82 protein-coding genes and 3 pseudogenes are annotated in these 98823 nt (G+C 74.3%); 47 read left to right on the top strand and 38 right to left on the bottom strand.

All coding sequences use genetic code 11. The features are described from left to right. Positions 1-102 precede the first annotated feature (102 nt). The 7 genes from AB0K43_RS20630 to AB0K43_RS20600 all read left to right on the top strand — a co-directional run bounded on the left by AB0K43_RS20630 (position 103) and on the right by AB0K43_RS20600 (position 6880). Entirely contained in the window at positions 103-582 is a 480-nt protein-coding gene (locus AB0K43_RS20630; RefSeq protein WP_363641730.1) for a hypothetical protein, read from the top strand. Positions 583-855: 273 nt separating this feature from the next. Next, positions 856-1617 carry a hypothetical protein gene (locus AB0K43_RS20625; RefSeq protein ID WP_363641728.1) on the top strand — a complete coding sequence of 254 codons (762 nt, stop codon included), beginning with the start codon at positions 856-858 and terminating at the stop codon, positions 1615-1617. 218 nt (positions 1618-1835) lie between these two features. Further along, positions 1836-2579, top strand: coding sequence for a hypothetical protein (locus AB0K43_RS20620; protein ID WP_363641726.1), 744 nt, complete (start codon positions 1836-1838; stop codon positions 2577-2579). Positions 2580-2584: 5 nt separating this feature from the next. Beyond that, positions 2585-2776, top strand: a complete 192-nt coding sequence (locus AB0K43_RS20615; RefSeq protein ID WP_363641724.1) for a hypothetical protein — start codon at positions 2585-2587, stop codon at positions 2774-2776. A 648-nt stretch (positions 2777-3424) separates the two neighbouring features. Next, positions 3425-5080, top strand: a complete 1656-nt coding sequence (locus AB0K43_RS20610) for a diacylglycerol kinase family protein (protein WP_363641722.1) — start codon at positions 3425-3427, stop codon at positions 5078-5080. After that, positions 5080-6051 (top strand): YihY/virulence factor BrkB family protein, encoded by a 972-nt coding sequence (locus tag AB0K43_RS20605; protein ID WP_363641720.1) that lies wholly within the window; start codon positions 5080-5082, stop codon positions 6049-6051. The genes AB0K43_RS20610 and AB0K43_RS20605 overlap by 1 nt, the downstream gene beginning before the upstream one ends. 10 nt (positions 6052-6061) lie before the next feature. Beyond that, complete coding sequence (locus AB0K43_RS20600; protein ID WP_363641718.1) at positions 6062-6880, top strand: phosphatase PAP2 family protein; 819 nt, start codon at positions 6062-6064, stop codon at positions 6878-6880. Positions 6881-6973: 93 nt separating this feature from the next. On the opposite strand, the gene AB0K43_RS20595 is transcribed toward AB0K43_RS20600, so the two are convergent. Continuing rightward, the gene (locus AB0K43_RS20595) at positions 6974-7339 is read right to left on the bottom strand and encodes a PRC-barrel domain-containing protein (RefSeq protein ID WP_363641716.1); all 366 of its coding nucleotides are present in this window, start codon (positions 7337-7339) and stop codon (positions 6974-6976) included. A gap of 180 nt (positions 7340-7519) precedes the next feature. On the opposite strand from AB0K43_RS20595, the gene AB0K43_RS20590 reads away from it, so the two are divergent. The 3 genes from AB0K43_RS20590 (at position 7520) to AB0K43_RS20580 (ending at position 13939) form a co-directional block, all read left to right on the top strand. Continuing rightward, positions 7520-9313: a thiamine pyrophosphate-requiring protein gene (locus tag AB0K43_RS20590; RefSeq protein WP_363641714.1), complete on the top strand. Its 1794-nt coding sequence runs from the start codon at positions 7520-7522 to the stop codon at positions 9311-9313. Positions 9314-9548: 235 nt separating this feature from the next. Beyond that, complete coding sequence (locus tag AB0K43_RS20585; protein WP_363641712.1) at positions 9549-13625, top strand: SpoIIE family protein phosphatase; 4077 nt, start codon at positions 9549-9551, stop codon at positions 13623-13625. Next, positions 13622-13939, top strand: coding sequence for an STAS domain-containing protein (locus AB0K43_RS20580; protein WP_363641710.1), 318 nt, complete (start codon positions 13622-13624; stop codon positions 13937-13939). The genes AB0K43_RS20585 and AB0K43_RS20580 overlap by 4 nt, the downstream gene beginning before the upstream one ends. Positions 13940-13978: 39 nt before the next feature. Here AB0K43_RS20580 and AB0K43_RS20575 read toward each other — a convergent pair whose 3' ends face one another. The 14 genes from AB0K43_RS20575 to AB0K43_RS20510 all read right to left on the bottom strand — a co-directional run bounded on the left by AB0K43_RS20575 (position 13979) and on the right by AB0K43_RS20510 (position 26399). After that, on the bottom strand, positions 13979-14332 hold the full coding sequence (locus AB0K43_RS20575) for an STAS domain-containing protein (protein ID WP_363641708.1): 354 nt from the start codon (positions 14330-14332) through the stop codon (positions 13979-13981). 80 nt (positions 14333-14412) lie between these two features. Further along, positions 14413-16059: a fused response regulator/phosphatase gene (locus AB0K43_RS20570; protein WP_363641706.1), complete on the bottom strand. Its 1647-nt coding sequence runs from the start codon at positions 16057-16059 to the stop codon at positions 14413-14415. Continuing rightward, on the bottom strand, positions 16056-17855 hold the full coding sequence (locus AB0K43_RS20565; RefSeq protein WP_363641704.1) for an ATP-binding protein: 1800 nt from the start codon (positions 17853-17855) through the stop codon (positions 16056-16058). Before AB0K43_RS20565 ends, AB0K43_RS20570 begins: the two co-directional genes overlap by 4 nt. Further along, positions 17852-19054, bottom strand: a complete 1203-nt coding sequence (locus AB0K43_RS20560; RefSeq protein WP_363641702.1) for an ATP-binding SpoIIE family protein phosphatase — start codon at positions 19052-19054, stop codon at positions 17852-17854. Before AB0K43_RS20560 ends, AB0K43_RS20565 begins: the two co-directional genes overlap by 4 nt. Beyond that, the gene (locus tag AB0K43_RS20555) at positions 19051-19476 is read right to left on the bottom strand and encodes an anti-sigma regulatory factor (protein WP_363641700.1); all 426 of its coding nucleotides are present in this window, start codon (positions 19474-19476) and stop codon (positions 19051-19053) included. The genes AB0K43_RS20560 and AB0K43_RS20555 overlap by 4 nt, the downstream gene beginning before the upstream one ends. Then, entirely contained in the window at positions 19473-19853 is a 381-nt protein-coding gene (locus AB0K43_RS20550) for an STAS domain-containing protein (protein WP_363641698.1), read from the bottom strand. The genes AB0K43_RS20555 and AB0K43_RS20550 overlap by 4 nt, the downstream gene beginning before the upstream one ends. After that, the gene (locus AB0K43_RS20545) at positions 19850-20695 is read right to left on the bottom strand and encodes an STAS domain-containing protein (protein WP_363641696.1); all 846 of its coding nucleotides are present in this window, start codon (positions 20693-20695) and stop codon (positions 19850-19852) included. Before AB0K43_RS20545 ends, AB0K43_RS20550 begins: the two co-directional genes overlap by 4 nt. 136 nt (positions 20696-20831) lie before the next feature. Further along, positions 20832-22001 carry a phospholipase D-like domain-containing protein gene (locus tag AB0K43_RS20540; protein ID WP_363641738.1) on the bottom strand — a complete coding sequence of 390 codons (1170 nt, stop codon included), beginning with the start codon at positions 21999-22001 and terminating at the stop codon, positions 20832-20834. A gap of 259 nt (positions 22002-22260) precedes the next feature. After that, positions 22261-22623 carry an ATP-binding protein gene (locus AB0K43_RS20535; RefSeq protein ID WP_363641694.1) on the bottom strand — a complete coding sequence of 121 codons (363 nt, stop codon included), beginning with the start codon at positions 22621-22623 and terminating at the stop codon, positions 22261-22263. 233 nt (positions 22624-22856) lie between these two features. Further along, positions 22857-23252, bottom strand: coding sequence for an STAS domain-containing protein (locus AB0K43_RS20530; protein WP_363641692.1), 396 nt, complete (start codon positions 23250-23252; stop codon positions 22857-22859). Between the two features lie 88 nt (positions 23253-23340). Further along, positions 23341-24213, bottom strand: a complete 873-nt coding sequence (locus AB0K43_RS20525) for a SigB/SigF/SigG family RNA polymerase sigma factor (RefSeq protein WP_363641690.1) — start codon at positions 24211-24213, stop codon at positions 23341-23343. Positions 24214-24374: 161 nt separating this feature from the next. After that, positions 24375-25109 carry a GAF domain-containing protein gene (locus AB0K43_RS20520; protein WP_363641688.1) on the bottom strand — a complete coding sequence of 245 codons (735 nt, stop codon included), beginning with the start codon at positions 25107-25109 and terminating at the stop codon, positions 24375-24377. Between the two features lie 5 nt (positions 25110-25114). After that, positions 25115-25843 (bottom strand): GAF and ANTAR domain-containing protein, encoded by a 729-nt coding sequence (locus AB0K43_RS20515; RefSeq protein ID WP_363641686.1) that lies wholly within the window; start codon positions 25841-25843, stop codon positions 25115-25117. 55 nt (positions 25844-25898) lie between these two features. Then, positions 25899-26399 carry an STAS domain-containing protein gene (locus AB0K43_RS20510; RefSeq protein WP_363641684.1) on the bottom strand — a complete coding sequence of 167 codons (501 nt, stop codon included), beginning with the start codon at positions 26397-26399 and terminating at the stop codon, positions 25899-25901. A gap of 282 nt (positions 26400-26681) precedes the next feature. Between AB0K43_RS20510 and AB0K43_RS20505 the strand changes: the two genes are divergently transcribed. From AB0K43_RS20505 to AB0K43_RS20495, 3 genes are read left to right on the top strand one after another with little or no spacing between them, the layout of a single operon-like run. Further along, the gene (locus AB0K43_RS20505; RefSeq protein WP_363641682.1) at positions 26682-27491 is read left to right on the top strand and encodes an alpha/beta hydrolase; all 810 of its coding nucleotides are present in this window, start codon (positions 26682-26684) and stop codon (positions 27489-27491) included. Beyond that, complete coding sequence (locus AB0K43_RS20500) at positions 27488-28840, top strand: SpoIIE family protein phosphatase (protein WP_363641680.1); 1353 nt, start codon at positions 27488-27490, stop codon at positions 28838-28840. Before AB0K43_RS20505 ends, AB0K43_RS20500 begins: the two co-directional genes overlap by 4 nt. Next, on the top strand, positions 28837-29196 hold the full coding sequence (locus AB0K43_RS20495; RefSeq protein ID WP_363641678.1) for an STAS domain-containing protein: 360 nt from the start codon (positions 28837-28839) through the stop codon (positions 29194-29196). The genes AB0K43_RS20500 and AB0K43_RS20495 overlap by 4 nt, the downstream gene beginning before the upstream one ends. Positions 29197-29222: 26 nt before the next feature. Here AB0K43_RS20495 and AB0K43_RS20490 read toward each other — a convergent pair whose 3' ends face one another. From AB0K43_RS20490 to AB0K43_RS20480, 3 genes are all read right to left on the bottom strand, one after another. Beyond that, on the bottom strand, positions 29223-29666 hold the full coding sequence (locus AB0K43_RS20490; RefSeq protein WP_363641676.1) for an SRPBCC family protein: 444 nt from the start codon (positions 29664-29666) through the stop codon (positions 29223-29225). Positions 29667-29703: 37 nt separating this feature from the next. Then, positions 29704-31338: an NAD(P)/FAD-dependent oxidoreductase gene (locus AB0K43_RS20485; protein ID WP_363641674.1), complete on the bottom strand. Its 1635-nt coding sequence runs from the start codon at positions 31336-31338 to the stop codon at positions 29704-29706. 82 nt (positions 31339-31420) lie between these two features. Beyond that, a complete protein-coding gene (locus AB0K43_RS20480; RefSeq protein ID WP_363641672.1) occupies positions 31421-32512 on the bottom strand; it encodes a glutamate--cysteine ligase in 1092 nt (363 codons plus the stop codon). 295 nt (positions 32513-32807) lie between these two features. Here AB0K43_RS20480 and AB0K43_RS20475 point away from each other — a divergent pair, with 295 nt between their 5' ends. From AB0K43_RS20475 to AB0K43_RS20465, 3 genes are all read left to right on the top strand, one after another. Continuing rightward, entirely contained in the window at positions 32808-33524 is a 717-nt protein-coding gene (locus AB0K43_RS20475; RefSeq protein ID WP_363641670.1) for a flavodoxin family protein, read from the top strand. 15 nt (positions 33525-33539) lie between these two features. Beyond that, a complete protein-coding gene (locus AB0K43_RS20470) occupies positions 33540-33788 on the top strand; it encodes a hypothetical protein (RefSeq protein ID WP_363641668.1) in 249 nt (82 codons plus the stop codon). Positions 33789-33904: 116 nt separating this feature from the next. Next, entirely contained in the window at positions 33905-36286 is a 2382-nt protein-coding gene (locus AB0K43_RS20465) for an FHA domain-containing protein (protein WP_363641666.1), read from the top strand. Between the two features lie 193 nt (positions 36287-36479). Here the strand turns inward: AB0K43_RS20465 and AB0K43_RS20460 are convergent, their stop codons facing one another. From AB0K43_RS20460 to AB0K43_RS20445, 4 genes are all read right to left on the bottom strand, one after another. After that, entirely contained in the window at positions 36480-36773 is a 294-nt protein-coding gene (locus AB0K43_RS20460) for a DUF1330 domain-containing protein (RefSeq protein ID WP_363641664.1), read from the bottom strand. Between the two features lie 112 nt (positions 36774-36885). Then, entirely contained in the window at positions 36886-38340 is a 1455-nt protein-coding gene (locus AB0K43_RS20455; RefSeq protein WP_363641662.1) for an MFS transporter, read from the bottom strand. Positions 38341-38366: 26 nt separating this feature from the next. Next, the gene (locus AB0K43_RS20450; RefSeq protein ID WP_363641660.1) at positions 38367-38729 is read right to left on the bottom strand and encodes a MarR family transcriptional regulator; all 363 of its coding nucleotides are present in this window, start codon (positions 38727-38729) and stop codon (positions 38367-38369) included. A 344-nt stretch (positions 38730-39073) separates the two neighbouring features. Further along, positions 39074-39970, bottom strand: coding sequence for an endonuclease/exonuclease/phosphatase family protein (locus AB0K43_RS20445; RefSeq protein ID WP_363641658.1), 897 nt, complete (start codon positions 39968-39970; stop codon positions 39074-39076). Between the two features lie 202 nt (positions 39971-40172). Between AB0K43_RS20445 and AB0K43_RS20440 the strand changes: the two are divergent. Both AB0K43_RS20440 and AB0K43_RS20435 read left to right on the top strand, forming a co-directional pair. Further along, positions 40173-40715, top strand: a pseudogene (locus AB0K43_RS20440) (carbohydrate binding domain-containing protein); the annotation flags it as partial. A gap of 174 nt (positions 40716-40889) precedes the next feature. After that, positions 40890-41846 (top strand): annotated as a pseudogene (locus AB0K43_RS20435) (chitinase); the annotation flags it as partial. A 90-nt stretch (positions 41847-41936) separates the two neighbouring features. Here the strand turns inward: AB0K43_RS20435 and AB0K43_RS20430 are convergent. The 3 genes from AB0K43_RS20430 to AB0K43_RS20420 form a co-directional block, all read right to left on the bottom strand. Further along, positions 41937-42659, bottom strand: a complete 723-nt coding sequence (locus AB0K43_RS20430; RefSeq protein ID WP_363641656.1) for a phospholipid scramblase-related protein — start codon at positions 42657-42659, stop codon at positions 41937-41939. A gap of 153 nt (positions 42660-42812) precedes the next feature. After that, positions 42813-43142, bottom strand: a complete 330-nt coding sequence (locus AB0K43_RS20425) for a hypothetical protein (RefSeq protein WP_363641654.1) — start codon at positions 43140-43142, stop codon at positions 42813-42815. A gap of 231 nt (positions 43143-43373) precedes the next feature. Continuing rightward, entirely contained in the window at positions 43374-43910 is a 537-nt protein-coding gene (locus AB0K43_RS20420) for a MarR family winged helix-turn-helix transcriptional regulator (protein ID WP_363641652.1), read from the bottom strand. A gap of 62 nt (positions 43911-43972) precedes the next feature. Between AB0K43_RS20420 and AB0K43_RS20415 the strand changes: the two genes are divergently transcribed. From AB0K43_RS20415 to AB0K43_RS20370, 10 genes are all read left to right on the top strand, one after another. After that, positions 43973-46114 carry an MMPL family transporter gene (locus AB0K43_RS20415; protein ID WP_363641650.1) on the top strand — a complete coding sequence of 714 codons (2142 nt, stop codon included), beginning with the start codon at positions 43973-43975 and terminating at the stop codon, positions 46112-46114. A 201-nt stretch (positions 46115-46315) separates the two neighbouring features. Then, on the top strand, positions 46316-46912 hold the full coding sequence (gene sigK / locus AB0K43_RS20410) for an ECF RNA polymerase sigma factor SigK (protein ID WP_363641736.1): 597 nt from the start codon (positions 46316-46318) through the stop codon (positions 46910-46912). A gap of 5 nt (positions 46913-46917) precedes the next feature. Further along, complete coding sequence (locus tag AB0K43_RS20405; protein ID WP_363641648.1) at positions 46918-47397, top strand: DUF427 domain-containing protein; 480 nt, start codon at positions 46918-46920, stop codon at positions 47395-47397. Between the two features lie 138 nt (positions 47398-47535). Beyond that, a complete protein-coding gene (locus tag AB0K43_RS20400; RefSeq protein ID WP_363641646.1) occupies positions 47536-48072 on the top strand; it encodes a DUF4383 domain-containing protein in 537 nt (178 codons plus the stop codon). Between the two features lie 122 nt (positions 48073-48194). Beyond that, on the top strand, positions 48195-48464 hold the full coding sequence (locus AB0K43_RS20395) for a DUF3040 domain-containing protein (protein ID WP_363641644.1): 270 nt from the start codon (positions 48195-48197) through the stop codon (positions 48462-48464). Positions 48465-48516: 52 nt separating this feature from the next. Then, the gene (locus AB0K43_RS20390) at positions 48517-48738 is read left to right on the top strand and encodes a hypothetical protein (protein ID WP_363641642.1); all 222 of its coding nucleotides are present in this window, start codon (positions 48517-48519) and stop codon (positions 48736-48738) included. Then, on the top strand, positions 48732-49901 hold the full coding sequence (locus AB0K43_RS20385) for a MerR family transcriptional regulator (RefSeq protein ID WP_363641640.1): 1170 nt from the start codon (positions 48732-48734) through the stop codon (positions 49899-49901). Before AB0K43_RS20390 ends, AB0K43_RS20385 begins: the two co-directional genes overlap by 7 nt. Positions 49902-50013: 112 nt before the next feature. Further along, positions 50014-51177, top strand: coding sequence for a helix-turn-helix transcriptional regulator (locus AB0K43_RS20380; RefSeq protein WP_363641638.1), 1164 nt, complete (start codon positions 50014-50016; stop codon positions 51175-51177). A 253-nt stretch (positions 51178-51430) separates the two neighbouring features. After that, complete coding sequence (locus tag AB0K43_RS20375; RefSeq protein WP_363641636.1) at positions 51431-52249, top strand: glycerophosphodiester phosphodiesterase; 819 nt, start codon at positions 51431-51433, stop codon at positions 52247-52249. Then, complete coding sequence (locus tag AB0K43_RS20370) at positions 52246-53625, top strand: MFS transporter (protein WP_363641634.1); 1380 nt, start codon at positions 52246-52248, stop codon at positions 53623-53625. The genes AB0K43_RS20375 and AB0K43_RS20370 overlap by 4 nt, the downstream gene beginning before the upstream one ends. 120 nt (positions 53626-53745) lie before the next feature. On the opposite strand, the gene AB0K43_RS20365 is transcribed toward AB0K43_RS20370, so the two are convergent. Then, the gene (locus AB0K43_RS20365; protein ID WP_363641632.1) at positions 53746-54423 is read right to left on the bottom strand and encodes an NUDIX domain-containing protein; all 678 of its coding nucleotides are present in this window, start codon (positions 54421-54423) and stop codon (positions 53746-53748) included. 125 nt (positions 54424-54548) lie between these two features. On the opposite strand from AB0K43_RS20365, the gene AB0K43_RS20360 reads away from it, so the two are divergent. Beyond that, a complete protein-coding gene (locus AB0K43_RS20360) occupies positions 54549-55307 on the top strand; it encodes a DeoR/GlpR family DNA-binding transcription regulator (RefSeq protein WP_363641630.1) in 759 nt (252 codons plus the stop codon). A 3-nt stretch (positions 55308-55310) separates the two neighbouring features. On the opposite strand, the gene AB0K43_RS20355 is transcribed toward AB0K43_RS20360, so the two are convergent. From AB0K43_RS20355 to AB0K43_RS20320, 8 genes and pseudogenes are all read right to left on the bottom strand, one after another. Continuing rightward, positions 55311-56468 carry an aromatic ring-hydroxylating dioxygenase subunit alpha gene (locus AB0K43_RS20355; protein WP_363641628.1) on the bottom strand — a complete coding sequence of 386 codons (1158 nt, stop codon included), beginning with the start codon at positions 56466-56468 and terminating at the stop codon, positions 55311-55313. 276 nt (positions 56469-56744) lie between these two features. Then, positions 56745-57578: a PIG-L family deacetylase gene (locus AB0K43_RS20350; RefSeq protein WP_363641626.1), complete on the bottom strand. Its 834-nt coding sequence runs from the start codon at positions 57576-57578 to the stop codon at positions 56745-56747. 114 nt (positions 57579-57692) lie between these two features. Next, complete coding sequence (locus AB0K43_RS20345; RefSeq protein ID WP_363641624.1) at positions 57693-58580, bottom strand: geranyl diphosphate 2-C-methyltransferase; 888 nt, start codon at positions 58578-58580, stop codon at positions 57693-57695. 17 nt (positions 58581-58597) lie between these two features. After that, positions 58598-59614: pseudogene (locus AB0K43_RS20340) on the bottom strand (family 2 encapsulin nanocompartment cargo protein terpene cyclase); the annotation flags it as partial. A gap of 191 nt (positions 59615-59805) precedes the next feature. Continuing rightward, entirely contained in the window at positions 59806-61203 is a 1398-nt protein-coding gene (locus AB0K43_RS20335) for a family 2B encapsulin nanocompartment shell protein (protein ID WP_363641622.1), read from the bottom strand. Between the two features lie 350 nt (positions 61204-61553). Continuing rightward, positions 61554-63452 (bottom strand): protein kinase, encoded by a 1899-nt coding sequence (locus AB0K43_RS20330; protein ID WP_363641620.1) that lies wholly within the window; start codon positions 63450-63452, stop codon positions 61554-61556. An 88-nt stretch (positions 63453-63540) separates the two neighbouring features. Next, positions 63541-63831: a hypothetical protein gene (locus tag AB0K43_RS20325; protein ID WP_363641618.1), complete on the bottom strand. Its 291-nt coding sequence runs from the start codon at positions 63829-63831 to the stop codon at positions 63541-63543. Then, on the bottom strand, positions 63824-64399 hold the full coding sequence (locus tag AB0K43_RS20320) for an HAD domain-containing protein (RefSeq protein WP_363641616.1): 576 nt from the start codon (positions 64397-64399) through the stop codon (positions 63824-63826). The genes AB0K43_RS20325 and AB0K43_RS20320 overlap by 8 nt, the downstream gene beginning before the upstream one ends. A 31-nt stretch (positions 64400-64430) precedes the next feature. On the opposite strand from AB0K43_RS20320, the gene AB0K43_RS20315 reads away from it, so the two are divergent. From AB0K43_RS20315 to AB0K43_RS20280, 8 genes are all read left to right on the top strand, one after another. Next, the gene (locus AB0K43_RS20315; RefSeq protein WP_363641614.1) at positions 64431-64682 is read left to right on the top strand and encodes a hypothetical protein; all 252 of its coding nucleotides are present in this window, start codon (positions 64431-64433) and stop codon (positions 64680-64682) included. A 186-nt stretch (positions 64683-64868) separates the two neighbouring features. Further along, positions 64869-65453, top strand: coding sequence for an ECF RNA polymerase sigma factor SigK (sigK, locus tag AB0K43_RS20310; protein ID WP_363641612.1), 585 nt, complete (start codon positions 64869-64871; stop codon positions 65451-65453). Further along, a complete protein-coding gene (locus tag AB0K43_RS20305; RefSeq protein WP_363641610.1) occupies positions 65450-66205 on the top strand; it encodes an anti-sigma factor in 756 nt (251 codons plus the stop codon). The genes sigK (AB0K43_RS20310) and AB0K43_RS20305 overlap by 4 nt, the downstream gene beginning before the upstream one ends. Before the next feature lie 159 nt (positions 66206-66364). After that, entirely contained in the window at positions 66365-67663 is a 1299-nt protein-coding gene (locus AB0K43_RS20300; RefSeq protein WP_363641734.1) for an FAD-dependent oxidoreductase, read from the top strand. Beyond that, positions 67660-68487 carry a DUF1365 domain-containing protein gene (locus AB0K43_RS20295; protein ID WP_363641608.1) on the top strand — a complete coding sequence of 276 codons (828 nt, stop codon included), beginning with the start codon at positions 67660-67662 and terminating at the stop codon, positions 68485-68487. The genes AB0K43_RS20300 and AB0K43_RS20295 overlap by 4 nt, the downstream gene beginning before the upstream one ends. Further along, entirely contained in the window at positions 68484-69773 is a 1290-nt protein-coding gene (locus AB0K43_RS20290; RefSeq protein WP_363641606.1) for a cyclopropane-fatty-acyl-phospholipid synthase family protein, read from the top strand. Before AB0K43_RS20295 ends, AB0K43_RS20290 begins: the two co-directional genes overlap by 4 nt. Next, positions 69770-71029 carry a cyclopropane-fatty-acyl-phospholipid synthase family protein gene (locus tag AB0K43_RS20285; protein ID WP_363641604.1) on the top strand — a complete coding sequence of 420 codons (1260 nt, stop codon included), beginning with the start codon at positions 69770-69772 and terminating at the stop codon, positions 71027-71029. Before AB0K43_RS20290 ends, AB0K43_RS20285 begins: the two co-directional genes overlap by 4 nt. Then, entirely contained in the window at positions 71026-71823 is a 798-nt protein-coding gene (locus AB0K43_RS20280) for a DUF1295 domain-containing protein (RefSeq protein ID WP_363641602.1), read from the top strand. Before AB0K43_RS20285 ends, AB0K43_RS20280 begins: the two co-directional genes overlap by 4 nt. Before the next feature lie 94 nt (positions 71824-71917). Here the strand turns inward: AB0K43_RS20280 and AB0K43_RS20275 are convergent, their stop codons facing one another. Next, entirely contained in the window at positions 71918-72700 is a 783-nt protein-coding gene (locus AB0K43_RS20275) for a glucosamine-6-phosphate deaminase (RefSeq protein ID WP_363641732.1), read from the bottom strand. Between the two features lie 143 nt (positions 72701-72843). Beyond that, the gene (locus AB0K43_RS20270; RefSeq protein WP_363641600.1) at positions 72844-73782 is read right to left on the bottom strand and encodes an RICIN domain-containing protein; all 939 of its coding nucleotides are present in this window, start codon (positions 73780-73782) and stop codon (positions 72844-72846) included. 276 nt (positions 73783-74058) lie between these two features. Between AB0K43_RS20270 and AB0K43_RS20265 the strand changes: the two genes are divergently transcribed. From AB0K43_RS20265 to AB0K43_RS20255, 3 genes are read left to right on the top strand one after another with little or no spacing between them, the layout of a single operon-like run. Beyond that, positions 74059-74655, top strand: coding sequence for a sigma-70 family RNA polymerase sigma factor (locus tag AB0K43_RS20265; protein WP_363641598.1), 597 nt, complete (start codon positions 74059-74061; stop codon positions 74653-74655). Continuing rightward, positions 74652-76688: a hypothetical protein gene (locus tag AB0K43_RS20260; protein WP_363641596.1), complete on the top strand. Its 2037-nt coding sequence runs from the start codon at positions 74652-74654 to the stop codon at positions 76686-76688. The genes AB0K43_RS20265 and AB0K43_RS20260 overlap by 4 nt, the downstream gene beginning before the upstream one ends. 55 nt (positions 76689-76743) lie before the next feature. Continuing rightward, positions 76744-81375 (top strand): FtsK/SpoIIIE domain-containing protein, encoded by a 4632-nt coding sequence (locus AB0K43_RS20255; protein ID WP_363641594.1) that lies wholly within the window; start codon positions 76744-76746, stop codon positions 81373-81375. A 51-nt stretch (positions 81376-81426) separates the two neighbouring features. On the opposite strand, the gene AB0K43_RS20250 is transcribed toward AB0K43_RS20255, so the two are convergent. Further along, the gene (locus tag AB0K43_RS20250) at positions 81427-81732 is read right to left on the bottom strand and encodes a WXG100 family type VII secretion target (RefSeq protein ID WP_363641592.1); all 306 of its coding nucleotides are present in this window, start codon (positions 81730-81732) and stop codon (positions 81427-81429) included. Between the two features lie 48 nt (positions 81733-81780). Further along, the gene (locus tag AB0K43_RS20245) at positions 81781-82590 is read right to left on the bottom strand and encodes a hypothetical protein (RefSeq protein ID WP_363641590.1); all 810 of its coding nucleotides are present in this window, start codon (positions 82588-82590) and stop codon (positions 81781-81783) included. 175 nt (positions 82591-82765) lie between these two features. On the opposite strand from AB0K43_RS20245, the gene AB0K43_RS20240 reads away from it, so the two are divergent. The 7 genes from AB0K43_RS20240 (at position 82766) to AB0K43_RS20210 (ending at position 98544) form a co-directional block, all read left to right on the top strand. Next, the gene (locus AB0K43_RS20240; protein ID WP_363641588.1) at positions 82766-90481 is read left to right on the top strand and encodes a hypothetical protein; all 7716 of its coding nucleotides are present in this window, start codon (positions 82766-82768) and stop codon (positions 90479-90481) included. Further along, positions 90481-93084, top strand: coding sequence for a right-handed parallel beta-helix repeat-containing protein (locus AB0K43_RS20235; protein ID WP_363641586.1), 2604 nt, complete (start codon positions 90481-90483; stop codon positions 93082-93084). The genes AB0K43_RS20240 and AB0K43_RS20235 overlap by 1 nt, the downstream gene beginning before the upstream one ends. Positions 93085-93215: 131 nt before the next feature. Then, complete coding sequence (locus AB0K43_RS20230) at positions 93216-94280, top strand: LacI family DNA-binding transcriptional regulator (RefSeq protein WP_363641584.1); 1065 nt, start codon at positions 93216-93218, stop codon at positions 94278-94280. Positions 94281-94506: 226 nt separating this feature from the next. Beyond that, complete coding sequence (locus AB0K43_RS20225) at positions 94507-95190, top strand: hypothetical protein (protein ID WP_363641582.1); 684 nt, start codon at positions 94507-94509, stop codon at positions 95188-95190. Positions 95191-95501: 311 nt separating this feature from the next. Then, positions 95502-95900: a DUF485 domain-containing protein gene (locus AB0K43_RS20220; protein ID WP_363641580.1), complete on the top strand. Its 399-nt coding sequence runs from the start codon at positions 95502-95504 to the stop codon at positions 95898-95900. Further along, on the top strand, positions 95888-97522 hold the full coding sequence (locus tag AB0K43_RS20215) for a cation acetate symporter (protein ID WP_363641578.1): 1635 nt from the start codon (positions 95888-95890) through the stop codon (positions 97520-97522). Before AB0K43_RS20220 ends, AB0K43_RS20215 begins: the two co-directional genes overlap by 13 nt. Then, complete coding sequence (locus AB0K43_RS20210) at positions 97522-98544, top strand: AMP-binding protein (RefSeq protein ID WP_363641576.1); 1023 nt, start codon at positions 97522-97524, stop codon at positions 98542-98544. Before AB0K43_RS20215 ends, AB0K43_RS20210 begins: the two co-directional genes overlap by 1 nt. Positions 98545-98823: the final 279 nt, after the last annotated feature.

Genomic DNA, 98823 nt, shown 5'->3' with positions numbered 1-98823 from the left:
TGACCGCCGCGATCTGGCACAACGACCACACCGGACAGCCCGTCATGCGTTCCCTCACCGCCTACGACCACTAACCCTTGGCATCAGTCATCTAGTGACTTCATGGCGTTTCTCAACACCTACGGCACCGGGGTCATCTCCGGCGAGCTCGTTGTCTTCCACCCGCGCGGTACAAGCCCGCTGTTGGAGCGCATGCGCAAGACCAATGAGGTCGTCGCTGAGCGCCGAGCCAGGGCCCTCAGCAGCGGCGACTCCGAGCACGTCCCGTACCCCTTCCACCCCGGATCCGGTGGGCTCATCTCGTGGGGATACGACTACAGCGGCGATGAGCATTTCTTCCTGCCCTGCGACCCTGACCCGAACCGATGGCGGATCGTCACGATGGCCCACGAAGAGGGCTGCCAGACCTTCGACGGCCCGTTCTCCAGCTTTGCCCTCTCGTTCGTCCGACGGCTGCTCGACATCGACCGGTACCACGGGCTTGAGCTGGAGGTCCTGGAGTTCCTGGAGCCGGAGGACCTGGAGGAACTGGCTGCCACCGGGGAGATTGGCCCAGTGCGACCGAGCTTCGAGCCGGCCTGACCCGCGCGAACCGACACGCCGAACCGCCCAGGGTTCCGTTCCACCGGCGTTCCCGGGCGTCCCACCGATCGAACCGGTGACCTGGGCGCCTGTGGCTTGACAGCTCGGCGCGGCCCGCGTTGTCGACGGTCGCGTAGTTGCGAAAATCCCCAAGCTGTCGTCCCGTCTGTGCCCAGGGGCCAGCGTGCCTGAAGGTGGCCCGAACTACCGCCCTGAGCGGAGGCCATGCGAATTCGCATGACAGTTGCGAGCTGGCTCCTCGATCATTGGTCGATGACCATGGGACCGGACCTTCTCAGTCTGAGCATCGTGTGCCCACCGCCCGACGAGGATGGCGTGGAGGTCCGCCCGATCGTCAATGGCCGGGATCTTCTGGCCGAGGTGGTCCCCGGTGGCGTGGGAGGCTCCCGGTACCTGGGAGTAGGCCCTCGGTATCTGTTGGGCCAGGACCGGCCGTTGCATGCCGCGGCGACGCCCCACGAGGTTCGTCTCGCTTGGTCCGGGTGCGGGGTGGAGGAATGCTGTGGCGCCCTGTACGTGACCGTCAGGCGCGACGGGGAGCTTGTTGTGTGGGCGGGCTGGCGCGACCTGGCCAATCAGGACTTCGACCTGCCGGAGCTTCGGTTCACCGCAGGTCAGTACGAGGCCGAGGTCCTGCGAGCCGAAGAGGACCGTAGTTGGGAGTGGCCGGCGGGAGCGGTTGCGCGGCTGCTTGAGGCGGGGCTGAGACAACGCGGGGACTTGCTCGTTCGGTGGGAGTGCGAGTTGGAAGGCGTCTGGGCCTCCCGCAAGGAACCCGATCGAATCCACGTCGTCCTGAGGCATCCTCCTCGCCGGGCCGATACAGATCTGCCCTGGCTGCAGTTCGGGATGACTCTCCCGATCTCCGCGGACGCCCCGTCGGACCAGGTCGAACGCCTTGAGACGCGGCTGACTGCAGACGATCCCCGTGCCACCGCCGAGGTCTGGGGAGGTTCGCATGATGCCGAACAACTGGGCTACCCGTGGCCGCCGGTCGACCCCTTCTCCATGTGAATCGCAGGGAGAGGCGGGGATGGGCCTTCCCCTGCCGACGGGCATCCACTCGTAACCGCCATCTTCATGGGGAAGCGTGACGGTGCGGGTGGGGAGTTACGTGAAGCTGATCATGCAGATCGTGGGGAAGAGCGTGACCGCTGACAGACGGGTCCTGGCAACGGCAGCCGGTCAGGAATTCGCGTGTCCTCTGGGTGAGGCCGTGCGAGCATCGGCGGGTGATCGACGATGAGGAGCTGTCTGTCGCCGACCTGATCGGGAAGCGGCTGCTGAAGGTGACCACGGCTTGGCATCACTACGCTGCTGACGATCCGACGTTGGTGCACCTGTGGCTTCACCTGGAGAGTCTGGGCCCGGTGCTGTTCCACACACCCTCCACCGGCGTGTCTGTGCGAGCCGATCAGCCGCACGGACCGTACTCGATGGAGGAGCACGGAAGCGTCTCGGTGATCGACGATTCGCCGGACGTTCCGGTGACCCAGTTCGTCGGACAGACGATCCGGTCGGTTCGGCAGATCGGCTACAACGACGGCCGTGTCAGCTTCACGGCCGGCCTCACGCTCCTGTTCCCCAGCGGCAGCGTCCGCCTGCTCGGTCTCGTGGACGACCTCCTCATCGCCCACGACAAGCATCTGGGCGCTGTCGAGGCTCACCTGAACGAGGATGTGACCCTCGCGCGGGTGGTGCAGACCTCCGGGGGCTGCCCGTCGCAGTGGGACGCCTGGACGACCACGGGTCAGTACCTGTACCTGCGGTACCGGCACGGCGAGGGGACCATCGAGCAGCATCCGAGCGAGGACGTCGACACCTGGGACGGCGAGGAGTCGAGGCTCTGGACCAGCTGGGACGACGGAACCGACGGCGGCTGGATCGAGCTCACCGATTTCCTCGCCACGGCTGGTCTGCAGCTGGCCCCGGACGCCGCGGTCCACACCACACCGCCGATCGACCCGAAGGCCTGAGAACGATGGTGACGCACCCCAGCCGCGACTACGCGATCACCGCGATGTACTCCGCGGCAGACGACGCCTGGTACCTGGAACTGGACCTCGTCCGGGAGCAACGGGCCGTGGTGACCGCTGTCATCCCCGACGAGGACCCGGCCCGCGAGCCGACGGTGCGCCATCGAAGACGCCGACTGTCCCGACGTCCTCGCTGAGCTGCGCGTCGCTGTCCCCGAGGCCGATCTCCCTGCTGTTCTTGCGGCCGCGTCTGTGACGAGGCGCTCTCACCCAACGTCACGCCACAGGGCCGGGGCCCCCGAGAACGATGAGGGCACAGTGCTGGGAACGTCTGGCGCTTCGGCGAGGCTCGGGCCGGAGGATCCGGTGGAGCACCACAGCTCCATGCCGCTCACGTACGACCCGCCGGACGGCTGGTGACCCACGGCCCGCCGGAGGGGCGTCGGACGCCGACGGTGCCCTCCTCGCCGGTGGGCGGGGCCTTTGGGAAGCAGAGGAGGCCGCGGGTGCCTTCGACGAAGGCGGCGCCGTCGCCGGCAGGTCGTGGTCGACGATGTGGGAGACCGGCCCGGCCAGCACCGCGCCGATGACGCCGACCGCCGGGGAGGTCGCCGGGCCGACGACGGCGACCTTCATCTCGTGCGGCTGGGGCGCGTGGAAGGCGCTGAGGTACGCCGGCCCCATGCCGGGCACATCAGCAGCGGCGTCACCAGATGCGTGGCGACGTGCGCGCGAAGGCTGCGCCGGCGGTCGGTGGCGGGCGCGGTCGGGGCGGCCGGGGATGCGTTCATGGTGTTCGGTCGACGGCGGTGGATGAATCGGCGGCGGCCGGGCACACGAGGCGCATGACAACAGGGGGAAGACACCTGGTCCGGCGGATCGCGCCGCCACTGCTCGCCCAGACGGTCCTGATGGTGCTGGTCGGGCTCGCACTCACCCACCCGCCGCTGCACCTGTGGCGCCCGGGGGAGAACGCGGTGACCGACCGGCTGGCCGCGAGCCGCGTGCCCGCTCTCGACACCGTCACCTGGTGGTTCTCCACCCTGGCGAGCACGGCGGCCGTGGTGGCCCTGGCGAGTGTCGCGGTGCTGGCGCTGCTGGTGGAGACGCGGGGCCGGCGGTGGCGGGAAGCGGCGTTCCTGGGCGGCGCGGTCGCCGCCCAGGCCGCCGTGTTCCTGGTGGTCACCCTGTGCGTGGAGCGGCCCCGGCCGACCGCGTTGCGGCTCGACGCCGCGCCGCCCACCTCCAGCTTCCCGTCCGGCCACGTCGGCGCGGCGGTCGCGCTCTACGGCGGGATCGCGGTCCTCGCCGTGCTGCGCCTGCGAGGGCCGCTGCGGCTTCCGCTCGCCGCCCTGGCCGGGCTGGTGCCGGTGCTGGTGGCGATTAGCCGGCTCTACCGGGGCATGCACCATCCGACCGATGTGCTGGCCGGGTCGGTGAACGGCTGCGCCGCCCTCTGGATCATGTGGCGGGCCTTCCTGGCCGAGCGGGGCCGAGCCACGGAGGCCGCCCCTCATCGAGCCCCGCAGGCCGGCCGCGCGGTCGTGGTGTTCAACCCCGTGCTGACCGACGCCCCCACCCTGGAGCGGATCGACCAGGTCCTCGCCGACTTCGGTTGGGGAGCGCCGACCCGCGCCCCGACCAGCGTCGACGACCCCGGTCGGGGCGCGGCGGCGAGCGCCGTCGAGGAGGGCGCCGCGCTGGTGGTGGCCTGCGGCGGCGACGGCACGGTGACGGCGTGCGCGCACGCCCTCGCCGGTACGGACACCGCGCTCGCGGTGGTCCCCTGCGGCACCGGGAACCTGCTGGCCCGCAACCTGGGCCTGCCGTCGGACCCGGCGCGGGCGCTGGCGACCGCCCTGGAAGGCCCGCCCCGCCGGATCGACCTCGCGCTGGCGGACGGGGACGGCATCACCGCCACCGTGGTCAGCGCCATGGCGGGGATCGGCCTCGACGCCGCGACGATGGCCGACACCAGCCGCAGCGCCAAGGACCGCTACGGGTGGCCGGCCTACCTGCCGCCGCTGCTCCGGCACCTGCGGGACCGGCGGATGCGGCTCACCGTCACGCTGGACGAGGCACCGCCGATCCACCGCCGGGCCGCCATGGCGGTGATCGGCAACGTCGGCGCGCTCCAGGGCGGCATCCGGTTGCTGCCCGAGGCCAGGCCGGACGACGGCGTGCTCGACCTCGTCCTCGTCCACCCCCGCGGCCTGACCGGCTGGCCGGAAGCGGCGGCGCGGCTGGCCACCGGGCGGCTCGGCCACGTGCCCGCGGGCGGGGCGCCGGGTGGGGCGGCCCCCTTCGAGCACTTCCGGGCGCGCCGGATCACCCTCACCGCCGACCGGGACCAGCCCCGGGAGCTCGACGGCGAGTCGCTGCCCGCCGGCCGGACCTTGAGGCTCGCCGTGCGGCCGGCCGCCCTGCTGGTGTACGCGCCGCCGGGCGCCGGACCCGACGGGGTGGGCACCGAGCCCGTCCCGGCCGTGCGGGGGCTGTGATGGGTACGGCGACCAGGGTCGGCCGGCGCGGTGGGAAGCGGCCGGAGCTCGCCGGCGACGAGGCCGTCACGGCGCTGCGCGCGTACGGGCGGTGGCAGCTGCTCCGCGATGCCTTCCTGCGCTTCCGCTACGCGGACGGCTTCAGCCATGCACGGGCCCTCGCCTTCCAGACGGTGCTGGCGCTGGTCCCGTTCGCGATCGCGGTGGTCGGTCTCTCGTCCGTGCTGCACACGCAGTGGCTCGGCCGGGTCACCGAGCTGACCATCGAACGGCTCACCGCGGGCCCGAGCTCCGAGCTGGTCGGACAGGTGCTGCGGCGCAGCCGGGAGCGGGCGGGGGAGGGCGGCAGTGTCGCGCTGTGGGGCGGCGCGGTGTTCTCCCTCGTCAACGTCGCCACCGCGATGTGCCAGATCGAGCGCGGGGCCAACCGGATCTACGGCATCGAGCGGGACCGGCCGTTCCACCGGAAGTACGCGCGCGGGCTGCTGATGGCGCTGATGGCGGGGCTGCCGCTCGGCCTCGGGTTCGTCGTCCTGGTGGCCGGCGGGGAGATCGCCGCCTCGGTCGCCGAGGTCGGCGGCCCTGGCGGGCACCGGGAGGCGCTGGTCTGGGCGGTGCTGCGCTGGCCGGTCGGTGCCGTGCTCGCGCTGCTCTCCGCGAGCGTGATCTTCCATCGGGCGCCGCGCCGGGAACAGCCCGGCTACACCTGGCTCGCGTTCGGCGCGGCCGTGTACCTCGTGCTGTGGGTCGGGCTGACCGCGCTCCTGGGGGCGTACCTGCGGTTGAGCAACTCCATCGACGCGGTGTACGGGCCGCTCAGCGTGTTCATCTCGCTGCTGATGTGGGCCTACCTCACCGCGATCGCGCTGTTCCTCGGTATCGCCTTCGCCGCCCAGCTGGAGGCCGACCGGTCGGGGGTCGAGGAACCCGTGCTGCCCGATCCCGAGGATGACCCGGCGGCTCGCGGGTAGCCGAGGCGAAATGACACCCGACCCGATACCACCCGACCCGATACCACCCGACCTGCTACCACCCGACCGCGCCCGCCCCGCCGTGCTGCGCCGGCTCGCCCGGCACCGCGCCGACCGGCGGTTCGGCCGCCGCCTGCTCGCCGCCGTCCTCGCGTTCGCGGTGGCGGCCGTGCCGGCCGCCGTCCTGCTGGTGCTGATCGAGGCCGGCTGGGAGCCGCTGCGCGAGCTGGACGCGGGTGCGGCGGTGCGGCTCAACGAAGCGGTGCGGGACCACCCGCTGGTCCTGGCGGTGGTGCGGATCCTGACCGACCACCTCTGGGATCCGGTGACGATGCGTCTGCTGGTCGCGGCCACCGTCTGCTGGCTGCTCGCCCGGCGGGCGTGGCGGCTGGCGCTCTGGGCGGCCCTCACCGAGCTGGCCGCCGGGGCGACCGGCCTGCTGATCAAGGTCACGGTGGCCCGGGTCCGGCCCGCGCTGCCCGAGCCGGTCGCGCACGCGCCCGGCTTCTCGTTCCCGTCCGGGCATGCCATGACCGCCATGACCTCGTGCGCGATCCTGCTGCTCGTGCTGCTGCCCGTGGTGCCGCGCCGGGGTCGACCGGTCGCCTGGGCGCTGGCCGCGCTGACCGTGTTCGGGACAGGCCTGACCCGGATCGCGCTCGGCGTGCACTGGGTCAGCGATGTGCTGGGCGGCTGGCTGCTGGGGCTCGCCCTGGTGGCCTCCACCGCCTGGGCGTTCGAGGCCTGGCGCCGGGAGAGCGGGCTGCGGACGCCGGCGCTGCCCGAGGGGCTGGAGCCCGAACTCGCCCCGGGGAACAGCCGGACGTAGGGCGCCCGCACGCGTCGGCGGTCGGCCGGCAGCAAGCGGAGCGGGCCGCCACCGGTGTCGGTGGCGGCCCGCTCCGGGTGTCGCGGGGCCGGGTCAGATGACGGGGCCGCCGTAGAACGGGCCGTAGTAGCCGGTGTACCGCTCCTGGTAGCCGGTGTCCGTGCCGTGCCGGTCCCAGTCGAACTCGGGGCTGCCCTTGATCTCGTCCTTGGTGCGGTCGACGTAGACCTTCTTCTCCTCCTGTTCGACCCGCACCACGGTGCCGGCGGGGAGCAGGACGTGCTTGCCGAAGATCCACGGCCCGGTGTCCACCACCAGGTACCGCGCGCCGACCTCCTCGGACAGCTTGTCGACCTTGCCGATGGGACCGTCCGTGGCTTCCACGTGGAAGCCGATCAGGTCGGTGCCGGAGACGTGGCCGGACGTGCTGCGGAAGTCCCAGATCTCGATGCCGCTCATCGCGTCTCCTTCGCGTTGCGGCGTCCGCCGGGCCGATCCCGACGTGACGCGGTGTCGGCCCCCGCCTGCCCCGGACCGGGCGGCCCACACCTCCCCGACACGGACGCATGCGGAGGGAGGGAGCGGGCAGGCGCGGCGAGTTCCCCCTCCCGCCACCGATCCGCGCCCCGAACGGAGCCCATGCTGATGAAGGTCTCGGACTACATCCTCGAACGACTGCGCCAGTGGGAGGTCGAGCAGGTCTTCGGCTACCCGGGCGACGGCATCAACGGCCTGCTCGCCGCCTGGGGGCGGGCCGAGAACGAGCCGCAGTTCGTCCAGGCCCGGCACGAGGAGATGGCCGCGCTCGCGGCGGTCGGCTACGCCAAGTTCTCCGGCCGCACCGGGGTGTGCGCCGCCACCTGCGGACCGGGTGCGATCCACCTGCTGAACGGCCTGTACGACGCCAAGCTCGACCACGTCCCGGTGGTGGCGATCGTCGGGCAGACCGACCGCGGCGCGATGGGCGGCTTCTACCACCAGGAGGTCGACCTGCTCGCGCTCTACCGGGACGTCGCCTCGGCGTACTGCGAGATGGTCACCGTCCCCGAGCAACTGCCGAACGTGCTGGACCGCGCGATGCGGATCGCCGCCACCAGCCGCACGGTGACGGCGCTGATCGTCCCCGCCGACGTGCAGGAACTCGACTACGAGCCGCCCGCGCACGCCCTCAGGACGGTGCCCTCCAGCCTCGGCGTCGGCCACTACGCCCCCGTCCCCGCGGACGAGGACCTGGCGCGCTGCGCCGAGATCCTGAACGCGGGGGAGAGGATCGCTGTCCTGGTCGGCCAGGGCGCCCGCGGCGCCCGCCCCGAGGTCGAGCAACTGGCCGAGGTCCTGGGCGCGGGCGTGGCCAAGGCCCTGCTGGGCAAGGACGTGCTGCCCGACACCCTGCCGTACGTCACCGGGTCGATCGGCCTGCTGGGCACCCGTCCGTCGTACGAGCTGATGCGCGACTGCGACACCCTGCTGGTGGTCGGCTCCAGCTTCCCGTACAGCCGGTTCCTGCCGGAGTTCGGGCAGGCCCGTGCCGTGCAGATCGACGTCGACCCGGCGATGGTGGGGCTGCGGTACCCGTTCGAGGTCAACCTGGTGGGCGACGCCGCCGAGACCCTCAAGCGCCTGCTGCCGTTGCTGGAGCCGAAGGAGGACCGCTCCTGGCGCAGGACCGTGGAGGAGAACGCCACCCGGTGGTGGGAGGTGATGGGGCGCCGGGCCGCCGTCCGGGCCGACCCGCTCAACCCCGAACAGGTGGTGCACACGCTCGACGCACTGCTGCCCGACAACGCCATGATCGCCGCGGACTCCGGCTCCGCCGCCCACTGGTACGCCCGGCACCTGCGGATGCGCGGCTCCATGCGGGGCTCCCTGTCGGGCACGCTCGCCACCATGGGACCGGCTGTCCCGTACGTGATCGGGGCGAAGTTCGCCCACCCCGACCGTCCGGCCGTCGCCATCGTCGGCGACGGCGCGATGCAGATGAACGGCCTGGCCGAACTGATCACCGTCGCCAAGTACTACCGGCAGTGGGAGGACCCGCGGCTGGTCGTCGCCGTCCTCGACGACCAGGACCTCAACCAGGTCACCTGGGAGATGCGTGCCATGCAGGGCGCCCCGCGGTTCGAGCCGTCCCAGGCGCTGCCGGACGTGCGGTACGCCGACTTCGCCGTCCAACTCGGCCTCCACGGCGCCCGGGTGGAGCAGCCGGAGAACGTGGAGCAGGTCTGGCGGCAGGCCCTCGCCGCGGACCGCCCGTACGTCATCGACTTCCGCACCGACCCGGCCGTGTTGGCGATCCCGCCGCACGCCTCGCTCCAGCAGATCGCCGCGGCGGCCTCGGCGGTGATCCACGGCGACCGCGACCGCGGGGCGATGGTGAAGCAGGGCGTCAAGGCGAAGATCCAGGAACTCCTGCCGGGCAGCGGCAAGGAGTGACGGCGCGGGCCCACCGGCCGCCCGGCCGCGCCTGACGGGCACCGTGCGGGCCGGCGCGCTGGCCTATCCTGCTGGTGTACCGGTCGACGGTGGGCGAACTCCGGGGGCGCAACCCCCGGCGGTCGGGCACGGAGATGACGGCGACGACGGGCAGGAAGCGGGCAGTGTGAGCGGGGCGGAGCGAATCGGGCGGCGCGAGCTGGCCTTTCCCGGCGGCGGTGAGATGTCCCGCCGGATGCGTGAGCACCCGTGGGCGCAGACCCCGATGGGCGATCCCGGGACCTGGTCGGCCGGCCTGCGGACGGCCGTGCGGATCTGCCTCACCTCCCGCTTCCCGATGATCGTGTGGTGGGGCCCGGAGCTGCGCTTCCTCTACAACGACGCCTACATGCCGCTGCTGGGGACGAACCACCCCGCGACCGCGAAGCCCGGCGAGCAGGTCTGGAGCGAGATCTGGCACATCATCGGCCCGATGCTGGAGTCGGTGATGAACTCGGGAGAGGCCACCTGGTCGGAGGACCTGCTGCTGCCGCTGTCCCGGCACGGGTACCTGGAGGAGACCTACTGGACGTACTCCTACAGCCCGCTGCACGACGACGACGGCGCCGTGCGAGGGGTGTTCACCGCGGTCAGCGACACCACCGAACGCGTGATCGGCGAGCGGCAGTTGGCGGCGCTGCAGGACCTCGGCGCACAGGCGGGCCTGGCGCGGGACGCTGCCGAGGCCGGCCGCCTGGTCGCCCGCTCGCTCGGCCGGGCGGCGATGGACGTACCGTTCGCGGCCGTCTACCTGCGGCGCGACGGCGGTGACGACCTGGAGCTGGTGGCCACCAGCCCGGCCGACGCGCACCCGGCGGACCTGCCGGACTGGCCGCTCCAGGAGGTCCTGGCCGAGGCGCGGCCGGTCACGGTGACGGATCTGGCCGACCGGGCCCCCCGGCTGCCGTCCGGGGGGTGGCAGGCCCCCCCGACCCAGGCGGTGCTGCTGCCGCTGGCCGGCGAGACCGGTGGCCGGCCGATCGGGGTGATCGCCCTGGCGGCCAGCGCCGGGCGGGCGCTGGACGCCGCGTACCACTCCTTCCTCGCCCTGGTGGCCCGGCAGAGCGCCGCCCTGGTCAACGCCGCTCGCGCGTACCAGAACCAGCAGCGCCGGGCCGAGGAGCTGGCCGAACTCGACCGGGCGAAGACCACCTTCTTCTCCAACATCAGCCATGAGTTCCGGACCCCGCTCACGCTGATCGCCGGTCCGCTGGAGGAGCTGCGCTCCCGCCCGGACGGCACCGGCGCCGGGGGCAGCGAGCAGCTGGAGGTCATCCACCGCAACGCGCTCCGGCTGGGGAAACTGGTCAACACGCTGCTCGACTTCTCCCGGATCGAGGCGGGCCGGATGCAGGCCCGCTACGAGCCGGTGGACCTGGCCGCCGTCACGGCGGAGCTGGCCGGCGTGTTCCGCTCGGCCGTCGACCAGGCCGGGCTGGTCTTCGAGGTGGACTGCCGGCCGCTGCCCGAGCCGGTCCGGCTGGACCGGGCGATGTGGGAGAAGGTGGTGCTCAACCTGCTGAGCAACGCCCTGAAGTTCACCTTCACGGGGAGCATCCGGGTGTCGGTCCGCGCCGAGGGGCAGGAGGCGGTGGTCCGGGTCACGGACACCGGTATCGGCGTGGCCGCCGAGGAGATGCCCCGGCTGTTCGAGCGGTTCCACCGGATCGAGAGCGCCCGGTCCCGCTCCGGCGAGGGGAGCGGGATCGGCCTGGCGCTGGTCCAGGAGCTGGTCGCGCTGCACGGGGGGAGCATCGGCGCCCGCAGCCGGGAGGGCGAGGGCACCGAGTTCACCGTCCGGCTGCCGACCGGCACCGCCCACCTGCCCGCCCACTCCCTGGCGCCGGCCGGCGAGCCGCGCGGGGTGCCGGCCGCCGCCGAGCCCTTCGTCCAGGAGGCGCTGCGCTGGCTGCCGCAGGGCGACGGGGACGAGGCGTCGGCCGCGCTCCCGTCGCCCGTGCGGGCGCAGGCAACGCCGTACCGGACCGGTGGTGGCCCGTCCGCGCCGGTCCGGGTCCTGATCGCGGACGACAACGCGGACATGCGCGACTACCTCACCCGGCTGCTGACCTCCGCCGGGTACCTGGTGAGCTCGGCCGCCGACGGTCTCGCCGCCCTGGAGGCGGTCCGCCGGGACACCCCCGACCTGCTGGTCAGCGATGTGATGATGCCGCGTCTGGATGGCCTGCAACTGGTCGCCGCGCTCCGCGGCGACCCGAGCACCGCCGCGGTGCCGGTGCTCCTGCTGTCGGCACGGGCCGGGCAGGAGGCGTCCATCGAGGGGCTGGACGCGGGTGCCGACGACTATCTGGTCAAGCCGTTCTCCGCCGCCGACCTGCTCGCCCGGGTCCGGGCGAACGTCGAACTCGCCCGGCTGCGCAGCCACCACGCCTCCTGGCGGACCGCGTTGATCGACTCGCTCCAGGAGGCGTTCCTGGTCGTCGACGACCAGGGGGCCGTGGTCGAGACCAACGCGGCGTTCACCGACATCCTGGGTTACGGGCCGGAAGGGCTGCCCTACCCGGTGCCGCACCCGTGGTGGCCCGACCGCGCGCGCCACCCGCAGGCCCACCGGCAGGCCCGCGAGGCGTTCACCGGCCTCACCGACCCCGCCGAGGGCGCCCGCGTCACCCCCGTCACGCACCGCGACGGGCACCGGCTCTGGGTCGCGGCCACCTTCAACCGGGTGCAGGAGCAGCAGGGCCGTGAGCTCACCGTCGGCACGTTCCGGGACGTCAGCGCGGAGCACTACGCGCTCCAGCGCGACACCGCGGTGGCAGCGTTGAGCGTCCGGCTCGCCGAGGCCGCCGGGGTCGACCACGCGATCCGGGGCGCGCTGGAGCAGTTCCGGGCACTCTGGCAGGCCCGCCAGGTGCTGGCGGTCACCTTCCCGGAGGCCGGCGAGCCGACCGTGGCCGCCGCCGGGGCCGGCGGCGCCGCGCCGCGATGGGACACCCTGCCGGCGGAGCACCGGGCCCGGTTGGAGACGCTGCGCCGCGGCCCGCTGCTGACCGCGATCTCCGAGCCGGGCGGGACCGCCGGGATCACCGTGGAACACCCCGGCGGCCTGCTCGCACTCCGGATCGAGCTCGGCGAGAACCGGCCGTTCGGCGCCGAGGACCGGACCCTGCTGACCCTGCTCGCCGGCCGGCTCGGCCAGGGCCTGCACCGGACCCACCAGATCGACCAGCACCGCGAGACCGCCCTGACCCTCCAGCGCGCCATCCTCGGCCCCTCCCGGCTGCCCGACGGCTTCGCCGTGCGCTACGAACCGGCCGGGCGCCCGCTGGAGGTCGGCGGCGACTGGTACGACACCGTCGCGCTACCGGACGGCCGGCTCGGCATCGTGGTCGGCGACTGCGTCGGCCGCGGGCTGCAGGCCGCCACCGTGATGGGCCAACTGCGCAGCGCCTGCCGGGCGTTGCTGCTCCAGGAGGCCGGGCCGGCGCGCACCCTGATGGCGCTGGACCGGTTCGCGGCGCTGATCCCGGCCGCGATGTGCACCACGGTGTTCTGCGGCGTCCTCGACCCGGCCGACGGCCGGCTGACCTATGCGAGTGCCGGCCACCCGCCCGGCATCCTGGCGCTGCCCGACGGATCGATCCGGCTGCTGGACGGCGGCCGGTCCGTGCCGCTCGCGGTCCGCCCCGGGCACCACCGCCCGGAGGCCGGCTGCACGGTGCCGGCCCGGGCGACCCTGATGCTGTACACCGACGGCCTGGTGGAGCGCCGGCGCCGGCCGCTGACCGAGGGCATCGTCCAGGCCGGCGGCGTCCTGGACGAGGGCCGCGAGCTGACCGTGGACGGGCTGGCGACCTCGGTGATGGCCCGGCTCGCGCCCCGCGACGGCTACGAGGACGACGTGGCCCTGCTGGTCTACCGCCACCCGGCGCCGCTGGACCTGACCTTCCCCGCCGACTCGGCCCAGCTGGCACCGGTACGCGGCGCGCTGCGCGACTGGCTGGGCCGCTGCGAACTGGACCACCCGGTGGCCCAGAACGTCCTGGTGGCCGCCGGCGAGGCGTGCGCCAACGCGATCGAGCACGGCCACCGCGACGCGCCGGGCCGGGCCGTGCGGCTGAGGGCCGCGGCGACGGCCGAACACCTGCGGCTGAGCGTCACGGACTCCGGCAGCTGGAAGCCGCCGCAGCCCGGCCGGGACCCCGGGCGTGGCCGCGGCCTGATCCTGATGCGGGCCCTGATGCAGCAGGTCACCGTCGAGCCCGGCGCGGCCGGCACCACAGTCGAGATGCACACGAGGATCGCCCGATGAAGACACCCCTCGCGCTGACCACGGCCGGCCGGCCCGACGGCACGGCCGTCGTGACCGCCGTCGGTGAGATCGACCTGAGCAACGTGGACGCCTTCACCGCCGCCCTCACCACGGCCCTGGCCGGCTCGCGCACCGTCGTCGTCGACCTGACCGCCGTCGAGTACCTCGACAGCGCGGGGCTGAACGTGCTGTTCAGCCACGCCCCGCGGGTGGAGGTGGTGGCCTCGGCGCTGCTCGGGCCGGTGCTCGCGATCTCCGGGCTGGCGGAACTCACCACGGTCCGCGGCGCGGACGGCGGGCCGCTCGCGGGGTAGCCGCCGCTCCGGTCCGGGACGGCGGCCCGGTGCACCGGGTCAGCCGATGGCGGCGAGGGCCCGGTCCACGTCCTCGTGGAGGTCGAAGAGCCGGTCGATGCCGGTGATCTCGAAGATCTGGGCCAGGTCCTTGCCGGCGCCCGCCACCGCGAACGGCGCCGAGGCGGCCAGGGCGTGCCGGTAGGCGAAGAGCAGGGCGGTGACCCCGATCGAGTCGCAGAAGAGCAGGCTCGACACCTCCAGCACGAGCGGGGTGGCGGCGTCCAGCGACAGCTTCTCGACCGTGCGGCACAGCCGTGGGGCGGTGTGGTAGTCCAGCTCGCCGGTCAGGCTCAGGACACTGGCCCCCGACGGATGGGTGTGGACGGCCAGGGCCAACACATAGTCGGGCACCGGTACTCCTGGGATCGCTGAGAAGGAGGGACGAGGGGTCGGGCCGCCGGTGTGGGGCCCGGCCGGCTCGTTCGGGCAGGTCAGTGCAGTCTCGCCGCGAGCAGGGCGATGTCGTCCGTCTTCGCCTTGCCGAAGCTGTCCAACAGCAGGTCGCACAGCTCGCCCAGCTCCTGCGGGGCGGCGGACAGGGCGCTGCCGAGCGCCGCCAGGCTGTCGTCCAGATCCTCCCCGGGCACCTCCACCAGGCCGTCGGTGAGCAGCAGCAGGGTGGAGCCGGCCGGGACGCGATGGCTGGCCGCCGGGGGGTGCGGCAGATTCAGCCCCAGCAGGATCCCGTGCTCGGTCAGATACCTGGTGGAGCCGTCGGGGTGGCGCAGCAGCGGGGGCAGGTGGCCGGCGTTGGCGACCTGGATGCGCCGTCCGCCCGGCTCCACCAGGACCAGGCAGACGGTGGCGGTCATCATCGGCCGCAGCCGGACCAGCAGCGAATCCAGCCGGTCGAGCAGGGTCTGCGGGTCGTGCCCCTCGATGGCGTAGGCGCGCAGCGCGTGCCGCAGCTCGCCCATCACCATGGCCGCCTTGAGTGAGTGTCCGGCCACGTCGCCGATCGCCAGCAGCAGGCCGGCCGGGGTCTCGATCGCCTCGTAGAAGTCGCCGCCGATCTCCGCGTGGTCGGCGGCCGGCTCGTACCGGACGGCGAGATCCACCCCGGCCACCTCGGGCAGCCGGTCCGGCAGGAAGGTGCGCTGCAGGGTGAGCACCAACGCGTGCTCCTCGCTGCGGCTGCGCATGGCCTCCAGGGCGAGCGCACAGGCCTGGCCGAGCTGGGAGAACAGCCCGCGGTCGTCGGGGCCGGCCAGCGCCAGGGCGTCCACGGCGAGGGCGACCGGCGGCCTGCCCTGCTTGGTGCGGGCGAGCAGCACCGCGACCTCGCCGGGGAAGAGGTCCGCCAGGCCGCCGTCGAGCCGGCCGGCCACGGCACGCCAGTCGGCGCCGGACAGGACGGCGGTCGCGGCCCCGGTCGCATCACCGAGCGCGTGGTCGGTCAGCTGGTCCAGCACGCCCGCCTCGGCGCGGCCCGGGCAGGCGGGGGCACCGGCATCGCCCGCCGTCGGGCCGGCCGCGACCGCCACGTGGACGGCCTGCCCGTCCGGGCCGAGCGCGAGCGCGACCGCGGGCGAGGCCATCAAGGTGGCGGCGCCGCCGGCCGCCGCCGAGGTGAACGCCTCCGCGCCGGTCACCTCGTACACCGCCAGTGTGGTGCGGTTGAGGGTGGCGACCCGTGCGGCCAGCCGCTCGGCCCGGCGGCGGGCGCGGGCGTAGCGCAGCGCGGCGGTGACGGTCGCCAGCAGCTCGGACGGGGCGATCGGCTCGGTGAGGTAGGCGTCCGCGCCGCGGTGCAGGCCCTGGGCGCGGTCGTCGACCTCGATCGCGGTGGCCGAGACGTGGATCACCGGGAGCGACGCGGTCCGCGGATCGGCCTTGATCCGCTCGCACACCTCGAACCCGCTCATGTCGGGCAACTGCACGTCCACGACCGCGAGTTCGGGCAGATCGGGGTCGCGGGCGGCGGCCAGCAGCGCGAGACCCTCGGTCCCGTCGGCGGCCTCCACCACGGTGTGGCCGGCCCGGACCAGCCAGCTGCGGACGACGTACCGGTTGGTGTCGTTGTCGTCCAGGACCAGGATGGTGGCGGCCGCGCCGTCGGTGATGGGGCCGGTGGTCACGCGCTGCCCCGTTCCGCGGAAGTCGCCGCGCCGCCACCTGGCCGGCGGCCCCGTGCGGGCGCCGCGAAGGCGGTGGCCAGCTGATGGGAGCTCAGCGCCGCCTTCTCCAGCACCGCGCGGGCGTGGGCCAGCCGGCCGTGCTCCAGCGTGCCGGTGCTCGCCGAGGTGATCACGATGACCGGGATGGCGCTCAGCTGGGGGTCGCCCGCCAGCTCGGCCAGGACCGCGTAGCCGTCCAGGTCGGGCATGTGCAGGTCGAGCAGTACGGCGTCCGGGCGCTCCCGGCGGACGGTCTCCACCGCCTGACCGCCCGCGGAGACCTCGACGATCCGCTCGGCCAGGCGGCCGAGCACGGGGCGGACGCTGGCACGGAACGCCTCGTCGTCGTCCACGGTGACCAGCACGGCCACCCGTCTGACCGGGGCGTCGGCGGGCGGCCCCGGCAGCGGCAACCGGACGGTGACCCGGGTGCCCTGCCCCGGGGTGCTGGCCAGCGCCAGGGTGCCCCCGAGCAGCCCGGTCAGCCGCCGGGCGTAGGGCAGCCCGAGACCGGTGCCGGGGCGGCCCCGCTGGTGCGGGCCGCGCACCTGGTAGAACTCCTCGAAGATCCGTTCCTGCTGGTCGGGCGGGATCCCGACACCGCTGTCCGACACGGTGAGCACCAGCTCCTCGCCGCGCTCACCCGCGGCCACCGCCACCTCCAGGGCCACGGTGCCCCGCTCGGTGAACTTGAGCGCGTTGGACAGCAGGTTGCGCAGGATCCGCGTGAGCATCACCTCGTCGCTGACCAGGGTCGGGGCCGCCTGCGGGTCGGCGATGGAGAGCACCACGCCCTCGCCGGTGCCCACCCCGCGCAGGATGCCCCGCAGTTCGCCGAGCAGCGCCCGCAGGTCGACCGGTGCCCAGGCCGGCTCCAGCCGCCCCGACTCCGCCTTGGCGACGTCCAGCAGCTCGTCGACGAGGGCGCGCAGGGTGTTGCCGGACGCCGAGATGAGCGCGATCTGCCGGCGCTGCTCGTCGTCGAGCCGGCCGGGATCGGTCTCCAGCAGGAGACCGGCCAGCCCGACCACCGAGTTGATCGGGGTGCGCAGTTCATGGCTGACGTTGGCCCAGAACCTGGTCTTCGCCTCGCTGGCCTCGCGCAACTGGCGGGACTTCTCGTCCAGTTCGGCGTAGAGGGCGACCACGCCCCGGTTGGTCTCCTCCAGTTCGGCGGACAGCTCGGTGTAGAGCGCGACCACCCCGCGGTTGGTCTCCTCCAACTCCTGGTTGAGCCGGTGCAGTTCCTCCCGCTGAGCGCGGGACTCCTCCAACGCCGCGATGAGATCCCTGGTCTGGGCCCGGGAGTCCTCGGAGACGCTGGACCCCGCGTGCGCGCTCAGCACCTCGCGTGCCCTTTCCGTCAGGCCGGCCACGACCGGGCCGGACAAAGGGAGTTGCTGCTCGACGATCACGTGTCCGGCCACCGGGCCGTCGTCCAGGTGCACCTGGACCAACCGGGCCGCCGCGCCGAGTGCCTCGGCGCCCGGCCCCGGGCCGCCCTGCCAGCGCAGGGTCACCAGCAGCACCGGGGTCTGCGCGTCGGTGACGGCGAACTCCACCGTCAGCGCGGCCGCGCCCAGGAGGTCGCGCCCCAGCTCGCTGAGCGCGGTGGCCAGCCGGACCTGGTCCTGCTTCTCGACGCCGAGCACCTCGGCCACCGACCGACCGCTGCGCCGCAAGGAGAAGGTGTCCTGCTCGGTGGCGACCGAGATGGTCATCAGATGGACGGCGCCCGCGCTGCCGGGGTCCCTCACCACGCTCCCTTCGCCACCAGCACGCCGGCGTCGTCGCGGCGCACGGCGGCCTCGCGCAGCAGCTGGGCGGCGGCCACCAGTGGGACGTGCCGGAGCAGCCCCGGCAGGGCGGCGGGCCGCCAGCGTTCGGTCAGCCCGTCCGAATGCATGATCACCGCGCTGTCCCTCGGGAGGTCCTGCGGGATCGTGTGCAGGGTCGGAAGGTGGTGGCCGACGATACCGGGGGCCGACGGCAGCGAACGCCGGGTGTCGGTGGCCGGGTCGAGCACGAAGGTGCTGACGTTCCCGACCCCGCAGAACAGCACCCGGCCGGCCGCAGGTTCGATCCGGGTCACCGCGACCGCGCCACCACGGCCTCCGCTCAGCGCGCGGTGGATGTCGGCGAGGACGGCGTCCGGGCGGGTGGCCGGGGAGCCGTGGAAGGCGGCGACCGCCGTCTGCGCGGCGCGGGCGGCCAACGGACCGTGGCCGAGGCCGTCGCAGAACATCAGCAACAGCGCGTCTGGATCCGGGCCGGTGCTCTCGACGCGGTGGACGGGCGCCGGGCGTGGGGGAGTCGGAAGCCCGACACCGGTCAGCGCGGCCCAGCTCAGCGGCGCGACGGTGCTCGGTGCCGAGCGGGCCGGCGCGGTGCGCTCCCCGTCCGCCGCGCCGTGGCCGGGGCCGGGCCCCGCCGCGGGCCGGGCCGCCCAGGCATCGCCGCAGACCTCCTCGCCGCTGATCGGCCGGGTCAGGCCGGCCACCACGGGCTCGCCCGCGGCCCGGGCCCGGCCCGCCGCCTCCTTGGCCCAGAACCGCGCCGCCAGCACCGTGCCCCGGCCGGGCAGCGAGTGCACGTCGAAGGTGTCGGCCAGCCGGGAGATCGCGCCGAGTCCGATGCCGAGCGTCCCGGCGGAGGACGTCCCGTCGGCCAGCGAGTGCGGCACATCGGCCATCCCGGGGCCCGAGTCGACCGTCACGAACTCCAGACCCGCATCGGTCTCGGTACGGATCACCCGCAGCAGCAGGGAGCCGTCGACCGCGTGGCGGCGCAGATTGGTCGCGGCCTCGCTCACCGCGAGGGCGACCTCGGCGGCCCGCTGGTCGCCGAGGCCGATCCGGCGGGCCAGCGCGGCGGCGGCGCCGCGGGCCGCCGCCGGCAGGGACTGCTCGTCCCGGAACCAGGCGACGTCCTCGGTCGCCGGTACGGCGGGCCTCATCGGGCCCACTTGGTGACGGACACCAGCGTCCCGCGGCCGACCTCGGTGTCCAGGACGAAGTCGTCCACCAGCCGGCGTGCGCCGCTGAGGCCCAGCCCCAGGCCGCTGCCCGAGGTCCAGCCGTCGGTCAGGGCCAGATCCAGGTCGGGGATGCCCGGCCCGTGGTCCTCGAAGACCGCCGTCACGCCGAGGCGGCTGTCGCGGCGCACCAGTCCGGTCCGCATCACCCCGCCGCCGCCGTACACCAGGGTGTTGCGGGCCAGTTCGCTCGCGGCCGTCACCAGTTTCGTCTGGTCGACCAGGGAGAGCTTGCAGCGCTGGGCCAGAGCGCGGACCAACTGCCGGGCGCGCACCACATCGTCGTTGGAGCGGACCGGGACGCTCTGCTGCTCACCCTCGGGTACGGGCGGCGGGGCGGTCACGGTCGGGCCGACCGTCGGCCGTCGGACGACCGGCCGAGCATCTCCAGGCCCTTCTCCAGACCGAGTGCGGTGCGAACGCCGCCGAGCGAGAGCCCGAGTTCGACCAGGGTGATCGCGACGGCCGGCCGCATGCCGACCACCACCGTCTCGGCGTCCAGCATGCGGGAGATGGCGGCGGTGGTGGCGAGCATGCGGCCGACGAAGGAGTCGACGATCTCCACCGCGGTGATGTCGATCACCACGCCGCGGGCGCTGGTGGCCAGGATCCGTGCCGCCAGGTCGTCCTGCAGGTCGAGCACGGTCTGATCCTCCAGATCGACCTGGATCGACACCAGCAGCACGTCCCCGATCTTCAGGATGGGTACGCGTTCGGTCACGGCCGGCCGCCGGCCGGCGTCGGGTCCATGCCGCCGCGGCGCAGCGCGTGCTTGAGCGCGTCCGCCAGGGTCGCCTTGGTGACGATGTCCCCGAACTGGATGCCCAGCGCCACGATGGTCTGCGCGATCTGCGGTCGGATGCCCGAGATGGTGCACTCGGCGCCCATCAGACGGGCCGCCACCACGGTCTTGAGCAGGTGCTGCGCGACCTCGGTGTCCACCGCGGGCACGCCGGTGATGTCGATGATCGCCTGGTCGGAGCCGGTGTCCAGAAGGGTCTGGAGCAGCTTCTCCATCACCACCTGGGTGCGGGCCGAGTCGAGCGTCCCGACCAGCGGTACCGCCACCACGCCGTCCCAGAGCTTCACCACGGGCGTGGACAGCTCCAGGAGCTGGTCGGACTGGGCGCTGATCAGCTCCTCGCGCGTCCTGGCGTACACCTCGACTGTGAACAGCCCGAGCGCGTCCGCCAGTTGGGACAGTTGCAGATAGGCGGTGATGTCCGCGGCCGAGGTGTCGGTGGTCGGCGCCAGGACGGACTTGAAGGCGAAGACGCTGGTCGCGGTCTCGGTGGAGCTGAAGCCCTGGCGGGCCCGGTTGCGCGAGAGCTCGGTGAGCAACGCCCGGACCTCGGCGTACTCCTCGCTCCGCCAGTCGAAGCCGCCCCGGCGCAGGCCCTCGACCAGCGCGCTGAACAGCTCCCGCAGCTCACGGTCGAGTTCGGCCAGGCTGATCCGGCCGCGCAGCGTGTGCGAGACCGCGTCGACCCAGGCCTTGCCCAGTGCCTCCCGCTGTTCCGACAGGAGTGTCACCAGCCGTGCCGACATATCGTGCTCCGCCACTTGGACGCTCCCCTCGATTGCGCCCGACGACACGGGCTCAGGCTGCGTATGCCATGAATTCGGCGCATCAAACCGATGTTCGCCAACTGATCGCTCCGGTCGTGCGGGCCGGGGGAGCGGATGCCATCGGCTCGGGTCACAGGAAGTGCCGGACGGGTGCGGTGGCGGCCTCCAGCGCCCGTCGGACGGCGCCGCGGCGGCCCCAGCGTGCCGGGTCGAGCGGTTCGCTGCGGGCCACGTCCTCGTCGAAGTGCCGATCCAGCCGGTCGGTGAACTCCTCGTCGATCACGGCGAGCATCACCTCCTCGTCGTGGTCGAGCGACCGGCGGTTGAAGTTGGTCGACCCGATCAGCGTCGCGATGCCGTCCACCGTGATCACCTTGGCGTGCATCATCGTCGGCCGGAACTGCCAGACCGTCACCCCGGCGCCGGTGAGCTCCTCGAAGAAGCGGCTGCCCGCGAGCTGGCAGACCCGCTTGTCGTGGTGGTGCCCGGGCAGCAGGAGCTCCACCCGCACCCCGCGCCGGGCCGCGTCGCAGAGCAGGTCCACGAAGTAGCGGTCGGGGGCGAAGTACGCCGTCGCCAGGCGCAGTTGCTGCTCGGCGGAAGTGATGACCACGCGCATCAGGGTCTGCATGTCCTGCCACCCGACGCTGGCCGACCCGCGGACCACCTGGACGACGGAGCTGCCCGGCTGGTCGTGCTCCTCGAAGCGGTCCGCGTCGTCGTACAGCGAGTCCTCGCGGCACTCGGCCCAGTTCTGCGCGAAGGCGGCGGCGAGCCCGTCCACGGCGGGGCCGCGCACCTGGACGTGGGTGTCGCGCCACTCGCCCGGGTGCCGGGCATCGCCGCACCACTCCTCGGCGATGCCCACCCCGCCGGTGAACGCCGTCCGGGCGTCGACCACCAGCACCTTGCGGTGGCACCGGTGGTTCTGCTTGAGCGGTGAGAGTCGGACCGGCCGCCGGAACCACGCGACCTGCACCCCGGCGGACTCCATCAGGTCCAGCAGCTCCCGCTCGATCAGCCGGCTGCCGAAACCGTCCAGCAGCAGCCGCACCCGGACGCCCTCGCGCGCCTTGTCGGCCAGCGCACGGGCGAACCGGCGGGCGATCTCGCCGCGCCAGTAGACGAAGGTGGTCATGTCCACCGTGTGGGCGGCTTCCTGGACCGCCCGCAGCATCGCGGGGAAGATCTCGTCCCCGTTGCGCAGCGGAACAAGCTCGTTGCCCTCGGTCGCCGCGACCCCGATCAGCCGCTCCAGGCGGCGGCGCAGCGCCTGCTTGCGGACCGCGGTGCCCGACAGGGTGGCGGACGCGGCGGCGGTCGGGGGAGCCGCCGGGCGGCCGGTGGTGGCGGCCGCGTGCGCGGGCCCCGGGAGCGTGCGGACATGCTGGGCGGCAGGCTCGGACAGCACGGGGGTCCCTTCGTCGGGTCGCCCGGCCACAGGTGCGGGCCGGGCCGGTGGTGGTCGGCGGCGCTCTGCTACCCCGTCCGCGCGCGTTCACCACCGCCACCGACAGCTGTGCCGGCACCGTTGCCGATACCGGCTCCGGTCGGCGCCCTCAGCGGGTGGGACCGAGGCCGAACTCGGCCCAGACCGTCTTGCCGTCGTGGTGGGCGACGGATCCCCAGTGCTGGGACAACCGCTGCACGATGTGCAGGCCGTGGCCACCGGGTGCCCCGGTCAGCTGCGACGGGCGTGTTCTCGGCAAGGTCGGCTCGCGGTCCAGCACCTCGACCCGCAGGCGCTCGGAGCGGACGGTGAGGACGAGTTCTCGCGGACCGCCGCCGTGCAGGCAGGCGTTGGCGATCAGCTCCGAGACGACCAGCAGGATGTCATCGGCCTGCGGATCGGAGACCGCCCAGCCCCAGTCCTCCAGGGCCCGGCGGGCGAATCGGCGGCCGTGGCCGACCTGGCCGGCCATTCCTGCCAGGGGCAGGCGGCGGCGCTGGCCGGTCAGTGGCGGGCGCACCAGAGTCGGCCCACCGAACCTCGGCTCATCGGAAATCACGTCGTTCTCACCCCGCCGTTCGGCGCTGTCTGTTCCGCGCTGTCTGTCGATCCGGAGGTCACGGCGCTGACCACGTCCGCCCGGCGACCGGTTGCTGTCGTCACGTCTGCCCGCTGGTGCGGCGGCAGACACCCCGGTGCGCGTGATCACCGGGCGGCGAGGGCGAGTTCGAGTGTGGGGTCGAGCGAGAAGACCTGGTCGGTACCGGTGATCTCGAGCAGCCGGCGCACCTGCGTCGGCGCGCCGGCCAGTCGCATGGCGGTGCCCGCCGCCTCGGCGCCGATCCGGGTGCGCAGCAGCAGGTTCAGCCCTGAGGAGTCGCAGAACTCGACCGCCGACAGGTCGATCACCAGCAGGGGTGCCGCCGACCGGAGCGCCTCGTCCAGCACCGGGCCCACCGCCAGGGCGCCGTCCAGGTCGAGTTCACCCGTCAGGGAGCAGACCAGCGCTCCGCCGTCGATGCGGCGAACCGTGCCCACCAGCCCTCCACCTGCCGGGTCGTCCGGGGTGGGCGCCTCGCCGGAGTACTCGGGGTCGATCATGTCCATCCTCGTCCGTCCCTGTCGGCGTCCCGCCGACACGTCGTTCGACCCTACCCTCGGCCATGGCCCTGCGGCCCGCCGCCGGCGGTCAGTTCTCGCCGAGCAGGGCGGCCCGCAGCTGGGTGAGGGTGCGGTTGAGCAGCCGGGAGATGTGCATCTGGGACAGGCCCAGCTCGGCGCCGATCTGAGCCTGGGTCATCTCGGCGCCGAAGCGCATCGAGATGATCGCGCGATCGCGGGCCGGTAGCGCGGCGATCAGGGGCTTCAGGGTCTCCTGGTCCAGCACCGCCTCGAAGCCGGCCTCCTCGACGGCGAACCGGTCGGCCAGGCTGCCGCGGGCGTGGTCGGTCTCCGAGGAGGGGGCGTCCAGCGAGTGGGTGCTGTAGGCGTTGGCGGCCTTCAGACCCTCGATGACCTCAGGCTCGGTCAGGCCGAGGTGGGCGGCCAGTTCGCCCGGGGTGGGCACCCGGTCGAGGACCTGCTCCAACTCGTCGGAGGCCTTGGAGAGGGTCAGCCGGAGTTCCTGCATGCTCCGCGGCACGTGGACCATCCAGGAGGTGTCGCGGAAGAACCGCTTCATCTCGCCGGTGATCGTCGGTAGGGCGAAGGTCACGAACTCGAACTCGCGGGTGGGGTCGAAGCGGTCGATGGCCTTGATCAGGCCGATCGTCCCCACCTGGAGGATGTCGTCCATCGGTTCGCTGCGGTTGCTGAAACGGCGGGCGGCGAACTTCACCAGCGCCATGTTCAGCTCGATCAGGGTGCCGCGGACGTAGGAGTACTCCCTGGTGCCCTCCTCCAGCTCCCGAAGGCGCAGGAACAGATCCTTCGACAGCGCCCGGGCATCCGCCGGTGCCACGGCGGCCGGGTTCTCGATCCGCGCCTGCGGGTGGGCCGGCCCGGGCTCGTCGCTCGCGGTGCGAAGACGGGGCAGGGCGGTCGTCGCCCGGAGGACGGTCATGGGGATCTCCTGACATCGTGGGCGTCGCCGGCCGGTGAGCCCAACGCTGGTGAGCAGCCGCTACCCCCCATCCTGACGGGCATGCGTGATCATCCAAAACCTGTCCCATATGCGAACAATCTGATGATTGATCCCGTGGCGTCGCGCCACGAACCGCACTGCTAGGCGGTCGGGTGCGGGATCCGGTCGGTGTCGAAGTCGCCGGCCGCGATGTCGCGGGCGAGCCGCGCCAGCTGGATCCGGCGGGCGCGGGCATAGGCCCGGAACGCGGCGAACGCGTCGTCGAGCGGCACCTGCCAGCGCTCGGCAAGGATGCCTTTGGCCTGCTCGATGACGATGCGGCTGGTGAGGGCGTACTGGAGCTGGCCGCGTTCGGCCTCGCTGTGGTCGAGGGTGCGCTGTTGCAGGATCGCCACGGTCGCCACATCCGCCAGCGCCTGGGCGAGCAGGACGTCGTCCGCGGCGAGTGGGCCGGGGCTGGTCCGGAACAGCCCGAGCGTGCCGATCACCCGGCCGCGCAGGCGCATCGGGATCGCGTTGGCGGTGACGAAGCCGATCCGGCGGGCCTGGGCGGCGAACGGCTCCCAGTCGCCGACGCTCTGCAGATCGGTGAGATCGATGCCGATGCGGGAGACACCGGTGCGGTAGCAGTCCACACACGGGCCCTGGTCGTGCTGGAGGGCGAAGAGTTCGAGCAGATGGGTGCGTTCGTCGGAGGCGGCGATCGTCACGAGGGTGTCGTGCGGGTCGGCGAGCAGGATGCCGGCAGCGGCGACGTCCAGGAGCTCGACGCACCGCTCGCACAGTTGCTGCAGGAACTCGATCACACCGAAGTCCTCGGTCAGCGAGTTCGCGACCTCGACGAAGACCTCGGTCAGGCGTTGTACGCGCGTCATTGCGATCAGTCCTTCCCTCCGCCGCCGGGCGGGTCTCCCCGGTCATTGTCGTCCAGATGCAGCCTGCGGTCGACGACGTCCCGGGAGATGTCGCCGATGGGGCGCCCGGTGCTGTAGGCGTGGGCGCGAAGGCGCAGCAGGGCTTGCGGCAGGGGGACGGACAGCTGGACGCTCAGCATCCCGGTCGCCTGGTGGACGACGGCCCGCAGCAGTGCCGGGGAGAACTCGGTGTCCGAGGCGGCCAGCCAGGTGTCCGGTCCACCCAGGTAGCGCGCCGTGAGTGCGGAGGCGAGCACGAGCGCGTCGTCGGTCTGCGGGCCGGTGAGCGGCCCGGGCGTGCGCCGCACGGCGGTGAGGACCCCGACGTTGATGGCGCCGATGCCCAGCGGCAGGCAGAAGACCGCCCGGACGGGTAGGGCGGGTACCTCGGTGGCGAGTGCGGGCCAGCGGTCGACGCGGAGCCGGGTGAGGTCGGGCACCAGCACGGACCTCCCGGTACGGGCCGCGTCGTGGCCGGGGCCCTCGCCCAGGGTGAACTGGAGGTCGTCGAAGCGGTGGGCGGTGTCGTCGGAGCACCAGAGGGTCTCGCTCCGGCCGGTGCCGGTGAGCAGGGCGACCGCGAGCGCGTCGACGCCGAGCGCCCGGGCCGCGGCCTCGCACGAGCCGGCGAGGTCCGGCGTCCGGCCTCCGCTCTTCAGCAGGAGCAGGGCGCGGGCCATCGGGCTGCTGATCATGTCGTCCCGACCCGGGAGTGCTCCGGCCGCACCGTCTCTCCTTTCGGCCGCGGCCTCAGGCGGCCGGGTTGCTCGGGGCGTGCCCGGCGGGGTCGGCGGGGCCGGCGAATGCCGTCGGTGACCCGGGCACGGGAAGCAGGTACGCGCCGGTGCCGGTGACGTCGAGCAGGTGCGCGAGCTGCCGGGAGGGCCGGTGCAGCAGCAGTCTCCCCGCCGCCGCGCGGGCGCGACGGGCCGCGTCGAGGAACACGTTGAGGCCGCTCGCGTCGCAGAAGGTGACCGAACGGGTGTCGACGTCGATGCTCAGGACGCCCTCGCTCAGGCACCGGTCGAGCGCTTCGCGCAGCGGCGGCACCGTGGCGAGGTCGATCTCGCCGGCCAGCCGGATCATGGCGCTGACGGCGTCCGGGTGGCGGACCACGGTCAGCTGCAGCGTCTGCGGTGCATCGTCCGGGCCCGGGGAGGGACAGCTGCCGTCGTACGGGACCCCGGTCGCGCGACCCCCGCGCGCGAAGATGCGGATCGGTTGTCCTGCGGAATGTCCCGAGCTGGTCATCCCGGCTCCCTCGCCGTGTCGGATGCGGCGCGGCCGGGGTCAAGGGCAGCAGATTGCGGGACCCCTCGTGGTGACCTTGGCCGGTGGGACCGGGTGGAAGCCACCACAGTTCGGGGTTCGGCTTCCACCATAACCCCGCGCGCGGCCGCGGTGAGCCGCTCCCCGAGCCCGGCGATCCGGTTGCGGCCCATGGACCTGCGGACTCGGGTGCCCCGTCGGCCGAGGCCCGAGCATCACGGCACTCCGGGGGCCCGGCGGGGCAGGGTGGCAGGATGGGTGGCTATGGATGTCATGAGCAGGAACAACGTCGTGGTGACGGGCCGGGCAGGTGGCCCGGTGGTGGTGCTGGCCCATGGCTTCGGGTGCGACCAGAACATGTGGCGCCTGGTGGTGCCGGCCCTGGCCGAGGACCACACGGTGGTGCTGTTCGACCACGTCGGGGCCGGGCGCTCGGACCTCGGGGCGTGGAGCGAGGAGCGGTACGCGAGCCTGGACGGCTACGCGGACGACGTCCTGGAGCTGCTGCGGGCCGTGGAGCTGGGGCCGGTCACGTTCGTCGGCCACTCGGTCAGTGCGATGATCGGAGTGCTGGCGGCCGTACGGGAGCCGGACCTCGTCGAGGGCCTGGTGCTGCTCACCCCCTCCCCGTGCTACGTGGACGACGCCGCGACCGGGTACCGCGGCGGGTTCAGCACCGAGGACATCGACGAGCTGCTGGAGTCCCTGGACTCCAACTATCTGGGCTGGTCCGGCACGATGGCCCCGGTCATCATGGGCAACCCCGAGCGCCCGGAACTCGGCGAGGAACTCACCAACAGCTTCTGCCGCACCGATCCGGCCATCGCCCGCGCCTTCGCCCACACCACCTTCCGCTCCGACAACCGCGCCGACCTGGCCCGGGTCGGCGTCCCGACCCTGGTCGCCCAGTGCTCCGACGACGCCATCGCCCCACCCGAGGTCGGCGCGTTCGTCCACGCCCGGATCCCCGGCAGCAGGCTGGTCACCCTGACCGCGACCGGGCACTGCCCCCAGCTCAGCGCCCCCGAGGCCACCGCACAGGCCATCATCGCCTTCCTACGGGACCGGCGATGACCGTCAAGGCCGGCGGCGAGGAACCCTACGCCCGTGGCCCGGCCCCCGAGGGCGACGAAGCGGCGCGCTTCTCCGCGATGCTGGAGGACAACGTCGTCGACCTGTACGAGAACGCCCCCTGCGGCTACCTGTCCACCCTCATGGACGGACAGATCGCCAAGGTCAACGCCACCCTGCTCGGCTGGCTCGGCTACCGCCGCGAGGAGCTGGTGGGCCGCAAGCGCTTCGCCGACCTGCTCACCGTCGGCGGCCGCCTCTACCACGAGACGCACTTCGCCCCGCTGCTCGGCATGCAGGGCGAGATCGGCGGTATCGCCCTCGAGCTCAGGGCGGCCGACGGCACCCGCCTGCCCGTCCTGGTCACCTCCACCGTCAAGACCGGCGACGACGGCCGGCCGCTGCTGATCCGCACCACCCTCTTCGACGCCCGCGACCGCCGCGCCTACGAGACCGAGCTGCTGCGCACCCGCAGGGAGGCGGAGGAAGCCCGCCTGGAGGCGGACCGGGCCCGCCTGGCCGCCGAGGAGGCCCACCAGGTCGTGGAGGCCGAGCGGGCGCGCCTGCACCGCCTGGCCACCACCCTGCAGCGCACCCTGCTCCCGCCCTCCCTGACGGCGCCGACCGGGTTGGAGGTCGCCGCGTACTACCACATCGCCTCCGCCGACGAGGTCGGCGGCGACTTCTACGACCTCTTCCCCCTCGACGGCGGGACCTGGGGCCTGTTCCTGGGTGATGTCTGCGGCAAGGGCGCCGCGGCGGCCGCCGTCACCTCGTTGGTCCGCTACACGCTGCGCGCCGCCGCCGTCTACGACCCGGCCCCCGCCGCCGTGCTGGCCAACCTCAACACCGTGCTCACCCGGGAGTACCACGGCACCGACCCGCGCTTTTGCACCGTCCTGTTCGGTCTGCTCACCCCCGACACCGAGGACCCGCGCGGCGGATTCCGCCTCACCCTCGCCAGCGGCGGACACCCCCCGGCGATCCTGCTGGGAGCCGACGGCAGCGCCCGGTACCTGCCCACCCCGGACGGGCAGCTGATCGGTGTCATCCCCGATGCCCACATCGCCACCACGACGGTGTGTCTCAGGCCGGGGGACACCGTCCTGCTCCACACCGACGGCCTCACCGAGGCCCGCACCCTGCCCCTGGGCGGCCCTGTCGGTGACGGCGACGGCCGCTACGGCGACGACGCCCTGCTGGCCCTCGCCACCTCGCTGGCGCCCACCACCGCGCCCGCCGCCGTCACCGCCCTGCAGGAACTCCTCGACACCCTCGGCGCCGGTGTGGACGACGACACCGCCCTGCTGGCACTCAGCGTCCCCCATCCCACCCCGGAGACCGAGCAGTGACCGACCTGAGCACCACCACCCGCTCCACACCGACCGGTCCCGTCCTGGAGATCGCCGGGGACCTCGACTTCCACACCGCGCCCCGCGCCCGCGAGGTCCTGTTCGGTCTCACCCCCGGGCCCGGCCAGCTCCTCGTCGTCGATCTGACCGGCCTCACCTTCTGCGACTCCACCGGCATCACGGTGCTCGTCGCCGCCCGCAACCACGCGCTCGGCCACCGGGCGCAGATCGCCCTGGCCGGCGTCCCCGGCACCGTCGCCCGGACCTTCGACATCACCGGTCTGACCCAGATCTTCGCCACCCACCCCACCGCCCAGGACGCCATCGACCGCTGGTCGGCCCGGACCGACGGCTGACCCGCCGGCCGGTGACGGCCGGTCCGTCAGGGACGTGCGCCGGACCCGCCGGCGGCGCGCGCGAGGTTGGCCAGCATCCGCCGGTTGCGCAGATGGAGCACCAGCTCGGAGGCGGGCCCCTCGAGCCGCGCGCCCGGGCCGCGCAGCGGATGCTCGTCCAGGATGACGAGGGTGTGCTCGGCCCACGGGATCAGGGTGATCGCGATGCGGGCGGTGCCGAAGGGGTCGGCCTTGGCCTCGAGTTCCAGCCGCCGGCCCGGCTCGCAGATCCGCACGACGCAGCTGTCCCGGAAGTTGAAAGGGCCGATCCCGGCCCGGAAGACGAGCCGGGCGCCGACCTGCGGCCAGTGCGCGTCGGCGTCGAGGATCTCCTGGGTGCCCACCACCCACTGGGCGTACCGGCGGCCGTCGGCCAGGACGTCCCAGACGTCCTGGGGCGGACGTTCGACGAGCTGCTGACGCTGTGCCATGTGCCCGTGCCCTTCGTCGCGTGATCTGCGGTGGTGGTCAGTGCTCCGGGGCCGGTCCGCCGGCCGGCCGCCGCGCCGCCGACAGCACGGGCGGGAGGAGCCGGGCCGCCGACAGGCGATGGGCGCGCAGCGCGGCGCGGGCCGCGTTGGCCCCGCACGCGCCGTGCACGCCGCCGCCGGGGTGGGCCGAGGCCGAGGCCAGGTAGAGCCGTTCGATCGGCGTCCCGGGCCGACCGGTGCCGGGGACGGGGCGCAGCACCAGCTGCTGGTGGATCGCGCTGGTGCCGCCGTTGAGGGCGCCGTTGACGAGGTTCTCGTCCAAGGCTTCCAGCAGGGGCGGGGTGAGGATGCGCCGGGCGGTGATCAAGGTCCGGAAGCCCGGGGCGAACTGCTCGACCCGGCGCTCGACGCGGTCGGCCATCGTCTCGGCCTCCCGGGTGTTCCAGCGGCCGGTGAGGCCGTCCCCGCCGAGGTCGTCGGTGATCCGCTGCGGGACGTGGGTGTAGGCCCAGGCGGCCTGCGTCCCGGCCGGGGACCTGGTGGCGTCGGCGGTGGTCATCTGGCCGAGCAGGACGAACGGGTTGCGGGGCAGGCGGCCGGTGGCGACCTGCAGGGCGTAGTCGCTGAGTTCGTCGAGGTCCGCGCCGAGGTGGACGGCTCCGGCCTCGGCGGTCCGCTCGGCGGTCCACGGGATGGGCCCCGACAGGGCCCAGTCGACCTTGACGGTGGCGAAGTCCCACTGGAAGCGCCGCAGGTCCTCGCACAGCCGGGGCGGCAGGTGGTCCCGGTGCACCAGAGCGCCGTACAGCGCCGGAGCGCAGACGTCCGCCAGGACGGCCCGCCGGGCGCGGTAGGCCTGCCCGTCCGCCGTGCGCACACCCAGGGCCCGCCCCGAGCGGACGATCACCTCGTCGACGTGCTGCCCGCAGTGGACCGCCCCGCCCAGGGACTCGAGCCGGCGGACCAGGGCATGGGTGAGCTGTGAGGACCCGCCGACCGGTACCGGCCAGCCGTACTGCTGACCGAGCATCGCCATCAGCCAACCGAAGACCGCGCTGCCGGGTGCGTCCGGCAGCAGGTCGGCGTGCAGGGCGCACCCGGCCAGCAGCAGGCCGGCGCCGGGCCCGGTGAACTCCTCCTCGGCGAGCCGGCGGGCGGGCAGGGTGAGGAACCGCGTCGTGCGCAGGGCCCCGGCGGCGGGGAGCCGGGTGGCGAGCGCGGCCGCCGCCGCCAGCGGTGGGAACGGGGTGAGCAGGGTGCGCAGCAGATGAGGGTCCAGCGCCTCCCACAGAGAGGTCAACTCCTGCCAGGCGCGGGCGTCGTCGGGCCCGGAGGAGTCCTGGAGGTGCTCAGCGGTGCCGGTGGGACCGCGGTGCAGGGTCGCGCAGCGCCCGTCGGGGAGGGGATGCGCGAGGACGGTCGGCGCGTGGCTCCAGCGCAGCCCGTGTCGCTCCAGTGCGAGGGCTCGGAGGGCGGGCGATGCCACCGCCAGCGGGTAGAAGGAGCTGAAGACGTCACTGACGAAGGCCGGGTCGACGCCTCGGTCGCTGCGGACCGCGCCACCGGGCTCGGCGCGGGCCTCCAGCACGTCCACCTGCCAGCCGGCGTCAGCCAGCACGTTCGCGGCCACCAGCCCGTTCGGGCCGGCTCCCACGACGATCGCGTCGGACATCCCGTTCCCTCCGACCGCCGAACTGCTCCGTATGCCCACGGTATCGAGGGGGCGCCGGCGGCGCACCGTCGGCAGGGAGGGATCAGACGCCCGTGGTCTGGTCGGTGATCATGCGGATCAGGGCCTCCCGGCCGCCTTCGCGCAACTCGCGCCGCTGGCGGGCGGCGCCGTTGCCCTCCCGCAGCGCGCGTTCCAGCACCGGCGCGATGTGCCTGCTGTCCGCCCCGGTCGCGGGTGCCGTGTACTCCAGGAGGGCGGCAGCCGCCTCGCCGGCCGGGCGCAGCCCGCCGTGCAGCGGGTCGAACACCTCGCTCGCGCAGCCGTGCCGGGCACCGTGCCAGACCGCGGCGTGCAGAGTCTCGGGGTGCACGGCAGGCGCCGGCTGCCCGTCCCGCGCGTCGCCGAGCAGGCGGGTGGCGAGCGCCCGGACGACGCCGGCCAGCATCACCGCCTCGTCCGGGCGCAGTTGCACGTCCATCGCGCGGACCTCGACGGTGGGGAAGCGTTCGGACAGCCGGATGTGCCAGTAGATCTGGCCCCGGTCGCGGATCAGCCGGTCCGCCACCAGGGCCCGGATCCGGTGGTCGTAGTCGTCGGAGTCCTCGAAGCGGGGTGGCGGCCCGCTGACCGGCCAGCGGCTGAACACCACCGTGCGCCAGCTGGCGAATCCGGTGTCGGTGCCTTGCGCCAGCGGCGAGTTCGCGGCGAGCGCCACCAGCAGCGGAAGCCACACCCGCAACCCGTTCAGCAGGGTGACCCCGGTCGCCCGGTCGGGGATGCCGAGGTGGACGTGCATCCCGGTGATCAGCTGCTCGTCGGTGAGCCGGGGTGCGTCGCTGCGCATCACCTGGTAGCGGGCGGTGTCCGTGACCGGCACCGGGAGGCGGTCGGTGAACGGGGCGCCCGCGCAGGCGGCGAGCACGCAGCCGTCCCGCGCCGCCGCCCGCCCGAGGGCGTGCCGCATCCGCAGGAGATGGCCGCCCACCTCCTCCAAGTCCCGGCAGACCGGGGTTGCGATCTCCAGCTGGGCCTGGAGGAGTTCGCGCTGGACCTCGCCCCGGTCCATCGCGCTCTGGAGGTCGGCCTCCCGGCGCACCTGCGCGGCCCGGGCGACCGGTGTACCGGTGGCCGGGTCGAGCAGGAGGTACTCCTCCTCCACGCCGAGGGTGAGCATGCCTCGCGGGTACCCCGGCAAGCCCGGGGCAACCGTGTGTCGCGGCAGAGGTTGCCTGCCGGTCGGGCACGGTCACGCCTCGATCCGCTTCCAGGCGTGCGCGGCGTCGGCGAGATGACCCGCGGATTCGGATCGCCGGGCGGCAACCCCCACCGCGGCGCCACCCCGGTCGTGGAGTCCACCGCCGACACCGGATCACCTCAGGACCCGTCCGGCCCAGCCCCGCCAGCGGCGCCGGCGGGAGCCTGGTGGAGTGAACGGGACTCCACGCCCGTCCGACGACGGAAGGCACCCCATGCCGGACCCCGCGACCTCGTACGCCGATCTGCGCGCCTTGATCATCAACTGCACGCTCAAGCGCTCGCCCGAGCGCAGCCACACCCAAGGCCTGATCGGCCTCAGTCGCGGCATCCTGGAACGCCAGGGGGTCGCGGTCGACGTCGTCCGCGCGGTCGACCACGACATCGCCACCGGCGTCTGGCCCGACATGACCGAGCACGGCTGGGAGACCGACGAGTGGCCGGTCCTCTACAGCCAGGTGATGGCCGCCGACATCCTGGTGCTGGCCGGCCCGATCTGGCTGGGGGACAACTCCTCCGTGATGAAGCAGGTGATCGAGCGCCTCTACTCCTGCTCGTCGGTCCTCAACGAGGCCGGGCAGTACGCCTACTACGGACGGGTCGGCGGGTGTCTGATCACCGGCAACGAGGACGGCGTCAAGCACTGCGCGATGAACGTGCTCTACAGCCTCCAGCACCTCGGGTACACGATCCCGCCGCAGGCCGACGCGGGCTGGATCGGCGCGGCCGGGCCGGGGCCGTCGTACCTGGACGAGGGCTCGGGCGGGCCGGAGAACGAGTTCACCAACCGCAACACCACCTTCATGACCTGGAACCTCATGCATCTGGCGCGGATCCTCAAGGACGCCGGCGGCATCCCCGCCCACGGCAACCAGCGCTCCGAGTGGGACGCCGGCTGCCGCTTCGACTTCGAGAACCCCGAGCACCGCTGAATCGCCGGAATCCGGGTGGGTGAGCAGCTGAGGAAGCTCACCGAATTCCACCGGTCGGCTCTCCGGATCGGCTCGTGCGGTACGGCCGTAATGGTCGATGACGAGCGCCGGGTGACCCTGTTCGTCGAGGCGGGCGGCGATCTGCCGGTAGAAACCGGAAAGGCCCTTGTCGTCCGGCAGGACGAGCACGCCGGGCCCGGTCGCCACCTCGGGGCAGGCGTGGTCACATTCTCCCCGGTGGGAATTCCGCTCGACCCGCGGTGACCGGAAAGGAGGACCGGGCACACGATCCCGGAGCTGTCCGGCTCGGCGTCGAAGCGCTCGGCGAGCGGGCCGGTCACCGCGAGATCGATGACCCGACAGGCCTTAGAATCCGAACTATGGGAGAGCGCCCGGGCGCGCTTACCGCGCCGCCACTGGTTCTCATCACCGACACGGACTCGCAGCTGATCGATCCGCGCCGGGCCTACCACGTCGGCCGCGACCCGACCAGCGAGATCGTCCTCGACGACGCCCGGGTCTCCTGGCACCACGCCGTGCTGCGCGCCTCCTTCGGGCACTGGCTGCTGGACGACGTCGGCAGCACCAACGGCACCTTCGCCGACGGCCGCCGGATCGAGCACGAGGACGTCGGCCCCGGCATCCGGCTGCGGTTCGGCAGCCCGGAGGACGGCCCGTCCGCCACCTTCGCCGACCTGCCCGTACCGGTCGCCGGCGAGCGGACCTCGCTGCTCGCCCCGCAGGCCTCCAGCGTGTTCCGCCGGCCGAGCACCGTGCTGCGGCTGCCCGGCCGGACGGTGCGGATCGGACGCGCCCGCGACAACGACCTCGTCCTCGACGACCTGGAGGTCTCCCGGCACCACGCCGAGCTGCGCATCCTGACGGACGGCGGCCACGAGATCGTCGACCTGGCCAGCCACAACGGCACCTACGTCGACGGCCGCGCGGTGGAGCGGGCCCCGGTCGGCCCGGCCGACATCATCGGCATCGGCCACTCCGCACTGTGCCTCTCCGGCGACGAGCTGGTCGAGTACACCGACACCGGCGAGGTCTCGCTCGACGTGCAGGGTCTGGTGGTCCGGGTCGGCCCGGACCGGCGGGTCCTGCTGGACGGCGTCGGCTTTCCGCTCGCCGAGAAGACGCTGCTCGCGGTGGCGGGCCCCAGCGGCGCCGGCAAGTCCACCCTGCTCAACGCGCTCACCGGGCTGCGCCCCGCCGACGAGGGCACCGTCCTCTACGACGGACGCGACCTGTACCGCGACTACGCCGAACTGCGACGCCGGATCGGCCTGGTGCCGCAGGACGACATCCTGCACACCCAGCTGAGCGTGCGCCGCGCGCTCTCCTACGCGGCCGAATTACGCTTCCCCGGTGACACCGCCAAGCACGAGCGGGAGGCCCGGGTCACCGAGGTGATCCGCGAGCTCGGCCTGGACAGCCGAGCCGACCTGGTGATCTCCAGCCTCTCCGGGGGCCAGCGCAAACGCGTCAGCGTCGCCCTGGAGCTGCTCACCAAGCCGTCGCTGCTCTTCCTCGACGAGCCGACCTCCGGGCTGGACCCGGGGATGGAGCGCTCGGTGATGCAGATGCTGCGCGGCCTCGCCGACGACGGCCGTACGGTGGTCGTGGTCACCCACAGCGTGCTCAGCCTGAACGTCTGCGACCGGCTGCTGGTGCTGGCCCCCGGCGGCCGGACCGCCTACTACGGCCCGCCCGACGAGGCACTGCCGTTCTTCGGCTTCACCGAGTGGCCGGAGGCCTTCGAGGCCTTCGAGAGCGAGGACCACGCCGCCTGGCAGCGCCGGTTCCGGGAGTCCCCGCAGTACCAGCAGTACGTGGCCGCCGCGGCGGCGCCGGCCGTCCAGCCCTGGTACCCGGCCGCGCCGGGCGGTAGGCACCCCGCCGGGAGCCGGATCAGGCCGGAGCAGCCACAGGGCTGGTTCTCCCAGTTGTCCACGCTGGTCCGCCGGTACACCTCGGTGCTGGCCGCCGACCGGCTCTTCCTCACCGTGATGATCGCCCTGCCGTTCGTCATCGGCGTGATGTGCCGGGCCATGGCCGGGACATCGATCTCCTCGGAGAACGCGATCAACGTCGTGCTCACGCTCTGCATCGGCGGTGTGCTCACCGGTTCCGCCAACGCGGTCCGCGAGGTGGTCAAGGAACGGCCGATCTACCAGCGCGAACGCGTGGTCGGCCTGTCCAGGTCGGCCTACCTTGTCTCCAAGGTGGTGGTGCTCGGCACGGTCACGGTGGTGCAGGCGGCCGTGCTGACCACCGTCGGCCTGGCGGGCGTCGACCTGAGCCCGACCCTGCCGACCGGACAACAGGTGGAGAGCGGGGTGGTGCTGCCGCCGCTGGCCGAGCTGGTCATCGCCGTCGCGTTGCTCTCGTTCTGCTCCATGATGCTCGGCCTGCTGGTCTCCGCGCTGGTCCGCAAGGAGGAGGCCACCATGCCGATGCTGGTGCTCCTCTCGGTGGTGCAGATCGTGTTCAGCGGCGCCATGCTGAAGCTGCACGGGGTGCCCGGCCTGGAGCAGTTCGCCTGGCTGGTGCCGTCCCGCTGGGGTCTGGCCGCGATGGCCCAGACCATCGACCTGCACACGGTCTTCCCGACCGGGATCACAGCCGATCCGCTGTTCCGGCCCGACCGCTCCCACTGGCTGCGCTGCACGGTGATGCTGGTCGCCCTCTCGGTGGCCTTGGGCCTCGCCGTACTGGCCCTGCTGCGGCGGCAGGAACCGACGATCATGCGGAAGTAGGGCAACCGCCAGGAGCACGAGGACCTTGGGCAGGACCAGGACCAGGACCTCGGAAGCGGTCGTGAGACGGGCGGCTTCCAGTGGCCACGGTCGTACCGTGCTGTCCCATCCGCCGGTGGCGAGGGTTCGGCCGTCGGGGCCGAAGGCCTGCCTCCGGTCGGCTTCGTGTTCGTCGCCGACGCAGCCCCGGTCGTCAGTCGAGGCCTTCGACGATGCGGAAGTCGCGCTCGACGCCGTCAGCAAGTGTGGCCAGCGCCTCCTGGTAGGCCGCGCTCGCGCGTGCGGCGACCGCCTGTTCGAAGCTGTCGAACTCGATCAGGATGGTGCGCTCGGCGATTCCGGCGTCGTGTGCGGCGACCCGGCTGCCGCGGGTGAGCAGCCGCCCGCCCGCGGCCCTGACGGCTGGACCGGCCAGCTTGTCGTAGGCAGCCAGCTTCTCGGGGTCCGCAATGGTGCGGTAGACGCTGACCCAGTAGCCCTTGGCCACGGTACCTCCGGTGTTCGGCATTGATGCTCAGAAGCATGCTCGGATCCATGGTCGGCGCGCTGTGGGTCAGCGAGCCGACGGAGACGGCGTCGACGTCGGACGGCTTCGATCCTCAACTTCCGGTTCGACTCGATCGGCCCGGGCCCGGCACACCGACTGGGGCTGTGATCGGATTGGTCCCGGGTGAGCGTCGCCGGGCGAGGGCGAGGCCGGCCGTCGTCGTGATCGCCATCGCGGCGACGCCGACCAGCGCCGCGGTCGTGTAGGCGTCGTCGTTCGGGAAGAGGCGGCCCGTGGCGGTGCCGGCGGCCAGGACCAGACCGCCGATGGCGCTGCCCAGGGAGTACCCGACGCTGCGGACGATGTAGTTGAAGCTCATGGCGCTCGACGTCTCGCTCTTGGGAGTGACGGCCAGGATGACGCCGGGCATGGCGGCCGAGAAGCTGCCGACGCCGAAGCCCAGCACGCCCATGGCCGCGAGCAGTTCGGCCAGGTTGGACCGGGCGGTGGCGAACAGGGCGAACCCGCCGCCGACGATGGCGGCGCTGCCGGCCAGGAGCAGGGGGCCGTCGATCCGTGTCCGGACCCGCGGCGTGAGCTTGCCGGCGACGAACCCCAGTACGGAGAACGGGACGAGGACCAGCCCCGCCGCGAAGGTGGTCAGTCCGAAGCCGTAGCCGGCACTGTGCGGCGTCTGCGCGTAGCGGGTGATGAGCGTGAGCAGGAGGTACATGCCGCTCCCGCCGACGAACATGGCGATGTTCGCCCCGGCGACCGCCGGGTGCCGTACCGCCCGGACGTCGACCAGGGGCGTCTTGGTTCGCAGTTCGGAAACGGTCCAGACGCAGAGCAGGAGTACGGCGGCGACGGCAAGGGTCACCGCCACGGCGAGGTGTCGGCTCCACAGGCTCCGCTCGCCGGCCAGGAACAGGACGAGGAGCAGTCCACCCGCCAGGACGAGCGCACCGGCCACGTTCACGTGAGCGGAGCGGCCTTCGGGAGCCGCGGGCATGGAGCGCCACGCGGTCACGAAGGCGATGGCGGTGACGAGCAGGCCGAGGCCGTAGGCGGCCCGCAGTCCGCCGAACTCGGCGAGCAGCGCGGCCAGCGGGTAGCCGACGCCGGCTCCGATGATGGAGACCACTGAGATCAGGGCGATCGTGGCCGCGCTGCGCTCCTCGGGAAGATGGTCGCGGGCCACGCCCATCATCAGCGCCGTGAGACCGAGTCCGACGCCTTGGGCCGCTCTGCCCACGAGCAGCCAGGCGAACGGCAGCGGCAGCACGGTGAGCGCGCTGCCGACGACGACGATCGCCAGCGTGGCGAGAATCGCGGCCCGCCGGTGCGGACCGGCTCCGAGCCGGCCGAGGACGGGTGTGGCGACGGCGCCGCTGAGCAGGGCGATGGTCAGCGTCCACTGCGCGCTGTCGAGGGAGACGTGGAACGTGGTCGCCACGCTGGTGATGAGCGGCGTCCCGAGGCTGGCGACCGCCGCCACGACCAGGGCGATGAACACCAGGGCGGGGACCAGCGGACGTGCCTCGGAACGTATCGGGGCAGTGCTCATGGGCTGGTCATGAGCCTGGGCCGCGGTCACCGGTCCGACTCCTCTCGGGCGCGGCTTTCGAGCTCCGCCAAATGCAGCAGCGCCGGAAGGGCTGCTGCCAATGCCTCGACCTCGTCACCGGTGAGTTCGTCGATCAACCGCGCGTACGCGTCGACGCCCGCCTGGCGTCGCGTCCGGACGTACGACGCGCCGGCCTCGGTCAGGCACACCAGCGTGACCCGCTTGTCGGCCGGATCGCCCTTCCGCTCGACCAGCCCGGATTCCTCCATCACCCGGACCAGGACGGTCATCGCGGGCTGGGTGACGCCCTCGGCCACCGCCAGATCGGTGATCCGTCGCGGGCCGGTCTTGTCCAGGGTGGCCAAGGTGGCGGCGGACGTCAGGCTCATGTCGCGGGGAAGGCGTCTCACGGCCCTGGTGGCCAGACCGTAGAGGGCTGACCCGATGGCATCGGAAGCGCCGTGCGCGGCGTCTCGGCGACTCATGCCTGAAGCATAGCAGTTTTATATGAATCCTTTATGCATCTCCCGATGGATGAACGGCGTCGTTTTGATCGCCCTGTTCATCCCGTTGGAGGCGGCGCTGGTGACGCAGGTCGCGACCGCGGTGGGATCGACGGCAGCGCCTCGCTTCGGGCCTGCTCGTCGCAGGTGGCCGGGGCCGGCATCGGAATGTCGTGGGCGCCGACCTCGACGCCGACGGGGCGAGCGGCCGGTGCCGCGCGTCGGCGGGGCTACAGCGGGAGTTCGAGCACCAGGGGCAGGTGGTCCGAGATCGGCATCCTGGGCGCCCGCACCGAGGCCGGCCGGTGCGGCCCGAGGCCGGCAGCGAGGATGTGGTCGAACTGGACCAGCGGGCGGTGCGACGGGAAGGTGGGGATGCGGGCCAGGTCGCGCCAGCCGGGCCGGGGCGTCGAGCGCCTCGGCGCGGTGAGCCGCTCGGCCACGCCGAGCGTGGCCGCGGGGATCGCGCCGACGATGTTGAGGTCGCCGAGCAGGATGTGCGGCCGGGGCAGGTCGGCGATCCAGCGGTGCACGGCGAGGAGTTGGCGGACGTTCCACCCCGGGACGAACGACAGGTGCAGCGCCACCGCCGTGAACGGGCCGCGCCGCCCCTCCAGTACGGCGGCCAGTGCCGCGCGCGGATGGTCGCGGATCACCGTGAGGCCCGGCCGCCCGGCCACCCGCAGCGGCAGGGCGACCGGAGGCGCGCTGAACCGTTTGGTCCGCCAGTTCAGTACCGGTAGCCGGGACAGCAGCGCGATGCCGTGCGAGGGCACCTCGCCGTCGTGCCCCGTGCCTCGCGGGCCGTACGTCCGCAGGCCCGGCTCGGACCGGTCGGGTACCCAGGTCCGGCCCGGCATGGCCCGGGCGTGGAAGGCCGAGGCGTAGCGCCAGTCCGTGGCACCGGTCGCCCCGGCGATCGCCCGCGCCTGGTCCACCCGGCCCGAGCGCTCCTGGAAGCGGTCGAGCTCCTGCAGCGCCAGCACGTCGGCGTCCAGGGAGGCGACGGCGTCGATCAGTGGCCGCACGGTGGCGGTGTCGGTGGTCGACGGGCGGCCGTCGTCCAGGAGCTGCCGCCCGTGCAGGACGTTGAAGGTGGCGAGGCGCACCGAGGCGGAGATGGTCACGCTCTGACGGTACAACAGCGGGCGAGTCCGGATCCGGGCCGCCGCACTTTCCACAATTGGTCCAGACCTATTGACGCGCCTGGTCGCCCCTCCTACGATCCGGTTCGGCACAGCCCCACATGTCCCCACCTCACCCAGAGCCGGGCGTCGCGCCCCCACGCGTCGGTCATGTCCATGACGCCCGGTGGGAAGGGAGCACAGCATGTTCCGTCGGAGGCTCCGTACTCCACGTCCGTCGGGCGATCTCCGTCCGTACCCGGAACGCGCGTCGCAGGTGCACCGGCCCAGCCACGCCGAGCGGGGAGCGCCCGTCCTGCGGCGCTTCCTCGCCGGGGTGAGCGCCGCCGCGGTCGTCGGCGCCGGCATCGCCGTGGTCGGCTCCGTCACGGCCGGGGCTGCCACCACCAACCTGGTGGCCAACCCCGGATTCGAGAACGGACTGTCCAACTGGAACTGCTCCGGCGGCTCCGGCGCGGCGGTCGGCAGCCCGGTCCACGCCGGAGCCGCCGCGCTCAAGGCGACCCCGTCCGGCCAGGACAACGCCCAGTGCACCCAGACCATCAGCGTGCAGCCCAACTCCCAGTACACGCTGAGCGCCTACGTCCAGGGCAGCTACGTCTACCTGGGCGCCACCGGCACCGGCCTCACCGGCACCCTGTCCACCTGGACGCCGAACAACGCCTCGTACGGCCAGCTCGCCGTCACCTTCACCACCGGGGCCAGCACCACCTCGGTGACCGTCTACGTGCACGGCTGGTACGGGCAGCCGGCGTACTACGCGGACGACGTCTCGCTCGCCGGCCCCGGCGGAAGCAGCCCCCCGCCGACCACCGCCCCGCCCACCAGCACGCCGCCGACCACTGCCCCGCCGACGACTGCGCCGCCCACGAGCACCCCGCCCACCACCACGCCGCCGGGTGACACCTGCCCCACGAAGCCGCGTCCGTCGGGCAAGGTCCTGCAGGGGTACTGGGAGAACTGGGACGGCGCCGCCAACGGCGTCCACCCCGGCATGGGGTGGGTCCCCATCACGGACAGCCGGATCGCCGCGCACGGCTACAACGTCATCAACGCCGCCTTCCCGGTGATCCTCTCGGACGGCACCGTCCTGTGGCAGGACGGCATGGACGCCGGCGTCAAGGTCTCGACCCCCGCCGAGATGTGCCAGGCCAAGGCGGCCGGGGCGACGCTCCTGATGTCGATCGGCGGCGCGGCCGCGGGCATCGACCTGAGCTCCAGCACCGTCGCCGACAGGTTCGTGGCGACCGTCGTCCCGATTCTCAAGAAGTACAACTTCGACGGCATCGACATCGACATCGAGACCGGCCTGTCCGGCAGCGGCACCATCACCACGCTGTCCGCCTCCCAGTCCAACCTGATCCGCATCATCGACGGCGTGCTCGCGCAGATGCCGGCCGGCTTCGGCCTCACCATGGCCCCCGAGACCGCCTACGTCACCGGTGGCAGCGTCACCTACGGGTCGATCTGGGGCGCCTACCTGCCGATCATCAAGAAGTACGTCGACAACGGCCGCCTGTGGTGGCTGAACATGCAGTACTACAACGGCAGCATGTACGGCTGCTCCGGCGACTCCTACCAGGCCGGCACCGTCCAGGGCTTCACCGCGCAGACCACCTGCCTGAACAACGGCCTGACCATCCAGGGCACCACCATCAAGGTGCCCTACGACAAGCAGGTGCCCGGCCTGCCGGCCCAGTCCGGCGCGGGCGGTGGCTACATGGCGCCGAGTCTGGTCGGCCAGTCGTGGAGCGCCTTCGGTGGTGCGCTGAAGGGGCTCATGACCTGGTCGATCAACTGGGACGGTTCGAAGGGCTGGACCTTCGGCGACAACGTCAAGTCCCTCCAAGGACGTTGACCGCCCGCCGGCGCCCCGCGCCCCGCGCCCGGTGCTCCGGTCCGGGCGCAGGGCGCCGGCGGTAGGCCCGAAACTACGTCGGGGCTGCGGCTAGCCGAGGCCGCGGGCGTCCTGCTTCAGCGCGGTGTCCACGGTCAGCGCGGTCGCCACGACCAGGCTCAGCAGCGGGTCGGTGAGCGGGCGGTGGATCTGGAGCACGTAGTTGTCGGCCGTGGTGAACATCGTCTTCGCCAGGCCTTCCCAGGTCTTGGTGATCCGGGCGATCTCGGTGTCCGTCTCGTCGACGATGGAGAAGTTCCAGGCGCGCCAGTTCTCCGCCTTGACGGCGCCGATCTTCCGGCCGCCGACCTCCAGCGCGAAATTGATCTTCCCGATGGCGTTCTGCTGAACGATCTGGCCGACCTCCTGGCCGTCCGGACGCTGCACGATCACCCGCGACTTGATGAGCTTCGCCGGGCGGGTCAGCAGCAGCACCGGGGTGCCCTGCGCGTCGCGGATCTCCAGCTTGTGGGTCAGGTACTGGTCGATGGAGAAGAGCAGCCGGATCACCTTGCGCAGGCCGCTCTGGCCGACCTGGACCACCGAGCCCAGCGTGGCGCCCTGCTGGTCGAAGACCGAGTACTCGTTGGTCAGCTCGATCAGCTTGGCCTTCTGGTTCACCACCAGGACCGGCTCGGAGAAGAGGGTGCCGCCGCCACCGGAGACCGGTCCGACGCCCGCCTGCCGCTGTACCTGGCGCTGCACCTTGGCGGAGACATCGGCCGGAGCGGCCGGCTGCCCGGGGAGACCCGGGGTGTTCGTGTTCTGGGACATGGCGGGCAGGCTAGGCTCTAACCGCCGTGGGTAGCTAGATCGTTTTGGCTGGCCCCGGGGCGGTCCGGGGCCTCGGATTGTGGCTTTGACCTGCGGATTCGGGTGATTCGAGGCATAGCTGAGTGTCATTCGACGGAACGGATGTGGCTGATGTCACATCCGGTCGGCAGCTCGACCCGGCGCAGCTGCACGCGCCGGCCAGGTGCAGTACAGACCGTCGAACGGTGCCCCGAAGCCGAGCTGTTGCGGCATCAGCTCGTAGTGTTCGAGGCCGTCGCGGTCGGCCGTGCCGTCGATCAGCCCCCACTCCAGCCCGTACGCCTCGGCCACGAACGGGCGGATCCGGATGGCGCCGTACGCCACGCCGGGCAGCTCGTCCAGCAGTTCTGCCAGGGCGCGCTCCGCCGCGTCCGGCTCGGCGGTCGGGGAGAAGTCGGTGCCCAGGTGGTTGCCGTCCGGGTCGAACCGGTGCAGCAGGGCCATCGTGCCGGGCGGGCCGGGCGCTCCGGTGACGTCGCCGAAGAACTGGCCGCCCTCGTAGGTACCGATCCAGCGGGTGCGGGCGTGCGGCTCGTGGGCGACCGGGACCTGCCGGGCCGGGAAGTCCAGCTGCTGCCACTCGACCAGGCTCCGCCAGCCACGGCTGCACGCTAGCGACCGGCGCCGACACCCGGTGAGCCCGGTCCGGGGTGCTTCGGGGCAGCTGGGGCCTGCTCAAGCCTGCTCGTCGCCCGAGGTGAGGTAGGTGCGGTAGGCCTCGGCCACGTTGTTCAGGTAGCGCCGCGCCGCCGCGCGTTCGCCCTCGTCGAGGCCCTCGCCCGCCTGGTGCAGCAGTCGGAGCAGGGGGGCGAGCTCGCCCATCACATGGGCGAAGCCGCTGTCGGTGACGTCCAGGACCTGGCGGCGGCGGTCGTGCGGGTGCGGGGCGCGGGTCAGGTGGCCCTCGGTGACGAGGCGGTTGACCGACTGGGTGCCGGCCGCGCTGGTGACGCCCAGGCGGCGGGAGAGTTCCACCGGGCCGATCGGGTCTCCGGCGCCCGTGGCCATGGCGACGTGTTCGACCGCTTCGACGTTGGTCAGCGGCATCGAGAGGCGTTCGGACAGGGTGGCGCGGGCCAGCTGGGTGAGGGTCAGGACCTCGCGCAGTGCCTCCGAGAGTTCGTCGCCGGCGGGTGCGCCGGTTCGCGGAGGGGGTGCCGCTCGACCGGAGTCCGATGAGTCGGCTGCTCCGGGGGAGGGGTGTTGCGCCATGCCGGCAATTCTGGCACGGTACAGATCGCTAAGTTACTTAATGACTTTGGGAGTGCGTACCCGTGCCCCGCAATTCAGCCGGCCTTCCCCCGCGGCTCGCCCACACCCCGCCGACCGCCGCGCCCGGGAGCCCGAAGCGGCCCCGGACGACGGCCTGGCTCGTGCTGCTGCTCACCGTGATCGGGGTCGGCGCGGCGTTCGCGCTCGGCCCGTCCGATGCCACCACCACCGACGCCACCGGGGTCGGACTGCCGGCCTCCTCGCAGTCGGCGCAGGTGGCCGAGATCGTCAAGACCCTGCCCGCCGGTGCGGCGGCCCCGGCGATCGTCGTCTACAGCAACGCCGACGGCAGCACCCTCACCGAAGCCCAGCGCACCGTCGTCACCGAGCGCTCCGGCGCACTCGGCGCGCTGGGGCTCGCCCCCGCCGCGGCCCGCCCGGAGATCGTCCGGGACCTGGTCGCGACCGTCGCGGTCCTGCTGCCCGCCGACGCCGCCGACGACCGCAACAGCGAGACCGTCCGGCAGATCCGGGCCACCGCGGGGCGCGACCTCCCGGCGCCGCTGCGTGCCGAGGTCACCGGCGGCCCCGCGTTCCGGGCCGACATCGCCCAGGTCTTCGCCGGCGCCGACACCGACCTGCTGATCGCGACCGCCTCCGTGGTCGCGGTACTGCTGCTGATCACCTACCGCAGCCCGATCCTCTGGCTGGTCCCGCTGCTCGTGGTCGGTGCGGGTGACCGCGTCGCCGGAATCCTGGTCGGAGTCCTCGCCCCGCACGCCGGCGTCCAGGTCGACGCCTCCGCGGCCGGCATCCTCTCGGTCCTGGTGTTCGGTGCGGGCACCGACTACGCCCTCCTACTGGTCTCCCGCTACCGCGACGAACTCCACCTCACCGAGGACCGGTTCGCCGCCATGGCCCGCGCCTGGCGCGGCACCGCGCCCGCCGTCCTGGCCAGCGGCAGCACCGTCGTCCTCAGCCTGCTCACCCTGCTCACCGCCGAACTCACCGGCAACCGGGGCCTCGGCCTCGCCGGCGCGGTCGGCATCCTGGTGGCCATGCTGTTCGGCCTGGTGGTCCTGCCCGCCGCACTCGTCCTGCCGGGCCGCCGGCTGTTCTGGCCCCTGGTCCCGAGGGTCGGCGACGCGGTCACGGCCGACCGCCGCGGACCGTGGTCCCGCATCGGCCACGCCGTCGCCAGGCGGCCGGCCCAGGTCGCGACGGCCGGCACCGCCGTACTCCTCCTGCTGGCCTCCGGCGCGCTCGGGCTGCACACCGGCCTCGCCCAGGCCGACTCCTTCCGCAGGACGCCCGAGGCCGTCCTCGGGCAGCGGACCCTCGCCGCCGTACGGCCGGCCGGAGCCGTCGACCCGCTCACCCTGGTGTCCGCGGCGGCCTCGGCCGACCAGGTGGCCCGGGCCGCCCGGCAGGTGCCCGGCGTCGCCTCCGTCAGCGCCGGAGCCGGCGGCACGCCCGGCGAGCGGTACGCACGGGCCGAGGTGATCCTCGCCGCCGCACCCGGCACCGCCGAGTCCGACCGGAGCATCGAGCTGCTGCGCGACACGGTCGGCCGCGTCCCCGGCGCCGGAGCGCTGGTCGGCGGCGCCACCGCCGAGGCCTACGACACCGCGCGGGCCGACGCCCACGACACCCGCGTGGTCGTCCCGCTGGTCCTGGTGATCGTCCTGCTCGTCCTGGTCGGCCTGCTGCGTGCGCTGGTCGCCCCGGTGCTCCTCGTGGCGACCGTCATCGCCTCCTACTTCGCGGCCCTCGGCGCGAGTTGGGTGCTCTTCCGGACCGTCTACGACTTCCCGGCCCTCGACACGAACGTCCCCCTGCTGTCGTTCCTGTTCCTGGTGGCGCTGGGGGTCGACTACAACATCTTCCTCGTCGCACGTGCCCGGGAGGACACCCTCGCCGGCCACGACACCCGGAGCGCGGTCCTGCGGGCCCTGGCCTCCACCGGCGGCGTGATCACCAGCGCCGGCATCCTGCTCGCCGCGGTCTTCGCCGTGCTGGGCGTCCTGCCGCTCATCACGCTCACCCAGATCGGCACCATCGTCGGCATCGGCGTCCTGCTCGACACCCTCCTGGTGCGTACGGTGCTGGTGCCCGCGCTGGCGCTGCTCACCGGCCGCCGCTTCTGGTGGCCCGGCCGGCCCGAGCAGGCCGGCACCGGTACCGGAGCGGCGGGATCCGGCTGACCGGCCCGGCCCGGGGCGCCGGGGCGGCCGCTCCCGGGTCGAGCGGCCGGATCGATGCAGCAACGGTGCGAGTGGCCTGGCGCCTGCCGTCGCGACCAGGCTGGCGGCGTGAACCAGGTCCCGGTGCAGTGCTCTGCCGAAGGCCGGCCCGGGGGCGCCGCCGGCCACCCGGCCGGACTCGGCCGCTCCGCTGCGGGCGACCTGCGTGCGCTGCTCGACCTGGTCGCGCGGGGTGATCAGGACGCCTTCGCGCAGGTGTACGACGCGCTGGCCGGGCCGGTGCTGGGGCTGGTGCGGCGGGTGCTGCGCGACCCGGCACAGGCGGAGGAGGTCGCGCAGGAGGTCATGATCGAGGTGTGGCGGAGCGCCGCCCGCTACCGGCCCGACCGCGGTGAGGTGATGCCGTGGGTGCTGACCATCGCGCACCGGCGCGCGGTGGACCGGGTGCGGGCCACGCAGGCGGCGACCGACCGTGACCGGAGGGCCGCCGCCGGCTCCCTCGACCCGGTGCACGACGAGGTCGCCGACCAGGTCGAGCGCCGGTTCGAGGGCGAGCAGGTGCGCCGTGCCCTACGCCAACTCACCTATGTGCAGCGGGAGTCGCTGGTGCTGGCCTACTACGGCGGATTCTCGCAGTCGGAGATCGCGGAGATCCTCGGCGCGCCGCTGGGCACGGTCAAGACCCGGATGCGCGACGGCCTGATCCGGCTGCGCGACCCGCTCGCCGTCGACGACCCGCGCTCCGCCGGGAGCGGCCGTGCGCGCCCGCTCACGAACCGACCGCTCGAAGTGGGGTGATGACGATGGCTGCCCGGCCTGGCGAGTCGGTGTGGGACTACCCGCGGCCGCCGAGGATCGACGAGGCGTACGGCCGGCTGGCGGAAGTGACGTTCGCCGGCCGGTCGGTGGCCAGCACCCGCCGTGCGCTGCGGGTGCTGGAGACCAGCCATCCACCGGTCTGGTACTTCCCGCCGGAGGACGTGGCCACGGAGTTCCTCGACCGCGCGGCGGGACGGAGTCTGTGCGAGTGGAAGGGCAGCGCGGCCTACTGGGACCTGCGGGTCGGCGGGCGGAGCTGCGAGCAGGCGGCCTGGTCCTATCCCGCCCCGGCGCCCGCGTTCCGAAGGATCCGGGGCTACTTCGCGTTCTATCCGGCACGGGTGGAGCGCTGCGCCGTCGACGGGGAGACCGTGCACCCGCAGGAGGGTGACTTCTACGGAGGATGGATCACCTCCGAGATCCGCGGCCCGTTCAAGGGCGGTCCGGGGAGCGGAGGTTGGTGATCCCGGCCGCCGGCCGCCCGCCGCCGTCCCCGCGGGTGCGCAAGCGCTGCGGGAACGCTGCGAGTTGGCCGGCCGGCGGGGCGGCCCCGACGGTGGGGCGGAAGGATCCCGTCCTCACGACCGCAACGGAGCGAGCTCATGGACTTCCGCGACGAACTCCCCGTCGACCACCGGCTGGCACGGGTCTACCGCGTCGGTGCCGGGCTGTGCGGCGCGGCCCTGCTGGTCTTCGGCTGCCTCGGCCTCGCCGACGGTCTCGCGTTCTTCAGCACCAGCGGCGAGCCGGTCGCCGGCCTCTCCAGCAACGGCCTGCTCAGCCTGATCTCCATCGTGACCGCCGGCGCCCTCATCGCCGGTGCGGTGATCGGCGGCAACATCGCCTCCACCGTGAACATCGTGGTGGGCACGCTGTTCGTGCTCAGCGGATTCGTCAACCTGGCCCTGCTGGACTCCGGAGCGAACGTCCTCAGCTTCCGGATCCCCAACGTGATCTTCAGCTTCGCCATGGGCCTGCTCATCGCGACCTTCGGCATGTACGGCCGGGTCAGCGCCAAGCTGCCGCACGACAACCCGTACTGGCGGCACCGCCACCCCGTGACCGCGCCGGCGGGGCACCGGCCCCCTGCCGCGGCGGCGACCCTGGGCCCGCGCCGGCCGGACGGCCCGGCGGCCTGACCGGCCCACCCGGGCAGCCGCGCCAGGCGCTGCGAAAACGCTGCGAGATGCCCCTGTCCGACATCCGGGGAACGCTGGAAGTGCCGGGGCGACCCGGACCGGAGCGAGGAGGTGGGCCCGCCGTGGCCGTACCGCTGACCGCGCACGAGGTGCGACTGCTGAACACGATCGAGGAGCGGCTGCGCCGGGATGAGCCAGGCCTCGACCGGCAGCTCGGACGCCCGCTGGGACGGCTGCGTCGGCTCGCCTGGCGGCCGTCGACCCTGGTGGTCGCGGTCGCTCTGCTCACCTCGGTCACCGGGGCCGGGGTGCTCCTCGCGGCCGCCGGTGCCCCGCTCGCCGGGCTGCCCGCCGCCGTCGCCGCCGGGGCGCTCGTCGCCACGTTCGTCTGACTCGCCCGTTTCCAGGGCCGCTGACCGGTCCGTACCCGCCCGGAGGTTCACCATGGCTTCGACCGAGACCGTCGTGGCGCCCGCCCACCCGGCCGCCACCGGCGCGCAGCCCATCGAGACACCCGAGTGCGAGGCCTCCACCTGCGCGGGGATCTCCACCCCGGAGGCGCCCGAACTGCACACCGCCTGGCCGGGATGGGTCCCGCTGCTGGTCATCGCCACCATGGTGATCAGCTGCGTCGGCTTCGCCGTCGGCCGGATCCTCGGATGGTGAGCCTGGATGGCATGGAGGGCATGGAGGGCATGGAGGGCATGGCGGGCACGCCGGGTGCACCGTACGGCGCCGTGCCGTCGGGTCGCCGTAGGCTCGGCACCGTGCCCGAGACCGCCGCCGATGCCGCACCCGCCACGCCCGCCACGCCCCGGCCGGCTCGCGCCGCGGTGAGCCTCACCACCGGCGGGGTGGCCCGCCGGCTGGGCGTGTCGCCGACCACCATCCGCTCCTGGGAACGCCGTTACGGCATCGGCCCGGCACACCGGGAAGCCGGGCACCACCGCCGCTGGAGCCCGCAGGACATCGCCGCACTGGAGGCCATGTGCCGGCTGACCGCCCGCGGCGTACCCCCCGGTGAGGCGGCGCGGGCGGCGCTCGGCCCCGCACCGACCGTCGAAGCGCGGCCGACAGAGGGCCCGAAAGCGGAGGGCCCGGAAACAGAGGGCCCGGAGAGGACGGGCCCGACGCCGGGCCCGACGGCGGGTGCGAAGGCGCCCGGCGGCAGCAACGCCCTGCCGGTCGGCCAGGTCCGGCCCGAGTGCCGGGGGCTCGCCCGGGCCGCCGTGCGGCTGGACACCCCCGAGGTGGCGCGGATCCTCCGCGCGGCGGTCGACGATCTGGGTCCGGTCACGGCCTGGACCGAGGTGATGATGCCGGCGCTGCGCGCGGCCGGCCGGAAGTGGGCGGCCGAGGGAGAGCGGTACGTCGAGGTGGAGCACCTGCTGTCCTGGCACGTCTCCAGCGCCCTGCGGCGGGTCGCCGACCGTCCGGGCGCGGCGTCCGGCAGCCCGCCCGTCCTGCTCGCCGGCATGCCCGCGGAGCTGCACACCCTTCCCCTGGAGGCCGTTGCCGCGGGCCTCGCCGAACGCGGACTCCCGTTCCGGATGTTCGGCCCGGCCGTGCCACCGGAGGCACTGCTGGAAGCGGTGCGCCGCACCGGCCCGGCAGCCGTCATGCTCTGGTCCCAGGCCCGCCGGACCGCCGACCGGGCCCTGGCCCACCGCGCGGCGGAGACCGTCTGGGGTGGCCGCGGATCGCGCTCCCGCCCCGTCCTGCTCACCGCGGGCCCCGGCTGGGCCGGGATCCGGAGCACCCAGGGCGTGCTGCGCCCCCGCGATCTGCGCGGAGCCGTCGACCTGCTGGCAGAGCTGCTCGCCGCCTGAGGAGGGTCTCCCCTCGTACCGTGGATCAGGACGGACACCTCCGGGGCCCGCACGGGTCCATGGGGGACCGGAGCGCACACGACCGGAGGTTGCCGTGGATGCAGGGCCATGCGTGGGACAGCGGGTCGGACGCTTCCGGCTGGCCTTCGGCCTGACCCGCGCCCAGCTCGCCGCAGCGGTCGGCCGCAACACCGAGTGGCTCAAAGGCGTGGAATCGGGACGGCAGCGGCTGGACCGCTACGCGATGATCCACGCCCTGGCCGAGGCCTTGGGCGTCGCCCCGGGCGACCTCCTCGGACTGCCCTGCGGGCGCGAGGACCCCCAAGCCGCCCCCGCCCACCGGGCGCTCGCGGCGCTGCGCCCGGCCGTCCTGCGCACCGGGCTGTCCTCCCCGTCGGCAGGGCCCGCCGAGCCGGTCGAACGGCTCCGCAACCGGCTCGGCGCAGCGGTCCGCCTGCGCGCGGCAGGCCGTTACGCCGACCTCGCCGCCGAGCTCACCCTGCTGCTGGACGGCCTGAACGCGGGACCGCCGGATCCGAGCGCGGACCCGGATGCGGATGCGACCTCGGCCGGTCTGCTCGTCGGGGCGCTCCACGAGACGGCCATGCTGGCGAAGCGACTGGGGGCGCCCGACCTGGCCGCCCTGGCCGCGAACGAGGCCCGCACGAGGGTGGCGGTCCGCGCGGATCCGGTCGAGACGGCGGCGGCCCAGTGGCTGGGCGCGGAAGTCTGCCTGGCCGCCGGCGCCGTACGGGAGGCGGCCGCCCTGATCGACTCCGGACTGTCCGGGACGGATGCGATCCTTGGCCGCTCGGGTCCGCAGGCCTGGCGGATCTGGGGCACGCTGCACCTCGTCGGAGCCGTCGTGGAGGCACAGGGAGGGCGGCAGGCGGAGTCCTCCTTGCACTTGGCCGACGCCGCGGCGGCGGTCGCGCACACCGGCGCCGGCGAACTCGACCGGACCGGATTCGGCACCGGCGAATGGGCGCTGCACTCCGTCCACGCGGCCCTCGAGCTGGGCGAGGACATCGAAGCCCTGGACCGCGTCCGCGGGGTGGACCTGACCGGGCTGCCGACCGAGCGGCAGGCCCGGCACGGCATCGACCGCGCCCGCGCGCACACCCGGGCCGGCAACTGGGATCAGGCCGCGCGCGAGCTGCTCGCCGCCGACCGTCGCGCTCCCCAGCTGGTGCGCAGCCATCCGCTGGTGCGCGAGCTCGTGCTGACCGCGCCTCGGCTCGAAGCCGCGACCAGCGGGCTCGGCTTCACCTGGTAGCCCGCGAGGCGCCCGGCCGGTCCGGGGCACCACATCCGGAGGTGCCGGCGGCGGCCTGCTCGGCCGGTGACACCGGATCACCTCCCGGCACGGGTGCCCGTCGTCGGCCGAGGCGCTGTCCCAGCACCGCGGCGTTACTGCTTGACAGGGTGCGTCATACTGTAACGCGCGCGGTCCGAGATGCCGTCGGAGCGGGCAGCTCTGCCGGCGTGCGGGCCCGGCGGGTCCCCCTCTCAGCAGCTCGGAGCGCGACATGCACCACCCCTTCCTCGATCAGCCGGGGCCGCTCGCCTTCGCGCACCGGGGCGGTGACCTCGGCCACCCCGAGAACTCGCTCGCCGCCTTCGAGGCCGCCGTCGCCCTGGGGTACCGCTACCTCGAGACGGATGTGCACGCCACCCGCGACGGCGTCCTGCTGGCCTTCCACGACTCCCGCCTCGACCGGGTCACCGACCGCACCGGCGCGGTGGCCGAACTGCCCTGGGAGACCGTCAGGCAGGCCCGGATCGGCGGCACCGAGCCGGTGCCGTTGCTGGAGGACCTGCTCGGCGCGTTCCCCGCAGCCCGCTTCAACATCGACGTCAAGGCGGCGCCGGCCGTCGGGCCGCTGGTCGAGACGGTCCGCCGGACGAACGCCTGGGACCGGGTCTGCGTCGGCGGCTTCTCGGACAGCCGCCTCGCCGCCGTCCGCGCCGCCGCCGGCCCCCGGCTGGCCACCTCGCTCGGCCCGCGCGAGGTGGCCCGACTGCGGCTGCGCTCGCTGGCCGGTTCGCTGGCCGGTCCGCTGCTGCGGGGGAGCGCGGCGCCGTTCGCCGGGGTGTGCGCCCAGGTGCCGGAGCGGCACCTGGGCGTGCCGGTGGTCGACCGGGCCTTCGTGCGCACCGCCCACCGCCTCGGCCTGCGGGTGCACGTCTGGACCGTGGACGACCCCACCCGGATCAGGGCTCTCCTCGACCTCGGTGTGGATGGCATCATGGCCGATCGCATCGATGTCCTGCGGGATGTTCTCGACGAGCGCGGCTGCTGGACCGACGGCAGCACCGGCTCCAGCACAGTGATAGGAGCCCCATGAACACCAAGGCCCAAGCGCCGGACCGACCGGCGACCGCCGCCGACGGCCGGGACCTGCGCCGGATGCAGTTCGGTTGGTACGTCAACGACTGGGCCAACGCGGCCTTCTCGGCCACCGTCCTGACGGTCTTCCTCGGACCGTACCTGACCTCGATCGCCAAGAACGCCGCGGACGCGTCCGGCAACGTGCACCCGCTCGGTCTGACGATCCGCGCGGGGTCGTTCTTCCCGTACACGGTCTCCTTCTCCGTGCTGATCTCGGTCGCGGTGATGCTGGTGACCGGGACGATCGCGGACCGCACCGGGCGGCACAAGGAGCTGATGTGCGGCTTCGCCTACATCGGTGCGATCGCCACGATGGGGATGTTCTTCCTCGGCGGCGACCGCTACCTGCTCGGCGGCGCGCTGCTGGTGGTCTCCAACATCGCGTACGCGGTGTCGGTCGCGCTCTCCTACGCCTACCTCCCGGGCCTGGCGGCCCCCGACGAGCGCGACGCGGTCTCCTCCAAGGGCTGGGCCTACGGCTACGCGGGCGGCGGCCTGCTGCTGGTCGCCAACCTGGCGCTGTTCGAGGGCCACGACGCGCTCGGCCTGTCCTCCGGCACCGCCGTGCGCATCTGCCTGGCCTCGGCCGGGCTGTGGTGGGCGCTGTTCACGATCGTCCCGCTGCTGCGGCTGCCCTCCCGGGCCGGTGCGGTCGCCGCCCGCGCCGCGGCCGTGCCCGACCGACCCGCCGCCGGCAGCCTGCGCGAACTCGCCCGCACCCTGCGCGGCATGCGCGAGTACCCGCTCACGCTGCTCTACCTGGGCGCCTTCCTCTGCTACAACGACGGCATCCAGACCGTCGTCTCGCAGGCCTCGCTCTACGGCAGCGAGGAGCTCGGCATGGACCAGACCTCGCTGGTCGCCGCCGTGCTCATGGTCCAGATCGTGGCGATCGGCGGCGCCCTGCTGCTCGGCCGGATCGCGCGCCGGTACGGCGCCAAGCGGACCGTCCTCGGCTCCCTGGTCGGCTGGGTGATCACCCTCGCCCTCGGCTACCTGATGCCGGCCCACCAGCCCGCCTGGTTCTTCGCCCTCGCCTGCATGATCGGCCTGGTGCTCGGCGGCAGCCAGGCACTCTCCCGCTCGCTCTTCTCCCACCTCATCCCGGCCGGCCGGGAGGCGGAGTACTTCAGCGTCTACAAGGTCAGCGACCGCGGCACCAGCTGGATGGGCCCGCTGGTCTTCGGCCTCGCCTACCAGATCACCGGCAGCTACCGCTCGGCGATCATCTCCCTGCTGGTCTTCTTCGTGATCGGCTTCGCCGTGCTGGTGAAGGTCCCCGTCCGCCGCGCCATCGAGGCCGTCGGCAACCCCGTCCCCGAGCGCCTGTGACATCCCGGCCCACGCCACCGGGCCGCTGACGAGGAAGGGCCACGGAGTACTCCTCCGTGGCCCTTCCTGCTTGCCTGCTGGGTACGGGCCGCATGGCAGGGCGGCTGTTGGTGCGCGATGTCAGTGGCCGCCCGGCGCGGGGGCGAAGGGGCCGTCCAGGGCTGCCCATTGCAGGAGCAGGATGGTCTTCCCGTCGGTGATGCGTCCGTCGCGGGTCATGGCGAGGGCTTCGGTGAAGGGCAGTTCGAGGACCTCGATGTCCTCGCCGTCCTCCTCGAGTCCGCCGCCGGTCCCGGTCCGGTCGGCCGGGGTGTAGGGGGCGGCGAAGAAGTGGAGGCGTTCGGTGACGGAGCCGGGGCTCATGTAGGCGTCGAGGACGTGGGTGAGCGCGCCGAGGGTGACGCCGAGTTCCTCGGCGCACTCGCGTCGGACGGCGGTGGCCGGGTCGTCCGCGTCGAGCAGTCCTGCGGCGGCTTCGATGAGCATCCCGTCGGGATGGTCGTTGACGTAGGCCGGGTAGCGGAACTGGCGGGTGAGCAGGACACGGCGGCGCCGGGTGTCGTAGGGCAGCACGACGGCACCGTCGCCGCGGTCGTAGGTCTCGCGCTGCTGGGTCTCCCAACGGCCGTCGCGGCGGCGGTGGTCGAAGGTGGTGCGCCGTAGGACGTGCCAGCCCTGCGAGGTGAGTTCTACGTCGCGGACCCGGATGTCGGGGTTGCGGTTCAGGTCGCGTCCGGCCCGGTCGAGGCCGGTGCGGCCGCGGTGGTCGGGGGTGTCGATGCCGGGGCGGGCTGTCACCTGGTCTCCTGCGGGTCGCCGTCGGTGCCGGAGCGGTAGGGGCCGGCGATCGGGATGAGCATGGGGTGGTCGGTCACGGGCGCTACGATACATGCAGAAACGTGCAAGAACAGGAGAGAATGCGGATGCTGGCTGCTGAACGGCGCGACCACCTGCTCGGTCTGCTCGCTCGCCAGGGCAAGATCGTCGCCAAGGACGTCGCCGCCGAACTGGGGATCTCCGAGGACAGCGTGCGGCGCGACCTGCGCGATCTCGCCGCCGAGGGACTGTGCCAGCGGGTCTACGGTGGCGCGCTTCCCGCATCCCCGGCGGTGGTGGACTACGCCGCGCGCAAGAGCGTGGCCCCGGACGGCAAGCGGAAGGTCGCCGCCGTGGCCGCCGCGCTGGTACGGCCGGGCGGCACGCTGATCCTGGACGGCGGCACCACCGCCCTCGCCGTCGTCCACGCGCTCCCGCAGGACCTGGCCTGCACCGTGATCACCCACAGCCCGACGGTCGCCGTCGCCCTGCTCGACCATCCGCGGGCGGAGCTCTTCCTGCTCGGGGGCCGCGTCTTCAAGCACTCGGCGGTCGCCTGCGGTGCCGCCGCGGTCGAGGCCGCGCAGAACGTCTCCGCCGACCTCTGCCTGCTCGGCGTCACCGGCGTGCACCCCGAAGCGGGACTGACCACCGCGGACGCCGAGGAGGCCGCGATGAAGCGAGCCCTGTCCGCACGGGCCGCGGACACCTACATCCTCGCCTCCTCCGAGAAGATCGGCACGGCCTCACGGTTCCGCGTGCTGCCCTGGGAGAAGGTCAGCGGACTGATCACCGACGCCGACCCCCGCGACGCGGTCGTCGAGCGACTCACGGCGTGCGGTGTGGAGATCCTGGCAGCGGGCTGACGGTCACGACCCGAACGGCCCCTCCGCGGCACCGTCAACCGTCGGCCGCGGGGGCAGCGGCACGCCGTTGCTGCGCAGGACGTCGCGGACGTCCAGGATCAGCGGGAAGACCTCGTGGTTGCGGTCCTCGCCCTGTTCGTCCCAGGCCTGTTGCTCGGCCTCGACCGCCATCCGGTCCTGGGCGAACACCCGCTCGGTGAAGCGCCGGATCAGCGGCCAGGCCAGGTGGATCAGCCCGGGGACGGGCGGCTTCGCGATCATCAGCAGGCCGTAGGCGCGGCAGGTGCGCTGCTCGGCGTCCTCCGGGACGTAGGTGGCCCAGAGCGAGAACGCCGGGAGTTCGGCACCGTCGGGCACGTCCTGGAGGGTCTGGTACGGGTACTCGGTGCGGATGGTGACCACGTCGGGGCTCTGCCGCCCACCGAGCCCCTCGGCGGACAGCAGACCGGCGCCGCGGTCCTTCTTCCCTCCGGCGGGGACGAACAGGTAGCGGGCCTCGACGAACCGCGGACCGCTCTCGTACCCCAGCAGCTCGGGCTGGATCCTGCCCAGCACACCCCGGTGCAGGAACTGGTGGTTCATGTCCAGCAGGTTCTCGTGCATGAACGAGTAGTGGCACCGCACGGTGCGGGAGAACGTCATGGTGCGGTGCGTGGCCGCGTGGAACTCGGGCAGTACCGGGAAGGGCGCCGCCTCGGCCTTCGCCGGGTCGCCGGGGAAGACGAACACCAGGCCGAAGGCCTCGCGGACCGGGTAGGACCGCACGCCGCGCGGCGGCCGCTCGCACCCCTTGGGCAGGTACGGGATCTGCGAGATGTGGCCGTTCCCGCGGTAGGCCCAGGCGTGGTAGCAGCAGCGCAGCGTCTCCGCCTCCACCACGCCCAGGCTCAGCGGCACCTGGCGGTGCGCACAGCGGTCCTCCAACGCGTAGACCCGGCCGCTGCGGCCGCGGTAGAGCGCGATCCGCTCACCGGCGAAGACGGCGGCGAAGGTGCGTTCCCTGGGCAGCTTCCGGGACACGGCCACCGGATACCAGAAATCCGGATCGATCCCGATCCGCCGCAGGTCGGCGACGGCTCCGCGGCGGTCGTGCCGCGGCTGTGCGGCCGGCTCCACCGGTCCGTCGGGGGACCGGTCCATTCCGGGTCGGGCCTGGGTCATATGCGCTGTTCCTCGCGCTCGGGCCGGAAGGCCGAGGCCACGCGGACCTCGGGGTGACGCGCCGCTCCTGGCATCGCGTCGATCCGGCATCCCGAAGGCCGAAGGCGATCCGCCGGCCGCTGCAGGACTTCACCTCCCTACGGTGGCCGGGGCCAGCAGGAACGGCAACCGCGGCGGCGGGCACCGGCTCGGACACCCGGGCCGCCGCACCCGCCGCCGGCACGCCACCATCACCCGATCGGCCCACAAGCGGGCCATGCGAGGAGCCGGTCGCGGTCAGCGCAGTCCGGCGAAGAGGTCGTTCTCCGGCACGGCGGCGCCGGTGGTGTCCCGGACCCGGACGAAGGTCTCCACGCCCATCAGCTCGGTGAACCGCTCCTTGCCCATCTTCAGGAAGAAGATGTTCTCGCCCTGGCTGGCGTGCGCGGCCAGCGAGTCGAACTTCTGGCCGCCGTACTCGGAGGCGTCCACCCAGGTGGTGATCTCCTCGTCGGGGAGTCCGATCTCGGCCATCGCGGCGGCCTCCGCCGGGTCCGGCTCCTCCCAATCCGCGCCGAACTCGCGCATGACCTCGCCGAACCGCTGCATCATCGAGCGCGGCGCCGTCGTCCAGTACACCTTCGGCGTCAGCTCCGTCAGCGCGAGCGCCGCCATCGTGATGCGGTTCGCCTGGATGTGGTCGGGGTGGCCGTAGAAGCCGTTCTCGTCGTAGGTCACGACCACGTCGGGCCGGTAGTGCCGCAGCAGTTCGGCGAGGCGGGCGGCGCCCTGTGCCACCGGCGTCCGCCAGAACGACCCGGGTGCGTCGTTGGCCGGCCAGCCCATCATCCCGGAGTCGGCGTACTCCAACAGCTCCAGGTGACCGATCTTCAGGACGTCGCAGCTCGCCTCGAGTTCCCGGCGGCGCATCGCGGCGACGGCCGCCGGGTCGTGCCCGGGCTCGCCCGGCTTGACACCTCCCGGCCCGTCACCGCAACCGCCGTCGGTACAGGTCACCAGGACCGTGCGGATGCCCTCCGCCGCGTAGCGCGCCAGGACACCGCCCGTACCGGTGGCCTCGTCGTCGGGGTGGGCGTGCACCGCCATCAGCGTCAAGGGTCGATCAACCATGAATGCCGTCCTCCGGTCCGATGAGTACTCGGCCCGAGTCTGCTGCACCCGGGCGGCCGACCGCGAATCGCCGGACCTCGGCAGCGCGCGGCCGGCCGCCCGGCGGCCGTCGGATCAGATGCGGTCGGCCGCGATCAGCAGGTACTGGAAGGAGCCGTCCTTGTAGGAGGAGATGAAGGCCTCCTCGATGCCGGTGGTGAGGGAGGAGGTGGCGCGGAGCTCCCAGTAGGGCAGGGTCGCGGGGGTGAGGTCGATGATGGTCTGGGGGACCAGGCGGTTGTCGGCCATGGCGCGGAGGTACTCGCGACGGGAGTGGATGTTGCACTCGAAGTGGGCGTTGATCTGGGAGACCCACTTGGACGGCTGCCCGTAGACCGGGTTCCAGCAGCCGGTGATGGTCACGTAGCGGCCGCCGTGGGCCAGGATGCGGGCGTGCTCGGCGAAGAGGTCACCGAGGTCCACGTACATGCTGGACTCGTTGTTCCAGGAGGCGGCCGCGCGCCCGCTCTCGACGGGCATGGCGAGCATGTTGGCGACGCGGGCCCGGACGGCGTGGTCGATGCCGAGGTCGCGGGCGCGCTGGTTGGCGAACTCGGCCTGCTTGGCGGAGAGGGTGACGCCCTCCACGGAGCAGTCGAAGCGCTGATGGGCCATCACCATCGAGCCGCCCCGGCCGCAGCCGGCGTCGACGAGGGTGTCACCGGCGCCGATCGGGCCGAGGTGGTCGAGCAGCACGTCGGTCTGGGCGGATTCGAGGCGGTGCAGCTCGGCGACGATCCGCTCCTCGCGCTCGGCGTCCGAATCGGCCGCCAGGGCGCCGTGGTCGACCTCGCCGATGCCGTAGTGGTGGTGGTAGAGGCCGTCGACATCGCCGAGCCGCAGGTTGACGGGGCGGGCCTCGTGATCCCAGTAGCGCGCGATGTCACCCTGGTAGCTGGTGGCGGGGCCGGGGATGGTGACGCCGGGGACGGTGGCGGTGCCGGGAGCGGCAGTGGTGGTCATGCAAATTCTCCTCAGGGTTACCAGAAGTCCGGCAGGGAGTAGCGATAGGTGTTCGTGCGGTGCCAGTGGTGGTTGCCGTCGACCCAGACCGCGACGCCGCGCAGGAAGCGCAGCAGCGTCGGGGCGGGGCAGGCGGCGGTGAGTGCGGCCGCTTCGGCTTCGAAGGCGTGCATCAGGTCGTTGTGGATCTCCACCGCCTTGAGGTAGGCCTCGCGGTCGGTGAGGTCCTCCCGGCGCGCGAGGACCACGGGCAGGTTGAGGTGCAGGCCCGGGCTCGCGAGCTCCTTGGTGTACGAGTAGAGGTCGTTGACGATGGTGGTCGCGTTGGACGCGAGGGCGATGACCCGCTGCGTCGCCGGCAGGGCGTGCAGGTCGGCGGCCAGCTCGTAGCCACCGATGGTGTCGGTGATGGTGGGGCAGGGGCGGAAGTTGTTGAACTGGCGCATCGCCAGGTACTCCCACACCTGCGGGACGTACTCGGTCTCGGCCCAGGCGGCCTCGGCGAGGTAGCCCAGGTGCAGGCGGGCCATGTCGTGGCGGTAGCGGTCGGCCTGGGCGGGGGAGGCGGCCCGGGTGAAGTACTCCATGGCGGAGCGGTAGGCCCGCCGGGGAGCGTCGGCCTGCAGGGACTCCTCCCAGGCCGGCCGGTACTCGGCCGTGGTGTGGAGGTGGTCGAGGGCGGTGTGCGCGAGCAGCAGGCGCCCGCCCAGGCCGACCGGGGAGCCGCCGTGGTCCTCGCAGTAGCAGTCGTCGAGGACGTTCTCGGCGGCCATCAGGCGGGTGGCGATCATCAGATGGTCGACGGTGGGGGCGTCCGGGTGGCAGACCGCCAGGTAGCGGCCGAGCGCGAAGCCGTCGAACTGGTCCTCCCACTCCGGGGGGAAGAGCTGGACCTCCTCCACGGCCCAGGTCTTGATCCGCCGGCTGACCTCCTCGACCCGGACGGGGTCGGGCTCGGCGACGGCGTGGTGGTACAGGCCCGGGACGGCCGCACCGGCCGGCTCCGCCGGGGCGGACGACCGGGGCGGACGCGGCGATCCGGGCGGCCCCGGCACTGCCGGCAGGGCCGGGGCCGCAGCCTCGGGCACCGCCGGCTCAGGCAACTCAGGCCCCGGAGCAGCCGGTTCGGCAGGGGCGGGCACCGCCGGCGGCTCGGTCAGGTAGAGGCTCCGGGTGCCCAGGCCGCTGGGGCCGCGCAGGAGGCGCTGCAGGTCGGTGGCTCCGGTCACGCCGCTGCTCCGATCTGGCAGTTCTCCAGCAGCCCGAGCGCGTCGGGGACCAGGACGGCGGCGGAGAAGTAGGCGGTGACCAGGTAGCGCATGACGGCCTGCTGGTTGACGCCCATGAAGCGGACGTTCAGCCCGGACTCCACCTCCTCGGGCAGTTCCTGCGGCCGCAGGCCGATGACGCCCTGCTGCTTCTCCCCGAAGCGCATCGCCATGATGGTGGAGGTGTAGGTGTCGGAGACCGGAATCTTGGAACAGGGGTAGATCGGGACGCCGCGCCAGGCGGGCACCTTGCGGCCGTTGACCTCGACGGGGTCGGGGTGCAGGCCTCGGCTGTTGCACTCGCTCAGGAACGCGGCGATCACCTTGGGATGGGCGAAGAACGCGTGGGTGGAGCGCCGCATGGCGAGCAACTGGTCGAGGTCGTCCGGGGTGGGCGGGCCGCTGCGGGTGGAGATCCGCTGCTCGTACGCGGCGTTGTGCAGCAGTCCGAACTCGCGGTTGTTGACGATCTCGTGCTCCTGCCGCTCGCGGAGCTCCTCCACGGTCAGCCGCAGCTGCTGCTGCAGCTGGTCCATCGGGTCGTTGTACAGGTCCGCGACCCGGGTGTGGACCTGGAGCACCGTCTGGGCGAGCGACAGCTCGTACTCCCTGGGCGCGAGTTCGTAGTCGACGAAGGAGGTGGGCAGTGGTGGCTCGCCGTGGTGGCCGGCGCTCACCGCGATCTCGGCCTCGCCCTTGCGGTTGACGGCGCGCTTCGCGCGGCTGCGGAAGGCGTCGGTGTGCGTCCGCAGGGAGGGGGTGCGGTCGAGGATCTCGCGGTACCGGGCCCATGGCAGGACGAGCAGGGTGGTGTCGGTGGCGGCCCTGAGGGTGGCCGACCACTCGGCCCCGGGCCGCAGATGCGCCTCGTCGCCCAGGTGGGCGCCGTCGGTCACCACGCCCAGCAGCTGGGGCTCGCCGTACTTCCCGGCGACGATCCGCTCGAGGCGGCCGTGGGCGATGAGGAAGACCTCCTCGACCGGCTGCCCCTGGTGGGCGAGGAGGTCACCGGACCGGATGTGCCGGGGCTCGAACCGGGCGGCGATCTCGGTGAGCACGTCCTGGTCGGGGTAGTCGCGCAGGGCGGGGAGTGCGTCGAGGGATCCGGGGACCACGCGGACCTGGTCCGCGCCCTGCTGGACGAAGAGCACCCGGCCCGGGCCGGTCTTGAGGGCGAGCCGCCGGTTGACCCGGTAGGTGCCGGCCGCGACGTCCACCCAGGGCATGGCCCGTAGCAGGTTGCGGGAGGTGATGGCCTGCATCTGCGGTTCGGACTTGGTGGTGGTCGCCAGCAGCCTGGCGGCCTGCGTGGACAGGCTCGACAGCGGCACGGGTGGTACTCCCAGGCCAAGCATGACTACTCCTCGAGGAAAGGCGCCCACCGGGCCGGCCGGGGCGCGAACTCACCGCAACTGCACGCAGGACGAACCGGCCGCTCACCTGCCTGCCTTCGGGAGCGGCAGGACGGCGCTCGGCGCTGCGGACGCTGATCGATCCCCCCGGACTGATCCGACGGCTTCCGAGGATCATGATTGCGGAGCCGGGCCGGGCAACGGGACAAAGGACTGCAACAGACCGAATGCGATCGTTCTGGTTCGTACAGTAAGGAAGCGGCCTCGAACGGAGATCCATCACCCGGCTGGCGAACGCGTCTGCCGGGTAGGCCGGCTGACGAAAGGTCAGGTGCGGCGCCCGCGCCGGCGGCTCACTGCGCTGAACCCACCGCGCCCGCGGGGAGCTTCGAGCCGTCGGCCATGGTCAGCGTGCACATCACATAGCGGAACCCCTGGTTCCAGCCGGTCTCGCCGCCCGTCCAGGCGCTGACCTCGTGGCCGCCGGTGCGGTAGGCCGCGTACTGCTGCGCGCAGAGCTTCAACGAGTCGGTCTCGCTCGCCGACTTGTAGGTCACGTTCCCGGGCGGCACGACGAAGCCCAGCACCTGCTCCGCGTGCGGCACGTTGCAGTCCGCGAGCACGGTGGACTGGCTGCCGTCCTCCTTCGTGGTGCTGTCCACGCAGTCGCCGACCGAGGTGTCGGCCAGGTAGATCTCCTGGCCGACCGGCCGGAAGGTGCCCACCGGCCCCACGATCCCGGTGGACCTGCCGAAGACCAGGCAGGGCATGGCGCGCACGCCACCGGCCCAGCCCTGCTCGCTCGGCGGGATGGCGTACGCCCGGGCATCCGGCAGCGACTCGACGGTGGTGCGCAGCCGGGCGGCGCAGATGGCGTTGCCGTTCTGCGTCGCATCGCTGAGCGAGGTCACCTCCGCCATGTCGAGGGCCTGACCGTCCGGGGTGTCCTTGACGCAGTCCAGGAGCCCGAGCCTGGGCAGCCCCTGGAACTTCTCCCCGTTCCACACGGCGGAGACGCAGTCGCCCCGGTGCAACTCCTGCTGCAGCCCCACGGCCTCCCCGTACGGCGGGACCGGTCCGGTGGCCGTCGCGGGCGACGGACCGCCCACGGCGGAGGTCTGGGACGAGGACGAGGAGGTGGTGCCCGAGCCGCCGATCAGGGCGGCCCCGGCCCACACGGCGCCGCCGACGAGCAGGACGGCGGCCGCGACGATCGCCGCGGTCCGGCCGGCCGGCATCCGGCGTCGTCGGCGGATCACCCGCGTGCCCGGCGGTACCGGCGAAGGCGGCATCGGTGTGGAGGGCCCCGGCGCAGGGGGGACCGGTGCAGGGGGGACCGGTGCGGGCGGGGCCGGGATCGTCGGGGGCCCGGGATCGGGCGGGGCCTGGACCGCGGCGAGCCTGCGGGCGGCCTCCTCGCCCCGCATCCGCGCCGCCGGGTCCTTGACCAGCAGGCCCTTGACGACGGACGCCAGGGGCTCCGTGACCTGGGCCGGCAGCGTGACCTCGTCGAGCATCAGTGCGGTGAGGGAGGCGGCATCGGTGTCCGCGTCGAAGGGGCCCTCGCCGGAGACGGTGAAGTACAGCGTCGCGCCGAGCGCGAACAGGTCGGCCTCCGGGCTCGGCTCCCCGCCGCGCGCCCGCTCCGGCGACAGGTAGCCGGGGGTCCCCACGATCCCGGACGCCGCGGTGAGCCGGGTCTCCCCCGAGGCCGGATCCAGGGCGATGCCGTAGTCGGCCAGCAGCACCTGCCCCTCCTCCGCCGGGTGCGCCGTCCGGGCCGCGGGGCTGGTCAGGAGGATGTTGGCCGGCTTGACGTCCCGGTGCAGGACACCCAGCCGGTGACCCTCGGTCAGGGCGTCCAGGACGGCCAGCCCGATGCGCGCGGCCTCCGCGGGCGGCAGCGGCCCGTACCGGCGCACGACGGCCTCCAGGTCCGTCGCGCCGGGCACGTACTCCATCACGATCCACGGCAGCCCGTGCTCCTCGACGACGTCGTGCACCGTGGCGACGTGCGGATGGTTCCGCAGCCTGGCGGCGTGCCGCGCCTCGCCGCGGGCCCTGGCGATCCGTGCGGCCAGCTCCTGCTCCGTCAGGGTCGGGGGGACGTCGATCTCCTTGAGCGCGACCTCGCAGTCCAGCACCGCGTCATGGGCGAGCCAGACCCGCCCCATCCCTCCGGAGCCGAGCCGCCGCACCAAGGTGTAGCGCCCTGCGATCACCCGTCCTGCACCGTCTGCGGCCCCTGTCATGGTCAACAACGTAGGGCGTCCGAAATACCGGGGCAATCAGGGCAGATCGAACAGGTGACGGGGCCACGACCGGGTGCCCCGGGCCCGGTCAGGGGCGGTGCAGGGCCCCGAACAGGGTGGGCGGCGGCTCCAGCCCGAGGACGGTGGACAGCACCGCGCGCGGCTCGGCCGCCACCGGCTCGCGGGTCGTCGCCGAGGCCGCGGCGGCGAGTTCGTCGGCGGCCTGCGAGAGCGCCCCGGCCACGTCGTCCAGCTCGGCCCAGCGGCCGGCGTCCACCGCCAGGGCGCAGCGGTGCACCAGGGTGAGGACGCGCGCGTACCGTTCACCGAGCTGCTCGGCGACCGCGGGCGGCCCGTCGGGCACCTGATTCTCACTCATGCCCCGACCGTAGGGGCGCCCGGCGGCCGGTGCCACCCGGGGCGGGCCGCCGGAGCCAGGCGCCGAGGACGCGGTAGTCCGCGGCGGTGAGGCCGCGCCGCGGGTCGACCCGGTGCAGCAGGGCCCGGCCCGGGTGGTGGGCGGCCACCCAGGCCAGGTCGGCGTCGGTGATCTCGTCGTCGACCCAGGCGAACGCGCGCCCGGCGGCCCGGGCGACCAGGGTGCGGGTCTTCCAGTGCAGCCCGGCCCGCTCGGCCGGGCCCTCCTCGTCCGCGGGGTCCGGCCAGCGCACCACCGGGAGCGGCGGCAGGCCGAGCCGCGGGGCGATGCACTCGTTGGCCTCGTCCTCCCAGGTGGTGGCCCAGACCGGGGTGCAGGGCAGCGCCGACAGTCGAGGCCCGTGCGCCGGGTCGACCCTGGCCAGCAGCGGGTTGGAACTGCCCGGTGGCTCCGGCGCGGTGCGGTAGGTCGGGTGGCCGTCCGGGTGCTCCGGCGGGGGTGGGCCGAACGGGATGAGCGGGCCGTCGACGTCGAGGAAGAGCAGCGGGCGCCCGGCGGGATCGGTCATCCGTGCACCGTAGCCGGTAGGTTTCGCCGTCATGGATGAATTCTCCGAGGACGCCGTCCGCAGCCGTGAGGACCTCGCCGCGTACATTCGGGCACTGCACCGCGCGTTCGTGGATCACGGTCACGAGTGGGAGAACGGCACGCTCGGCCCGTTCCTGGAGGCGCTGGCCTCCTGGACCGAGGACGCGGACGGCTGGTACCGGAACTTCGGGCAGGAGCTGCCGCCCGGGGGTGACTGGACCTTCCTGGCCCGGGCCCTCGGGGCGGCGACCGTGTACGAGTAGGCCGGCCGGAACCAATCCGGTCGGACGTCCGCTCCGAACAAGCGGTGCCGGAGGCCCGCGCGGGCCGCCGGGCCGCGCCGTCCCCTGGAGGTCACCGATGCCAGCCGCCCACCCGATGGACCCGCTCCGGGCCCGTCCGCCACGACCGGTGGCCCCGGCCCCGGTCCGTAGCCGGGGGGTGGCCGGGTGAACACCGTCGTCCACCTGTCGGGGCCGCACCGGCGCGGCCCGGACCTGCGGGAGCTGGTCGCCAAGGTCGCCTTCGGCGACCAGGACGCCTTCGGGCGCCTGTACGACGCGGTGGCCGGGCCGGTGCTCGGGCTGATCCGCCGCGTGCTGCGCGACCCCGCGCAGTCCGAGGAGGTGGCGCAGGAGGTGATGCTGGAGGTCTGGCGGACCGCCTCCCGCTACCGGCCGGAGCGGGGCGAGGTGATGTCCTGGGTGCTGACCATGGCGCACCGGAGGGCCGTCGACCGGGTCCGGGCCGCCCAGGCCGCCGCCGACCGTGACCAGCGGGCCGCCGCGCAGTCCCACGCCCCCGCCTTCGACGAGGTGGCCGAGCAGGTCGAGGGCCGGCTCGAACGCGAGCAGGTGCGGCGCTGCCTGCAGATGCTGACCGAACTCCAGCGCGAGTCCGTCACCATGGCGTACTACCGGGGCTACTCCTACCGTGAGGTCGCCGACATGCTCGGTTCGCCGCTGGGCACCGTCAAGACCCGTATGCGGGACGCCCTGATCCGGCTGCGGGACTGCCTGGGGGTGGGGTCATGACGATCGCCGCGGATCTGCACACGCTCACCGGGGCCTACGCGGCCCACGCGCTCGGCGAGGAGGAGCGGCAGGCCTTCGAGCGCCACCTCGCGCAGTGCCCGGCCTGCGCGCAGGAGGTACGGGAGTTCACCGCGACGCTGGCCCGGCTCGGGGCGGCCGAGGCGGTCGTCCCGCCGGCCGAGCTGAAGGCCAGGGTGCTGGCCGGGATCGGGACGGTGCGCCAGCTCGCGCCCGCCACCGCCGACCCGGACGCCGCCGGCCCGGCCGGCCACCGCCTGGGCCGCTCGGGCCGCCGGTGGCCCGCGCTGGCGCTGGCCGCCTCGGTCGCCCTGGCGGCCCTGCTCGGCGGGCTCGCCTACCAGCAGCACGACCGGGCCGACCGGGCCCAGGCCCGGGCCACCGCCCTCCAGCAGCAGCAGGCCCGCTTCGGCGCCCTGCTGACCGCGCCGGACGCGCGGACGGCCACCGCCACGGCCGGCTCCGGGGTCGGCACGGTGGTCTGGTCGGAGAGCCTCGGCCGGGCCGGCTTCCTCGCCTCCGGCCTGCCGGCCCTGCCCGCCGGCCGGACCTACCAGGTGTGGTTCAACGACGCGGGCACCATGCGGCCCGCCGGTCTGCTGTCCGCCTCCGCCGGCTCGCTGGTGCTCGACGGCCCGATCGACGGGGCGGCCGGCATCGGCGTCACCGTGGAGCCGGCCGGCGGCTCGCCGCACCCCACCGCGGCGCCGATGATGCTCCTCGGCTTCACCTGACGGAGCCTCGGTCGACCCGCCCCCGGTCGACCAATCCGCTGCGGCGAGTGCTCCGAATGGCTGGTGGAGCACAAGTGGCAGGACCGGGCCGGCGACGGCCCGGCCCGCGGATCGACAGGGGTGCACGTGACCATGCCGGAGACCGTCCGAGCCGTCAGGATGCCGGCCGCCCGCCGCCCGGGCGGACCGCGCCGGATCGCCGTGGTCGGCAGCGGCGTCGCCGGGCTGACCGCCGCGTACCAACTGCAGCGCGGTGGCGCCGAGGTGGAGCTGTTCGAAGCCGACGGGCGCCTCGGCGGGCACGCCCACACCCAGCAGGCGGTCGGCGCGGACGGCCGTACCGTGGCGCTGGACACCGGCTTCCTGGTGCACAACCGCCGCACCTACCCGCACCTGGTGCGGCTGTTCGCCGAGCTCGGGGTGGCCACCCGGGAGAGCGAGATGAGCATGTCGGTGCGGTGCGACGGCTGCGGCCTGGAGTACGCCGGCTCGCGCGGCCCGGCCGGCCTGCTCGCCCAGCCCGGCGCGCCGCTGCGCGGGCGCTACCTGCGGATGCTCGCCGAAGTCCCGGTCTTCCACCGCCGGGCCCGCAGGCTGCTGGCCGACCCGCAGGGCGGCGACCCGACGCTGCGTGAGTTCCTGGCCGCGGGCGGCTTCTCCCGGTACTTCGTCCACCACTTCATGACCCCGGTGGTGGCGGCCGTCTGGTCCTGCGCCCCCGACCTGGCGGGCGACTACCCGGCCCGGTACCTCTTCACCTTCCTGCAGAACCACGGGATGCTCGGCGTCACCGGCTCGCCGGCCTGGCGGACGGTGGTCGGCGGCTCGCGCGGCTACGTCGACCGGATCGCCGAGCGGCTGACGGCGGTGCACCGCGGCGCGCCCGTCCGGGCGGTGACCCGGCATCCCGACGGCGTCGAGCTGGTCACCGAGGACGGCCGGCGCACCGGGGCGGACGCCGTCGTGGTCGCCACCCACCCGGACCAGGCGCTCACGCTGCTGGCCGACCCGACCGGCGCCGAGCGCGAACTCCTCGGCGCCTTCCGGTACTCCCGCAACCCCACCGTGCTGCACCGCGACCCCAGCCGGCTGCCCCGCGCGGTCCGGGCCCGGGCCTCCTGGAACTACCGGATGCCCGACTGCGCCGGCCGCGCCGCACAGGTGCAGGTCAGCTACCACCTCAACCGGCTGCTCGGCCTGGACACCGCCGAGGACTACCTGGTCACCCTCAACGAGGACCCGGAGCATCCCGTCCCCGCCGAGCACGTGCTCTCGCGCACCGTCTACGAGCACCCGATCTACACCCGCGAGGCGCTCGCCGCCCAGCGCCGGCTGCCCGAACTCAACACAGTCCGCACCGCGTTCGCCGGCGCCTACCACGGCTGGGGCTTCCACGAGGACGGCTGCCGGGCCGGCCTCGCCGCCGCCGAAGCACTCGCCGGGGTGACGGCGCGATGACCCCGGCCCCGCTGCCGGGGCCGTGGGGCGCGGCGCTGTACGAGAGCACGGTCACCCACGTGCGCAGCGCGCCGCTGCGGCACCGGTTCCGGCACCGCACCTTCCTGTGGCTGGTCGACCTCGACCGGCTGCCGCACCTGCCCCTGGCGCTGCGGCCGCTGGCCCGGTTCCGGTCGGCCGATCACCCCGGCGACCCGCGGCTCACCCTGCGGCAGAACCTCGACCGGTACCTGGCCGGCGAAGGGGTCGACCTGGCCGGCGGCCGGGTGCTGATGCTGACCCAGGCCCGCTCGCTCGGGCACGTCTTCAACCCGCTCACCGTCTACTGGTGCCACACCCCCGACGGGCGGCCTGCCTGCACCGTCGCCGAGGTGCACAACACCTACGGCGGTGCGCACCGCTACCTGCTGCGGCCCGACCCGCGCGGGCGGGCCGTGGTGGCCAAGGAGTTCTACGTCTCCCCGTTCTTCCCGGTCGACGGCAGCTACCGGATGTCGCTGCCCGAGCCGGGGGAGCGGCTGGCCCTGGTCGTCCAGCTGGAGCGCGCGGGCGGCCGCCCGTTCACCGCCGCCGTGCGCGGCACCCGCCGGGCGGCCGGGCCCGCGGCCCTGCTCCGGGCGGCGCTGCGGCACCCGTTCGCCACCTGGGCCGTCCCGCTGGACATCCGGCGCCAGGGCATCCGGCTGCTGCTGCGCGGCCTGCCCGTCCAGCCCCGGCCCCGCACCTGTCCGCAGACCCGGCAGCCCGTGCCCCAGCAGCTCCGGACCCAGCCCCAGCCCCAGCAGCCCGAGCCCCGCGCCGAGGAAGAGGTACCCCACCCGTGACCCAGCAAGCCTTCCACCCCGCCCAGCAGCGGCCGGTGCCCGTCGACCCCGCGCGCTGGCCCGACGTGGCCCGCGTCCCCGACGCGCCGGTCCGTGCCCTGGTGGCCGAGCGGCTGCTGCGCCGGGTGGCCCACCGCCGCCGGCTGCGGGTCGAACTGTCCGGCGGGCGGCTGCTCGTGCCCGCGCCCGAGGGCGCGCCGGTGCTGCGCCTGCACCGGCCGGAGGACTTCTTCCACCGGATCGGCGCCACCGGGCTGATCGGCTTCGGCGAGGCCTACCAGGCCGGCGACTGGGACTCGCCCGACCTGGTCGCCCTGCTCACCGAACTCGCCACCGCCCCGGAGACGCTGGTGCCGACCGGCGCCCAGTGGCTGCGCCGGCTGTACGTGCAGCGGCAGCCCGAGACCGAGCGGCCGTCGACGGCCAACGCCCGGCGCAACATCGGCCGCCACTACGACCTCTCCAACGAGCTGTTCGCGCTCTTCCTCGACCCGACCATGACCTACTCCTCCGCGGTCTTCCCGACCGGCCCCGGCGGCCGGCCCGAAGCCGGCTGGGACACCCTGGTCGAGGCCCAGCACCGCAAGATCGACCAGCTGCTCGACCTGGCCCGGGTCGGCCCCGGCACCCGCCTGCTGGAGATCGGCACCGGCTGGGGCGAACTCGCCCTGCGGGCCGCCGCCCGCGGCGCGCGGGTGGTCAGCCTCACCCTGTCCGAGGAGCAACTCGCCCTGGCCCGGCGCCGGATCGCCGAAGCCGGCCAGGCCGACCGGGCCGAGGTGCGGCTCTGCGACTACCGGGCCGCCGAGGGCGAGTACGACGCGGTGGTCAGCGTGGAGATGATCGAGGCGGTCGGCCGCCCGTTCTGGCCGGTCTACTTCAGCACCATCGACCGGGTGCTGGCCCCCGGCGGCCGGGCCGCCCTGCAGGCGATCACCATGCCGCACGAGCGGATGCTCGCCAGCAGCGAGACGTACACCTGGATCCTCAAGTACATCTTCCCCGGCGGCCTGATCCCCTCCGTCCGGGCCATCGCGCAGACCGCCGACCGGTACACCGGCCTGCACCTCAGCTACTGCCGCCCGTACGGCGCGCACTACGCCGAGACGCTCCGGCTCTGGCGCGAGCGCTTCGCCGAACGCGGGGCCGAGGTCGCCGAGCTCGGCTTCGACCAGGTCTTCCGCCGGATGTGGGAGCTCTACCTGGCCTACTCGGAGGCCGGGTTCAGGACCGGCTACCTCGACGTGCAGCAGCTGCTGCTCACCCGGGAGGGGAACGCCCGATGACCGCTGCCGCCCGCCTCGCCCCGCTGATCGGCGAACTCCTGGGCAGCCCGCTGCCGTTCCGGCTGCGCGCCTGGGACGGTTCGACGGCCGGGCCCACCGACGCGCCGACCGTCATCCTGCACAACCGCCGGGCGCTGCGGCGGCTGGTCTGGCAGCCCGGCGAACTCGGCCTGGCCGACGCCTACATCAGCGGCGACCTGGACGTCGAGGGCGACCTCGGCACCGGGCTCCTGCGGATCCGCCGGGCGCTGGCCGGCCACACCACCGTCCGGCCGGCCCCGCGCGACTGGCCCCGGCTGCTGGCCGCCGCCACCCGGCTCGGTGTCCTCGGCCCCCGGCCCGGCCCGCCCGCCGCCCGGGCGGCCGTCCGCGGTGAACCGCACAGCAGGGCCCGCGACCGGGCGGTGATCAGGCACCACTACGACCTGTCCAACGAGTTCTACGCCCTGCTGCTCGGCTCGGCGATGGCGTACTCCTGCGGCTACTGGACGCCGAAGGCCGACACCCTCGCCGAGGCGCAGGACGCCAAGTTCGACCTGATCTGCCGCAAACTGGGCCTGGAGCCCGGCATGCGGCTGCTGGACGTGGGCTGCGGCTGGGGCGCGCTCGCCGTGTACGCGGCCAGGCACCACGGGGTGCGGGTCACCGCGGTCACCCTCTCGCGGCGGCAGTACGAGTTCGGCCGGGCACTGGCGGAGGAGGCCGGGGTGGCCGACCGGATCGAGTTCCGCCGCCAGGACTACCGCGAGCTCGCCGAGGGCGCCTTCGACGCGGTCAGCTGCGTGGAGATGGGCGAGCACGTCGGCGACCGGGAGTACCCGGCCTTCGCCGCCCGGCTGTTCGCGCTGCTGCGGCCCGAGGGGCGGCTGCTGGTGCAGCAGATGTCCCGCGGCCGCACCGCCCCCGGCGGCGGCGCGTTCATCGAGGCGTACATCGCCCCCGACATGCACATGCGGCCGGTCGGGGAGACCGTCGCCCTGCTGGAGGACGCCGGCCTGGAGGTCCGCCAGGTGGAGGCGCTGCGCGAGCACTACGCCCGCACCATCGACGCCTGGCACCGGCGGCTGGAGGAGTTCCGGAGCGAGTTCGTGGCGCTGGTCGGCGTCCCGGTCTTCCGGCTCTGGCGGCTCTACCTGGTGGGCAGTTCGCAGGCCTTCGCGCAGCGCCGGATGGGCGTCGACCAGATCCTCGCGGTCCGGCCCACCGCCGACGGCGGCTGCGCCCTGCCGGCCACCTGCGCGGAGTGGTACCGGTGAACGGGGCCGCCTTCGCGGTCGGCCTCGCGGCCGGTGCCGGCGCGGCGCTCGTGGTGCTGCTGGCCGCCTTCGCGGTGGGCCTGCGCACCGGGCGCCACCGGGGCGTGGACGTCGCCTGGGGCCTGGGCTTCGCGGCGGTCGCGCTGACCGGCTACGGGCTCTCGGCCGGGTACGGCGATCCCGGGCGGCGTGCCCTGGTCACCGCCCTGGTGGTGGTCTGGGGGGTGCGGCTGGCGGTGCACATCGGGCGGCGCTCCCGGGGCCAGGGCGAGGACCCGCGGTACGCGGCGATGCTCGCCCGGGCACCGGCCGGCGCGGAGGGCCGGTACGCGCTGCGGAAGGTCTACCTGCTCCAGGCGGGGATCCTCTGGTTCGTCGCACTGCCGGTCCTGGCCGCCCAGTACCTGCCCGACCGGCTCGGACCGCTCGCCTGGGCGGGCACCGGGCTGTGGGCGGTGGGGCTGTTCTTCGAGGCGGTCGGCGACCGGCAGTTGGACCGCTTCAAGGCCGACCCGGCCAACCGGGGGAAGGTGATGGACCGGGGCCTGTGGCGCTACACCCGGCATCCCAACTACTTCGGCGACGCCTGCGTCTGGTGGGGCCTGTTCCTGTTCGCCGCCGGGGCGCCGATCGGCTGGGCCTTCGTCGCGAGCCCGCTGCTGATGACCTGGCTGCTCGCCTTCGGGAGCGGGAAGCCGCTGCTGGAGCGGCAGCTGGCGGCGCGCAAGCCCGGATGGGCCGAGTACGCGGCGCGGACCAGCCCGTTCCTGCCGCTGCCGCCGCGGCGGGGGTGAGCGGCGGGCGCGGTCCTCGGGCGCGATCCTCGGGTGCGGGGCGGGTGCGGGGCGGGGCGCCCGGCCCGGCGGTGCCGGGCGCCCCGCCGGGGACCTACAGCTTCTGCCAGGACGGCTTGGCGGCGTAGGTGTCCCGGAAGTAGCCGGCGAGCTTGAGGCCGGATGCGGCGGCCTCGTCGACGACCACGGTGGCGTGCGGGTGGAGCTGGAGCGCCGAGGCCGGGACCATGGCGGACAGCGGCCCCTCGACGGACAGCGCGACGGCCTCGGCCTTCGCCTCGCCGGTCGCCAGCAGCACCAGGTGGCGGGCCTCCAGGATGGTCCCGATGCCCTGGGTGATCACGTGGTGCGGGACGTCGTCCAGGCTGTCGAAGAACCGGGCGTTGTCCTCGCGGGTCTGCCGGGTCAGCGTCTTGATCCTGGTCCGGGAGGCGAGCGAGGAGCAGGGCTCGTTGAAGCCGATGTGCCCGTCGGTCCCGATCCCGAGCAGCTGGAGATCGACCCCGCCGGCCTCGGCCAGCGCCCGGTCGTAGGCGGTGGCCGCGGCGGCGATGTCCTCGGCGTTGCCGTCCGGACCGATGAAGGAGGCCTCGGTCAGGCCGAGCGGCTCGACCACCTCGCGCAGCACCACCGAGCGGTAGGACTCCGGGTGACCCGCCGGGAGGCCGACGTACTCGTCCAGCTGGCAGATCCGCGCCCGCGAGGCGTCCAGCTCGGCGGCCTGCACCCGGGCGGCCAGGGCCTGGTAGATCGGCAGCGGCGTCGACCCGGTGGCGACACCGAGCAGCGCGTCCGGCTTGACCGAGAGCAGGTCGGCGATCGCCGCGGCGATGAGCTCACCACCTGCGGCGGCGTCGGGGACGATCACTATTTCCATCTGGTTCACCGTTCTGAGCGACATGGAGGTCTAGACCAGTCTCTCGTGAGATCCGCCCGCACGTCCACCCGGTCCACCCGTCGGTACGTGGGCCGGGCGTGGGCCGGGCGTGGGCGGGGTGCGGCGCGGCGGCTCGGCCGGTGTCAGCGCAGGTACCACTTCTGGTTGGACGTGCCCGCGCAGTCCCAGAGTTGGAGCGCGGTGCCGTTCGCGGTGCCCAGGTCCTTGGCGTCCACGCACTTGTTCGCCTGCGGGTTCACCAGGTCGCCGGCGCCGCTGAGGACGAACCGCTGGGCCGGGCCGCCGTTGCAGTTGACCAGCTGGATCACGGCGCCGTTGGCCACCGACGCCCAGGCGACGTCCATGCACAGGCCGAGCGAGCGGACCGAGCCGTCGGAGCGGAAGTCCCACTTCTGCCAGGCGGCGCCGGTGCAGTCCTGGAGCTGCAGCGGGGCGCCGTCGGCGGCCTTGGCCCCGGCCACCCCGATGCACCGCCCCGAGCCGCGGCCGGCCACCTGGTTGCCGGGGGCCGGTGCGGCGGCGGTCTGCCGAGGGGCGGCCGGCTGCGCGGCCGAGGGCGGTGCGGCCGGGGCGGGGGCCGCGGCCTGCGGCTGACCGGTCGCCGGTGCGGTGCGGTAGACCGTCTGACCCCCACCACCCCCGCCACTGCCGCCGGCGGCCGGTGGTGCGGCGGCGGGGGCGGCCCCGTCGGGCGCGGCGGCCTCGACCGTGACCGTGGCGGCCGGAGCCGGTGCCGGCGCGCCGTCGGGGGCGCGGGTGGCGGCGGAGCCGCCGGGGGTGGCCCGGGTCGAGCCGCCGGGCGTCGACGGGCGGCCGGTCGGGGGAGCGGCGGCGGCGACCGGCCGGCCCGCCCCGGTGGCCCCGGGCCGGTCGGCCGGCCAGGACAGCTGGGCGGACCCGAGCGCGATCGCGCCCACCAGGGCTGCGGTCGCCGCCGTGGTGGCCCAGACCCGAGCCCCGGGCAGCAGCCCGCGCGCCGGTTTCGGGGTGTGCCGGGCGAAGGTGTCGGCGAAGCGCGCGGTCGCGTGCGGCCGGGCCGCCGGCAGGTCGGACGGGGACACCGGGCCTCCAGGGAGCGTACGGGTGGGGCGGACACCGTCCCGCACCGCCGCCACGGCCGCGTGAACAATCGCCGGTCCTCACGTGGCTGACAGTCAACTTGTCGGCGGAGTTGGTCAGTTGACCACCGAGGTGTGATCCCGCGTTCACCGTCCGATGAACCGCCGGACGGCCGGTGTCAGTAGCGTGACGGCCCGTTGGGGGTGTGCGGCATCGGCGCACACGACACGGGCCCCGCCGCCGCTGCCGATCGCCGACCGATCAGGAAGAGCAGTCCCATGGAGTACCGCGCCGGCGCGGCCCTGCGGCCGCCGGACCGCCTTCCGCCGCCACCCGACACCCCGATCGAGCGCACCGGGGCCGAGCGCTGTGCCGAGCTGCTGCTGGCCGAGCGCGACGCCCTCCAGCGGTTCGTCGGCGGGCTGGTCGGAGGCGACCAGCACCACGCCGAGGACATCGTCCAGGAGACCCTGCTGCGCGCCTGGCAGCTGGCCGACCGACTGGACTGGCACGACCTGCCGATCCGGATGTGGCTCTTCCGGGTCGCCCGCAACCTGCTCATCGACGGCTGGCGCAAGGACCGGACCGTCCCGGTCGGCATCGACGCCGAGGGCTTCCCGGACCGGGCCCCGGTCTCGGACCACGCCGCGCAGGTGCTGGACCGCCGGGTGCTGGTCGACTCGCTCCGCTCGCTCGACCCGATCCACCGGGAGGCAGTCGTGCACGTCCATCTGCTCGGCCGGACCGGCGCGGACGCGGCCCGGGCCCTCGGCATCCCCGGCGGGACGCTGAAGTCCCGTACCCACTACGGCGTCCAGGCGCTCCGCCGGCACCTCGCCGCCCAGGGCGTCGTGCCGCGGGCGATGGCCTCGTGACCGCCGCCGCGGCCGCGCCCACGGGCACGGCCACCCTGTTCGGCCTGGCCGGCCTGCTGGTACTGCTCGCCGTCCTGGCCCACCTCGCCGCCCGCCGGGCCGGCGGCTGGCGGACGGTGCGGCGCGCCCTGCGCCGGGAGGCCGGGGCCACCGCCGCCGCGTTCGCCGCCCCCGTCCGCAACCTGCTGCGGCACCGCCGGGCGCTGCGGCTGCTCGGCCGGCTGCTGGGCGATCAGGCCGGCTGGGCCGACGCCGAACGGGCCGCGCTGGGTGCCGCCCAGGTGCCCCGCGTGCGGCCGTACGGGGTGCTGCTCGGCCCCACCGCGCTGGGCGTGCTGGTGGCCTGCGGGCCCGCTCCGGTGCCGGGGCCGCCCGAGCCCTGGGTCGCGGACGGCGACGATCCGCGGCTGTGGTGGATCGACCGCTCGGACGCGGCCCGGCTGCCCACCGGGGCCCGTCCGGCGCCACTGCTGGCCGCCTTCGGCACCGACGGCGGGCACGCCGTCCTCCTCGACCTGGCCTGCGGCCCCGCCGTCACCGAGATCGGCGGCGACCGGAGCACCGCCCGGGCCGTGCTGCAGGCCGTGGCGGCGCAGCTGGACACCCGGCTGCCGACCGGCGCGGTGACGGTCGCCGCCGGCGTCCACCCCCGGCACGAGGGCCCGGACCCGGCCGCCGCCCTGGCCGCGGCGGGGCCGGCCGGAGCGGGCGGGCGTCCGGCCTTCGTGGTCTGCGCCCGGGCCCCCGAGGAAGCCGCTGCGCCCGCCGGGGTGCGGCTGCTGACCCTGGGCGGGGCCCGGGGGTCGGCCCGCCTGGTCACCGCCGACCGGGGCGCGCTGGAGGTGCGCGGCACCGGGCTGCGGATCGACCCGACCGCGCTCGCCGCCGCGACCGCCCGGAACCTTCGGCTGGTCCCGCCCTACCCCGCCTTCGACGCCGGACCGGCCGACGACGGCGACCTGGTCGAAGCCCTTCCGGCACTCCCCGCCGGGCCCGACCGCCCGACCGAGGAGCCCGTGGACCTGCCGGGCCGCTCGGCGGTCGGCCGGACGCTGTCCCGGCCGGAGCCGTCTGGCGCCCGGCACCCGGACGGACCGGATGGACCGGACGGACCGGGTTTGCCGGTGGCGCCGGGAGTGTCGGACGCACCGGTTGGGGCAGTTGGGCCGTTCGGCCCGGCGAGACCGACTGGGTCCGCAGCACCCAAAGCGCCGGGTGGCCCGGTGAGCCCGGCGGCGCCGCGAGTGCCGGGCGTGCCGTTCGGCCCATCGCGATCGACCGGGGCCGAAGCGCTGGAAACGCCTGGTGGACCGGGTGGGCCGGTCGGTTCGGCTGCGTCGAGGGATTCGGTCGGACCGTCCGCGCCCGCAGGACCGGTTGGATCGGCCGGGTCGACCATGTCCGAAGCGCCGACTGCGCCGACTGTGCCGACTGCGCCGGTTGGACCGGTTGGACCGGCTGCGCCGCGAGGTCCGGTCGGGCAGTCTGCGCGGAGGGCACCGGCGGTGCCGGTAGGGGCGGTTGGGCCGTTCGGCCCGGCGAGACCGACCGGGGCCGAAACGCCGGTTGGATCGGCCGGGTCGGCCGTGCCCGCAGGGACTGAGGTACCGGCCGTGGCGCCCGCGGCGGGCCGGCGGCCCGGTCCGGTGCCCGAACGACCAGTGCTCGGCCGGGTGATGGGCCGGTCCCGGCCACGACCGGCGGACCAGCCCGCGACGTCCCCGGCGCCCGCGGTCCCGGACCCCGCCACCGAGGCGGTCCCCGCGTTCCGGCCTGGCCCCGTTCGCCGGGCCTCCGTCGGGCCGGACGATCCCGGGCAGGGCATCCGTGGCCGGCTCGCCCGCGGCACCCCGTCGCCACCGCCGCCCGGGCCCGGGAGCGCCGACGCGCTCGGCCCCGCCAGGCCGGTCCGGGCCGGGGAGGCTCCCTCCGGTCCGTGGCGGCGCCCCGCCGCGGCTGACGACGGTGATCTGGCCGAGCCGGAGCCGGAGAGCGCCGCGCCGGGGGTGTCCGCGTCCGCCCCCTCGTCCTGACCCGTCCGCCCCGCTGGCCTGCCCGCCCCGCCCCCGCCGGCTCCGATCTCCTGGAGTGCATCCGTTGAAGCTCACCGTCACGCTCGTGGACAGCGCCGACGACCGACGCCGCGACCACGTGTTGGACCTGCCCCCGTACGCGACCGTCGGGGACCTGGCCGCCGCCGTCGACGTCCGGCCGGTCGAGCGGGGTCCGCGCCAGGAGGCCGGCGCGGCCGGCGCGTCGGGGGCGTCGGCCGGGCCGGAGGCGTTCCTGGCGCGGGAGGGCGCGAGCGGGCCGCGCCGGCTGCACCTGGGCCCCGACGCGCTGGAGCCCGGCGCCCCGGTGGCCGGGGCGGGGGTGCGGGAGGGGGCGGTGCTGGGCCTGGGCGGCCCGGTGGAGCAGCCCGACCGGATCCGGATCGCCGGGCCGGACGGGCGGCCGGGGGAGCCGGCGCAGCTGGAGCTCCACCTGGTCTCCGGGCCGAGCGCCGGCCGGACCTGGCGGCTGGGGCCGGGCAGCCACGAGATCGGCTCGGACCCGGCCTGCGCCGTCCGGCTGGAAGGCGCGGGTGTGCCCGCCGGAGGCCTGTGGGTGACGGTCGGTCAGGACGGCGCCGGGTCCTGGCACCGCACCGGCGGCGCGCCGGGCGAGGTCCGCAGCTGCACCCCGGGGCCGCCCGAGCCGGAGACCCCCGCGGCCGGGCCGTACGCCGCCGATCCTAGCCCGAGCCCGGGGCCGGGCGCGGAGCCGGAGTCCGCGTCCCGGCTGCCCGGCGGCGCCACCGCCTGGCCGCTCGGCGGCGACCTCGCCGTGGGCCCGGTCCTGCTCCGGCTGGCCGCCCCGGTCGAGCCGGACGCCGCGGTGGTGCCCTCCGCGGACGGGATCGGCGTCGACTACAACCGCCCGCCGAGGATCGCCCCGCACCTGGACGCCGAGCGCGTCCGGCTGCCGATGCCGCCCACCGCGCCCTCGCGCCGGCCGTTCCCGCTGCTGCTGATGGTCGCGCCGATGATCCTGGGCATGGTCATGGTGGCGGTCTTCCACTCGTACTTCTACCTGGTGTTCATCCTCTTCAGCCCGCTGATGGCGCTCTCCAACTGGATCGTCGGCCGGCGCGGCGGCCGCAAGCAGCACGAGGAGGCCACCGCCGCCTACCGGCGCCGCCGCCGGGCACTGGAGGGGGAGATCCGCGCGGCGGCCGACCGGGAGCGCCGGGTGCGCGGGCTGGCCGGGCCGGACCCGGCGACGGTGGCGCTCACCGCGACCGGCCCCGGCAGCCGGCTGTGGGAGCGGCGCCGGCGCGACCCCGACCACCTGGTGCTCCGGCTGGGCACCGTCGACCAGCCGTCGGTGAAGGAGCTGGACGACCCGGCCCGGGACGAGAACCACCGCGCGGTGCGCTGGAACATCCCCGACGTCCCGATCGGTGTGGAGATCCCCGACCACGGGGTGGTCGGGGTGGCCGGACCCGAGCCGTCCGTGCAGGCGCTCGCCCGCTGGCTGGTGGCGCAGAGCGCCGTCCTGCACAGCCCGCGCGACCTGCGCATCGTGGTGCTCACCGAGCAGCGGCGGGCGGACGGCTGGGCCTGGGTGCGCTGGCTGCCGCACCTGCGCCCGGCCGGCCCCGGCGGGCCGCTGGTCGCCATCGGCAACGACCCGGAGTCCACCGCCAACCGGATCTCCGAACTGGTCGCCCAGATCCAGGCCCGGCAGCGGGCGCTCGGCTCGTCCATGGGCAAGGCCATGTTCAACGAACCCGACGTGCTGGTGATCGCCGACGGCGCCCGGCAGCTGCGCGACGTGCCCGGCATGGTGCAGGTGCTCACCGAGGGCCCGCGGGTCCGGGTGTTCAGCATCTGCCTGGACGAGCAGGAGCGGCTGCTGCCCGAGGAGTGCGCCACCGTGGTGCTGACCGCCGGCCACCGGCTGACGGTGCGCCGCACCGGCGCGCCGGACCTCACCGAGGTGCGCGCCGACCAGGTGGACGCCGACTGGTGCGAGCAGATCGCCCGCGCGCTGGCGCCGGTCCGGGACGTCAGCCCCGAGCACGACGCGGGCCTGCCGCAGCAGGTCAAGCTGCTGGAGCTGCTGCGGCTGGAGCCGCCGCGCCCGGCCGACCTGGTCGAGCGCTGGCGCCGGCGGCCGGCCGCCACCAGCTTCCTGCTCGGCACCGGGTACGACGGGCCGCTGGCCCTGGACCTGGTGCGCGACGGCCCGCACGCCCTGGTCGCCGGCACCACCGGCTCCGGCAAGTCCGAGCTGCTGCAGTCCTTCGTCGCCTCGCTGGCGGCCGCCAACCGGCCGGACGAGCTGACCTTCGTCCTGGTCGACTACAAGGGCGGCTCCGCCTTCCGCGAGTGCGCCGAACTTCCGCACACCCTGGGCATGGTGACCGACCTGGACGCCCACCTGGTGGAGCGCGCCCTGGAGTCGCTCGGTGCCGAACTGCGCCGCCGCGAGCGGCTGCTGGCCGAGGTGGCGGCCAAGGACCACCCGGAGTACCGCTCCAAGCGGCTCGCCGACCCCGCGCTGCCGCCGCTGCCCCGGCTGCTGCTGGTGATCGACGAGTTCGCCACCCTGGTCCGCGAGGTGCCGGACTTCGTCCCCGGCCTGATCGGCATCGCCCAGCGCGGCCGCTCGCTCGGCATCCACCTGGTGCTGGCCACCCAGCGCCCGTCCGGCGCGGTCACCAGCGACATCCGTGCCAACACCAACCTGCGGATCGCGCTGCGGGTCACCGACGCCACCGAGAGCCAGGACATCATCGACACCTCGGAAGCCGTGCACATCCCCGCCTCCGCACCCGGCCGGGCCCTGGTCCGGCTCGGCCACCGCTCCACGGTGCCCTTTCAGGGCGCCTGGGTGGGCGCTGCCCGGCCCGCACCGGGCGCCTCCGGCGGGGCGGGCGCCACCCGGCCCAGGGCCGCCGTCCGGACCGCCGAGCTGTCCTGGACCAGGCTGGGCCGCCCGGTCGCGCTGCCGGCCCCGGAGGAGGACCCGGGCGCGCCCGCCGCCCCGGCCCCGACCGACCTGCAGGCCCTGGTGGCCGCCGTCCGGGAGGCCGCCGCCGGCCTGGACGACTTCGTCCGGCAGCCGAGCCCCTGGCTGCCCGCGCTGGAGGAGCAGGTCCTGCTGGACGACCTGCTCGACCTGCTGCCGGCCGGCGACGGCGACCTGCCGCCGATCCCGTACGCGCTGGAGGACGTCCCGCAGCTCCAGGAGCGCCGGGTCGCCACCGCCGACCTGGCCGTCTTCGGGCACCTCTACGTCATCGGCGCGCCCCGCTCCGGCCGCACCCAGGTGCTGCGCACCCTGGCCGGCGCGGCCGTCCGCACCGTCTCCTCGGCGGACCTGCACATCTACGGCATCGACGCGGGCGGCGGCGGCCTGGCCGCCCTGGACGCGCTGCCGCACTGCGGCGCGGTGGTCTCCCGGCACGACCTGGAGCGGCTGGAACGGCTGCTGCACCGGCTCACCGCCGAGCTGACCGGCCGCCAGGAGCTGTGCAGCGAGCGCAGCGCGGCCGGTCTGAACGAGCTGCGCGCCCTGCTGCCCAGGGCCGAGCGGCCCGCGCACATCCTGCTGCTGATCGACGGCTGGGACGCCCTCTCCGGCCTGCTGGACGACCACGACAACGGACGGCTGGTCGACCTGGTCACCCGGCTGCTGCGGGAGGGCGCGGCCGCCGGCATCCATGTGGTGGCCACCTCGGAGCGCTCGCTGCTGGGGGGCCGGCTGGCCGCCCACAACGACCACAAGCTGCTGCTGCGCCAGGGCGACCGCAACGACTACCAGCTGGTCGGACTCTCCCCGGGGAAGGTGCCCGCCGCGGTGCCGGCCGGACGCGGCTGGCACGCGCTCAGCGGCACCGAGACCCAGGTGGCGCTGCTCGCTCCCGGCGCCGGCGGGCAGGAGCAGGCCAGGGCGCTGGCCGTCCTCGGCGTCGAGGCGGCCCGCCGGGACGCCAAGGTGCCGGCCGCCCGGCGGCCCTTCCCGGTGGCCCCGCTGCCCCGGGCGGTCGACTTCGCCGACGCCTACGAGAAGGTCGACGCGGGCCTGCGGCGGCCGATGTGGGGCCTGCTGGGCCTGGGCGGTGACGACGCGGGCCCGGTCGGGGTGGACCTCGCCGGCTCGGCGGCGGCCTTCGCGGTGCTCGGCCCGCCCGGCTCCGGCCGCTCCACCGCGCTCGCCTCGCTCGCGGTCTCCCTGCTGGCCGGCGGCACCTCACTGGTGGTGCTGACCCCGCGCCACTCACCGCTGCGGGCGCTGGCCCGGCACGCGCAGGCCCGGGTGCTGACCGACCCGGATCCGTCCGCCGAGCAGGTGCAGGCCGCGCTGGACGAACTCGGCGGCCCCCGGGTGGTGGTGGTCGACGACGCCGACCTGCTGGCGATGCCGGCCTGCGACCGGATCCTCAAGGAGGTCGCCGCCTTCGGCCGCGACCGCGGCCTCGGCCTGCTCTACGCGGGCCCGGCGGACGCCCTCCAGGTCGCCATGGGCAGCTGGGTGACGGCCGCCAAGCGGGCCCGCCGCGGCCTGCTGCTGGCTCCCAAGAGCCTCCAGGAGGGCGACATGGTCGGGATCCGCCTCCCGGTCCACCTGATCCGCGCCACCCCGACCGCCGGCCGCGGCTGGACCACCGGCCGCGCCGGCGAGGCGATGGCCGTCCAGGTCCCGCTGACGGTGCTGCGCGCGGACGGCTGAACGGACGGAAGAGGGCCGGGGCACCCGCCCCGGCCCCCTTCCGTCCGCGGGTCAGCTGCCGCTCTCGCGCAGGCTGCTGGCCATGTCGGAGTCCATCTGGTGCATCTGGTCCTTGATCTGCCGGAACTGCTTGGCGAAGCCCTTGATGCCGTCCATGGCGGCCAGCAGGCTGGTGTTGAACTTGTCGTAGGCCTCCTGCATCGCGGGGCTGGACTGCTGGAACACCATGCCGTCGCCGAGCAGGTTGTTCACGTCGTTCTTCAGGTCGTTGAGCATCGGCACGATGTTGTCGCTGGCCGAGTCCAGCCGGGCCGAGGTGGCCTCGATCTTGTCGAAGTCCAGGGAGATGTTGGGCATGGTCGTCCTTTCGACGGGGCAACGCGGAACGGGTCAACTGCGAACGGGTCAGTACATGGTCGGCGGGTCGTAGTCCGGCTCCTGCTCCGGCGGGCCGCCGCCGACCTGCTGCCACTCCTGCCCGGGCCCGCCGCGGTGGTAGTCGGTCTTCACCCCGTCGTTGTCGGTGACGGTCATGTCGCCGGTGCCGTCGTCGTGCAGGTGCGTCTCGGCGTGGTTCTTGGTGCCGTCGGAGTACACCGTGTCGGTGGTGAAGGAGTGGCCGTTGTCGGTGTAGCTGGTGGTGGAGGTGTAGGTCTGGCCGTCGTGGGTGACGGTCGTCTCCTCCTTGATCACGTTGTTGTGGTCGTCCAGCGTCAGGTGGGTGTGGACCTGCCCGTTGGCGGTGTTGATGGTCTGGTCGACCGGCGGCGCGCCCGGGTCGGTGGCGCTGCAGAACTCCGGTGTCCGGCCGTGCTCGTCGGGGTGGCACTGGTCGGCGTGCGCATTGCGGTAGTCCCAGGCCGCCCGGCGGTTGCGCCAGTCGTCCAGGCCCATGTTGGCGCCCATCACGCCCAGCCCGTCGGCGATCTGCGCGTCCACGTCGAAGTAGGCGTCGGCGACCGAGCCGAAGACGTCGCCGAGCTGCTTGAGGTGGTCCACGGCCCGGTTCATCGGGTCCTTGGAGAGCCGGTACAGGCTGCGGAACCCGTTGGTCACGTTGGGATCGCCGAACACCGCCTGCGCGTCGCCCAGACTGCCCGAACCGTACTGCGAGAACAGGCTGTTGTGCAGCGCCGGCGAGATCCGGTCGGCCAGGTCGTGCAGGTCCTTGCGGGCCTCGTTGAGGATCCCGTAGTCCATCGCGAAGTCGGGCAAGAGTCCCTCCGGTCGGGGTTCGGCACGGTGCTCCGCCCTGTCCACGCGGCGGCGGCCGCTCCGGTTCAGCCCGGTCGGCGTGAACCGGGACGGCCGCCCGTACGTGCACAGCACGGAGTGCCGCCCGCAGCACGGCCGGTGCCCGCCGCGGGCCGCGTACCGAGAGGACACCGAGATGGCGCAGCGTCCGACCGACTGGAGCGCGATCGGCCTGCCCGGCGACCCCACGCCGGGGGATCCGGAGAAGATCGACGAGGTGCAGCGCTCGATCGCCGACCTCGGCCGCACCGCCCGGGAGATCGACGACGCGCTGGAAGCCGTGCTGAACAAGACCGGTGACGGCGCGTTCGTCGGCCAGACCGGCGACGCGCTCCGCGACAAGATCAGCGGCCCGCTGCGCAGCTTCGTCCAGTCCGTGGCCGAGGGCTTCGAGAACTCCGCCCGGGCGCTCACCAGCTACGTGGCCGTGGTGCGCGACCAGCAGTGGCGCGCCGACAACGCGCTGAGCCAGGGCCGCGGCATGGCCAAGACCGACGCCCGGATGGCCGAGCTGACCCGCACCGCCAAGCAGGCCGGCACCGCCCAGGACGAGGCCGGCCGCACCGCCGGCACCGCGCTGAGCAGCGCCGCCCGGGGCATCAAGCAGCCGGTCTCGGACTGCGACCTGTTCTGGGAGGCCTTCCAGTGGCTGGCGATCGCGCTGATCCTGCCGGCCCTGATCTTCGGCGGCCCGATCGCCCTGATCGCGATCGGCGTCAACCTCGCCATCTTCATCAAGACGGCCGTCTACTTCGCCCAGGGCAAGGCCAGCGCGCTGGACCTGTTCCTCTCCGGCCTCGGCATGATCGCGCCCACCACCAAGGGCATCCCGATCCTCAAACTGATCAGCGCCGGCGCCAAGTTCACCTGGAACGGCGTCAAGGGGGTCGGCCACACGATCGCCGCCTTCTTCCGCGGCATGTTCACCGGCGGCGGGCTGCGCTCCTTCGCCTTCCTGCCGGGCCTGCGCGACTTCGCCTCGCTCGCCGGCAACTGGATCAGATCCGGCGGGCTGTGGGTGATGGGCTCGCTCACCAAGCTCCCCGGCTGGGCCGGGATGACCCTGCACAACAGCGGGCTGGCCGTGGTCCAGGGCATCAAGGGCCTGCCGGCCCTGGTCCGCGGCCTGCCGGCCGGGCTCGGCCGGGGCGCCGGCGTGACCTGGGACTTCGCCCGGGCCCAGCTCGGCGGCACCAAGTGGCTGCGCCTGGTGCTGCCGGTCGACGCCGCCGAGATCGGCGAGTACGGGCTGCGCGGGGCGCTGCGGATCGGCTTCGTGGAGCGCGGCCTGATGGGCAGGTTCCGTTTCGGGGCGCCGCTGCTCGGCACCGCGGGCCGGACCGCGGCCGCCGTGCCGGTGCCGCCGCCGCTGCACCAGGTGGACGCCCTGGTCGACCTGCCGAAGGCCGACCTGGCACGGATCCGGCTCGGCGACTGGTCCGGGCCGCGCGGCCTGGAGCTGCCGCACGTGGAGCCCGGCGGGCTCGGGTTGTCGTTCTCCCGGCCGCCGACCTTCGGCGTGCACACCGGCTTCGCCGACCAGCTGTCCTTCGCCCCGGACGCGGTCCGGCGGCTGGACGCCCTGCTGGACACCCCGGTCCGCGAGCTCCAATCGGTCCGGATGGGGGACTGGAGCAACCTCACCGTCACCCCGACCGGCCTGCACCTGGACACCGGGCTCGGCGTCAGCGCCCACGCCCCGGGCCCGCTCGGCACCGCCGCCACCCACGCCGGCACCCCGGGCGGGCTGCACCTGCCCGGCACGCTCACCGCCGCGCAGCCCGTACCGCAGGTCGGTCACCTCACCGTCGGGGCGGGGGCCGGGGCGGCGGGCGGCCACCTGGGCACGGTGGGCACCGGCACGCTGCACACCGCCACCCCGCAGCTCTCCGCCGTGCACACCGCGACCCCGCACGTCCCCGCCGTGCACACCGCCGACCTGCTGGCCCCGGCCGCCAGCGTCCACCCCGGCGTCGGGCTCACCCCGGCGGTCACCGCGCCGCTCTCCCCGGTGCACGGCCTCGGCCAGGTCACCGCGCCGGGCACCCAGCTGCACGGCGCGCTGGACCTGCTCTCCACCGGCTCCGCGCCGGTGAACCGGGCGGACGCGCCGGTCTTCTCCACCGGCGGCCACCTGGGGGAGCACAGCACCCGGGCGCTGACGGCCCACCAGGTCAACCTGCACCTGTCGGAGTTCGCCCCGCCGCGGACCACCGCGGCCCCGCCGGCCGTGCTGCCGGCGGGGCACGTGGTGCCCGCGCCGGTGCCCGGCCCGGGGGCGCTGGTGGGCGACGCGCTCGGCCTGCTGGACCACGGCGGCCCGCGCCCCACCCCGGCCCCCACCCCGGCCCCTTCCCCGGCCCCGGCGGGCGGCGGCCACCTCCCCGGGTCGGCGCTGCCGGGGGCGCACGGTGCGGGCGCCGGCCCGGGCCGGCTGACCGGCGCCCAGCTGGACCAGCTGTGGCGGGAGCAGAGCCACCGGGTGGCCGACCTGTTCGGCCCGGCCGACGACCCGGGCCGGGCGGCCCGGCTGGAGGCCTGGGGAGACTTCACGCTGGCCCGGCACGACCTCGGCAAGGCCGAGCGGCTGCTCTCCGACCTGAACGCCCGCCCGGGCTCGGGCTCCCGGCCGAGCCCGGTGGTGATCCACGCCCAGGCCTCGGTGGACACCGCCGCGCAGCACCTGGACGACACCGTGGAGCGGCTCACCGCGCTCGGCGTCGACCCGGCCCGGATGGACCGTGACCTGGCCCGGCTGACCGATCAGAGCCTGCGCGAGCGCCCCCGGCTGCTGGGCGGCGCCGACCGGCCACCGCCCGCGGTGCAGCAACTGGTGGTGCAGGCCCAGCCCGTCCCGGTGCCGGCACCCCCGCCGCCGGTGGTGCTCGCGCTGACCGACCCGGGCACCGCCGGCGCCAACGGCCTGCGGATCGAGACCACCGTCACCCCCGGCGGCCCGGTGCACCGGGTGCTGGACGCGCAGAACGTGGCCGACCCGCTGCTGCACCCGGTGGCCCGCCCCGGCGGCGGCTTCGACGTGCACAACGCCCACCTGGGCAGCACCCAGAGCTACGACGCCACCGGCCGGCTGATCGCCGAGGACACCCCGCTGGCCGGTCCGGACGCGGTCCACACCGGCCAGTACGTGCACACCGCCTACGACGTCCACGGCACCCCGACCCACCAGGCCCGGGACGTCAACGGCGCGCTGGGGCTGGACGCCCGGGCCCGGCCGGGCGGCGGCTTCGACCTGCACGACCCGATCACCGGCGAGCACCGCGGCTTCGACCACGGCGGCCGGCTCGTCGAGGAGGGGCGGCCGGTGCGGGACGCCACCGGGGCCCCGGCCGGCGCGGTGCTGCTCCTCGGCCACGCCGACGGCGGCGGGGTGATCACCCGCACGCTGGCCGGGGACGGCCACACCCTGACGGTGCTCGGTGGCGGGGCCGGCCTGCGGATCACCGACCGGGTCACCGGCCGCTCGCTGCGCACCGACCTGCGGGGCGGCTTCCTCGGTGAGGGGCTCGCGCTCGGCGACGGCGCCGGTCTGCGCGGTGCCCGGTTCGCGGTGCCGGACGGCGCGGGCGGCCACTTCTTGACCGATGCGGCCGGCACCCGGCTGCCGCAGCCGGTCGGCACGCTGCCCGACGGCACGGTCCGGATCACCGACGCGGCCACCGGCCGGTCGGTGCGGTTCGGCGCCGACGGGCTCCAGGCGGACTCGGGGCTGTCGCTGACCGACGTGGCCGGCGCCCGGGGCGCGCACTTCGTGGTGGACGGTGCCCCGCACCGGGTCACCGACGCCGCGGGCCGGCCCACCGGCCTGGCCGCCGACCCGCTGCCCGCCGGCGGCTGGCGGGTGACCGACCCGCACACCGGGGCCTCCACCCGCTACACGCCGCAGGGCGGTTTCGCCGAGCAGGGTGTCTCGCTGACCGACGGCGCCGGTCTGCGCGGTGCCCGGTTCGCGGTGCCGGACGGCGCGGGCGGCCACCTGCTGACCGACGCGGCCGGCACCCGGCTGCCCGACCGGGTGCTGGCCCACCCCGGCGGCGGCTTCCGGGTGGAGCCGCCGCCGGCGGTCGGCGCCACCCTGCCCTACGAGCGGTACGGCGCCGACGGGGCGCTGAACGCCCGTGGCTGGCAGTTGTCGGACCACGGGGGTGCCCCGGTCGGGTACCTGGAGCGCGCCACCGGCGGCCCGGTCCACCCGCTCGCCCCGGCACCGCACTGGCTGGACGGCCACTTCCAGCCGGACGCCCGCCGGGTGGTCACCCCCGAGGGCACCGGCTTCCGGGTGGCGGACACCGACGGCGGCTACCGGGTCTTCGACCGGCCGGGCCACCTGACCGAGGACGCCACCCGGCTGCGCGGCCCCGGCCGGGCGGCACTCGACCAGTGGGTGGTGGTGCACACCCCGCCCGGCGGACCGCGCACCCTCGACGTGCTGGACGGCACCCGGACACCGCTGCCGCAGCTGGCGGTGACCGAACATCCGGGCGGGATCGTCCGGATCACCGACACCACGGCCGGCAACTCCTTCGTGCGGTACGGCGCGGACGGCACCCGGCTGGAGACCGGCTCGCCCCTGCGGGGACCGAACGGCAACCCCGACGGCACCTTCGCCGTGCTGCCCGAGCCGGGCGCCGGCGGGGTCCGCGCGCCCGGTCACCTGGAGACCGCCACCGGTGCCCGGGTGCCGCACCGCACGGTGACCGTCGAGCCGGGCGGCGCCCTGAGGGTGTCCTTCGACCGGCCGGGCGGCCCCCGGGACGGCGAGTTCACCGTCCACGCGCAGGGCAACGGCGCCGTCACCCACCGCGGCTTCAACGTGCTGGACGCCGGCCGCCGCACCGACCACCAGTACGTGGTCGACCTCACCCCGGCGGGCGGCGCCACCTGGCGCCGCGAGCCGCACCCGGCGGCGGCCCACCCCGGCGGCCCCGGCACCGGCGCGTTCCACCACGGCCGGGTCGAGATCACCGGCGACGGCGGCCGGATCCGGCTGCTCGGCTCCACGTACACGCCGGTCGAGGTGTTCGAACGCCGGGTGCTGCCCGGCGGCGGCGTGCTGGACGCCTTCCGCCGCACCGACACCCTCTCCTTCGGGGACCTCAACCGCCGGACCGGATGGGCGCACCTCGACGACACCGGCGCGCTGGCCGGGCACGGCACCCGCCGCTACGACACCTCCGGCTTCGGCTGGAAGGACGTCGACCACCGCGGCACCGCCGTGCACGAGTACCGCGAGGGCCTGCAGAAGACCGGCGGCGTGGCCGGCCACACCTTCGCGGTGCGCGGCGCGGGCGGCCGCTGGACCTGGCACCGCTTCGACGGCGCCGGCCAGGAGCTGGCCCACGGCCCCCGTACGCCGCACCGGGACGGCGGCTGGAGCGACCGGTTGCCCGACAACACCCTGGTGCAGAAGCAGTGGGGGATGGCGCACGGCCCGGACAAGGCAGGGCAGTACCAGGAGCACAGCTGGGCCAACGGCGCCCGGCAGCACACCTGGGAGCGGCAGTCCCCGCACGGCAAGGAGGTCGGCAAGCGGGAGGTGCTGCGGGACAACGGCGTGCTCACCACCACCCGGTGGTCCGAGCAGCGGCCCCCGCTGTGGGTGCGCGACAAGCTGGTGCACGCCGGCGCCCCGCGGGCCGAGTACCGCCACCTGGCGACCGACACCCGGTTCCAGACCTTCCACTGGGGCAAGGAGCTCGGCGGCCACCACAGCGGCGGCGTGCGCTACGTCGCCATGGACGGCAGCCTGGTCGACCTGGGCGCCGACGGCCGCTTCGTCCGCGCCACCGTCAAGCTGCACAGCGGCAACACGCTCAAGGTCGGCGACCACGCCGGGGTGCCGGACGCCGCCGGCCACCCGGCCTGGACCGAGGGCGGCCGGGCCGGCCACCGGGTGCCGGTCGCCCCCGCGCCCGGCGCCGGCGCCGCCGACCGGGCGATCTGGCAGGACCGCTTCCAGCCGCCCGGCACCAACACCTGGGAGGTGGCCCGGGAGGGCTTCGCGGACGGGACGGTCCGCGAGTACCGGGTGCCGCCGCAGGTGAACCCGGCCACCGGGCAGGTGAACGGGCGGATGACCCATGCCTGGGTGCAGCGCGACGCCCACGGCAACCTCACCGGCAGCCACGACGTCTGGAACGACGCCCAGGGCAACCCGATCCGGATCACCGGCACCGGCCGCCCCGACTCGGCCGAGTGGACCTGGACCGGCGTGGACCACCTGGGCAACCGGACCGGCGGCCGCCGGTTCGTCTTCCGCGGCTCCGCCGACCCGTCGCTGCCCTGGGACGACTCCTTCCGCGACTTCGACGGCGCCGGCCTGCTGGTCCGCGAGCGCGACATGCTGGACGGCGGCCGGTACGTCGACTCCTGGCGCACCGCGCCGGCGGCCGGCGGCGAGCGCTGGTCCACCGGGAAGTTCACCCGCGCCGGAGCGCCGGTCGACTACGGCGCCGGGCAGCAGGTCCGGCGCTGGTGGAACGACACCACCCGGACCTGGCAGAACGGTTGGCACCCCCGCGCCCAGCACTTCCGCGACGAGTTCCGCCCGGCCGGCGGCGGCCCGGCGCTCACCGTCCGCGAGGTGCCCCCGCACCTGTCGATCGGCGAGGGCCCGCTGCGGGTGCGCGAGTACCGGGAGGGCGGCGGCGTGGTCCACACTCCGGGCACCTGGAAGGAGTTCGACCACGGCGCGGTGGTCCGCGACCGGCGGGCGCTGGGCGACGGCACCTTCCTGGAGAAGGACGCCTGGCGCAGCCAGTGGCGCCGCTACGACGCCGCGGGCACCGTGCTCGCCCAGCGCACCGACAGCGGCCTGGTCTGGGAGACGGGCCCCGGTGGCCTGCGGGTGACCGGCAACGAGTACGACTTCCGCGGCCCGCTCACCGAGATCCGCGGCTGGGGCCGGCGGGTCCGCGAGGCCAACCGGATGCCCTGGGACGACGCCTCGGTGTCGGTCCGGGTGCCGCGCCTGCAGAACGCGCTCGACGGGGTGACGGGCCTGCCCGCGCCGGCCGGCGGCCGGGTGGCGCTCGGCGAGGCGCTCTACCAGCCCTACTGGAAGGTGCTGGCGAAGAAGGTCGCGCTGGAGTTCGGCCAGGAGTTCGTCCTGGAGTTCGGTGCCAACCTGGCCGTCAACGGCATCGTCGCCGCGGCCAACCACAAGCAGTTCACCGGGCAGGACGTGCTGAAGTCCTTCGCCAACGCGGCGGTCGGCGCCGGGGTGAAGAGCCTGGTCAGCACCGGGATGCACGAGCTGCGCGGCTCCGCGGTCGGCGGCCCCAAGTCGGTGCTGGGCAACGTGGACGGCGGCAAGCACGAGCTGCGCCGCCCGAACAACCACGACAAGACCTGGGCCAACGAGTGGGCCGGCAACGAGACCCCCACCCGGTGGCGCGGCGGCACCTACGACTTCTTCTACAACGCCGCCCTCGGCGGGGTGGTCGGCTGGGTCAACGGCTCGATGAACGCCGCCGTCTGGGGCGTCACCGGGGCCGACGGCAAGTCCCACGTGCTCAGCGGCATGGACGCCTTCCTGGACGGCGGGATCGCCGGCCTGGCCGGCCTGACCACCGCGAGCAGCGCGGCGCTGGCCAAGAACGCGGTGATCATGGGCGGCGGCAGCCGGCTGTTCCACCGGCAGGGCTTCGGCGAGTTCTGGATCCAGCTGCCGTTCAAGATCTTCGAGAAGACGGTCACCTCGATGTGGCTGACCAACGCCTACCGGGCCAGCATCAACCCGCCGTGGTACCGCGCGCCCGCCCCCGTACCTGCCCCCGCTCCCGTACCTGGCCCCGTACCCGCACCCGCGCCGCAGCAAGGACAGCAGCCCTGATGGACCGCCAGCCCTCCAGCCAGCCCTCCAACCAGCCCGCCCGCCGGTCCGCCCGCCGCTCCGCCCACGACGCGGCCCGGCAGGCGGCCCGGATCCTCCTCGTCGGACCGCGCGGCCGGGGCACCCACCGGCTGCTCGGCGACGCCCTGCGGGCCGCCGTCCCCGGCGACACCGTGGTGGTGGCGCCGGGCCGGTACGAGGAGGCGGTGGTGCTGGAGCGCAGGGTGGTGCTGGTCGCCGAGCAGGGCCCGGGCACCGTGGTGCTCGCCGCCCCGGCCGGAGCCGGCCCGGCCCTCACCGCGCAGGGGCCGGACTGCCTGGTGCGCAGCCTGGACATCGAGGGCGCCGAGCCGGGCGAGCCGGCCGTCGCCGTCGCCCCCGGCGCGGGCCTGGTGCTGGCGCACTGCACGGTGCGCGGCGGCCGGATCGAGGTGCGCGGGCCGGACGGCGCCGAGCCCCTCGACGCGGACGAGGAACCCGAGGCCGTGGCGGCCGTCCTGCTGCGCGACTGCCGGCTGGAGGGCGCCCGGCTGGCCGCCCTGCGGCTGTCCGGCGGGGCCAGGGTCCGGGCCGAGGACACCGTGATCGCCGCCGTGGACGGCACCGGCGTGGTGCTCTCCGGGACCGCCCGGCTGGACGCCGTCCGGCTCCGGCTGGAGTCCACCGCCGGCTCCGGCATCCGCCTGCGCGGCCGGGCCCGGCTGCGCCTGAGCGACTGCTTGCTGCTGCGGCCGGGCCGGGCCGGGCTGCTGCTGGAGGACGGCGCCCAGGTCAGCGCCGACACCACCCGGGTGGACGAGAGCGGCGCCGCCGGGGTGCACCTCACCGGCTCGGCCCGGGCCGACCTGGTGGACTGCCGGATCGGCCGGGCCACCGCCAGCGCCCTGGTCGTGCAGGACGAGGCCCGGCTCACCGCCCGCGGCTGCACGGTCTCCGACCCCGCCGCCAACGGGCTGCTGCTCACCGGCAGCGCCCGGGCCGAGCTGACCGACTGCCGGCTGGAGCGCTGCGCGTTCAGCGCGATCCACCTCTCCGGCCGGGCCGAGGGCAGCTTCACCGACTGCCGGGTGCGCGGCGGCGCCGAGCACGGCGTCCACCTGGCCGGCGAGGCCCGGGCCGCGCTGACCGACTGCGGCATCGGGGAGGTCACCATGGCCGGCGTGGCCGTCACCGAGCAGGCCGCCCTCACCGCGCTCGGCTGCCGGATCGCCGGCGCCGACATCGGGATCACCGTCGCCTCCCCGCGCGGCTCCCGGATCGAGCACTGCACGGTGAGCGCGGCGGTGCGCACCGGGCTGGAGATCGGCCCGGGCGCCGAGGCCGAGCTGACCGGCAACCGGGTGGTCGGCGCCGGCGCCGCCGGGATCCTGCTGGACGCCGGCTCCCGGGTCCGGCTGGCGGGCGGCTCGGTGGAGGACAGCACCGGCTCTGGCCTGGTGGTGTGGACCGGCGCCCGGCCCACGGTCAGCGGGCTGCGGATCGAGGGCACCGGCAAGAACGGCGTCTACTTCGCCCAGGACTCCGGCGGCTCCTTCACCTCCTGCGACGTGGTGCGGGCCGGCTTCCCGGCCCTGCACCTGGCCGCCGGCGCCGCACCCCGGCTGCACCGGTGCCGGCTGCTGGACTGCGCCGAGGCGCTCGGCGGCGACGAGGGCGCGGCGCCGGTCTTCGAGGAGTGCGACCTCGGCGGCGGCCCCGCCCCCGCCCGTCCGGCCGCACCCGCCGCCTTCGGGGCCGCACCCCCGCCGCCGGCCGCCCTCCCGGCCGAGCCGCCGGTGGAGACGGTGGAGGAGCACCTCGACGACCTGCTGGAGGAGCTCGGCACCCTGGTCGGCCTGGAGCGGGTCAAGCACGACGTGCACTCGATGGTGAAGCTGATGCAGGCGGTACGGCTGCGCGAGGAGGCCGGCCTGCCGGCGCCGCCGCTCAGCCGCCACCTGGTCTTCGCGGGCAACCCCGGCACCGGCAAGACCACCGTCGCCCGGCTCTACGGGCGGCTGCTGAAGGCGCTCGGCCTGCTGCGCCGGGGCCACCTGGTGGAGGTGGACCGCAGCGCGCTGGTCGGCGAGTACGTCGGCCACACCGGGCCGCGCACCGCCGCCGCGTTCAACCGCGCGCTCGGCGGGGTGCTGTTCATCGACGAGGCCTACTCGCTGGCCCCGGCCGTCGGCGGCGCCCACGACTTCGGGCAGGAGGCGGTCGCCACCCTGGTCAAGCTGATGGAGGACCACCGTGACGACGTGGTGGTGATCGCCGCCGGCTACCCCGCCGACATGGGCCGCTTCATCGGCTCCAACCCGGGCCTGTCCTCCCGGTTCACCCGCACCCTGCTGTTCGAGGACTACGCGGCCGCGGACCTGGTCGAGATCGTCGAGCACCAGGCGCGCGAGCACCGCTACGAGCTGACCGACACCGCCCGCGGGCAGCTGCTGCGACACTTCGAGACGATGCCCCGCGGCGCCGGCTTCGGCAACGGGCGCTCCGCCCGGCAGACCTTCCAGGAGATGACCGAGCGCCAGGCCCAGCGGATGGCCGAGCTGGGCACGCCCACCCCCGACCAGCTCACCGCGCTGGAGGCGGCGGACCTCCCGCTGCCGCTCTGAGCCCGCCGCCCTCCGGCGCGGCCCGCGCCGATCGGGCCCCGGGTGGTGGTCCGCGGCCCGACCCGGGGACGATGTGGGGGCGGCCGGGCATGGGCCGTGCCCGACCAGGCGAGTTCGAAGAGGTGGGACGGATGGCAGAGGCGGTGGACCCGGCGGCCGGTACGACGGCCGGCGGCCCCGGCCGGGGCGGGGCGCGCCCGACCCTGGAGGAGGTGGCGGCGCTGGCCGGGGTGGGGCGCGGCACGGTGTCCCGGGTGGTCAACGGCTCGCCCCGGGTCAGCGAGAAGGCCCGGGAGGCGGTGCGGGCGGCCATCGCCGAGCTCGGCTACGTACCCAACCGGGCGGCCCGGACCTTGGTCACCTCCCGGACGGACGCCGTCGCACTGGTGGTCCCCGAGGCCGAGACCAGGCTCTTCTCGGAGCCGTACTTCTCCGACATCATCAGCGGGGTCGCGGCGGAACTCGCCGAGAGCGACATGCAGTTGCTGCTGATCCTGGTCCGCAACCAGCGTGAGCGCGACCGCCTGTCGGCCTACCTGGGCGCGCAGCGGGTGGACGGTGTGCTGCTGGTGTCGGTGCACCAGGACGACCCCTTGCCGGCCCTGCTGGAGAGCCTGGGGATCCCGGCCGTGCTGGCCGGGCGGCGCGGCGACGCCGAGCCGCTGAGCTACGTCCTGGCGGACAACGCGGGCGGCGCCCGGATGGCGGTGCGGCACCTGCTGCGCCGCGGCTGCGCCGCGATCGCGACGATCACCGGGCCGCTCGACATGGAAGGCGCCCGGGCCCGGCTGAGCGGCTACCGGCAGGCACTGGAGGAGTCCGGGCGGCCGTACCGCGAGGACCTGGTCGGGCTCGGTGACTTCACCGAGGAGGGCGGCCGGCTGGCGATGCGCGCACTGCTGGAGCGCAGCCCGGAGCTGGACGCGGTGTTCTGCGCCTCCGACGTGATGGCCGCGGGCGCGATGCAGGTGCTGCGCACGGCCGGCCGGCGGGTGCCGGAGGAGGTCGCGGTGATCGGCTTCGACGACTCGATCGTGGCGCGGCACACCGATCCGCCGATGACCAGTGTCCGGCAGCCGATCGAGGAGATGGGCCGGACCATGGCCCGGCTGCTGCTGGACGAGATCGGCTCGCCCGGCAAGGCCCACCGGCAGGTGGTGCTGGCAACCGAACTGGTGGTCAGGGATTCGGCCTGACGGGGGCCGAAAGAAGCCGAATGGCCCCATGGCGCGTTAACTCTTCGGTGGCGACCGTCGTCCACGGCGACGGCCCGGCCGCCTAGCGTGGCATTCTGCTGCCGGAGGGTCCCGCCTGGACCCTGAAGGCCCAGGCGGGGACGGGGGATTCGTGTCCGCGGCCGGTGCAGCGCTCTCGGCCTGGAACGCCCGCGCCGTTACCGACCACCCACTGGGGACCAGCACCGTGCGCTACCGACCCGCGCTCACCGCCGCCAAGGCCACCGTCGTACTCGCCGCCCTGCCGGCCCTGCTGCTGGCCGGCGAGGCCGGGCTCGCGCTCGGCGAGGGCGGCCCGGCACCCGTCGTCGGCGACCGGGGGGACGACGGGATCACCCTCGCCCCGGGCCCGCTGCCGGGGCGGGCGGACACCGTCGCCCGGAGCGGGTCGGCCACCGGCCTCACCGTCCTGACCGCGGAAGGGTCGGGGCTGCGGCTGCACGCCGCCGGCGCCGGTGCCTCGCGCGCGGCCGACGGCGCGGCGGTGGTCGGCATGCCGGCCGACGGCGCGGACGACCAGGAATGGCTGGTCGGGCCGGCCGAGAACGGCGAACTGCTGCTCCGCTCCGCCCTGCTGAGCAGCGACGACAGCGGCCCGCTGGTGCTCACCACGGACCCGGACGACTCGGTGTACCTGCAGCACGAGCGCGCCGGCGAGCGGGCCGAGGGCCAGCTCTGGACCTTCGTGGACGACCCCGCGCAGCCCGCCGGCGGCCGGTTCCGGATCCTCGGCCACCGCGGCGGCTGCCTGCTCGACCAGGGGTACGGCGAGCGCCTGGTCGTCGGCCAGTGCGAGGACCCCCGGGCCTGGTGGTCCGGCCGGCTCCCGGACCGACGCCCCGTCAACCCCGGTCTGACCGTGACCCCCTGAGAACCGCGGCACCGAACACCGGCCCACCGAAAGGCCGGCGCCGGGCGACCGAAAGGTCTGCGGCCGGCGCCCCCGCCAGGTTGCCCGCGGCCTCGATCCGCTGCTGGGATGAGGCCCGTACGGTGCCGCCGGCCGGATCCGCTCCGCCCGCCGCAGCCGCCGACGCACCCGCCACCCACCGGCCCCCGGGCCGCCGCCGACGCACCCGTCCGCCGGCGGCCCCGGCCTGCCCGCGCCCGAAGCGGCCCCCGCACCCCATCGGGCGGCGCCCGCCCCATCGGGCCCGCCCCCGTACCTCGACGGAGAGCTCCATGACCAGTACCACCCCACCCCGCGAACGCCCGCCCGAGAGCGGCGAGCCCTGCCCGGCGATCTACCAGGAGCTCCGCCGCAGCGAGGCCTTCGGGCAGCTGCGCCGCTCCTACCGGCGCTCCGCCGCCGTGCTGACGGCGGCGTTCCTGACCGTCTACCTCTCGTACGTGCTGCTGTCGAGCCACGCGCCCGCGCTGATGGCCGTCCGGCTCGTCGGCAACGTCAACGCGGCTCTCGCGCTCGGCGTGCTGCAGTTCGCGACCACCTTCCTGATCGCCTGGCTGTACACCCGGCACGCCGGCTCCCGGCTCGACCCGGTGGCCGACCGGCTGCGCGCGAAGTACGACGAAGCCCGGACCGAGGCAAGCCACTTGGAGACCTGCACATGCGCACGATGACCGCCGGCCCGGTCGGCCCGGCCGTGGGCGCGGAGGGGCACCGGGGCCTGATCCTCGGTGTCTTCCTCGCCTTCGTCCTGCTCACCCTGGCCATCACCGTCCGGGCCGGCCGCCGTACCGGCGGCACCTCGGACTTCTTCGCCGGCGGCCGGTCCTTCACCGGCTTCCAGAACGGCCTGGCGATCTCCGGCGACTACATGTCGGCGGCCTCCTTCCTCGGTGTCACCGGGACGATCGCGCTGTTCGGCTACGACGGCTTCCTGTACTCCATCGGCTTCATGGTGGCCTGGCTGGTCGCGCTGATCCTGGTGGCCGAACCGCTTCGCAACAGCGGCCGGTTCACCATGGCGGACGTGCTGGCCTTCCGGATGCGCCAGCGCCCGGTGCGGACCGCGGCCGGCATCTCCACCATCGTGGTCTCGGTGGTCTACCTGCTGGCCCAGATGGTCGGGGCCGGCTCGCTGGTCGCGCTGCTGCTCGGGGTCGACGGCGCCGGCGCCAAGAAGCTGATCATCCTCGGGGTCGGCCTGCTGATGATCCTCTACGTCACGGTCGGCGGGATGAAGGGCACCACCTGGGTGCAGATCGTCAAGGCCGTGCTGCTGATGGGCGGCACCATCCTGCTGACGGCGCTGCTGCTGGCCAGGTTCGGCTGGAACCTCTCGACGCTGCTGGGCGCCGCCGGTGAGGCGAGCGGCAAGGGCTCCGCGTTCCTGGAGCCCGGTCTGAAGTACGGCGCGACCTCGATGAGCAAGCTGGACTTCCTCAGCCTCGGCGTCGCGCTGGTGCTCGGCACCGCGGGCCTGCCGCACATCCTGGTGCGCTTCTACACCGTGCCGAGCGCCAAGGTGGCCCGGCACTCGGTGAACTGGGCGATCGTCATCATCGGCGCCTTCTACCTGATGACCGTGGTGCTGGGCTTCGGCGCGACGGCGCTGGTCGGCCCCAAGGCGGTCAAGGCCTCCAACGCTGCCGGCACCACGGCGGTGCCGATGCTCGCGGAGCGGCTCGGCGGCGGCGCCGGCAGCACCGGCGGGGCCGTGCTGCTCTCGGTGATCTCCGCGGTCGCGTTCGCCACCATCCTCGCCGTGGTGGCCGGGCTCACCCTGGCCTCGTCCTCCTCCTTCGCCCATGACCTGTACGCCCAGGTGATCCGCCGGGGCCGGGCCACCGAGCGCCAGGAGATGCGGGCCGCCAGGCTCGCCGCGGTGGGCATCGGCGCGGTCGCCGTGGGCCTGAGCATCTTCGCCGACAAGCTGAACACCGCGGCCCTGGTCGCGCTGGCCTTCGCCGTGGCGGCCTCGGCCAACCTGCCGACCATCCTGTACAGCCTGTTCTGGAAGCGCTTCACCACCCGTGGCGCGCTCTGCAGCATCTACGGCGGCCTGCTGTCCTCCGTGCTGCTGGTGACCTTCTCGCCGGTGGTCTCGGGCAAGGCGACCTCGCTGGTCCCGACCGCGGACTTCGCCTGGTTCCCGCTGGAGAACCCGGGCTTGGTGTCCATCCCGGTCGGCTTCCTGCTCGGTTGGGCGGGCAGCCTGCTGTCCCCGGAGGAGCCCGACCGGGCAGCCAAGTACACCGAGCTGGAGGTCCGTTCACTCACCGGCGCGGGGGCCCACTAGTGCGGTCGCTGGACCAGGAGGCGCTGGCCGGCCCGGACCGGCAGGCCGAGGGGCGCCGCGGCGACCGGGTGGCGCTCCACTTCGAGGGCGGCATCGGCGACACCCGCTCCCTCACCTTCGCCGAGCTCGGCGAGGAGGTCGCCCGGGCGGCCGCAGCCCTGCGCGGGCTCGGCGTCGGGCCGGGCGACCGGGTCGGGATCTACCTTCCGGTGATCCCGGAGGCCCTGGTGGCCGTGCTGGCCTGCGCCCGGGTCGGGGCCGTCCCCGCGTCGGTGTTCGGCCTGTTCGCAGGCGGCCGGCCGGTCGTCCCGGGCCTGCGCGACCTGGCCGCCGAGGTGGTGATCACGGCGGACGGGAGCTTTCGGCCCGGGCCGCCGGCGCAGGCCGACGGCGTGCATCGGCACGGCACGCCGGTCGCGCTCAAGCCGGCCGTCGACGAGGCGCTCGCCGGCAACCCCCTGGTCCGGCACGTCCTGGTGGTGCGCCGCACCGGCGGTCCGGTGCCGTGGCAGGCGGGGCGCGACCTGTGGTGGCACGAGTGCGTCGAGCGGGCGGAGGGCGGCCCGGGCGGGCCGCTGCCGTACCCGGGCGGGCGGCGGGACGACCACCGGGAGCTGGGCCTGCGGCCCGGCGCCGACGTCTACTGGTGCGCCGGCGAGGTCGGCTGGCTGGGCGGCCGCCCGTTCGGGGTGTTCGGCGCACTGGCCGCCGGGGTCACCCAGGTGCTCTGCGAGAGCAGCCCGGCGGTGGCCCGCCGCAGCCGGCTCTGGGAGATCGTCGACCGGTACGGCGTCACCTTCCTGCACACCGACCCCGCGACCGTGCAGGCCCTGCTGAGCTGGAGCGAGGAGCTGGCGGACCGCTACGACCTGTCCAGCCTGCGGGCGCTGTGCCGGCTGACCGGGCCCGACCCCGGGCAGGTGCGGGTGATGCACCGGATCCGGGACTGGAGCGGCCGGGCGCGGGCCTGGGAGTCGTGCCGCCACCCGGTGCCCGTGGCGGCGCGGGCGCAGCGGCCCTGACCGACCGAAGGGTTTGTCCGGCCGGACCGACATTTCGGTGCGATCCGGCCGGGCGGGGGCCGTCCGGGCCCCATGATCGAGACGTGGCACGGGGGCGGTCCGCCGCCCCGATCGAACAAGCATCTGGAGTTCTGTACACATGAGCAACGAGAGTCTGGCGAACCTGCTCAAGGAGGACCGCCGGTTCGCGCCGCCGGCGGAGCTCGCCGCGGCCGCGAACGTGACCGCCGCCGCGTACGCGCAGGCCTCCGAGGACCGGCTGGGGTTCTGGGCCGAGCA

It is taken from the genome of Kitasatospora sp. NPDC049258 (genome assembly GCF_040678895.1).
Taxonomy (GTDB): domain Bacteria; phylum Actinomycetota; class Actinomycetes; order Streptomycetales; family Streptomycetaceae; genus Kitasatospora.
The sequence above is the reverse complement of the archived record's forward strand: the minus strand, read 5'-3'. Positions and strand labels throughout refer to the sequence as shown.

What these genes read in the sequence shown, in the direction of transcription:
- AB0K43_RS20330 (WP_363641620.1), bottom strand. Translation starts at nt 63,452, where the DNA reads ATGACAGGGGCCGCAGACGGTGCAGGACGGGTGATCGCAGGGCGCTAC.
- AB0K43_RS20590 (WP_363641714.1), top strand. Translation starts at nt 7,520, where the DNA reads ATGCTGATGAAGGTCTCGGACTACATCCTCGAACGACTGCGCCAGTGG.
- AB0K43_RS20405 (WP_363641648.1), top strand. Translation starts at nt 46,918, where the DNA reads ATGGCTGCCCGGCCTGGCGAGTCGGTGTGGGACTACCCGCGGCCGCCG.
- AB0K43_RS20335 (WP_363641622.1), bottom strand. Translation starts at nt 61,203, where the DNA reads ATGCTTGGCCTGGGAGTACCACCCGTGCCGCTGTCGAGCCTGTCCACG.
- AB0K43_RS20390 (WP_363641642.1), top strand. Translation starts at nt 48,517, where the DNA reads ATGGCTTCGACCGAGACCGTCGTGGCGCCCGCCCACCCGGCCGCCACC.
- AB0K43_RS20595 (WP_363641716.1), bottom strand. Translation starts at nt 7,339, where the DNA reads ATGAGCGGCATCGAGATCTGGGACTTCCGCAGCACGTCCGGCCACGTC.
- AB0K43_RS20220 (WP_363641580.1), top strand. Translation starts at nt 95,502, where the DNA reads ATGACCAGTACCACCCCACCCCGCGAACGCCCGCCCGAGAGCGGCGAG.
- AB0K43_RS20600 (WP_363641718.1), top strand. Translation starts at nt 6,062, where the DNA reads ATGACACCCGACCCGATACCACCCGACCCGATACCACCCGACCTGCTA.
- AB0K43_RS20430 (WP_363641656.1), bottom strand. Translation starts at nt 42,659, where the DNA reads ATGTCCCAGAACACGAACACCCCGGGTCTCCCCGGGCAGCCGGCCGCT.
- AB0K43_RS20235 (WP_363641586.1), top strand. Translation starts at nt 90,481, where the DNA reads ATGGACCGCCAGCCCTCCAGCCAGCCCTCCAACCAGCCCGCCCGCCGG.
- AB0K43_RS20305 (WP_363641610.1), top strand. Translation starts at nt 65,450, where the DNA reads ATGACGATCGCCGCGGATCTGCACACGCTCACCGGGGCCTACGCGGCC.
- AB0K43_RS20610 (WP_363641722.1), top strand. Translation starts at nt 3,425, where the DNA reads ATGACAACAGGGGGAAGACACCTGGTCCGGCGGATCGCGCCGCCACTG.
- AB0K43_RS20400 (WP_363641646.1), top strand. Translation starts at nt 47,536, where the DNA reads ATGGACTTCCGCGACGAACTCCCCGTCGACCACCGGCTGGCACGGGTC.
- AB0K43_RS20285 (WP_363641604.1), top strand. Translation starts at nt 69,770, where the DNA reads ATGACCGCTGCCGCCCGCCTCGCCCCGCTGATCGGCGAACTCCTGGGC.
- AB0K43_RS20320 (WP_363641616.1), bottom strand. Translation starts at nt 64,399, where the DNA reads ATGACCGATCCCGCCGGGCGCCCGCTGCTCTTCCTCGACGTCGACGGC.
- AB0K43_RS20215 (WP_363641578.1), top strand. Translation starts at nt 95,888, where the DNA reads ATGCGCACGATGACCGCCGGCCCGGTCGGCCCGGCCGTGGGCGCGGAG.
- AB0K43_RS20515 (WP_363641686.1), bottom strand. Translation starts at nt 25,843, where the DNA reads ATGATCAGCAGCCCGATGGCCCGCGCCCTGCTCCTGCTGAAGAGCGGA.
- AB0K43_RS20250 (WP_363641592.1), bottom strand. Translation starts at nt 81,732, where the DNA reads ATGCCCAACATCTCCCTGGACTTCGACAAGATCGAGGCCACCTCGGCC.
- AB0K43_RS20370 (WP_363641634.1), top strand. Translation starts at nt 52,246, where the DNA reads ATGAACACCAAGGCCCAAGCGCCGGACCGACCGGCGACCGCCGCCGAC.
- AB0K43_RS20240 (WP_363641588.1), top strand. Translation starts at nt 82,766, where the DNA reads ATGGCGCAGCGTCCGACCGACTGGAGCGCGATCGGCCTGCCCGGCGAC.
- AB0K43_RS20385 (WP_363641640.1), top strand. Translation starts at nt 48,732, where the DNA reads ATGGTGAGCCTGGATGGCATGGAGGGCATGGAGGGCATGGAGGGCATG.
- AB0K43_RS20490 (WP_363641676.1), bottom strand. Translation starts at nt 29,666, where the DNA reads ATGGCACAGCGTCAGCAGCTCGTCGAACGTCCGCCCCAGGACGTCTGG.
- AB0K43_RS20265 (WP_363641598.1), top strand. Translation starts at nt 74,059, where the DNA reads ATGGAGTACCGCGCCGGCGCGGCCCTGCGGCCGCCGGACCGCCTTCCG.
- AB0K43_RS20345 (WP_363641624.1), bottom strand. Translation starts at nt 58,580, where the DNA reads ATGACCACCACTGCCGCTCCCGGCACCGCCACCGTCCCCGGCGTCACC.
- AB0K43_RS20425 (WP_363641654.1), bottom strand. Translation starts at nt 43,142, where the DNA reads ATGGCCCTGCTGCACCGGTTCGACCCGGACGGCAACCACCTGGGCACC.
- AB0K43_RS20355 (WP_363641628.1), bottom strand. Translation starts at nt 56,468, where the DNA reads ATGACCCAGGCCCGACCCGGAATGGACCGGTCCCCCGACGGACCGGTG.
- AB0K43_RS20275 (WP_363641732.1), bottom strand. Translation starts at nt 72,700, where the DNA reads ATGGAAATAGTGATCGTCCCCGACGCCGCCGCAGGTGGTGAGCTCATC.
- AB0K43_RS20535 (WP_363641694.1), bottom strand. Translation starts at nt 22,623, where the DNA reads ATGGCCGGCCAGGTCGGCCACGGCCGCCGATTCGCCCGCCGGGCCCTG.
- AB0K43_RS20605 (WP_363641720.1), top strand. Translation starts at nt 5,080, where the DNA reads ATGGGTACGGCGACCAGGGTCGGCCGGCGCGGTGGGAAGCGGCCGGAG.
- AB0K43_RS20420 (WP_363641652.1), bottom strand. Translation starts at nt 43,910, where the DNA reads ATGGCGCAACACCCCTCCCCCGGAGCAGCCGACTCATCGGACTCCGGT.
- AB0K43_RS20520 (WP_363641688.1), bottom strand. Translation starts at nt 25,109, where the DNA reads ATGACGCGCGTACAACGCCTGACCGAGGTCTTCGTCGAGGTCGCGAAC.
- AB0K43_RS20455 (WP_363641662.1), bottom strand. Translation starts at nt 38,340, where the DNA reads ATGAGCACTGCCCCGATACGTTCCGAGGCACGTCCGCTGGTCCCCGCC.
- AB0K43_RS20315 (WP_363641614.1), top strand. Translation starts at nt 64,431, where the DNA reads ATGGATGAATTCTCCGAGGACGCCGTCCGCAGCCGTGAGGACCTCGCC.
- AB0K43_RS20360 (WP_363641630.1), top strand. Translation starts at nt 54,549, where the DNA reads ATGCTGGCTGCTGAACGGCGCGACCACCTGCTCGGTCTGCTCGCTCGC.
- AB0K43_RS20615 (WP_363641724.1), top strand. Translation starts at nt 2,585, where the DNA reads ATGGTGACGCACCCCAGCCGCGACTACGCGATCACCGCGATGTACTCC.
- AB0K43_RS20485 (WP_363641674.1), bottom strand. Translation starts at nt 31,338, where the DNA reads ATGTCCGACGCGATCGTCGTGGGAGCCGGCCCGAACGGGCTGGTGGCC.
- AB0K43_RS20230 (WP_363641584.1), top strand. Translation starts at nt 93,216, where the DNA reads ATGGCAGAGGCGGTGGACCCGGCGGCCGGTACGACGGCCGGCGGCCCC.
- AB0K43_RS20475 (WP_363641670.1), top strand. Translation starts at nt 32,808, where the DNA reads ATGCCGGACCCCGCGACCTCGTACGCCGATCTGCGCGCCTTGATCATC.
- AB0K43_RS20630 (WP_363641730.1), top strand. Translation starts at nt 103, where the DNA reads ATGGCGTTTCTCAACACCTACGGCACCGGGGTCATCTCCGGCGAGCTC.
- AB0K43_RS20450 (WP_363641660.1), bottom strand. Translation starts at nt 38,729, where the DNA reads ATGAGCCTGACGTCCGCCGCCACCTTGGCCACCCTGGACAAGACCGGC.
- AB0K43_RS20580 (WP_363641710.1), top strand. Translation starts at nt 13,622, where the DNA reads ATGAAGACACCCCTCGCGCTGACCACGGCCGGCCGGCCCGACGGCACG.
- AB0K43_RS20625 (WP_363641728.1), top strand. Translation starts at nt 856, where the DNA reads ATGACCATGGGACCGGACCTTCTCAGTCTGAGCATCGTGTGCCCACCG.
- AB0K43_RS20375 (WP_363641636.1), top strand. Translation starts at nt 51,431, where the DNA reads ATGCACCACCCCTTCCTCGATCAGCCGGGGCCGCTCGCCTTCGCGCAC.
- AB0K43_RS20585 (WP_363641712.1), top strand. Translation starts at nt 9,549, where the DNA reads ATGCGTGAGCACCCGTGGGCGCAGACCCCGATGGGCGATCCCGGGACC.
- AB0K43_RS20295 (WP_363641608.1), top strand. Translation starts at nt 67,660, where the DNA reads ATGACCCCGGCCCCGCTGCCGGGGCCGTGGGGCGCGGCGCTGTACGAG.
- AB0K43_RS20350 (WP_363641626.1), bottom strand. Translation starts at nt 57,578, where the DNA reads ATGGTTGATCGACCCTTGACGCTGATGGCGGTGCACGCCCACCCCGAC.
- AB0K43_RS20500 (WP_363641680.1), top strand. Translation starts at nt 27,488, where the DNA reads ATGACCGTCAAGGCCGGCGGCGAGGAACCCTACGCCCGTGGCCCGGCC.
- AB0K43_RS20530 (WP_363641692.1), bottom strand. Translation starts at nt 23,252, where the DNA reads ATGATCGACCCCGAGTACTCCGGCGAGGCGCCCACCCCGGACGACCCG.
- AB0K43_RS20300 (WP_363641734.1), top strand. Translation starts at nt 66,365, where the DNA reads ATGCCGGCCGCCCGCCGCCCGGGCGGACCGCGCCGGATCGCCGTGGTC.
- AB0K43_RS20505 (WP_363641682.1), top strand. Translation starts at nt 26,682, where the DNA reads ATGGATGTCATGAGCAGGAACAACGTCGTGGTGACGGGCCGGGCAGGT.
- AB0K43_RS20465 (WP_363641666.1), top strand. Translation starts at nt 33,905, where the DNA reads ATGGGAGAGCGCCCGGGCGCGCTTACCGCGCCGCCACTGGTTCTCATC.
- AB0K43_RS20480 (WP_363641672.1), bottom strand. Translation starts at nt 32,512, where the DNA reads ATGCTCACCCTCGGCGTGGAGGAGGAGTACCTCCTGCTCGACCCGGCC.
- AB0K43_RS20510 (WP_363641684.1), bottom strand. Translation starts at nt 26,399, where the DNA reads ATGACCAGCTCGGGACATTCCGCAGGACAACCGATCCGCATCTTCGCG.
- AB0K43_RS20525 (WP_363641690.1), bottom strand. Translation starts at nt 24,213, where the DNA reads ATGACCGTCCTCCGGGCGACGACCGCCCTGCCCCGTCTTCGCACCGCG.
- AB0K43_RS20560 (WP_363641702.1), bottom strand. Translation starts at nt 19,054, where the DNA reads ATGAGGCCCGCCGTACCGGCGACCGAGGACGTCGCCTGGTTCCGGGAC.
- AB0K43_RS20325 (WP_363641618.1), bottom strand. Translation starts at nt 63,831, where the DNA reads ATGAGTGAGAATCAGGTGCCCGACGGGCCGCCCGCGGTCGCCGAGCAG.